Annotated in this window: 102 protein-coding genes and 1 pseudogene (2 of these 103 cut by a window edge); 62 read left to right on the top strand and 41 right to left on the bottom strand. The window is 65.7% G+C overall.

Annotated features, from left to right (window positions below; translation table 11 throughout):
- The 3 genes from EDF74_RS17975 to EDF74_RS17965 all read left to right on the top strand — a co-directional run.
- Positions 1-18, top strand: partial view of a tautomerase family protein gene (locus EDF74_RS17975; protein WP_123731379.1) — the final stretch only. 441 nt of this gene lie to the left of the window's left edge; 18 of the gene's 459 nt are visible here — the last part of the coding sequence; its start codon lies beyond the left edge, outside the window; it ends in the stop codon at positions 16-18.
- A gap of 130 nt (positions 19-148) precedes the next feature.
- Positions 149-673, top strand: a complete 525-nt coding sequence (locus tag EDF74_RS17970; protein ID WP_123731378.1) for a Rossmann fold nucleotide-binding protein — start codon at positions 149-151, stop codon at positions 671-673.
- A gap of 88 nt (positions 674-761) precedes the next feature.
- On the top strand, positions 762-1,394 hold the full coding sequence (locus tag EDF74_RS17965; protein WP_123731377.1) for a hypothetical protein: 633 nt from the start codon (positions 762-764) through the stop codon (positions 1,392-1,394).
- Positions 1,395-1,449: 55 nt separating this feature from the next.
- Here EDF74_RS17965 and putA read toward each other — a convergent pair whose 3' ends face one another.
- Positions 1,450-4,674, bottom strand: coding sequence for a bifunctional proline dehydrogenase/L-glutamate gamma-semialdehyde dehydrogenase PutA (gene putA / locus EDF74_RS17960; protein WP_123731376.1), 3,225 nt, complete (start codon positions 4,672-4,674; stop codon positions 1,450-1,452).
- 276 nt (positions 4,675-4,950) lie between these two features.
- Between putA and EDF74_RS17955 the strand changes: the two genes are divergently transcribed.
- The 6 genes from EDF74_RS17955 (at position 4,951) to EDF74_RS17935 (ending at position 9,684) form a co-directional block, all read left to right on the top strand.
- A complete protein-coding gene (locus tag EDF74_RS17955; RefSeq protein WP_121042248.1) occupies positions 4,951-5,427 on the top strand; it encodes a DUF2244 domain-containing protein in 477 nt (158 codons plus the stop codon).
- Positions 5,428-5,438: 11 nt separating this feature from the next.
- Positions 5,439-6,386: a cytochrome c oxidase subunit II gene (coxB, locus tag EDF74_RS17950; RefSeq protein ID WP_123731375.1), complete on the top strand. Its 948-nt coding sequence runs from the start codon at positions 5,439-5,441 to the stop codon at positions 6,384-6,386.
- Positions 6,387-6,450: 64 nt separating this feature from the next.
- On the top strand, positions 6,451-8,061 hold the full coding sequence (ctaD, locus tag EDF74_RS17945) for a cytochrome c oxidase subunit I (protein ID WP_019185997.1): 1,611 nt from the start codon (positions 6,451-6,453) through the stop codon (positions 8,059-8,061).
- A gap of 8 nt (positions 8,062-8,069) precedes the next feature.
- On the top strand, positions 8,070-8,204 hold the full coding sequence (locus tag EDF74_RS18380; RefSeq protein WP_259462181.1) for a hypothetical protein: 135 nt from the start codon (positions 8,070-8,072) through the stop codon (positions 8,202-8,204).
- Entirely contained in the window at positions 8,201-8,788 is a 588-nt protein-coding gene (locus EDF74_RS17940) for a cytochrome c oxidase assembly protein (RefSeq protein ID WP_121042251.1), read from the top strand. The genes EDF74_RS18380 and EDF74_RS17940 overlap by 4 nt, the downstream gene beginning before the upstream one ends.
- Positions 8,789-8,808: 20 nt before the next feature.
- A complete protein-coding gene (locus tag EDF74_RS17935; RefSeq protein WP_123731374.1) occupies positions 8,809-9,684 on the top strand; it encodes a cytochrome c oxidase subunit 3 in 876 nt (291 codons plus the stop codon).
- 40 nt (positions 9,685-9,724) lie between these two features.
- On the opposite strand, the gene EDF74_RS17930 is transcribed toward EDF74_RS17935, so the two are convergent.
- Complete coding sequence (locus EDF74_RS17930; protein ID WP_019185993.1) at positions 9,725-9,943, bottom strand: twin transmembrane helix small protein; 219 nt, start codon at positions 9,941-9,943, stop codon at positions 9,725-9,727.
- 57 nt (positions 9,944-10,000) lie between these two features.
- Between EDF74_RS17930 and EDF74_RS17925 the strand changes: the two genes are divergently transcribed.
- The 6 genes from EDF74_RS17925 (at position 10,001) to EDF74_RS18175 (ending at position 15,541) form a co-directional block, all read left to right on the top strand.
- Positions 10,001-10,735, top strand: coding sequence for an SURF1 family protein (locus EDF74_RS17925; RefSeq protein WP_123731373.1), 735 nt, complete (start codon positions 10,001-10,003; stop codon positions 10,733-10,735).
- A gap of 27 nt (positions 10,736-10,762) precedes the next feature.
- On the top strand, positions 10,763-11,338 hold the full coding sequence (locus EDF74_RS17920; RefSeq protein ID WP_102788907.1) for a hypothetical protein: 576 nt from the start codon (positions 10,763-10,765) through the stop codon (positions 11,336-11,338).
- A gap of 11 nt (positions 11,339-11,349) precedes the next feature.
- On the top strand, positions 11,350-12,561 hold the full coding sequence (locus tag EDF74_RS17915; RefSeq protein WP_123731372.1) for a COX15/CtaA family protein: 1,212 nt from the start codon (positions 11,350-11,352) through the stop codon (positions 12,559-12,561).
- Between the two features lie 4 nt (positions 12,562-12,565).
- Complete coding sequence (cyoE, locus tag EDF74_RS17910) at positions 12,566-13,456, top strand: heme o synthase (protein ID WP_123731371.1); 891 nt, start codon at positions 12,566-12,568, stop codon at positions 13,454-13,456.
- Positions 13,457-13,528: 72 nt separating this feature from the next.
- Positions 13,529-14,353: a calcium-binding protein gene (locus EDF74_RS17905; RefSeq protein ID WP_260232320.1), complete on the top strand. Its 825-nt coding sequence runs from the start codon at positions 13,529-13,531 to the stop codon at positions 14,351-14,353.
- 297 nt (positions 14,354-14,650) lie between these two features.
- A complete protein-coding gene (locus EDF74_RS18175; protein ID WP_148045974.1) occupies positions 14,651-15,541 on the top strand; it encodes a hypothetical protein in 891 nt (296 codons plus the stop codon).
- Between the two features lie 195 nt (positions 15,542-15,736).
- Here the strand turns inward: EDF74_RS18175 and EDF74_RS17895 are convergent, their stop codons facing one another.
- The 3 genes from EDF74_RS17895 to EDF74_RS17885 form a co-directional block, all read right to left on the bottom strand.
- A complete protein-coding gene (locus EDF74_RS17895) occupies positions 15,737-16,717 on the bottom strand; it encodes a bile acid:sodium symporter family protein (protein ID WP_123731368.1) in 981 nt (326 codons plus the stop codon).
- Positions 16,718-16,817: 100 nt separating this feature from the next.
- The gene (dnaG, locus tag EDF74_RS17890) at positions 16,818-18,548 is read right to left on the bottom strand and encodes a DNA primase (RefSeq protein ID WP_123731367.1); all 1,731 of its coding nucleotides are present in this window, start codon (positions 18,546-18,548) and stop codon (positions 16,818-16,820) included.
- Positions 18,549-18,611: 63 nt separating this feature from the next.
- Positions 18,612-19,526, bottom strand: coding sequence for a YihY/virulence factor BrkB family protein (locus EDF74_RS17885; RefSeq protein ID WP_123731366.1), 915 nt, complete (start codon positions 19,524-19,526; stop codon positions 18,612-18,614).
- 147 nt (positions 19,527-19,673) lie between these two features.
- Here EDF74_RS17885 and EDF74_RS17880 point away from each other — a divergent pair, with 147 nt between their 5' ends.
- Complete coding sequence (locus EDF74_RS17880) at positions 19,674-20,609, top strand: hypothetical protein (protein ID WP_260232318.1); 936 nt, start codon at positions 19,674-19,676, stop codon at positions 20,607-20,609.
- Positions 20,610-20,678: 69 nt separating this feature from the next.
- On the opposite strand, the gene EDF74_RS17875 is transcribed toward EDF74_RS17880, so the two are convergent.
- Both EDF74_RS17875 and rpsU read right to left on the bottom strand, forming a co-directional pair.
- A complete protein-coding gene (locus tag EDF74_RS17875) occupies positions 20,679-21,125 on the bottom strand; it encodes a GatB/YqeY domain-containing protein (protein ID WP_123731364.1) in 447 nt (148 codons plus the stop codon).
- A gap of 136 nt (positions 21,126-21,261) precedes the next feature.
- Positions 21,262-21,477: a 30S ribosomal protein S21 gene (gene rpsU / locus EDF74_RS17870; protein ID WP_002808376.1), complete on the bottom strand. Its 216-nt coding sequence runs from the start codon at positions 21,475-21,477 to the stop codon at positions 21,262-21,264.
- Positions 21,478-21,644: 167 nt separating this feature from the next.
- On the opposite strand from rpsU, the gene tsaD reads away from it, so the two are divergent.
- From tsaD to EDF74_RS17845, 5 genes are all read left to right on the top strand, one after another.
- Positions 21,645-22,670: a tRNA (adenosine(37)-N6)-threonylcarbamoyltransferase complex transferase subunit TsaD gene (tsaD, locus tag EDF74_RS17865; protein ID WP_123731363.1), complete on the top strand. Its 1,026-nt coding sequence runs from the start codon at positions 21,645-21,647 to the stop codon at positions 22,668-22,670.
- 80 nt (positions 22,671-22,750) lie between these two features.
- Positions 22,751-23,119: a dihydroneopterin aldolase gene (gene folB / locus EDF74_RS17860; RefSeq protein ID WP_123731362.1), complete on the top strand. Its 369-nt coding sequence runs from the start codon at positions 22,751-22,753 to the stop codon at positions 23,117-23,119.
- Positions 23,120-23,145: 26 nt separating this feature from the next.
- Positions 23,146-24,420 carry a mechanosensitive ion channel family protein gene (locus EDF74_RS17855; protein ID WP_123731361.1) on the top strand — a complete coding sequence of 425 codons (1,275 nt, stop codon included), beginning with the start codon at positions 23,146-23,148 and terminating at the stop codon, positions 24,418-24,420.
- A gap of 137 nt (positions 24,421-24,557) precedes the next feature.
- Positions 24,558-26,732 (top strand): glycoside hydrolase family 3 N-terminal domain-containing protein, encoded by a 2,175-nt coding sequence (locus tag EDF74_RS17850; RefSeq protein ID WP_123731360.1) that lies wholly within the window; start codon positions 24,558-24,560, stop codon positions 26,730-26,732.
- Positions 26,733-26,849: 117 nt separating this feature from the next.
- A complete protein-coding gene (locus tag EDF74_RS17845) occupies positions 26,850-27,518 on the top strand; it encodes a hypothetical protein (RefSeq protein WP_428999181.1) in 669 nt (222 codons plus the stop codon).
- Between the two features lie 69 nt (positions 27,519-27,587).
- On the opposite strand, the gene EDF74_RS17840 is transcribed toward EDF74_RS17845, so the two are convergent.
- From EDF74_RS17840 to EDF74_RS17810, 7 genes are all read right to left on the bottom strand, one after another.
- Positions 27,588-28,742, bottom strand: coding sequence for a PQQ-dependent sugar dehydrogenase (locus EDF74_RS17840; protein ID WP_123731359.1), 1,155 nt, complete (start codon positions 28,740-28,742; stop codon positions 27,588-27,590).
- 147 nt (positions 28,743-28,889) lie between these two features.
- Positions 28,890-29,237: a hypothetical protein gene (locus tag EDF74_RS17835; RefSeq protein WP_070471533.1), complete on the bottom strand. Its 348-nt coding sequence runs from the start codon at positions 29,235-29,237 to the stop codon at positions 28,890-28,892.
- 105 nt (positions 29,238-29,342) lie between these two features.
- Positions 29,343-30,644, bottom strand: a complete 1,302-nt coding sequence (locus EDF74_RS17830; protein ID WP_123731358.1) for an APC family permease — start codon at positions 30,642-30,644, stop codon at positions 29,343-29,345.
- A complete protein-coding gene (locus tag EDF74_RS17825; RefSeq protein ID WP_123731357.1) occupies positions 30,641-31,399 on the bottom strand; it encodes a L,D-transpeptidase family protein in 759 nt (252 codons plus the stop codon). The genes EDF74_RS17830 and EDF74_RS17825 overlap by 4 nt, the downstream gene beginning before the upstream one ends.
- An 18-nt stretch (positions 31,400-31,417) precedes the next feature.
- Positions 31,418-32,266, bottom strand: a complete 849-nt coding sequence (locus EDF74_RS17820; RefSeq protein ID WP_123731356.1) for a MurR/RpiR family transcriptional regulator — start codon at positions 32,264-32,266, stop codon at positions 31,418-31,420.
- A 10-nt stretch (positions 32,267-32,276) separates the two neighbouring features.
- Positions 32,277-33,386 (bottom strand): dipeptide epimerase, encoded by a 1,110-nt coding sequence (locus tag EDF74_RS17815; protein WP_123731355.1) that lies wholly within the window; start codon positions 33,384-33,386, stop codon positions 32,277-32,279.
- On the bottom strand, positions 33,387-34,832 hold the full coding sequence (locus EDF74_RS17810; RefSeq protein WP_260232317.1) for an SH3 domain-containing protein: 1,446 nt from the start codon (positions 34,830-34,832) through the stop codon (positions 33,387-33,389).
- Between the two features lie 146 nt (positions 34,833-34,978).
- Here EDF74_RS17810 and EDF74_RS17805 point away from each other — a divergent pair, with 146 nt between their 5' ends.
- From EDF74_RS17805 to hglS, 9 genes are all read left to right on the top strand, one after another.
- Positions 34,979-36,451, top strand: coding sequence for a transglutaminase-like domain-containing protein (locus tag EDF74_RS17805; RefSeq protein WP_428999180.1), 1,473 nt, complete (start codon positions 34,979-34,981; stop codon positions 36,449-36,451).
- A 43-nt stretch (positions 36,452-36,494) separates the two neighbouring features.
- The gene (locus EDF74_RS17800; protein ID WP_123731353.1) at positions 36,495-39,521 is read left to right on the top strand and encodes a TonB-dependent receptor; all 3,027 of its coding nucleotides are present in this window, start codon (positions 36,495-36,497) and stop codon (positions 39,519-39,521) included.
- A 191-nt stretch (positions 39,522-39,712) separates the two neighbouring features.
- Entirely contained in the window at positions 39,713-41,290 is a 1,578-nt protein-coding gene (locus EDF74_RS17795; RefSeq protein WP_123731352.1) for a serine hydrolase domain-containing protein, read from the top strand.
- Entirely contained in the window at positions 41,244-41,981 is a 738-nt protein-coding gene (locus tag EDF74_RS17790) for a M15 family metallopeptidase (protein WP_260232316.1), read from the top strand. Before EDF74_RS17795 ends, EDF74_RS17790 begins: the two co-directional genes overlap by 47 nt.
- 43 nt (positions 41,982-42,024) lie before the next feature.
- Entirely contained in the window at positions 42,025-42,402 is a 378-nt protein-coding gene (locus EDF74_RS17785; protein ID WP_123731351.1) for a hypothetical protein, read from the top strand.
- Between the two features lie 219 nt (positions 42,403-42,621).
- Positions 42,622-43,038: an EF-hand domain-containing protein gene (locus EDF74_RS17780; RefSeq protein WP_070471524.1), complete on the top strand. Its 417-nt coding sequence runs from the start codon at positions 42,622-42,624 to the stop codon at positions 43,036-43,038.
- A gap of 109 nt (positions 43,039-43,147) precedes the next feature.
- Complete coding sequence (locus EDF74_RS17775; RefSeq protein ID WP_123731350.1) at positions 43,148-43,900, top strand: HAD family hydrolase; 753 nt, start codon at positions 43,148-43,150, stop codon at positions 43,898-43,900.
- The gene (locus EDF74_RS17770) at positions 43,897-44,442 is read left to right on the top strand and encodes a hypothetical protein (RefSeq protein WP_123731349.1); all 546 of its coding nucleotides are present in this window, start codon (positions 43,897-43,899) and stop codon (positions 44,440-44,442) included. Before EDF74_RS17775 ends, EDF74_RS17770 begins: the two co-directional genes overlap by 4 nt.
- A gap of 99 nt (positions 44,443-44,541) precedes the next feature.
- The gene (hglS, locus tag EDF74_RS17765) at positions 44,542-45,909 is read left to right on the top strand and encodes a 2-oxoadipate dioxygenase/decarboxylase HglS (RefSeq protein WP_123731348.1); all 1,368 of its coding nucleotides are present in this window, start codon (positions 44,542-44,544) and stop codon (positions 45,907-45,909) included.
- Positions 45,910-46,128: 219 nt separating this feature from the next.
- Here hglS and EDF74_RS17760 read toward each other — a convergent pair whose 3' ends face one another.
- A complete protein-coding gene (locus EDF74_RS17760; RefSeq protein ID WP_123731347.1) occupies positions 46,129-47,643 on the bottom strand; it encodes an acetyl-CoA hydrolase/transferase family protein in 1,515 nt (504 codons plus the stop codon).
- A gap of 375 nt (positions 47,644-48,018) precedes the next feature.
- On the opposite strand from EDF74_RS17760, the gene glnE reads away from it, so the two are divergent.
- The gene (gene glnE / locus EDF74_RS17755) at positions 48,019-50,859 is read left to right on the top strand and encodes a bifunctional [glutamate--ammonia ligase]-adenylyl-L-tyrosine phosphorylase/[glutamate--ammonia-ligase] adenylyltransferase (protein ID WP_123731346.1); all 2,841 of its coding nucleotides are present in this window, start codon (positions 48,019-48,021) and stop codon (positions 50,857-50,859) included.
- 207 nt (positions 50,860-51,066) lie between these two features.
- Here the strand turns inward: glnE and EDF74_RS17750 are convergent, their stop codons facing one another.
- The 5 genes from EDF74_RS17750 to EDF74_RS17730 form a co-directional block, all read right to left on the bottom strand.
- Positions 51,067-51,621: a queuosine precursor transporter gene (locus EDF74_RS17750; RefSeq protein WP_123731345.1), complete on the bottom strand. Its 555-nt coding sequence runs from the start codon at positions 51,619-51,621 to the stop codon at positions 51,067-51,069.
- Positions 51,622-51,697: 76 nt separating this feature from the next.
- Entirely contained in the window at positions 51,698-52,225 is a 528-nt protein-coding gene (locus EDF74_RS17745) for a hypothetical protein (RefSeq protein ID WP_123731344.1), read from the bottom strand.
- Positions 52,226-52,259: 34 nt separating this feature from the next.
- Positions 52,260-52,781, bottom strand: a complete 522-nt coding sequence (locus tag EDF74_RS17740; protein WP_260232315.1) for a hypothetical protein — start codon at positions 52,779-52,781, stop codon at positions 52,260-52,262.
- Between the two features lie 67 nt (positions 52,782-52,848).
- Positions 52,849-53,712, bottom strand: a complete 864-nt coding sequence (locus EDF74_RS17735) for a DUF2145 domain-containing protein (protein WP_123731343.1) — start codon at positions 53,710-53,712, stop codon at positions 52,849-52,851.
- Between the two features lie 57 nt (positions 53,713-53,769).
- On the bottom strand, positions 53,770-54,741 hold the full coding sequence (locus EDF74_RS17730; RefSeq protein WP_123731342.1) for a mitochondrial fission ELM1 family protein: 972 nt from the start codon (positions 54,739-54,741) through the stop codon (positions 53,770-53,772).
- A gap of 129 nt (positions 54,742-54,870) precedes the next feature.
- On the opposite strand from EDF74_RS17730, the gene EDF74_RS17725 reads away from it, so the two are divergent.
- Entirely contained in the window at positions 54,871-55,461 is a 591-nt protein-coding gene (locus EDF74_RS17725; RefSeq protein ID WP_123731341.1) for a malonic semialdehyde reductase, read from the top strand.
- 85 nt (positions 55,462-55,546) lie between these two features.
- Complete coding sequence (locus EDF74_RS17720; RefSeq protein WP_123731340.1) at positions 55,547-56,248, top strand: YceI family protein; 702 nt, start codon at positions 55,547-55,549, stop codon at positions 56,246-56,248.
- Positions 56,249-56,447: 199 nt separating this feature from the next.
- On the opposite strand, the gene EDF74_RS17715 is transcribed toward EDF74_RS17720, so the two are convergent.
- The 3 genes from EDF74_RS17715 to EDF74_RS17705 form a co-directional block, all read right to left on the bottom strand.
- Positions 56,448-56,885 carry a hypothetical protein gene (locus tag EDF74_RS17715; protein WP_123731339.1) on the bottom strand — a complete coding sequence of 146 codons (438 nt, stop codon included), beginning with the start codon at positions 56,883-56,885 and terminating at the stop codon, positions 56,448-56,450.
- Between the two features lie 57 nt (positions 56,886-56,942).
- The gene (locus EDF74_RS17710; RefSeq protein WP_123731338.1) at positions 56,943-57,740 is read right to left on the bottom strand and encodes a siderophore-interacting protein; all 798 of its coding nucleotides are present in this window, start codon (positions 57,738-57,740) and stop codon (positions 56,943-56,945) included.
- A 90-nt stretch (positions 57,741-57,830) separates the two neighbouring features.
- On the bottom strand, positions 57,831-58,334 hold the full coding sequence (locus tag EDF74_RS17705) for a PadR family transcriptional regulator (RefSeq protein WP_121042329.1): 504 nt from the start codon (positions 58,332-58,334) through the stop codon (positions 57,831-57,833).
- A 469-nt stretch (positions 58,335-58,803) separates the two neighbouring features.
- Here EDF74_RS17705 and aceE point away from each other — a divergent pair, with 469 nt between their 5' ends.
- The 3 genes from aceE to EDF74_RS17690 all read left to right on the top strand — a co-directional run bounded on the left by aceE (position 58,804) and on the right by EDF74_RS17690 (position 66,273).
- Positions 58,804-61,491 (top strand): pyruvate dehydrogenase (acetyl-transferring), homodimeric type, encoded by a 2,688-nt coding sequence (aceE, locus tag EDF74_RS17700; protein ID WP_123731337.1) that lies wholly within the window; start codon positions 58,804-58,806, stop codon positions 61,489-61,491.
- A gap of 111 nt (positions 61,492-61,602) precedes the next feature.
- Entirely contained in the window at positions 61,603-65,427 is a 3,825-nt protein-coding gene (locus EDF74_RS17695; RefSeq protein WP_148045973.1) for a hypothetical protein, read from the top strand.
- A gap of 96 nt (positions 65,428-65,523) precedes the next feature.
- Positions 65,524-66,273 (top strand): HNH endonuclease, encoded by a 750-nt coding sequence (locus tag EDF74_RS17690; protein WP_123731335.1) that lies wholly within the window; start codon positions 65,524-65,526, stop codon positions 66,271-66,273.
- Positions 66,274-66,335: 62 nt separating this feature from the next.
- Here EDF74_RS17690 and EDF74_RS17685 read toward each other — a convergent pair whose 3' ends face one another.
- Genes EDF74_RS17685 through dcm form a run of 3 tightly spaced genes read right to left on the bottom strand, consistent with a single transcriptional unit; the run spans position 66,336 to position 69,381 of the window.
- Positions 66,336-67,676, bottom strand: a complete 1,341-nt coding sequence (locus EDF74_RS17685; RefSeq protein ID WP_123731334.1) for a type II restriction endonuclease — start codon at positions 67,674-67,676, stop codon at positions 66,336-66,338.
- Between the two features lie 23 nt (positions 67,677-67,699).
- The gene (locus EDF74_RS17680; protein ID WP_123731333.1) at positions 67,700-68,128 is read right to left on the bottom strand and encodes a very short patch repair endonuclease; all 429 of its coding nucleotides are present in this window, start codon (positions 68,126-68,128) and stop codon (positions 67,700-67,702) included.
- A 2-nt stretch (positions 68,129-68,130) separates the two neighbouring features.
- Positions 68,131-69,381, bottom strand: a complete 1,251-nt coding sequence (gene dcm / locus EDF74_RS17675; RefSeq protein ID WP_123731332.1) for a DNA (cytosine-5-)-methyltransferase — start codon at positions 69,379-69,381, stop codon at positions 68,131-68,133.
- A gap of 296 nt (positions 69,382-69,677) precedes the next feature.
- Here dcm and EDF74_RS17670 point away from each other — a divergent pair, with 296 nt between their 5' ends.
- Both EDF74_RS17670 and EDF74_RS17665 read left to right on the top strand, forming a co-directional pair.
- Complete coding sequence (locus EDF74_RS17670; RefSeq protein WP_123731331.1) at positions 69,678-69,977, top strand: SymE family type I addiction module toxin; 300 nt, start codon at positions 69,678-69,680, stop codon at positions 69,975-69,977.
- Between the two features lie 325 nt (positions 69,978-70,302).
- Positions 70,303-71,442 carry a YncE family protein gene (locus EDF74_RS17665; protein WP_123731330.1) on the top strand — a complete coding sequence of 380 codons (1,140 nt, stop codon included), beginning with the start codon at positions 70,303-70,305 and terminating at the stop codon, positions 71,440-71,442.
- A 98-nt stretch (positions 71,443-71,540) separates the two neighbouring features.
- On the opposite strand, the gene EDF74_RS18170 is transcribed toward EDF74_RS17665, so the two are convergent.
- Complete coding sequence (locus tag EDF74_RS18170) at positions 71,541-72,611, bottom strand: hypothetical protein (RefSeq protein WP_139146313.1); 1,071 nt, start codon at positions 72,609-72,611, stop codon at positions 71,541-71,543.
- A gap of 638 nt (positions 72,612-73,249) precedes the next feature.
- Here EDF74_RS18170 and EDF74_RS17655 point away from each other — a divergent pair.
- Together EDF74_RS17655 and EDF74_RS18275 are read left to right on the top strand one after the other, a co-directional pair.
- A complete protein-coding gene (locus EDF74_RS17655; protein ID WP_123731329.1) occupies positions 73,250-74,062 on the top strand; it encodes an alpha/beta fold hydrolase in 813 nt (270 codons plus the stop codon).
- A 114-nt stretch (positions 74,063-74,176) separates the two neighbouring features.
- Positions 74,177-74,353 (top strand): hypothetical protein, encoded by a 177-nt coding sequence (locus EDF74_RS18275; protein WP_184997359.1) that lies wholly within the window; start codon positions 74,177-74,179, stop codon positions 74,351-74,353.
- A 12-nt stretch (positions 74,354-74,365) separates the two neighbouring features.
- On the opposite strand, the gene EDF74_RS17650 is transcribed toward EDF74_RS18275, so the two are convergent.
- Positions 74,366-75,208: a class I SAM-dependent methyltransferase gene (locus tag EDF74_RS17650; RefSeq protein ID WP_019185715.1), complete on the bottom strand. Its 843-nt coding sequence runs from the start codon at positions 75,206-75,208 to the stop codon at positions 74,366-74,368.
- Positions 75,209-75,401: 193 nt separating this feature from the next.
- Between EDF74_RS17650 and EDF74_RS17645 the strand changes: the two genes are divergently transcribed.
- Complete coding sequence (locus tag EDF74_RS17645; protein ID WP_123731328.1) at positions 75,402-75,887, top strand: REP-associated tyrosine transposase; 486 nt, start codon at positions 75,402-75,404, stop codon at positions 75,885-75,887.
- Positions 75,888-76,036: 149 nt separating this feature from the next.
- On the opposite strand, the gene EDF74_RS17640 is transcribed toward EDF74_RS17645, so the two are convergent.
- Positions 76,037-76,468, bottom strand: a complete 432-nt coding sequence (locus tag EDF74_RS17640) for a hypothetical protein (protein WP_123731327.1) — start codon at positions 76,466-76,468, stop codon at positions 76,037-76,039.
- 113 nt (positions 76,469-76,581) lie between these two features.
- Here EDF74_RS17640 and EDF74_RS17635 point away from each other — a divergent pair, with 113 nt between their 5' ends.
- Positions 76,582-76,914 carry a hypothetical protein gene (locus EDF74_RS17635; protein WP_260232314.1) on the top strand — a complete coding sequence of 111 codons (333 nt, stop codon included), beginning with the start codon at positions 76,582-76,584 and terminating at the stop codon, positions 76,912-76,914.
- Between the two features lie 67 nt (positions 76,915-76,981).
- Here EDF74_RS17635 and dmeF read toward each other — a convergent pair.
- Positions 76,982-77,968, bottom strand: a pseudogene (dmeF, locus tag EDF74_RS17630) (CDF family Co(II)/Ni(II) efflux transporter DmeF).
- A gap of 52 nt (positions 77,969-78,020) precedes the next feature.
- Here dmeF and EDF74_RS17625 point away from each other — a divergent pair.
- Positions 78,021-78,296: a metal-sensing transcriptional repressor gene (locus EDF74_RS17625; protein ID WP_123731326.1), complete on the top strand. Its 276-nt coding sequence runs from the start codon at positions 78,021-78,023 to the stop codon at positions 78,294-78,296.
- Between the two features lie 22 nt (positions 78,297-78,318).
- Here the strand turns inward: EDF74_RS17625 and EDF74_RS17620 are convergent, their stop codons facing one another.
- A complete protein-coding gene (locus EDF74_RS17620; RefSeq protein ID WP_121042376.1) occupies positions 78,319-78,690 on the bottom strand; it encodes a MerC domain-containing protein in 372 nt (123 codons plus the stop codon).
- Between the two features lie 70 nt (positions 78,691-78,760).
- Between EDF74_RS17620 and EDF74_RS17615 the strand changes: the two genes are divergently transcribed.
- Positions 78,761-80,092, top strand: coding sequence for a GTP-binding protein (locus EDF74_RS17615; protein ID WP_123731325.1), 1,332 nt, complete (start codon positions 78,761-78,763; stop codon positions 80,090-80,092).
- 18 nt (positions 80,093-80,110) lie between these two features.
- Here the strand turns inward: EDF74_RS17615 and EDF74_RS17610 are convergent, their stop codons facing one another.
- The 4 genes from EDF74_RS17610 to EDF74_RS17595 all read right to left on the bottom strand — a co-directional run bounded on the left by EDF74_RS17610 (position 80,111) and on the right by EDF74_RS17595 (position 84,563).
- Entirely contained in the window at positions 80,111-81,481 is a 1,371-nt protein-coding gene (locus EDF74_RS17610) for a HipA domain-containing protein (RefSeq protein ID WP_123731324.1), read from the bottom strand.
- On the bottom strand, positions 81,478-81,747 hold the full coding sequence (locus tag EDF74_RS17605; protein ID WP_123731323.1) for a helix-turn-helix domain-containing protein: 270 nt from the start codon (positions 81,745-81,747) through the stop codon (positions 81,478-81,480). The genes EDF74_RS17610 and EDF74_RS17605 overlap by 4 nt, the downstream gene beginning before the upstream one ends.
- Positions 81,748-81,862: 115 nt before the next feature.
- Positions 81,863-83,485, bottom strand: a complete 1,623-nt coding sequence (locus EDF74_RS17600) for an ABC-F family ATP-binding cassette domain-containing protein (RefSeq protein ID WP_123731322.1) — start codon at positions 83,483-83,485, stop codon at positions 81,863-81,865.
- A gap of 175 nt (positions 83,486-83,660) precedes the next feature.
- Complete coding sequence (locus tag EDF74_RS17595) at positions 83,661-84,563, bottom strand: LysR family transcriptional regulator (RefSeq protein ID WP_123731321.1); 903 nt, start codon at positions 84,561-84,563, stop codon at positions 83,661-83,663.
- Positions 84,564-84,871: 308 nt separating this feature from the next.
- On the opposite strand from EDF74_RS17595, the gene EDF74_RS17590 reads away from it, so the two are divergent.
- Entirely contained in the window at positions 84,872-86,074 is a 1,203-nt protein-coding gene (locus tag EDF74_RS17590; protein WP_123731320.1) for an MFS transporter, read from the top strand.
- 79 nt (positions 86,075-86,153) lie between these two features.
- A complete protein-coding gene (locus EDF74_RS17585) occupies positions 86,154-87,128 on the top strand; it encodes a polysaccharide deacetylase family protein (protein ID WP_260232313.1) in 975 nt (324 codons plus the stop codon).
- A 9-nt stretch (positions 87,129-87,137) separates the two neighbouring features.
- On the opposite strand, the gene EDF74_RS17580 is transcribed toward EDF74_RS17585, so the two are convergent.
- Positions 87,138-88,742, bottom strand: a complete 1,605-nt coding sequence (locus tag EDF74_RS17580; protein WP_123731318.1) for an EAL domain-containing protein — start codon at positions 88,740-88,742, stop codon at positions 87,138-87,140.
- 299 nt (positions 88,743-89,041) lie between these two features.
- Here EDF74_RS17580 and EDF74_RS17575 point away from each other — a divergent pair, with 299 nt between their 5' ends.
- Positions 89,042-89,815: a lytic transglycosylase domain-containing protein gene (locus EDF74_RS17575; RefSeq protein ID WP_123731317.1), complete on the top strand. Its 774-nt coding sequence runs from the start codon at positions 89,042-89,044 to the stop codon at positions 89,813-89,815.
- Positions 89,816-89,867: 52 nt separating this feature from the next.
- On the opposite strand, the gene EDF74_RS17570 is transcribed toward EDF74_RS17575, so the two are convergent.
- Positions 89,868-91,379, bottom strand: a complete 1,512-nt coding sequence (locus EDF74_RS17570) for a hypothetical protein (protein WP_123731316.1) — start codon at positions 91,377-91,379, stop codon at positions 89,868-89,870.
- A 140-nt stretch (positions 91,380-91,519) separates the two neighbouring features.
- Between EDF74_RS17570 and EDF74_RS17565 the strand changes: the two genes are divergently transcribed.
- The gene (locus EDF74_RS17565; protein ID WP_123731315.1) at positions 91,520-93,604 is read left to right on the top strand and encodes an NHL repeat-containing protein; all 2,085 of its coding nucleotides are present in this window, start codon (positions 91,520-91,522) and stop codon (positions 93,602-93,604) included.
- A 6-nt stretch (positions 93,605-93,610) separates the two neighbouring features.
- Here EDF74_RS17565 and EDF74_RS17560 read toward each other — a convergent pair whose 3' ends face one another.
- Positions 93,611-93,985: a YciI family protein gene (locus EDF74_RS17560; RefSeq protein ID WP_123731314.1), complete on the bottom strand. Its 375-nt coding sequence runs from the start codon at positions 93,983-93,985 to the stop codon at positions 93,611-93,613.
- 189 nt (positions 93,986-94,174) lie between these two features.
- Between EDF74_RS17560 and EDF74_RS17555 the strand changes: the two genes are divergently transcribed.
- From EDF74_RS17555 to EDF74_RS17505, 11 genes are all read left to right on the top strand, one after another.
- Complete coding sequence (locus EDF74_RS17555; protein ID WP_123731313.1) at positions 94,175-94,594, top strand: YciI family protein; 420 nt, start codon at positions 94,175-94,177, stop codon at positions 94,592-94,594.
- 26 nt (positions 94,595-94,620) lie between these two features.
- Positions 94,621-95,043: a VOC family protein gene (locus EDF74_RS17550; RefSeq protein WP_123731312.1), complete on the top strand. Its 423-nt coding sequence runs from the start codon at positions 94,621-94,623 to the stop codon at positions 95,041-95,043.
- A 71-nt stretch (positions 95,044-95,114) separates the two neighbouring features.
- Positions 95,115-96,377, top strand: a complete 1,263-nt coding sequence (locus tag EDF74_RS17545) for an RNA polymerase sigma factor (RefSeq protein ID WP_123731393.1) — start codon at positions 95,115-95,117, stop codon at positions 96,375-96,377.
- 133 nt (positions 96,378-96,510) lie between these two features.
- Complete coding sequence (locus tag EDF74_RS17540) at positions 96,511-97,668, top strand: hypothetical protein (protein WP_311316924.1); 1,158 nt, start codon at positions 96,511-96,513, stop codon at positions 97,666-97,668.
- Positions 97,659-98,759: a hypothetical protein gene (locus EDF74_RS17535; RefSeq protein WP_123731311.1), complete on the top strand. Its 1,101-nt coding sequence runs from the start codon at positions 97,659-97,661 to the stop codon at positions 98,757-98,759. Before EDF74_RS17540 ends, EDF74_RS17535 begins: the two co-directional genes overlap by 10 nt.
- Positions 98,760-98,823: 64 nt before the next feature.
- Complete coding sequence (locus tag EDF74_RS17530) at positions 98,824-99,492, top strand: hypothetical protein (protein WP_123731310.1); 669 nt, start codon at positions 98,824-98,826, stop codon at positions 99,490-99,492.
- A 16-nt stretch (positions 99,493-99,508) separates the two neighbouring features.
- Positions 99,509-101,161, top strand: a complete 1,653-nt coding sequence (locus EDF74_RS17525) for a CsgG/HfaB family protein (protein ID WP_123731309.1) — start codon at positions 99,509-99,511, stop codon at positions 101,159-101,161.
- An 88-nt stretch (positions 101,162-101,249) separates the two neighbouring features.
- Positions 101,250-102,899 carry a M28 family metallopeptidase gene (locus tag EDF74_RS17520; RefSeq protein WP_123731308.1) on the top strand — a complete coding sequence of 550 codons (1,650 nt, stop codon included), beginning with the start codon at positions 101,250-101,252 and terminating at the stop codon, positions 102,897-102,899.
- Positions 102,900-103,010: 111 nt separating this feature from the next.
- A complete protein-coding gene (locus EDF74_RS17515) occupies positions 103,011-104,270 on the top strand; it encodes a histidine kinase (RefSeq protein WP_123731307.1) in 1,260 nt (419 codons plus the stop codon).
- The gene (locus EDF74_RS17510) at positions 104,260-105,033 is read left to right on the top strand and encodes a LytR/AlgR family response regulator transcription factor (RefSeq protein WP_123731306.1); all 774 of its coding nucleotides are present in this window, start codon (positions 104,260-104,262) and stop codon (positions 105,031-105,033) included. The genes EDF74_RS17515 and EDF74_RS17510 overlap by 11 nt, the downstream gene beginning before the upstream one ends.
- Positions 105,034-105,062: 29 nt before the next feature.
- Positions 105,063-105,407, top strand: a complete 345-nt coding sequence (locus tag EDF74_RS17505; protein WP_123731305.1) for a hypothetical protein — start codon at positions 105,063-105,065, stop codon at positions 105,405-105,407.
- 39 nt (positions 105,408-105,446) lie between these two features.
- On the opposite strand, the gene EDF74_RS17500 is transcribed toward EDF74_RS17505, so the two are convergent.
- Entirely contained in the window at positions 105,447-106,061 is a 615-nt protein-coding gene (locus tag EDF74_RS17500) for a hypothetical protein (RefSeq protein WP_026070179.1), read from the bottom strand.
- A gap of 318 nt (positions 106,062-106,379) precedes the next feature.
- Between EDF74_RS17500 and EDF74_RS17495 the strand changes: the two genes are divergently transcribed.
- Positions 106,380-107,297, top strand: coding sequence for an oxygenase MpaB family protein (locus EDF74_RS17495; RefSeq protein ID WP_123731391.1), 918 nt, complete (start codon positions 106,380-106,382; stop codon positions 107,295-107,297).
- Positions 107,298-107,998: 701 nt separating this feature from the next.
- Here EDF74_RS17495 and EDF74_RS17490 read toward each other — a convergent pair.
- Complete coding sequence (locus EDF74_RS17490; RefSeq protein WP_123731304.1) at positions 107,999-110,119, bottom strand: M13 family metallopeptidase; 2,121 nt, start codon at positions 110,117-110,119, stop codon at positions 107,999-108,001.
- A gap of 325 nt (positions 110,120-110,444) precedes the next feature.
- Here EDF74_RS17490 and EDF74_RS17485 point away from each other — a divergent pair, with 325 nt between their 5' ends.
- Positions 110,445-113,369, top strand: coding sequence for a bifunctional diguanylate cyclase/phosphodiesterase (locus EDF74_RS17485; protein ID WP_260232311.1), 2,925 nt, complete (start codon positions 110,445-110,447; stop codon positions 113,367-113,369).
- A 30-nt stretch (positions 113,370-113,399) separates the two neighbouring features.
- On the opposite strand, the gene EDF74_RS17480 is transcribed toward EDF74_RS17485, so the two are convergent.
- Positions 113,400-114,284: a LysR family transcriptional regulator gene (locus EDF74_RS17480; RefSeq protein ID WP_123731303.1), complete on the bottom strand. Its 885-nt coding sequence runs from the start codon at positions 114,282-114,284 to the stop codon at positions 113,400-113,402.
- Between the two features lie 99 nt (positions 114,285-114,383).
- Here EDF74_RS17480 and EDF74_RS17475 point away from each other — a divergent pair, with 99 nt between their 5' ends.
- A protein-coding gene (locus EDF74_RS17475) for a dioxygenase family protein (RefSeq protein ID WP_123731302.1) crosses the window boundary here: on the top strand, positions 114,384-114,597 show its 5' portion. Its footprint extends 596 nt past the window's final position; the window shows 214 of its 810 coding nt (coding positions 1-214); the start codon lies at positions 114,384-114,386; its stop codon lies off the right edge, out of view.

Raw genomic sequence — 114,597 nt, 5'->3', positions numbered from 1 at the left:
CAGTCGGCGACCGCCTGATCCAGACGCAGGTCACTGCATCTGGCGAGTGAACGTGAATCGATTCGGAGGTGCACGCCGAATGCGTGACGCGATAGCATTCACAGACGCGCCGATCGCTACACCGGCACGATCATTTAAAAGGATATGAATGAACGCTCCGTATCGACGACCGCAGGTCTGCATTCTGGGCAGCGCCGAACCGGGTTCCGCCGCGTACGAATTGGCTGGAGACGCTGGCGCGTTGATGGCCAGACTCGGCATCACTGTCGTCAGCGGCTGTGGAAGTCCTGCCACCCGTGTGGCCGCCGAGCGCGCGATAGCCGCAGGCGGCCTGGTGGTCAGCATCATTCCCCCTGATGTGATGCCGGCGGCTGACTGGCCGGCAACCGTCGTGTTGCCGTGTGGCATGGGCGATGCCCGCAACCTGATGATGGCCTTGGCCGGCGATGCCTGCATCGTCATTGGCGGTCGCGCGGGCACCATCTCCGAAGTCTGCCTGGCGTGGCTGCACAAGCGGCCGTTGTTGCCGCTGGAAGGATGCGGTGGCTGGTCCGATACGTTGCGGACGCATCCGCCGGATGAGCGTCAGAATTCGCCCATTCTGCCCTGGACCAGCCTGCAAACCCTGGAAGCGCAGCTGCGCCATCTCGATCTGGCGTCACTCCTGGCCTAGGCAGCACCACCGAATCAACCTCCCGCTGGAGACGCAGTTCGCCAGCGCAATGTCGTTTTGCCTCCACTCTCCTCCCACGGATTCTCCCATGACGTCTGCTCTATTTCGCTCCACCCTTGCCATGGCACTCGCCGCCGTCTCGCTGCCCGCAGCGGCCGCGCCGGAGTTCGCTGCCTGTTTCACTTTGACCCCGGGTCTGTCCTGGTCGAATGCCGATGAAACGCTGACCATCGAAAAAGTGACCTTCGCTGGCCAGAACGCCATCAAGATGCACAGTGCCGGTGGTGGCATCGGGATGGCCACGTTCCATGACATCAGCGGCCGCCAGCTGCTGGGCCAGGAGCGTTACAGCATGTCCAGCGACGGCCCCACGCGTACCGATACCTTCAAGCCGGCGCCGACGTTCCCGCAGAGCGCCAAGCCGGGCGATCGATTCGAGCTCACCGGCGCGGGCGAGCGCACGAACCATGTCGACGAAACCGTTGAACCGGTCGACTACGACGGCTTCTCCGACTACACCTTCGTCGGTTTCGAAGACATTGACGCGGACGTCGACAACCAGCCGCGCACGTTCAAGGACACCTGCCACGTCACCGCCACCTTCGAAGACAGTCGCATCGAGGCGTGGTACGCCGCCGGCTTTGGCCGCATCAAGTTCGAGCGTTACATGGGTAACGAGCTGCTGATGCAGGACCAGATCGAGTCCATCGAAAGCCCGTGACCTGCAAAAAACCCCGCTTTCGCGGGGTTTTTTGTTTACCGCAGGACGCTGGGAATCAGTCGCCCAGGGTCAGCAGCGAGGCATTGCCGCCGGCTGCCGTGGTGTTCACGGTGACGGTCTTTTCGGTGGCAAAGCGCAGCAGGTAGTGCGGGCCGCCGGCCTTCGGGCCGGTGCCGGACAGGCCCTGGCCGCCGAACGGCTGCACGCCGACCACCGCACCGATCTGGTTGCGGTTGACGTACACGTTGCCGACGTTGATGCGCGATGAAATGCGGTCCACGGTTTCATCGATGCGCGAATGCACGCCCAGGGTCAGGCCGTAGCCGGTCGCGTTGATCTGGTCGATCACCGCATCGAGCTGGTCGCCCTTCCAGCGGATCACGTGCAGCACCGGCCCGAAGATCTCCTTGTGCAGCTGGTCCAGGTTCTTCAGCTCGTACGCACGCGGGGCGAAGAAGGTGCCGTGCGCGGCGTCGTCGCTGAGCGTGGCAGCGGCGATCAGGCGCGCGTCCTTCTCCATGCGCACCGCGTGATCCTTGAGAATCTGCAGTGCATCGGCGTCGATCACCGGGCCGACATCGGTCGACAGCAGGCCCGGGTCACCGACCTTCAGTTCGGCCATTGCGCCGGACAGCATGGTCATCACCTTGTCGGCGATGTCGTCCTGCACGAACAGCACGCGTGCGGCCGAGCAGCGCTGGCCAGCGGAGGTGAAGGCCGACCCGATCGCATCCTTGACCAGCTGCTCCGGCAGCGCCGAGGAGTCGGCGATGAAGGCATTCTGGCCGCCGGTTTCGGCGATCAGCACACCGATCGCAGCGTCGCGTGCGGCCATCGCGCGGTTGATCGCACGGGCGGTGTCGGTCGAGCCGGTGAAGGCCACGCCGGCCACGCGCGGGTCGGCGGTCAGTGCGGCACCGACGGTCGCGCCGTCGCCCGGCAGGAACTGCAGCACGCCTTCGGGCACGCCGGCGTCGAGCAGCAGCTTCACCGCGTAATAGCCGATCAGGTTGGTCTGCTCGGCCGGCTTGGCGATCACGCTGTTGCCGGCGGCGAGCGCGGCGCTGACCTGGCCCAGGAAAATCGCCAGCGGGAAGTTCCACGGGCTGATGCAGACGAACACACCGCGGCCATGCAGCTGCAGTTCGTTGGATTCACCGGTCGGGCTCGGCAGCTTTTCGGCGTGGCCGAACTGCTCGCGCGCCTGCTTGGCGTAGTAGCGCAGGAAGTCGACCGCTTCGCGTACTTCGGCGATGCCGTCGGGCAGGCTCTTGCCGGCTTCCTTGACGCACAGCGCCATGAACTCGGGCATACGCGCTTCCAGCTGGTCGGCGGCGTGTTCCAGGATCGCCGCGCGGCTGGCGGCGGGGGTGCGGTTCCAGGCCGGCTGCGCGGCCACGGCATTGGCCAGTGCCTTCTCGACGGTGGCGCTGTCGGCCGGCTGCCACTGGCCCACCACCTGGCGCGTGTCGGCCGGGTTGGTCACGTTCAACAGTGCGCCGGTCGGGTTGGCACCCGGCACCAGCGGCGCGGCGTGCCACGGCTTCACGGCGGCGTTGAGCTGCTCGGCCAGCGCGCGCAGATCGTTGTCGTTGGCGAGATTGACGCCCATGGAGTTCTTCCTGTCATGGTTCTGGCTGCGCAGCAGATCGACCGGCAGCGGGATTTTCGGATGCGGGATGGACGCGAACGAGGAGACCACCTCGACCGGATCGCGGATCAGGTCGTCGATGGCCACGTTCTCGTCGGTGATGCGGTTGACGAAGCTGGAGTTGGCGCCGTTTTCAAGCAGGCGCCGCACCAGGTACGGCAGCAGGTCTTCATGCGAACCGACCGGCGCATACACGCGGCACGGCACGTTCAGACGGTCGGCCGGCACCACTTCGGCATACAGGTCATCGCCCATGCCGTGCAGCTTCTGGTGCTCGTACTGGCCGCCCTTGGCGATCGCCTGCACGGCCGCGATGGTGTGCGCGTTGTGCGTGGCGAACATCGGGTAGATCGCATCGCTGTGCGTGAACAGACGCTTGGCGCAGGCCAGGTAGGAGACGTCGGTGTTCTGCTTGCGGGTGAACACCGGGTAGGCCGGCAGGCCGTCGATCTGCGCGCGCTTGATCTCCGCATCCCAGTACGCGCCCTTGACCAGGCGCACCTGCAGGCGGCGACCGATGCGACGGGCCAGGTCGGCCAGGTAGTCGATCGTGTACGGGGTGCGCTTCTGGTAGGACTGCACGACCACACCGAAGCCTTCCCAGCCGGCCAGCGAGGCATCGCTGACCACGGTCTCGATGATGTCCAGCGACAGTTCCAGGCGGTCGGTTTCTTCGGCGTCGACGGTGCAGCCGATGCCGTAGGACTTGGCCAGCTGCGCCAGTTCCAGCACGCCCGGCACCAGGTCGGCCATGACGCGTGCGCGCTTGGCGTGCTCGTAGCGCGGGTACAGCGCGGAGAGCTTGATCGAGATGCCCGGTGCCGAATTGACGTCGCCATCGGGACGGCCGCCGCGGGCCTTGTGGTCACCACCGATCGAGTGGATCGCACGGCGGTAGTCTTCCAGGTAACGCTTGGCGTCCTTCATGGTCAGCGCGCCTTCGCCGAGCATGTCGAACGAATAGCGGTAGCTGGCGTTGTCGCCCTTGTGCGAGCGCGACAGCGCTTCGTCGATGGTGCGGCCCATGACGAACTGGTGGCCCATGATCTTCATCGCCTGGCGCACGGCCAGGCGGATCACCGGCTCACCCACGCGGCCGATCAGGCGCTTGAACGCGCCCGGCACATCGGCGCGGGTGGCATCGTTGATCTGGACCAGGCGGCCGGTCAGCATCAGGCCCCAGGTGGAGGCGTTGACCAGCACCGAGTCGCTGCCGCCCATGTGCTTCTTCCAGTCGGCATCGCCGAGCTTGTCGCGGATCAGCTTGTCAGCGGTCTCCTGGTCCGGAATGCGCAGCAGGGCTTCGGCCACGCACATCAGCAGCACGCCTTCTTCGCTGCCCAGATCGTACTGGCGCATGAAGGCTTCGATCGCGCCCTGGTCCTGGGCGCGCACCCGCACGCGCTTGACCAGGTCGGCAGCGGTGGCCTGCACCTTGGCCTGCTCGGCGGCCGGCAGGCGTGCCTGCTCGAGCAGCTCGCGCACATGGGTGGCCTCGTCCTTCAACCAGGCATCGGTGATCGCCTGGCGGAACGCGTTGGGAACGGCCGGCAGCTCGGGGGACAGCAGCGGCGGGCGGGCGGCGCCGGACGATGCCGGGGCAGGGGGAAGGACAGAGGATGCAGTCATGCCGGTCGGCTCGTGGAGAACTTGACCATTTTAATCGTTTTTTTGGCGAGTCAAGCGGTTTTCGTGCCCACGCCCATGCGGCGCATAGCCTTTCATACAGGGGGATTCGGCGGATTCGACCCGCCCGCCATTTATTGTGCTGTTTTCGTCAAAACGGCCGCCGCAGGCAATGCTGTATTGCAACATTCCTGAAACTGTGAATGGACCCTTGCTACTCGCTGGAGAGCGGGGCTACCATCGAGACGTTTCCCGCGGCAGGAAAAACGCGGTTGCGACATGATCGAGGTGCTCATCGCTCCGGACGGATCAGGGACGCAACTGCGGCTGCGCCCCCCACGGGCGCTCGATGCCCGGCAGTTCGTCCTGTTGTTTGTGGTGTTGGCGGGGGTGATGTGGCTGGCGGCCGGCCTGGGCTGGTTCACCGGCAACGTATTCGCCCCCGTGTTTGCTCTGCTGTACAGCGTGTTGCTGGCAGTGGCGCTGCGCACGGTGTGGCGCAGTGGAGAACGGCAGGAAGAGATCCGGGTAGTGCCGGCGTGTGTGGAAGTGATTCCCGCACCCGGGCATTCGCCGGTGTTCAGCGCCCACCCGCACTGGGTGAGGCTGATCGCCGACGAGCGCAGAGTCCGGCTGGCATCCAGCGGTCGGCAGGTGGACGTGGGGAGTTTCCTCGCACCGGCCGAACGCCAGGTACTGGCTCAGAAACTAGAAGGCTTGCTCGCGGCCAATGACGGCCGCAACCGACGACGCTAAGGGTCTAGGCAATGAAGCAATGCAGAAAGTGGGGCAGGACGTTCGGGAAGTCAGTGTTGGGCGGGGCTGCGCTGCTGGCGCCGGCCATGGCGTGGGCCCAGGCGGCCGACCCCAAACCGTGGCAATTGAACATGGGCAAGGGGGTGACCCAGAGCTCGCGGTTGGCGTGGGAGTCCAACCTGTTCTCGCTGTGGGTGTGTACCGTGATCGGCGTGCTGGTGTTCGGCGCGCTGTTCTACGCGATCTTCAAATTCCGCAAATCCAAGGGCGCGGTCGCCGCCACCTTCAGCCACAACACCAAGGCCGAGGTGATCTGGACGGTGATCCCGGTGATCATCCTGGTGGTGATGGCCTGGCCGGCCACAGCCAATCTGATCAAGTTCTACGACACCCGCGATTCGGAAATGACCGTCAAGGTCACCGGGTATCAGTGGATGTGGAAGTACGAATACCTCGGCGAGAACGTCAGCTTCACCAGCCGGCTGGACCGTGAGTCCGACCGTGTCCGCCAGAGTGGCGTGGTGCCGACCCGCGACAGCCATCCGCATTACCTGCTGGATGTCGACAACCGCCTGGTGCTGCCGGTCGATACCAAGGTGCGCTTCGTGATCACCTCCGACGACGTCATCCACGCATGGTGGGTGCCGGCGCTGGGCTGGAAGCAGGATGCGATTCCCGGCTTCATCAACGAGGCCTGGACCAACATCGAACAGGTCGGCGTGTACCGCGGCCAGTGCGCCGAGCTGTGTGGCAAGGACCATGGCTTCATGCCGATCGTGGTCGAGGCGGTCTCCAAGGAGGATTACCAGAAATGGCTGGCCTCCAGGAAGCCTGCGCCGGCCCCTGCACCGCAGGCCGCTCCGGCGCCCGCGCCGGCTGCCCCGGCCGAGGCCACCCCGGCACCGGCACAGGCACCGGCCAGCGAGCCTGCCGTGGCAGCAACAGACAGCAACGCCTGAAATCGAGCCGCGTCCGCCAGCCGGCGGATGCGGGTACCACCGGATACAGTGAGGTGTAGTTGCGATGGCGCATTCCGCAGTTGACCACGACGGGCATCACGGGCATCAGCAGGGGTTCTTCGAGCGTTGGTTCTTCTCGACCAACCACAAGGACATCGGCACGCTCTACCTGCTTTTCAGCTTCATCATGTTCATCATCGGTGCGGCGATGAGCGTGATCATCCGCGCTGAGCTGGCGCAACCGGGCCTGCAGTTCGTCAAGCCCGAGTTCTTCAACCAGATGACCACCGTGCATGCGCTGGTGATGATCTTCGGTGGCGTGATGCCGGCCTTCGTCGGCCTGGCCAACTGGATGATCCCGCTGCAGATCGGTGCGCCGGACATGGCGCTGCCGCGCATGAACAACTGGTCGTTCTGGCTGCTGCCGGTGGCCTTCAGCCTGCTGCTGCTGACCCTGTTCCTGCCCGGCGGCGCACCGGCCGGTGGCTGGACGCTGTACCCGCCGCTGTCGCTGCAGGGTGGCTACAACGTGGCCTTCAGCGTGTTCGCCATCCACGTGGCCGGCATCAGCTCGATCATGGGCGCGATCAACATCATCGCCACCGTGCTCAACATGCGGGCGCCCGGCATCGATCTGCTGAAGATGCCGATCTTTTGCTGGGCCTGGCTGATCACCGCCTTCCTGCTGATCGCGGTGATGCCGGTGCTGGCCGGCGCGGTGACGATGCTGCTCACCGACAAGTTCTTCGGCACCAGCTTCTTCAACGCCGCCGGTGGCGGTGACCCGGTGATGTACCAGCACATCTTCTGGTTCTTCGGGCACCCGGAGGTCTACATCATGATCCTGCCGGCGTTCGGCGTGGTCAGCGAGATCATCCCCACCTTCAGCCGCAAGCCGCTGTTCGGCTACCAGGCCATGGTCTACGCGATCGCCGCGATCGCGTTCCTGTCCTTCATCGTCTGGGCCCACCACATGTTCACCGTGGGCATGCCGCTGGGCGGCGAGATCTACTTCATGTTCGCCACGATGCTCATCTCCATCCCGACCGGGGTGAAGGTGTTCAACTGGGTCAGCACCATGTGGCGCGGCTCGCTCACCTTCGAAGCGCCGATGCTGTGGGCGGTGGCCTTCGTGATCCTGTTCACCATCGGCGGCTTCTCCGGCCTGATGCTGGCGATCGTGGTGGCCGATTTCCAATACCACGACACTTACTTCGTGGTCGCGCATTTCCACTACGTACTGGTCACCGGTGCCGTGTTCGGGTTGATCGCCGCGGTGTATTACTGGTGGCCGAAATGGACCGGGCGCATGTACAGCGAAACCTGGGCCAAGGTGCATTTCTGGTGGTCGATCGTGTTCGTGAACCTGCTGTTCTTCCCGCAGCACTTCCTCGGCCTGGCCGGCATGCCGCGGCGTATTCCCGATTACAGCGTGGCCTTCGCCGACTGGAACCTGATCAGCTCGATCGGCGCGTTCGGCATGTTCGTCACGCCCTTCATGATGGCCGCGATCCTGTGGCACTCGCTGCGTCACGGCGCGAAGGCCGCCGACCGCTGCTGGGAAGGCGCACGTGGCCTGGAGTGGACGATTCCTTCGCCCGCACCGGCGCATACCTTCACCACGCCGCCGACCATCCGTCCGGGTGATCTGGCCCATGACGACATCACCCATTGAGGCCGCTCATGACCAGTACCACCCGCACGCCGGATGAGCAGGCCCTGCAACGTCGCCGCGCGCATCGCACCGCGTGGGCGGTCGGGATTGTCGCGCTGATGGTCTATGGCGGCTTCATCCTCAGCGGGGTGATCGGGCGATGAGCGATCCGCGCCCGGCACCCGCGCGTCATGCGGGCCTGCCCCGCCTGATCGGGGTGGCGCTGGCGGTGTTCGTGCTGACCTTCTCGCTGGTGCCGCTGTACCGCATCGCCTGCGAAAAGGTGTTCGGCGTGCGCCTGGAGCGTGGCCCCGGCGCGGCGGCAGGCACTGCAGCCGCCACCGGCAAGCGCACGGTGCGGGTGGAGTTCGATGGTGGAGTGAATTCCAAGTTGCCCTGGGCGTTCCATCCCGAACAGCTGACGATGGACGTGGTGCCCGGCGAGCTCAACGAGGCGCTGTACTACGCGCGTAACGACAGTGATCGCGCGCTGGTCGGCAGCGCCGTGCCGTCGGTGGCACCGGCCAAGGCATCGGGCTACTTCAGCAAGACCGAGTGCTTCTGCTTCACCGCGCAGACCCTGCAGGCCGGCGAGAAACGTGACATGCCGGTGCGCTTCATCGTCGATCCCGACCTGCCGGCCAACATCACCACGATCACCCTGTCCTACACCTTCTACAAGAACGACGCCTTGTCCGCGCAGCTGGCTCCGGCCAGCCTGCCGACCGGCGCGCGTGCAGCTCCCTGATCCGGACCGGACCCAAGACCATGGCCCAGCAAAGCCCCGATGCGAACGTGTACTTCGTGCCCACGCACAGCAAATGGCCGTTCATCGGTTCCATTGCGATGATGGTGACCATGGTCGGCGTGGCCAGCTGGCTCAATGATTCCAGCTGGGGCAAGTGGACCTTCTACACCGGCATCGCAATGCTGGTGCTGACCCTGTTCTGGTGGTTCAGCGACGTGGTGCGCGAATCGCAGGCCGGCAGCTACAACCGCCAGGTGGATGGCTCGTTCCGGATGGGGATGGTGTGGTTCATCTTCTCCGAAGTGATGTTCTTCGGCGCGTTCTTCGGCGCGCTGTTCTACACCCGCAATCTGGGCCTGCCGTGGCTGGGCGGCGCGGGCGACGGCGTGATGACCAATGAGCTGCTGTGGGACGGGTATTCGGCGGCGTGGCCGACCAACGGCCCCGGTGCGATCGGTGGGCATTTCCAGACCATTCCGGCCTGGGGCCTGCCGCTGATCAATACGCTGATCCTGCTCACCTCCGGCGTCACCCTGACCATCGCGCATCACGCGCTCAAGGCCGGTCACCGCCGCCAGCTGCTGGTCTGGCTGGGCATCACCGTGCTGCTCGGCGTGGGCTTCCTGACCCTGCAGGTGGAGGAGTACATCCACGCCTACAAGGAACTCAACCTCACCCTGGGTTCGGGCATCTACGGCTCCACCTTCTTCATGCTTACCGGCTTCCACGGTGCGCACGTGCTGCTGGGCACGATCATGCTGGCGGTGATGTGGCTGCGCTCGTCGAAGGGGCATTTCACCCGCGACAACCACTTCGGCTTCGAAGCGGCCGCGTGGTACTGGCACTTCGTCGACGTGGTGTGGCTGATGCTGTTCCTGTTCGTCTACGTGCTGTAGCGTCGGTGCGACGTCCTGCCGCATCGACGCCGGTGCGGCCTCAGCCGCCGATGCCGTGGGGCTTGATCCAACCGCTGTAGATGCCGATGACCACCAGCACGATCAGCGCCACCGATACCGCGATGCGGCGGGTGAGGGCATTGACGGTGCGCTTGGTCTGGCCGCGATCGACCAGCAGGTAATACAGCCCGGCGCCCAGATTCCAGACGATGACGATCAGAAACGCGATTACCAGCAGGGTCTTCAACGAATCATTCATGCGCGGCTCGATGGCGTGGCGGGTGCGCCTATATCACCGCGTTTTGCCGGCGTTGTCATGATGCGCAAGCACACACGCCTGATCGGCTGGATCGCCGCGGTGCTGGTCATCCTCGCGTTCTGCCAGCTGGGCCGCTGGCAACTGCAGCGCATGCACGCCAAAGAGGCGTTGCTGGCCCAGCAGGTGCCTGCCCGCGCGCAGTCGCTCACGCTGCACCAGGCCCAGGCCGCCCCGCCGTTGCTGCGCTGGGTGCAGGATCACGGTCGCTTCCTGCCCGGCACGATCCTGCTCGACAACCAGACCCGCGAAGGCCGCGCCGGTCTCAAGGTGTATCAGCCGTTCCAGACCGATGACGGCGCACGCGTGCTGGTCGATCTGGGCTGGCTGCCGATGCCGCCGGATCGTGTCATCCCACCGATCACGCCGCTTGCCGGCCATACGGCCATCAGCGGCCTGCTGGCGCCGTCACCGGCCACCGGGCTGGCCCTGGGGCCGGCGCTGTCGCCCGCGCCACAGCCGGGCGTATGGCTGGCCAGCCGGATGCCACCCGACGACATGGCCCGCGCGCTGTCACTGCCGACGGGCAGCCTTGCCGCGCGCGTGCTGCGGCTGGATCCGGCGCTGCCAGGCGGTTACCCGCGCGATCTGGAGCTGCTGCCCAATACGCTACCGCCCAGTCGCCATCTGGGCTACGCCGTGCAATGGTTCGGACTGGCGTTGACCGTGCTGGTGGTCGCGCTGGTCCTGGAATTCCGTCGCCATCGCCGCCGGCGTGGCACTCCCCGGCGCTGACCGGCTCAACATGAGAAAATGCCGCCCATGAATGCCACTTCCCCGGCCCGGCTGCCGTCCCGTTCACGCGGCCGCTGGACCCTGATCGCGTTGTTCGGCGTGTTCTTCGGCGCCATGGCGCTGGCGGGCGTGCTGCGCTTCTCCGGCTGGCAGCCGACCTCGCACCGCAATACCGGGCAGCTGCTGCAGCCGCCGGCCGATCTGCGCGCACTGCCGCCCACCCTGGCCGATGGTCAGCCGTACCCGTGGAACCCCAACGATCGCACCTGGCGGATCCTGGTGGCCCCGTCTGCCAGCTGTACCAGCGAGTGCGTCACTTTGTCGCAGGGATTGGGCAAGGTGTGGCAGCTGTTCGGCCATAACGCCGATAATGTCGAGATCCTGTGGCTGGGCACGCCGCCGGCCGAGGTCCAGGGCATGCCCGCACTGCGCGCGCTGCGCGCCCAACCGGACCTGCGTGCCGCTTTGCCCGCCGTGGATGACGCCGCCGGTACGCCTGTGTATGTGATCGATCCCAATGGATTCGTGATCATGCGGTACGCGCCGGGATTCGATATGGCCGGTCTGCGCAAAGACCTGGCCACGCTGCTGAAACTGAAGTGAGTTCCGTTTAGATGAGCCTCTCCGCACGCCCGGTGCTGCACCGCAATTTCCACCGTCTGGCGTGGTTTGCGCTGATCATGACCGCCAGCACGATCATGTTCGGTTCGTTCGTGCGTCTGTCCGATGCCGGCCTGAGCTGCCCGGACTGGCCGACCTGCTATGGCCGTGTCACCTGGCCGCAGCACGCCGAGGAAGTGATCGGCCACGAAGCGGCCAAGATCCGCCCGCTGGAAACGCACAAGGCGTGGCGCGAGCAGGTGCACCGTTTCCTGGCCGGTGCACTCGGCATCGAGATCCTCACCCTGGCGCTGCTGGCCACGCGTCGTCGTCGCTGGGGCAGTACGGTGGTGATCACCGCCTGTGTGCTGGTGGCGACGGGCATACCGCTGTACATGATGGGCATGCACGTCCCCGCGAGCATCATCGCCTTGATCGGCGAAGCGATCCTGCTGATCGCCGCGCTGCGCTGGACCAACATCGACCTGGCTCGTGCCGCGTTGCTGACGCTGGCGGTGGTGATCTTCCAGGCGCTGCTCGGCATGTGGACAGTCACCTGGCTGCTCAAGCCGATCGTGGTCATGGGCCATCTGCTCGGCGGCATGCTCATGTTCGGCCTGCTGGTATGGATGGCGTGGCGCGCCACGCATATGCCGATCACCCTGGCCGAGGCGCCCAAGCTGAAGTGGCTGATCCGCGCCGGCGTGGCCGTGCTGGTCGCGCAGATCGCCCTCGGCGGCTGGGTCAGCGCCAACTACGCCGCACTCGCCTGCGGTGGCGGCAGCGCCTCGCTGGACAATTTCCCGCGCTGCGTCAGCCAGTGGTGGCCGCCGCATGATTTCAAGGAAGGCTTCACCCTGTGGCGTGGCATCGGCGTGGATTACGAAGGGGGCGTGCTCGACGGCGCCTCGCGTATCGCGATCCAGATGGCGCACCGCGTGATGGCGATCGTGGTCGCCGTGTACCTGCTGTGGCTGTCGGTGCGCCTGTTCCGCCTGCCGAGCATGCGCGGCTGGGCGAGCGCTCTGGGTCTGCTTGTGGTGCTGCAGATCACCCTGGGCATCCTCAACGTGAAGCTGGCGGTGCCGCTGGAAGTGGCCGTCGCGCACAGCGGGGGCGCCGTGGCCCTGCTGTTCGTGCTGGTGACCTTGCTGGCGCGCCTGCGCGCGCCGGATGCCGAGGGTGGCAAGGCCAGCGCTGCGTCCACTGCCGTGCAGGCAGGCTGACGGCATGGCCAGTTACCGTCAGTACTGGGATCTGACCAAGCCCAAGGTCGTCGCCCTGATCGTGTTCACCGCGCTGGTGGGCATGTTCCTGGCCATCCCCGGCGTGCCCACCGCGCAGCAGGCGCTGGACGGCGCCCTCGGCTTCCTCGGCATCTGGCTGGCCGCTTCGGCCGCCGCAGCGATCAACCAGCTGCTGGACGCGCGCATCGATGCGCAGATGGCGCGCACCTCGTGGCGCCCGCTGGTGGTGGGCAAGGTCAAGCCGTGGCAGGTGCTCGTCTTCGCCGGCCTGTTGATCGCGCTGTCGATGACGATCCTGGTGGTCTGGGTCAACGTGATCACCGCCGTGCTGACCTTCGCCTCGCTGATCGGGTACGCGGTGATCTACACCGTGTACCTCAAGCGCGCGACCTCGCAGAACATCGTCATCGGCGGTCTCGCCGGTGCTACCCCGCCGATGCTCGGCTGGGCCGCGATCACCGGCATGCAGGGCCCGTGGGACTGGGCCTACGCGTCGCTGCTGGTGCTGATCATCTTCATCTGGACCCCGCCGCACTTCTGGGCGCTGGCGATCTTCCGCCGCGAGGATTACGCCAAGGCGGAAATCCCGATGCTGCCGGTCACCCACGGCGTGGCCTACACCCGCAAGTCGATCATGGTCTATTCGATCGCGCTGGCCATCGTCAGCATCCTGCCGGTCGTGGTCGGCATGAGCGGCATGTTCTACCTCGGCGGCGCGATCGTGCTCAACGCGGTCTTCCTCTGGTACGCCTGGCGCATGCTGAATCCGCCGGATGAACTGTTCTCGATGAAGATGTTCGGCTACTCCATCGTCTACCTGATGGCGCTGTTCGCCTTCCTGATGGTGGACCACTGGATGCTGCCGTTCCTGTGAGCTTCCTGCGCCGGCCTTGAAACGGGCCACAGCATCGCCATTGCTTTCATGACCCCAACAGGACGTGACGGTATGAAGCGATGGCTCTGGATGGCTGTAATGGTGGCTTCGATGGTGTGCGGCACAGCCGCTGCCGTGCCGGCAGGCAGTGTCGCTGACACCGCAACGCAGATAGTGACCTTGGCGGGCAACCACCGGCTGGTGATGCTGGGCGAATACCACGGCACCGCCGAGACACCGCTGCTCGTGGCCGACCTGATGGAACGCTACAGCCGCGACACCGCACCGGTGCGGTTGGGCCTGGAACTGCCAATGAGCGAGAACGCCGCGCTGGCGCGTTACCTGCGCTCCAGCGGCGATGCTGATGCGCGGGCGGCACTGCGCACCTCGCCGTTCTGGCAGGTAAAGGACGACCAGCACGACGGGCGCCGCAGCCGGGACATGCTGGCGCTGATCGAGACGCTGCGCGTGCTGCGCCTGCAGGGGCGCGACATAGGCGTGGCCGGCTATGACATTGAAATCAGTACGTACGACAGCGATATGGATCGCGACGCTGCGATGGCCACGCACTTGCGCCAGCAGTTCAACGCACTGCCGGCCGGGGCGCGGATGGTGGTGCTCACTGGTAACGTGCACGCGATGCGCCACCCCTTCGCGGACGCGCCGCAGGAGATGAAGCACCGCACCATGGCGTCGTACCTGCTGGACCTTCCGCTGTACAGCGTGCGCGTGGAAGCGCTGCGTGGGCAGTTCTGGGGCTGCATGAACCCCTGCCGCGCGCTCACGCTGCGTGAATTGCCGGCGCAGGATCCGGTCGTCGAAACGGATCCGGAACGGTCCTACGACGTGTGGGTGCATCTGCCGGCGCTGAGCGTGGGGACGCTGACGGACCCGTAGCGAGGCCGAATGCCGAGGATGCGGCGCCCTGGCAGGGTCGCTTCCCAAACGACCGCACGCCGACACCACCCGCCCGGTAAGGCATGACCTTCCCCTCACATGGATGGCGCTTGAGGCACGGTCTCTTGTAAGGAACCCCCGCGTCGAGGGGGCGGAACCGATTGCACGACCTGCAACGATACACAGCGCTCACTTTCATCAGAAACAACCCCGTAGAAATGACGTCGCGAGACTTTGCTCGCTCAATCTCATGGTGCTCAAGTGACGTCCATAAGAGACATCGGGGTCGTAGCCGCGATGGCTACTGCCCTGCTCATCAGTGCAGAAGCATCTGCTGCGATGAAAACCCTGAGCCGTGCCAACTGTCTGTTGTCCGTCAATGAATCAATCACGTATGACAGGCCGCTTTTCAGGAGAATGCCGGGATCAGCAGCGAGCACACATCATGCGCAAGGTTTGGCCGTGTCGTTGCTGGTTGCTGCGTCGCTGTACAGTGCCCCGAGCTTCAGTGCCCAGAACGACGTGGATGCGGTAGGAAAGTGGTTGAATGAGCGAACCATGCGCGCCGCAATGGAAGACAGCAGCAATGGAGTGCGCCGCTCGTCGGAGCAGGGTACCTATCAGGTCATTCCCCTGTCTGAGTTGGATGCACCCGAAGAAGTCAAGCAACACTTCCGTGCCGAAATAGCGCTAAGTCGAGCCGGAGTGCGACGGGTTTCCAATGGCGAGATCCCATCGCAGGGCCAGCTGATCTCTTCGCTTCCGAGAACCGTACGTTCCAACGCAGAACTGCGTCGGCGATTGCCTTCGCCGCCATCCGATCTCCAACGCACAATTCTCGGTGCGGCGGAGCTGATCGGAATGGAGCCAAGCGGCGCACTGGATGGGCTCAAATCCACCGGTCTAACCCGTTTCTATCGCGTGAATGGCTTGGGTATCGTCGAGTTCAATGAACACAACTTTCGTGCCCCAGGCAGCAAAGTAGAGGTGATCGCAGAGTTTCAGAACATCCGCGTTAACGGTGTGCCTGCGCAGCTGGAACAAGTCTCGGATGATCTTGGGCGCAGCCGCGCAACGTTGGAATGGGCAGGGGAAAACAAGGCCTACTCGCTGATCGCTATCGGGGAAGGCGACGTGGAGCAAAAAGCCATCGTGTTGCAACAGATCGCCGCTGGTGTGAAAGATTGATACGACGGCGATAACAGCGCAACGCTTCCACGGGCTGTCCTCCGGTAGGGTCGCTCGACAGACGACTTCAGATAACGTCGATCAGCGCAATGGCGGCATGACCTTTGCCGAAGGTGCGTCAAACGGCCGATGTCGTTCGGCATCACGCCCATCATCGGCCGCTCACCGGTATCGGCGGTCGTCTGTCGAGCGACCCTACCGCGGGGTGACCGGGTCACGTGCATACCGCTGCGCGATCATCGCGCAGACGATCAACTGGATCTGGTGGTAGATCATGATCGGCAGCACGATCGCACCGAGGCTGCCGCCGGCGAACAGCACCTTGGCGATCGGCACGCCGGTGGCCAGGCTCTTCTTGGAGCCGCAGAACAGGATGGTGATTTCATCCTCGCGGTTGAAGCCCAGCCGGCGCGCGATGAAGCGGATCAGCGGCATTGCGATGCCGAGCAGCACGGCCGCCACCACCGCCACACTGAGCAGCGACAACAGCGGCGTCTTGCTCCACAGCCCTTCGCTGACCGCTTCGCCGAAGGCGGAGTAGACCACCAGCAGGATCGTGGCCTGGTCGGTATAACGCAGCAGCGCGCGCTGCTTCTCGACCCAGCGGGCGATCCACGGGCGCAGCAGATGGCCGGCCACGAACGGCACCAGCAGCTGCAGCATGATGCTGACGATGGCCTGGCCGGGGTTGTGCATGCCGCCTTCGGTGCCGGCCAGCAGGGCCAGCAGCAGCGGGGTCAGGAAGACGCCGAGGATGCTCGACAGCGAGGCGCTGCACACCGCCGCCGGCACGTTGCCACGGGCGATCGAGGTGAAGGCGATCGAGGACTGCACCGTGGACGGCAGCGCGCACAGGAACAGCACGCCGATGTACAGCTCGGGCGTGAGCAGCCAGCCATCCAGCGGTTTGAACATCAGGCCCAGCAGCGGGAACAGCACGAAGGTGCAGGCCAGGATGGTCAGGTGCAGGCGCCAGTGCAGCAGGCCGGCGACGATCGACTCACGTGGCAGGCGCGCGCCGTGCAGGAAGAACAGCGCGGCAATGGCGACGTCGGTGACATCGTCGAGCACCATCGCGGCGGCGCCGTGCATCGGCAGGAACGATGCCAGCAGCACGGTGCAGAGCAGGGCGAGGGTGAAGTTGTCCGGTCGCAGGCGCGACCACCAGCGGGTCATGGTGGGCAGGCTCCTGTAGGGCAGGGAAGTGAGCGGGGGAACGAAGATGGCATCGCTGCAGCGGGACTGGCGAGGTGGGAGGCCACGACGGCTCCGTTGGTCAGAAGCGGAGGGTGCTGCGCGCCTTGAGCAGTTCGCGCAGCTCGTACTTGTCAGTATCGTCCAGACCCTGCTGGCTCTGCTTTGCCTGAAGCTCATCCAGACGTTGCATCAGCAGCTGTTTCTCCAGCTGGGCCACCGCGTCATGCAGCTCCTGGGTCCACATCGCCTCATCGCCGGGCAGGGTCTGCGCGGCCAGCTTGTGCAGCGATTCCTGCTCTTCACGCCCGTCGAAGTGCTCCAGCAACGCGCCGGTGCTGATGTCCGGGCGCTGCTCGACCAGGGTCAGCAGTTCGGTCAGCAGCTCGATGCCGGGCAGGCGCAGGCCGGTGAAGTGATGGCCGTCCAGCGTCATCGCCAGCGAGGGCTGCTGCAGCAGGATCGCGATGGCCGCGCGCACCAGGCTGCGGCGCTGTGCCGGTGCCACCGCGCGCTGCGGTTGGCGTGAGGGCTGCGCGGACGCACTGGGCTTGGCGCCCAGGCCGGTCAGCGTGGTCAGCTGCTGCTTCATCAGGTCGCCGAAGGCGCCATCGGGAATCTGCGCCAGCATCGGCTTGGCCCGTTCGGCCAGGCGTGCCTTGCCGTCGAGCGTGCCCATGTTGACCTCACGGGTGAGCTCGTCGAAGAAGAACTGCGACAGCGGCGTGGCCTGCTGCAGGCGTGCATCGAAGCCCTCGCGGCCTTCCTTGCGCACGATGGTGTCCGGGTCTTCGCCATCGGGCAGGAACAGGAAGAAGGCCTGGCGGCCGTCCTTCATGCGCGGCAGCACCGACTCCAGCGCACGCCAGCCGGCGCGACGGCCGGCGGCATCGCCATCGAAGCAGAAGAACACGTCCGGCGCGTTGCGGAACAGCAGCTCGGCATGGTCCGGCGTGGTCGCCGTGCCCAGCGTCGCCACCGCCTGGGTAACGCCGAACTGGAACAGCGAGACCACGTCCATGTAGCCCTCGACCACGATCAGCCGCTCGATCTTCTGGTTGGCCTGGCGCACCTGCCACAGGCCGTACAACTCGCGGCCCTTGTGGAACAGCGCGGTCTCGGGCGAGTTGAGGTACTTCGGGCCGTCGTCCTTCTCCATGACCCGGCCGCCGTAGGCGATCACGCGGCCACGGCGGTCGAAGATCGGGAACATGACCCGGTCGCGGAACTTGTCGTAGACGTGGCCGCGGTCGTTCTTGGAAAACAGGCCGGCACGGTCGAGCAGCTTCATCCGCCGCTCGTCCTTGCCCAGCGCATCCTTCAGCGCGCTGTAGCCATCCGGTGCGTAGCCGATGGCGAAACGCTCGCGGTTCTCTTCATCGACACCGCGCTGGTCCAGGTAGGCGCGTGCCTTGTCGCTGCCCTTCAGCGCGGTCTGGAAGAAGCGCGTGGCCGCGTCCAGCGCCGAGTACAGATCGCGGCTGTCGTCCTGCTGCTGCGCCGTGCGCGGCTGGGTATCGCGCGGCACTTCCATGCCCACGCGCTTGGCCAGCTCATCGACCGCGTCGAGAAACTCGAGGCGGTCGTAATTCATCAGGAAGCTGATCGCCGTGCCATGCGCGCCGCAGCCGAAGCAGTGATAGAACTGCTTGGTCGGTGAGACCGTGAACGAGGCCGAGCGCTCGTCATGGAACGGGCAGCGCGCTGCGTATTCCTTGCCCTGGCGTTTCAACGGCACGCGACTGCCCACCACCTCGACAATGTCGGAGCGGGCCAGCAGGTCGTCGATGAATGCGTCGGGGATACGGGCCATGGGCAGCAGGCGGGGGCATGGCCGGTCACGGCCACGCGCGGAAGCGGGGGTGCCGCTAGTCTACTAGCTGTCGGCCGGTTCGCCCGGTTTCGGTGGCTCCACCCCAGCCTCGGCGAGCACGGCATGGGCGCGCAGGCGCTCATCGATCACCGAGGTCATCAGTGCACCGACGAAGAACACCACGGTGGCGTAGTAGATCCACACCAGCGAGATCACCAGGGCGCCCATCGAGCCATACGCGCTGCCCGGTGCGACGGTGGCGATGTACAGGCCGATGCCATAGCGACCCAGGGCGAACAGGGCCGAGGTGATCGCACCGCCGATGAAGGCCTGGCGCCACGCCACGCGGCGGTCGGGCAGGTAGTGGTACAGGAAGGCGAAGCCCACGGTGTACAGCGCCAGGCTGGTCAGGTAGCCGATCGCCGGCAGCACCGAGGGCAGGTGCGCGAAGACGACCTGCAGCATCGTGGTGGCGGTCATCGAGAGGATCAGGAGGAAGCCCAGCGCCAGCACCACGCCGAACGAAAACACGCGCTTGCGCAACCAGGCCACGATGCCGTCCAGGCGCTCGCCGCTGGTGTTGAAGATCAGGTTCAGGGCGTTCTGCAGCTGGGCGAACACCGCCGTGGCACCAATGAACAGCAGCAGGGTGCTCCACACGCCGGCCAGCGTGCCGATGTCGGGCTGGTTGTTGGCATTGCTGAGCACGGTCTCCGCCACCGAGGCGGCGCTGGTGCCGGCCACGTCATTGATCTGGCCCAGCAGCGCCTGCTGCGCCGGGGGGTACAGCGAGGCGGTCAGCCACAGCAGCAGCACCAGCAGCGGTGCCATCGAGAGCAGGGCGTAGAAGGCCAGCGCGGCGGCCTGGGTCATCACGTCCGCATCGATGAAGCGGCGCAGCAGCACGGCGGGGAAGCTCTGCTCCAGCCGCGCCATGTGCTTGCGGATCCTGGAGAGGGAGTGGCTCGGCGGGTGCATGGACGGCATCAGGTCGGAAGCGAGGCCCCCGTTCTAGCAAATGGACGGATTGCACCGGGTGAAGTGGTCCGATCAGGTCAAGATCTTGACGGATATCGCGCTATCCTTTCGCCCGGTTTTCCACCTTCACAGCAGAAAGGACGCTTCATGAAAGGAATGGTCTACACGACGATGGTGCTGTTGGCCGCTGCGGGCCCGGCGGCGGCTTCCGGGGCCTGCGACAAGGCTTTCAAGACAGTAGGGGATGCGCGCAACGGTGCGCTGTACATGGCCGATGTCACGGTGCCGGGCCTGAAGGTGCAGAGCGCACTGGACCAGCTGCGCAAGATCGGCGGCGATGACAAGTTCGAAGTCGCGGGGCAGCTGGTGGAGGGCGATACCGGCGACCAGTACCTGATCCAGCGCACAGGGCTGCGCGTCCCGTTGGTCCTGGTGGGCACCGCCGATCGCACCGGTCGCGTCACCCTGGCGACCAAGCTGGCCCGTGGTCAGTCGATCGAGCCGGCGGCGGCCAAGCAGTCGATGTGCGGGATGCTGGACAAACTCAAGGCGGGCAGCCAGGGCGACACGGTTGCCGCGGCCGGGCGCACCCAGTACCCGATGCCGGCCATCGAGGCAGTGGCGGCCCCGGATCTGTCCAAGCGGATGGGCAAGGAAGTGAAAGACACGATGGCGCTGTACCGCAGTGCCGGTGCGTTCAAGGATCTGATGCTGGGGACCAACACGAACAAGGAAGACAAGGGCGACCGTTCGGCCACCTTCCTGCCGCTGTACGCAACCTACGTGGGGCGGCGCTATCAGATCGATGGCCAGATCTATACGGTCAATCCGAGCACGTATTCGACCAAGCCCGGTGACATCGGCTCGATCAACTACCTGGTCACGCCGACCCGCGGCCTGCTGCGCGTCCGCCAGAACGACACGTACAACAACAACAACTACACCATCCGCTGCGAATTCGCGTCGGACCAGGCCGCCAACTTCACCATGCTGCGCGAGCGCGACTGGGCCAAGCTGGAAGGTGAGATCAGTTCGATCGAGGAAAGCTCGATGACGCTGCGCAACTGTCGCCAGGCCACGTAACAACGGACCTGCTGGAACGGAAAAGGCCCGCGAAATGCGGGCCTTTTCACTGCGGCGTGGCGGCGCGATTCAGCCGGCCAGCTGCTGCTTGACCAGCTTGGAGACCAAGCCCATGTCGGCCTGACCGGCCAGGCGCGGCTTGAGCGCACCCATCAGCTTGCCGATGTCGGCCGGGGTGGTCGCGCCGGTTTCGGCGATGGCGGCCTGGATGGCGGCCACGATCTCGGCCTCGCCCAGCTTGGCCGGCAGGTACTGGTCGATCACCACGATTTCATCGCGCTCGATCACGGCCAGGTCTTCACGGTTGGCCGCTTCGAACTGGGTGACCGAGTCCTTGCGCTGCTTGACCATCTTTTCCAGTACGGCGAGTACGGCGGCGTCGTCCAGCTCGATGCGCTCATCGACTTCGCGCTGCTTGATCGCGGCGTTCATCAGGCGGATCACGCCCAGGCGGTGCTTCTCGCCGGCCTTCATGGCGGCCTTCATGTCATCGGTGAGCTGCTGCTTCAGGCTCATGGGAACACCTCGTGTCGGTGGAAAAGGAAAGCGGGGCGCCGAAGCGCTGGAACGCAAAAAGCCGGTAACGCTCGCGCGTTCCGGCTTCGGCTCCGTCACGACAGGCCAAGGCCTGCCGTATCGAAGTTGCGTCCGATCAGTACAGGCGCTGACGCTTGGTGACGTCGCGCGACGAACGGCGCAGCTGACGCTTCACAGCAGCGGCAGCCTTACGCTTACGCTCCTGGGTCGGCTTTTCATAGAACTCGCGCTTGCGGGTTTCGGCCAGCACGCCGGCCTTTTCGCAGGTGCGCTTGAAGCGACGGAGCGCAAACTCGAAGGGCTCGTTCTCGCGGACTTTAACGCTGGGCATGGAATCTCCGGGACACAGTAGAACCGGGTCACGCCCGGTGAGAGCCGCACATTATAGCGGCGAGAAAAGAAGTTGCAACCCACCCCGGCGAACTTCTTGGCCACGGGTGATGCGCAGACAGGCGAGCGTACGTCTGCCGGGGCCTGAAGAGGTCCATAATACCCGTTATGCGAGTCCTTGGTATCGAATCTTCCTGCGATGAGACCGGCGTGGCGGTGTATGACACCTCCCTGTCCGGGATCGACGCCCTGCGCGCCCACGCCGTCTACAGCCAGATCGCCCTCCACGCTGAATACGGCGGGGTGGTGCCCGAGCTGGCCAGCCGCGATCACGTGCGCAAGCTGCTGCCTCTGATCCGGCAGACCCTGGCCGAGGCCGACATGACCGTGGCCGACATCGACGGGGTGGCCTATACGGCCGGCCCCGGGCTGGTCGGTGCGCTGCTGGTGGGGGCGGGCGTGGCCCGTTCGCTGGCCTGGGCGCTGGAGGTGCCGGCGGTCGGTGTACATCATATGGAAGGCCACCTGCTGGCCCCGCTGATGGAAGACGACCCCCCGCAGGCGCCGTTCGTGGCGCTGCTGGTGTCCGGTGGGCATACCCAGCTGGTCGCCGTGGACCGGATCGGCCAGTACCGCCTGCTTGGCGAGACCCTGGACGACGCCGCTGGCGAGGCCTTCGACAAGACCGCCAAGCTGATGGGCCTGCCGTACCCCGGTGGCCCGCAGCTGGCCGCCCTGGCCGAGCGCGGCACGCCGGGCCGGTTCAAATTCACCCGCCCGATGACCGACCGTCCTGGGCTGGATTTCAGCTTCTCCGGGTTGAAGACCCAGGTCCTGCTGGCCTGGCGCGACAGCGACCAGAGCGAGCAGACCCGCGCCGACATTGCCCGTGGCTTTGAAGATGCGGTGGTCGACACCTTGGCGATCAAGTGCGAGCGCGCGCTGGATGCGGCGGGCACCGATGTGATCGTGGTGGCTGGCGGGGTAGGGGCCAACAAGCGCCTGCGCGCCAAGCTGCAGCAGATGGCCGCCCGGCGCGGCGGCCGCGCCTGCTTCCCGCGCCCGGCGCTGTGCACCGACAACGGCGCGATGATCGCCTTCGCCGGCGCGCTGCGTCTGGAAGCCGGCCAGCACAACCCGCCGCAGGTGCAGGTCACGCCGCGCTGGGACATGGCGACGCTGCCGGCGGTGTAGGGCGCGCCCACTCACCCCGGTTCCCGGCACATTCCGGACAGCCCCGTTACCATGGTCGCCATCTTCCACGTGGCATGGCTATGGACAAGGTATTCATTGAAGGGCTCGAAATCGATGCCCTGATCGGGATCTACGACTGGGAACGGCGGATCCGCCAGACCCTGCGTTTCGATCTGGACATGGGCTTCGACAACCGCCGCCCGGCGGCCAGCGACGACATCGCCGATACCCTCAATTACAAAGCCGTCAGCAAGCGCATCGAGCAGTTCGTGCGTGATTCGGACTATGGCCTGGTCGAAACCCTGGCCGAGCGCATCGCCGAGATCGTGCTGCGTGAATTCAACGTGCAATGGCTGCGCCTGAAGCTCAGCAAGCCCGGCGCGGTACGCGGCGCGCGCGCGGTCGGCGTGATCATCGAGCGCAGCGCGCAGGACCTGGCAACGCCCTGATACCCCTGATAGGAGAGCAATACACGATGTTGGATGCGGTAGCGGCAACCCGATGGCTGGACGGCCTGCAGAACACCCTCGAACCCTGGCCCTGGGCCTACACCCTGCTGGTGCTGGCAGCACTGGCACTGGCCGCCTGGCTGGCCAACTTCGTCACCAAGAAGATCCTGCTGCGCGGCCTGCGCAAGCTGGTCAACCGGCTGCCTGGCCACAGCGCGGGCAATGAAGGTGGCAACAACCTGCGGGTAATCTCGCGGCTGTCCAACGTGGTGCCGAGCATGGTGATCGCCGCCGGCATCCGGATCGTGCCCGACCTGCCGCCGGAACTGGTGGCATTCGTGATCGGCGCTTGCCAAGCGTGGGCAGTGCTGACCGTGGCGCTGGCGGTCTCGCATGCGCTGGATGCCGCCAATGATCTGTACGAGCGCCGCCCGGATGCGCGCAACAAGCCGATCAAGGGCTACCTGCAGGTCGTGAAGATCATCGTCTTCGTGATCGCTGGCCTGTCGATCGTGTCCCTCCTGCTGGGGGTGAAGCTCGGCCCGCTGGTCACCGGCCTCGGCGCGGCCACCGCCGTGCTGATGCTGATCTTCCAGGACACCATCCTGTCGCTGGTGGCCAGCGTGCAGATCAGCGGCGATGGCCGGGTGCGGCTGGGCGACTGGATCGAAATGCCCAGCCAGAACGCCGATGGCGATGTGATCGATATCGCCCTGCACACCATTACCGTGCAGAACTTCGACAAGACCATCACCACCATTCCGACCAAGAAGCTGGTGACCGAGTCGTTCAAGAACTGGCGCGGCATGCAGGAGGCGGGCGGCCGCCGGATCAAGCGCGCGCTGTACCTGGACCAGCACAGTGTCGGCTTCGTCGATGCGCCGATGCTGGCCGAGCTGGAGCAGTTCGCGGTGCTGGGCGATTACCTGCGGGAGAAGCAGGCAGAGCTGCAGCAGTACAACGCCGGGCTGCAGGCCAAGGGCGTGGCGGCGGTGAACGCGCGCCGGGTCACCAACCTGGGCACGTTCCGCGCGTATGTGGAGCGCTATCTGAAGCAGCATCCGGGCATCCATACGGAGATGACCCTGCTGGTACGGCAGCTGCAACCGACCACCGAAGGCCTGCCGCTGGAGATCTACTGCTTCACCCGCAGCACCGCCTGGGGCGAATACGAGGGCGTGCAGTCGGACGTGTTCGATCACCTGCTGGCGATCCTCCCGGCCTTCGGGCTGCGCGTGTTCCAGGCCTCCAGCGATGCGATGCTGATGGCCGGGCAGCAACGGCTGGCGGCGGAAGAGTAAGCTCCTCTGCCCCCGTCGGCGTGCCGGCGGGGGTGGAGATCTTCCCGCGGGGAAGAAAAATGAACGCAAAAGTCATTCACAACCGCTTCGGGAACGCTAGAATCCCGGGCTTGTAAACGTTTTCATAAGGACAGCCGGTGGCCGCCGATCGTATCGAAACCCTCATTGCCCAGATGACCGTCGAAGAAAAAGTCGGCCAGTTGGGTGTGTTCGCCGACATGGTCCGCCCGTTCGCCCCGGACGTGAACCCGGAAGCCAATGTCCTCAACGCCGACCAGGTGCTGCAGCAGGTGCGCGAGGGCAAGGTGGGCTCGCTGTTCAACGGCGTCGGCGTGGAAGCCGGCCGCCGCATCCAGCAGGTCGCGCTGGAAGAAAGCCGCCTGAAGATCCCGGTGATCCTGGCTGCGGACGTGATCCATGGCATGCGCACCGTGTTCCCGATCCCGCTGGGCGAGGCCGCGAGCTTCGAGCCGGACCTGGCCGAGCGCACCGCCCGTGCCACCGCGGTGGAAGCCACGGCCGCCGGCCTGCACTGGACCTATGCACCGGCCGTGGATATCGCCCGCGACCAGCGTTGGGGCCGGGGTGCCGAGGGTGCCGGTGAAGACGTGGTGCTGGGCTGTGCATTCGCCGCCGCCCGTGTGCGCGGCTTCCAGGGCCCGGACCTGCGCGCCGACGATGCGCTGCTGGCCACGCCGAAGCATTTCGCCGCCTACGGCGCGGTGATGGCCGGCATGGAATACAACATGGTCGACATCTCGCCGCAGACCCTGCGCGACGTCCACCTGCCGCCGTTCAAGGCCGCTTTCGAAGCGGGCGCGCTGACCGTGATGTCCTCGTTCAACGACATCAACGGCGTGCCGGCCAGCGCCAACGCCGAGCTGCTGACCGACATCCTGCGTGGGGAGTGGAACTTCCCGGGCGTGGTGATCTCCGATTACACCGCCGACATGGAACTGGTCGCGCACGGCTATGCCGCCGATGACCGCGACGCCACCGCCAAGGCCTTCACTGCCGGCCTGGACCTGAGCATGCAGAGCGGCTTCTACGCCGAGCACCTGCCGGGCCTGATCGAGAGCGGCGAAGTGCCGATGGCCACGCTGGACGAATCGGTGCGCCGCATCCTGCGCCTGAAAGACGCGATCGGTCTGTTCGATGACCCGTACCGCTCGCTGGATCTGGCACGCGAAGCGGATACCTCGCATATCGCCGCGCATGACGCGCTCTCGCGCGATGCCGCGCGCCGCTCGATCGTGCTGCTGAAGAATGCGGATTCGGTGCTGCCGCTGAAGAAGGCCGGGCAGAAGATCGCACTGATCGGGCCGTTCGTGCAGGACCGCGAGAACATCGAAGGCTGCTGGACGCTGTTCGGCGACAAGTCGCGTTACGTCACCCTGGAAGCCGGTGTACGTGCGGCGATCAGCGATGAGGCGCTGCTGGAGATCGTGCCGGGCTGCGATCTGGAAGCGGCCGTGCAGGACGGTATCGAACAGGCGGTCGCTGCCGCGCTGCGTGCCGACGTGGTAGTCCTGGCCCTGGGCGAACCGCAGCGGTACAGCGGTGAAGCGCAGTCGCGCGTGGAGATCACGCTGCCGCCCGCGCAGCAGGCATTGGCCGAGGCAGTGGCGATGACCGGCAAGCCGCTGGTGGTACTGCTGCGCAATGGTCGCGCGCTGGCCCTGCAGGGCGCCGTGCGCAATGCGCATGCCGTGGCGATCACCTGGTACCTGGGTACCCAGACCGGGCACGCCGTGGCCGATGTGCTGTTCGGTGACTACAACCCGTCCGGGCGCCTGCCGGTCAGCTTCCCGCAGGTCTCCGGCCAGCAGCCGTACTTCTACAACCACGCGCGTACCGGTCGCCCGGAACTGCCGACCATGTCCGAGTTCAAGGCGCGCTGGCGCGAGATTCCGAACGAGCCGGCGTACGCCTTCGGCCACGGCATCGGCTACACCACGTTCGCCTACGGCGTGCCGCAGCTGAGCAGCGCGCAGCTGGGCTGGGACGACACCCTGACCATCACCACCACGCTGACCAACACCGGCGCGGTGGCGGGTGAGGAAGTGGTGCAGCTGTACATCCACGATCGTGTGGCCAGCCGTGTGCGGCCGGTGCGCGAGCTGAAGGGCTTCGACAAGATTGCCCTGCAGCCGGGTGAGAGCACCGAGGTGCAGTTCACGCTGGACCGCCATGCGCTGGGCTTCACCGGCCGCGATGGCGTGTTCCGCGCCGAGCCGGGCCAGTTCGAGCTGTGGGTGTGCGCATCGTCGGTCAGCGGCGAGCCGGTGATCTTCGAGCTGCTGGCCGCCTGAGTCGGCCTCGCGCCACCCGGTAGTGCCGGCCGCTGGCCGGCACCACCGTGAGCCATCATCGGCGGCTGACGTTTCGGCAGTTAGGCTGGCTTCCTCGTGAAACCGATGGAGCCACCCATGCGCCTGACCCGTACCCCGTTGCTGTTGGCCCTGGCCAGCCCGTTGTGGCTGGCCGCCTGCAGTCCGTCGGCGCCGCCGCCGGCCGATACCGCTGCCGCGGACCCTGCCCAGGGCCCGGCCACCGCTATTCCTGAAGGCCGCCCGACCCCAGGTGACACGGTGCCGTCGTCCGGCCTGTCGCCGGATGCGGTCACTGCCGGCAGCCCCGCGCCGGATGCCGCTGCGCCTGCTTCAGGCGGTGCGACGACACCTGCAGCGGACGCCACCGCCACAGCCGCCACACCCGCCGCGCCGACCAGCGCTGGCACCAGCGATGTCCGTCAGCGCATCGACCAGGTCCTCGGCGATGCTGCCCAGTACGAAGCCGTCTTCAACGCCTTCCAGAAGGCGGTCAATGGCGGCGATCGCGCCGCGGTGGTCGAGGAAGTCCGCTTCCCCTTGAACATCGCCAACGGCGCCAAGATCACCGGCCCCGGCGAATTCCAGCGCAACTACGAGCGCATCCTGACCCCGGCCGTGCGCAAGGCCATCGCGGCGCAGAAATTCGACGACGTCATGGTCAACCAGCAGGGCGTGATGATCGGCGACGGCCAGGTCTGGCTCAACGGCACGTGCCTGGATGCGGCCTGCAGCCGCACCGAGGTCAAGGTGGTGACCATCCAGTAAACCGGTGCAGCGCCGGAACGCGTGTGAGTTGTGCAGGCTGCCGGCGATGCGCCGGCAGCCTGCCAAGGCTCAGGCCTTCGGCGTGAGCTTGAGCAGCTTGCCGTTGCTGCCGTCTTCCAGCAGCCAGATCGCGCCATCCGGACCCTGTTCGATCTCGCGGATGCGCTCGCCCATGTCGAAGCGCTCGGCCTCGCGGGCGTTGTCGCCGTCGAAGGCCACGCGGACCAGCGCCTTGGACGACAGGCCGCCGATGAAGCCGCTGCCCTTCCACGCCGGGAACTGCGTACCGTTGTAGATGATGAAACCGGCCGGGGAGATCACCGGGGTCCAGGTCACCTTGGGTGCAGCGAACTCCGGACGGGTGTCGTGGTCGGGGATGTCGCGGCCGTCGTAGTGGCTGCCGTTGGAGACGACCGGGTAGCCGTAGTTGGCACCGCGTTCGATCAGGTTCAACTCGTCACCGCCGGCCGGGCCCATTTCGTGCACCCACAGCTTGCCGCGTGCATCGAAGGCGATGCCCAGCGCATTGCGATGGCCCAGCGACCACACCTGCGCGGCCACGCCCCCCTGCGAGGCGAAGGGGTTGTCGGCCGGAACGCTGCCGTCGTCGTTGAGGCGGATCAGCTTGCCGAGATTGCCGCTCATATCCTGGGCCGGATCGAACTTCTGGCGCTCGCTGGAGGTGATCCACAGTTTGCCGTCCGGACCGAAGGCGAGACGGTGGCCGTAATGCCCCTTGCCGCTGACCTTGGGGGTCTGGCGCCAGATCACCTTGAGGTCTTCCAGCGTGCCGCTGCCATCGGCGGCCAGTGCCAGGCGTGCACGCGCCACCGCAGCACCGCGGGTATCGCCGTCGCCTTCCTCAGCGTAGCTGAGATAGATCAGCTGGTTGTTCGCGAAGTCAGGATGCGGCAGCACATCGCCGAAACCGCCCTGGCCGCCGTAGGCCACTTCGGGCACACCGGTGATGGTGGCGGTCTTGCGGGTCTGCACGTTGAAGTGCTTCAGCGCGCCTTTCTTCTCGGTGACCAGCAGGCTGCCGTCGGGCAGGAAGCTCATCGCCCACGGTTCGTCGAAGCGGGCGAATTCGGTGGCCGCGAACGGCCACTGCGCCTTCTTGAGCACGGGCGCGGAGGGGCTGGCCGTGTCTGCCGCGACACAGGCGGTGGTGAACAGGGCGGGGGTGAGACTGATAGCGAGGGTGAGCAACAGCTTGCGGGTCATGGAAGTCTCCGTCGGGGAGGCGATGGCCAGCCCCTGTTGTACACCATGGCCATCAACGCCGCGTGGACCAAAGGTCCTGCGGACATGACAACGGCGACCCGAAGGCCGCCGTTGTCGTTTGCGCCAGTGCGCTGCAAACAGGCGCGATCAGGTGCCGCGCGGCACGCCTTTGTCCAGGTGCGCCTGGCGCAGCGCGGTGGATTCATCCCAGCCGCGGCGCACGGCATTGCGGGCCTGTTCCCAACTCAGCTTGCTCTGGCCGTGTTCCTGCGCCCAACGGGTCTGCAGCTCGGCTTCCACTTCTTCATACGCGCGGATCATGTCGTCGGCACGGGTGCGATGACCCAGTTGATACGCGGGCTCGTAGTCATCGAAGAACTGGTTGTTGTCGTAGTACGGTTCGCTTGGAAAGCGCTCACGCCAATAGTCCGATACGGCCTGGCGCGGGACACCGTCTTCCGGCACCCGGCCGGGAATCTGATAGTCAGTGCTCATGTGTTGGCTCCGGTTGGGTGAGGCTTCACCGTACCCAAAGCCGGGTTAACGTCATGGACCCGCGAGGTGAATGACACATCAAGCGCCATTCACCTGCGCATCTGCTCAGCCCTGGTGATCGCGGCGCGGGAACATGTAGATCACCGCACCCACGGCGAACGCGATGCCCGCCGCAGCGATGTTCTGCCAGCTCGCACTGGCGAACAGGGCCAGGCACAACACCAGCGCGAGGATCGGAATCAACGGGCCACCCGGCAGCTTCAGTGCACCCGGGCGATCACGGAAACGACGCGCCAGCACCAGCACCGCGGCGGCTGTGCCGATGTAGGCGAACAGGCGCGTGGTCATCGACAACAGTGCCAGCTGCACGAATGAACCGGACAAGGCCAGCGCCAGCGCGATCAGGCCCTGCGCGATGATCGCCGCCGCCGGTGTGCGCAAGCGCGGGTGCACCTGGGCCAGGATCTTCGGCCCGTAGCCATCGCGTGCCAGGGCGAACAGGAAGCGCGGGCCCATCATCATCGTGTTGCTGTTGGTGCCGAGGATCGAGATCGTCGCGCCGACCGTCAGGATCAAGGCGAGCGTGAGTCCACCGAAGCTGGCGGCGGCATCGGCCAGCGGCGTCGGCGAGCTGGCCAATCCGGCCAGCGTGCCCTGCGCAATGAACTGCACCGCGCCGTAGATCACGGTGACGGTGATGATCATGGTGATCAACGCGAACGGAATATCGCGACGCGGGTTCTTGTACTCGCCGGCAGCGGCCGGGATGTTCTCGAAGCCGGCGTAGGCATACAGCAGCAGGAGCGCGGCTTCGCCCATGCGCTGCAGATCGTGCGGGTCCGGGCGAACGCCGGAGAAGGCCAGGTCGGTATCGACGTAGAACACGCCGATCGCCACGAACAACAGCAGCGGCAACAGCTTGCCGATCACCAGGATGACCCCGGTGCGTGCCGCCGAGCGCACGCCGGCCACGTTCACCGCGGTGAGGAAACCGAGCGAGACGACGATGATCGCGACGCGGCCGATGTCATGCCCGGCCCACGGCCAGAAGCGTGCCACCGCATCGGCCAGTGCATTGCTGAGCGCGGCGGCGGAGCTGATCCGGGTCAGCCAGATCATCCAGCCGATCTCGAACCCGGCAAACCGGCCGAACGCCTCACGCGCATACAGATAGCTGCCGCCGGGCTCGTCGAAGTAGCTGGCCGCCTGCGCGTAGCAGAGCACCAGCAGCGCGACCACGATGCCGGCGGCGACCACGCCCCACAGGCTGAAGGGGCCGAGCAGGGCAACGGTGGCGGCCGGCAGCAGGTAGATGCCACTGCCGATCACATCGTTGATCGAGAGCCCGACAATCTGCCAGCGGCTGACCGCGCGCTCGAGCTGCGGATCCGGCGGTGCGGTACTCACGGCACGCTCTCCGTCAGCACGGGTAGCTGCCACTCGGCCTGCAGGCGCTGGTACTCCGCGCGCGGCAGCAGCACGAAGCGTGGCCGCGCGCTGGCATTCAACCAGGCCAGCAGCGTGGTCATCCGTGCGGGCTCCATCGCGGTGCAGCCGGCGGTGGCCTCACCGGGCGCGCGCCACAGATGGGCGAAGATGCAGCTGCCACGGCCGGGCGTCGCTTTCGGGTTGTGATCGATCACGAAGCCTTCGCGGTAGCGCACGTCGCCCTTGTTGTGCAGGTCCAGCCGCATCGGCTCGGTCGAGCCTTCCACCGCCTCGGCGCCGACCACCTCGGCATCGACGATGCGGTTGTAATACGGCGAATCCGGCACATCCATGCAGTAGCTGGTGTCGCGCATCGGCTGGTAGGGCAGGCCGCTGGTGACGCCGGGCGCATAGCCGAAGGCCGGCCCGATCGCAAAGATACCGGCCGGGCTGCGCCCGTCGCCTTCCTGTTTCTGCGGCGTTCCGGCCTGGGCCGGATGCAGTCCCTCACCCCATGCGCTGCCGCTTCGGCCCACGGCTACATCAACGGCGGCGCCGTGCGGCTGCCAGCCCTGCGCAGTGCGCTCAAAGGCCTGGAGCGTGCCCTGGGTGGCCTCCCAGCCTTCGGTGGTGACCACGACCAGCTGCGTGCTGCCGTCCAGAGGGGTGGCCAAGACGGGAGCGGTGGCGAGCAGCAGCACCGCGGCGGTGACGGAACGGAACAGCGACATCATCGTGGCGGACTCCAGGGATCAGCTGTCGATCAGGTGTTCGATCCGTTCCAGGTTCACCCCGAGCTGGCGGTGGCGGTCCGGGTTGGCGTGGCACAGCAGGACGAAGACAACATCCAGCAGGGACTGCAATGAGGAACGGTACAGCAGTTGCGCCACGTGCGGCGCCGGGTCGTGGGCGCACAGCACCAGGCTGGCATCGGCGTGCGCGCGCAGCGGGTTGGCGCTGTGGCGGGTGATCGAGACCACCTTGCCGCCCATGTCCTGGAACTGGCGCGACAGCTGGAACAGCTGCGGCAGCTTGCCGAACTCGGAGAACACCAGCATCGCATCCCCGGGCCGCGCGGCCGAGAGGTTGGCCATCATCAGGATCGGATCGGCGTGGTGCACGGTGAGCATGCCCAGCAGCGACAGCCGCATGGCGAACTCGCGCGCGTACAGGCCGTCATCGCCCAACCCGTAGACGAACACCTTGGGCGCCCCGTCGATCAGCTGCACGATGGCTTCGATGTCGGCCTGTGGATTGGCCAGCCAGGTTTCTTCTTCGGCGGCGGCTTTGCTTGCGCGCAGGCGCTCGGCGATCTGGGAGAAGCCGTCGGCCGCCTCCGGCGCGGGTGGTCGGCTGTGCGGGTCACTGCCGGCGCGCGCGACGGCCTCGCCGATGGAGTACTTGAGATCGGGGTAGCCCTTGAAGCCGAGCTTCTGGCTGAACTTGACCACGCTGGACTGGCTGATCCCCAATGCACTGGCCAACTGCTGGGAGGAGTAATCGCGCAGGAGGTGGGCGTTGTCGAGGATGAAGTCGGCGATGCGACGTTCGATCGCCGACATGTGGTCACGCTCGGAGCGGATTTTCACCAGGGGCGGCATGGGCACGGCGTCAGGACCACCGCCGCGGCGTGATCATTTCCAGTCCACGTACTTCCGTGATGCCCAGCCCGGGCGCATCGCTGATGGTGATCTCCGATTCGTTGAAGTTGACCCCACCGGTGACCGGGTTGAACTGGCCCAGTGATGGCCCGTCCAGATCCACCTTGGTGATGATGTCGCTCTTGGCGACGGCCAGGTGCACGGCGGCGGCCACGGAGATGCTCGATTCGATCATGCAGCCGATCATGCACGGCACGCCGTAGATCGCGGCGATGTCGGCGATGCGGATCGCGTTGGACAACCCGCCGGTCTTCATCAGCTTGATGTTGATGATATCGGCGGCGCGCTGCTGGATCAGGTCGAACACCTGGCCGGGGTTGAACACGCTTTCATCGGCCATGACCGGCGTGTTGACCCGATCGGTGACGTACTTCAGGCCACTGATGTCGGCAGCCTTGACCGGCTGCTCCAGCAGCTCCAGCACCACGCCGGCTTCTTCCAGCGCACGCATCGCGTGCACGGCCTGCTTGGCGGTCCAGCCCTGGTTGGCATCCAGGCGCAGCAGGGCGCGACCCTGCACCGCGGCGTGGATCGCCTTGACCCGCTCGATGTCCAGGCCGATGTCCTTGCCGACCTTGATCTTCAGCGACTCGAACCCGCGTTCGATCGCCGAGAGCGAGTCGGCCACCATCTTGTCGATGTAGTCCACGCTGATGGTGATGTCGGTGGTGATCACCGGGTCGCCACCGCCGAGCATGCGGTACAGCGGCGCGTTGTGCAGCTGTGCCCACAGATCGTAGACCGCGATCTCCACCGCCGCCTTGGCGCTGGTGTTGCGCTCCATCGAGGTCTGGATCAGGCCGCAGAGCCGGTTGAGGTTGGCCACGTCCTCGCCGATCAGGCGCGGTTTGATGAAGCTGTCGATGGCCTCGATGATCGAGCCGTGGGTATCGCCGGTGATCACCGCCGTGGCCGGCGCCTCACCGTAGCCGGTGTGGCCGCTGTCGGTGCGGACCAGCACCACCACGTCTTCGACGGTGTCCACGGTGCGCAGTGCGGTCTTGAACGGGGTCTTCAGCGGCACGCGCAGCATGCCGAGTTCAATGTCGGTGATCTTCATTCAGGGGTTCTGTGGCCGAAGGCGCTGGATGTTGGTGATGCGGTCGATGTAGCTCACGGTATCGCTGGCCATCATCGGCTCCAGCGGAGTGACCGACACGCCGTTGAGATGGGCCTGCACGCGCTTGCCGTCCGCGCCGATCCAGCCGCCGCCGGCGGTGTCATGGATCAGCCAGGTACGGCCGTCGATGTGGCCGATCGCCATCATCACGTGCCCGGGGATGTAGACCAGATCGCCGACCTGCAGTTCTTTTACGACGGCATCGCGCGTGGGCTTGCCGTCCTTCGCGGTGAAGGCGATGCGGTCCAGCGCGGGGCTGATCGCCTGCGCGCTGGTGTTGCGTGGCATCAGCACGCCGACACTGCGGTAGATCTCCGAGACGAAGCCGCTGCAGTCGCGGGTGTCGTAATCGTGGCCCCAGCCGTAGCGTTCGCCGAGGAACTTGAAGGCCTGGGTCAGCAGCGTGCGCGGAGTCAGCGGCAGGTAGTCATCCGCAGTGTCCTGCGAACGCGGCAGCAGCGCCGGGATCAGTGCCAGGCGACCGTCGGCATCGCGCACCGGCAGCTGCACCACATGCGCGGCGTGGGCCTGTTGGCCATTGACGGTCTTCTCCAGCGGCCAGTCGGCGATCACCGGCAGGCGCACGCCCATGTCCAGTTGAAGCCGCGACACGCGCGGTTCCTCCGGGGTGTAGGCGGTGAACGCCGTGGCGCCGGTGACCACGCGGTAAGGACCGCGTTGACCGTAGCCGAGCACCGTGTCCGCGTCACCGATACCCACGAAGCGCTTCTCGATCCACGCCGAATAACGTTCGCTGGTGATGAACAGCCAGCGCCCGTCGGCGCTTTCATGCAGCACCGCCACCGCGTCGCCGGGGAACAGCGCTGACTCCTGGAAGCGGTCGATGTCCGTGTCGCCCTGGCTGCTGAAGACCCGCAGCGTGGTCGGGAACGCACGCAGCGCAGCGCGATGGGTGACCAGGCCGTACTGCAGTGGGCGCTGCGCCGGTATCGCCTCCAGCGCGAGATTGGCCAGGGTGTCACTGCGCTGCCGGTCGCTGATGGTCTTGCCATCCTGGTCAGACAGCGTGCGCTCCGGCCACCTGGACAGCGACTGGATGCTGCCCAGCACTTGGTCGCGGGGCAGCTGCGCTGGCAGCGCGCGCAGATCGTGGATCGAGGCGTCTTCGGCACGCATGCGGGCGTTCTGCGTGGCGATAGCTGCGCGATCCAGGATCACGCGGTCCGGATCGGGCAGGCGATCGGCCCAGAAGCCGGGCGCGAGATAGGCCTCGCGCAGGGCGATGACCCCGCCGAAATTGGCGACCGGCACAGCACGCGGACCCTCGGCCCACGTTGGCGCGAGGTTGGTCGCGAGCACCGCAGCCAACACGGCGCGGGGCAACCAGCGGGACCGCACGGGGCGGTGGGGGGAAGCCAGGATCATGACGCGGTCACCCTCCTCGGAAGCATCAGGAATATTTATTCCTTTTTTCGGCGAAAGCAAGAATAAATTATTGACCGGCTATCAGGCCCGTGTTACACAGCGATTACCCCACCCGCACCTTGGGAAGTGTCGCCGTGGATCCTGTGATGCGCAAACCGCGATTGCCTCTGCCTGCTGTCTGGTGCCTGTGCGCTGGTCTGCTGGCAACGCCGTGGGGGCTGGCCGCTGCGCCGACCGCGCTGCCGACGGTGATCGCCGGAATCGACCGCGGTGCGTTCGCTCAGGCCGAGGCCGACATCGCGGCGGCGTTGCAGGATCCGAGCCTGTCGGCAGCGGACCGTCAGGCCTATGCCTTCGAGCGCGAACGCATGCGTCGCATGCGGCTGGACTTCACACTGGATGCGGCGGCCGCCAAAGCGCAGCTGCGCAGGCAGATTCCCGATCTTCGCGAGGACGACTTCGCGCGCTGGGAGGCGGCCGGCCTGATCGAACACCTGGATATCGATGGCCAGCGCCGCTACTTCAAACGCGCGCCGTCCAACCTGTTCCGCATCAGCGCCGAGGCGCGTGCCCGGCGCTCGCCCGATGCCCCGGTGCCGAAGGACGGCCCCTACGAGCACCTGCACCCGCACCACCAGGAGATCGTTGGCGCCGCCCGTGCCACGGGCGCGACCAGCCTGGTGCCACGTCGTATCGAGGTCACGCAGTCGCTGGTGGTCAAGCCCGATGCCGTGCCTGCCGGGGAAACCATCCGCGCGTGGATTCCGTACCCGCGCGCCATCGCGGGCCAGCAGCAGGACATCACCTGGATCGCGAGTACACCGGCCGGCGCGCAGGTGGCGCCTGAAGCCACCCTGCAGCGGACCGCCTACCTGGAGCGCAAGGCGATGGCCGGCACGCCCACGGAGTTCCAGATCCGCTATGCAGTGACTGTGTACGCCCGGCATATCGCGATCGATCCGGCCAGGGTCCAACCCACGCCGGACGATCCTGCGCTGAAGCCGTACCTCGCCGAGCAGGCGCCGCACATCGTGTTTACCCCGGCGCTGCGCGCGTTCTCGCAGCAGGTGGTCGGCGCGGAGACCGATCCATACCGGATCGTGCAGAAGCTGTTCGACGCGGTGGACGCCATTCCGTGGGCCGGTGCGCGCGAGTACGCGACCATCTCCAACATCAGCGATTACGCCCTGCACGCCGGTCATGCCGATTGCGGGCAGCAGACGCTGCTGCTGATGTCCCTGTTGCGCTTGAACGGTGTTCCCGCGCGCTGGCAGTCCGGCATGGTCTATTCGGATGATGCGGTCGGCTACAACAATCTGCACGACTGGGGCGCGGTGTATCTGGCGCCGTATGGCTGGGTGCCGATGGATGTCACCACCGGGCGGCTGGACAGCCCGCAGCCGGCGTTGCGCGATTTCTATCTAGGCGGGCTGGATGCCTATCGCATCGCCTTCAACGACGACTACGGCCAGCCGCTGGTGCCAGCCAAGCAGCACGTCCGCTCGGACACGGTCGACTCCCAGCGCGGTGAGGCCGAGTGGTCCGGCGGCAACCTGTACTTCGATCAATGGAATTACGACGTCCAGTCGCACGTGGTGCCACTGGAGGCAAAGCGGTAAACGGCGGTATCCACGATTCCACATCTGCAGGAGAGAGCAGGGAATGAATGCAAAGCGATTGAAGCGTGCGGCGTTGTACGCCGCACTCGGCGTGTGTCTCGGCAGCCTGGTGCCGATGGGCGTTTCGGCACAGAACGTCAGTGGTGCCGTGGCCGGCCGTGCGACTGCCGGTGACCAGGTGACGGTCGTCAGCAACGGCACCGGCCTGACCCGTACGGTCACGGCCAGTGCCGATGGCAGCTACCGCCTGGGCCAGTTGCCGGTCGGTGATTACCAGCTGCAGCTCAGCCGTGATGGCCAGACGCTGGGCGAGCCGTTCGCGGTGAGCGTGGCGGTCGGCGGCACCACCACCGTCAACCTGGCCAGCAGCGGCGATGTGGTCAACCTCGATGCGCTGCAGGTGATCGGTGCCCGCGTGGTCAACCGCGTGGATGTGTATTCCACCGAGACCTCGTTCAACGTCAACCGCCAGGAGCTGTCGCGCCTGCCGGTGGCGCAGGATCTATCGGCGGTGGCATTGCTGGCACCCGGCGTGGTCGGCGGCAATTCCTCGTTCGGTGGCCTGTCCTTCGCCGGTTCCTCGGTGGCTGAGAACGCGGTCTTCATCAACGGCCTGAACGTCACCGACATGTACACCCGTCGTGGCTTCTCCAGCGCGCCGTTCGGCTTCTTCAACGAATTCCAGGTCAAGACCGGTGGCTACTCGGTCGAATTCGGGCGCTCCACCGGCGGCGTGATCAACGCGGTGACACGCTCGGGCACCAACGAGTTCCAGGGGGGCGTGGAAGTCACTGCCGAACCGAGCGCGCTGCGCTCCAGCCCGCGTGATCACTTCCACCGCGACGGCACGCCGCATTCCTATGCCAGCCGCGACAACAGCTCGTTCCTGAAGACCAACGTCTGGGGTTCCGGGCCGATCATCAAGGACAAGCTGTTCCTGTTCGCGATGTATGAAGATCGCGACGACACCGGCCACAACACGTCCTCCGATGCGCTGACCTGGTTCAAGAACAAGAGCGACAACGGCTTCTGGGGCGCCAAGCTGGATTGGAACATCAACGACAACCACAGCCTGGCGCTGCTGGCGTTCTCCGATGAGGGCGAGATCACCAACGGCTCGTACAACTACGATTGGGATGACGATCAGATCGGTGCGTGGGGCGGCGATTCGGTCACCGAGACCGGTGGCAAGAACTGGTCGGCGACCTATACCGGTCACTTCGGCGAGAACTTCACCGCGCGTGCCATGGTCGGCGAAAACAACCAGCGCGCCTTCACCAACTCCTCGCTGGATGAAGCGTGCAGCCCGGTATTCACCGATGCCAGCTACGCGTCACGTCTGGGCAAGCTCAACGGCCTGCGCCCGGGCTGCCACCCCACCGGCGCCGCCGTTGCCGAACGCGACGACACGCGTGAAGTCGCGCGGTTGGACTTCGAATGGCAGCTGGGCACGCACCTGCTGCGCTTCGGTGTTGACCGCGAGCTGATGACCACCGAGCAGTCCACGCGTTACCCGGGGCCGACCCAGCTCAGCTACACCGCCTACGTCGCCCGGCCCGGCGATGAAGTGTGGGATGGCGCCAACGCCTATGTGCCGGCCGGTGTGACCGAGATGCTGCGCGCACGCAACCGCGTGTCCGGCGGCACCTTCGAGACGGAAGCCAACGCGTTCTACCTGGAAGACATCTGGAACATCACCCCGAACCTGATGTTGAACCTCGGCGTGCGCTGGGACCGCTTCGAGAACCGCACCGCCGATGGCGACGCCTTCATCAAGATGGACGACCTGATCGCGCCGCGCTTCGGCTTCTCGTGGGACATGAAGGGCGACGGCAGCACCAAGCTGTTCGGCAACGCCGGCCGCTATTACCTGCCGGTGACCAACAACATCAACGTCAACTTCGCCGGCGGCCTTACCGACGAGTACTCCTACTACGTGCTCAACGGCTGGCAGCAGCAGGCCAACCCGGTCACCGGCGCGCCGTACATGGCCCCGGTCATCGGCCAGCAGATCGGCCCGGTCGATACCCGCATGAACACCGGCGCGGCCGACCTGCGCCAGAGTGTGGACAAGGACCTGAAGGCGGTCTACCAGGACGAGTACATCCTCGGTTTCCAGACCATGATCAACCAGGCCTGGTCGTGGGGCGTCAACGCGACCTACCGCAAGATGGACCGCGCGCTGGATGACATGCGCATCAACCACACCCCGTGCGGCCCGACGGGCACCACCCTGTGGCCGATCGCCAACCCGGGCGAGAGCCTGACGATCTGGGGCGACTCCAGCATCGGCTGCACCACCGAGGGCTGGATCACCATCGACACCGCCAAGGATGGCTACCGCAAGGGAGGCAGTCTGGAGGTGGTGGGCTATTCCAAGCCCAAGCGCACCTACAAGGCGCTGGAATTCCAGATCGACCGCGCGTGGGATGAGAAGTGGCTGTTCAACGCGTCCTACCTCTGGTCGCGCAGCGATGGCAACTTCGAAGGTCCGGTCAATTCGGATACCAACTACGGCGACACCGGCATGGTCCAGCACTGGGATCATCCGTCCAACAACCAGCGCTATGGCCCGTTGTTCAACGACTTCCGCCATCAGTTCAAGTTCCGCGCCGCCTACGCGCTGAACGAGCAGTGGTCGTTCGGCACCACGCTGCAGGTGGTGTCCGGTGGCCCGATCACCGCCTTCGGCGTGATGTGGCCCAACGACACCGTGGCCGGCGGCAGCACCTCCAGTGAAGGCAGTGGCGGCGGTACCGGCTGGCTGTGCGTGGCCAACTGCTCGGGTGCGTACAACCAGCGCCAGTTCGAGTACAGCCCGCGCGGCGCCTTCGGTCGCCTGCCGTGGACCTGGACCATGGGCGCCAACGTCACCTGGCGGCTGCCGGTGGAGGGCATCGACCTGAGCGCGCGCCTGTCGGTCTACAACCTGTTCAACAACCAGACCGTCATCAACGTGCACCAGCGTTATGAAGCCCAGCCGGGCCAGGTGCGTGAGAACACCTTCAACACCGGCACCCGCTGGCAGGCACCGCGTTACACGCAGCTGATGGTGACCTGGAACTTCTGATCCGGTCCGCACGTGGCAGGTGCCGACGATGAGTCGGCACCTGCCTTCACCGCCATGCCGCGTGCACGCGCGCAACCGACCGCGGAATGGCACCTGTCTCCACCGCCATCCGGTAGGTACCGACCGTTGGTCGGTACAGCTTTAAACCGGCGGCCAACGAAGCACGCCCTCCGGTCATGACGAGGGAACCCATGCCGTCACGCACCTCACCGCGCATCCCATCCCGCCTTCTCACGCTTGGGCTGTCCTGCACCCTGGCCATCGCGTCCAGCGCACGGGCAGCCGAGCCCACCGACACCTTCAACCGCCTGCTCGATCAGACGGTCGCCCACGAACACCTGCCGGGCATCGCCATGGCCGTCGTCGACGATGGCAATCCCGTCTTCATCGGCACCCGCGGCGAGCGCCGCGCCGGGCAGGGCGAGGCCATCAACCCGGATACCCTGTTCAAGATCGCCTCCAACAGCAAGGCGATGACCGCCGCGCTGCTCGCCCGGCTGGTCGACCGCGGTCTCCTGCGCTGGGACGATCCAGTCATCACGTACCTGCCGCAGTTCCGCATGCATGACCCGTGGGTCACCCAGCAGATGCAGGTCCGCGATCTGCTGATCCACAACAGCGGCCTGGGCCTGGGCGCGGGCGATCTGATGCTGTGGCCCGAGCCGAACCGCTTCACCCGCCAGGACATCATCGCCGGGCTGGCCCACCTCAAGCCGGTCACCAGCTTCCGCAGCGGCTATGCCTACGACAACCTGATGTACGTGGTCGCCGGTGAAGTCGCCGCCGCAGCCGGGGGCAAACCTTACGATCAACTGCTGCGCGAGGAAGTCTTCTCGCCGCTGGGCATGGATCGCTGCCAGGTCGGCGCGTGGTCGGTCGTGGCGGTCGGCAACGTTGCCCAGCCGCACACGTGGAAGGACGGCCGCAACGTGGTGCGCGGTGCCGATGGTGACACCAGCACCGATCTGACCTCGATGGCCGCCGGTGGCATCCGCTGCAGCCTGCGCGACATGACCCGCTGGATGCAGGTGCTGCTCGATCCGGCGCTCGTGCCCGGTTGGCTGAGCACGGCGCAGCGCCGCGCGCTCTGGACCGCGCACATGCCGATGCCGCTGGGCGAGCGCCAACGTCGCTGGGACAACGCACATGTGTCCGCCTACGGCTACGGCTGGCGCGTGTCGGACATGGACGGCCAGTGGAAGGTGGCCCACACCGGCACGCTGTCCGGGATGTATTCCTCGCTCGCGCTGTTGCCGGACCGCAAGGTCGGTGTGGTGATCCTGATCAACAGCGACGCCGAGGATGCACGCACCGCGCTGATGCAGGCCGCGTTGAAGACCTACACCGCACCGGACGACTCGGCCGACGTGAGTCATTATCTGGCCCTGCTGGACCAGGAGCGCACCGGCCGCCGCGATGCCGGGCAGGTGCGCCCGGATACCGGCGCGCGTCGACCCGCCTCGCTTCGCACCACGGCCTCCGCGCACGGCCGTTATCGCGATCCGTGGCTGGGCGAGGCGCTGCTCTGCCCGGAACAGGGACGCCTGCGTTTCACTGTCGCCAAGTCGCCCCTGCTGCGCGGCCAGGTCATGCAGCTCGGTGGGCGCTGGCTGGTGCAGTGGGATACGCTCGGGGCCGATGCCGAGCCTTGGTTGCAGCTGCAGCCAGGCGCGACGCCCGCCCTGACCTTCGCCGCGATCGATCCGGAGATCGACTTCAGTTATGACTACCAGGACCTGCACTTCACCCGCACCGGCGATTGCCCGTAGCGCGCTGCTGCTGGCACTGCTGGCCGGCAGTGCCCACGCGGCAGCGCCAGCGGTGACGATCTCGCCCGCCCGCGACATGGCCGAGGCCGGACTGGTCGACATCCGCACGCTGACACCGGCGATCGAACAGGACATCCGCTACGCCGGCCCCGACAACTTCACCGGCCAGCGCGTGCCCGGCTATGACGCGCCCAAATGCTATCTGCTCGCCCCGGTGGCGACCGCACTCGCACAGGTGGAGGCCGACCTGCGGGCAGAGGGCTACGCGCTGCGTCTCTACGATTGCTACCGCCCGGCTCACGCGGTGACGGCCTTCGTCGCCTGGGCGCGTGATCCCAAGGAGCAGTCGCGCAAGGCCCTGCAGTACCCGGACATCGACAAGCCGGCCCTGCTCGGCGACTACATCGCCGAGACCTCCGGCCACAGCCGGGCTGCGACGGTCGATCTGACCCTGCTCGATTGCCGCGACGGCCCCTGCGCGCCCGTGGACATGGGCACTGACTTCGATTTCTTCGGCCCGCGCGCGCATACCGATGCGCCGGAGATCAGCGAGGCCCAGCGCAGCCACCGCCAGCACCTGCGCCAGGCGATGGCACGGCATGGCTTTGCCAACTACCCGATGGAGTGGTGGCATTTCACCCTGCAGCCCGAGCCGGCGCCGACCACCGCCTACGACGTGCCGGTCCGCTGAGGCGCACCGCTACACTGTGCGCTGACCGCCGGATCGGACCACGATGAACCTGCCGCTGCACTTTGGATTGCTGGGAACGATGGAGGCAGGGCTGATCGCGCTGTTGGTCGGGCTGCTGGTGTATGCGCTGTGGCATCGCCTGTGTCGCTGGGCAGGCTGGACCGACGGCCATGCGATCGGCTGGGCCTGCGTGATCGCGGTGGTGGCCTCGGCCGGCATCGATGCGTGGAATCTCTTCTATATGGGCATGATGCGGCTCGAGTCGCCGCTGTATGCGCGGTTGTTCCTGGCCGGTATCCATGATCCGAACGAGCTCGGCTCGCGCGTAGTGCTCGAGGTGGCCGGTGCGATCGGCGGTGTTGCACTGGGGTGGCTTTTGTTCAGTTCCCGCTCAGGCAAAAAAAACAGCAACACCGCGTGAGATTGCGTTCGCATCCGGTTAAATCCGGGGCCAATGAATGGGCGTGTTACCAACTGCTCACCTGTGGCTAACCACTGCGGTAATGCACGCGTTCGCGCAGGTGGTTAAGGCCGCGTGCGCAGCGCGGTCGAGGGGCAATATCGATTCACAAACGGGGTGGCAGTGTGGGGCCGTGCGGAAACAACAGGCCGCGCAATACCTACCAAGGAGACCACCCCAATGACTATTCGCAACCGCAAGCCCCTGATCGCCCTGATCGTCGCCGCAGGCAGTGTGCTGGCCATTCCGGCGATGGCCCAGTCGGCACAGCAGAGTGCCGCGCAGGCGCAGAATCAGGCCGCTCAGGCACAGCAGGCGGCAGCGCAGGCGGGCGACGCAGCAGATACCGCTGCCAACGCCGCAGCACAGGCCTCCGCGCAGGCCGGTGGTGGCGGTGGCCAGACGTGGGCCAGCGTCGATACCGACGGCAACGGCACCATCAGCAAGGCCGAGGCACAGGTGAACGCGGGCCTTGCCCAGGTGTTCGACCAGGCCGACACCAACAAGGACGGCGAGCTCTCGCCGGACGAATACAAGGCGTACGTCGCCGCACAGCAGGGCAAGCCGGCCGGCAACGGCGCCCAGCAGAGCAAGTAAGGACCGGGGACACCGGTAGCGCAGTGAGGGGGAAAGGGCGGCTTCGGCCGCCCTTTCTTTATGGGCCGCCGGGGTGGGGCCGCTGGGCCGCTGTTGGTATCCTTGGCCGATGATGACTTCCCTGCCCACGCCGCAAGGCGCTATCGGCCTGGTTGGTTTTGACGGTGATGACACGCTGTGGAAGAGCGAGGATTTCTACCGCAAGGCCGAGCAGGACTACCTGGATATCCTGTCGCGCTACATCGACGTGCACGACACACAGACCGCGCGCCACCTGCTGGAAGTGCAGCAGCGCAACCTCGGCGTGTTCGGCTATGGCGTGAAGGGCATGACCCTGTCGATGGTGGAAGCCGCCATCGAGATCACCAACCAGACCATCAGCGCCCGCGATCTGCAGCAGATGCTGGACATCGGCCACGACACCCTGCGCCACCCGGTCGAGCTGATCGACGGTGTGCGTGAGTCGGTCACCGAGATCGCCCGCGACTACCCGGTTGTGCTGATCACCAAGGGCGACCTGTTCCATCAGGAGGCCAAGATCAAGGTGGCCAACCTGCGCGACCTGTTCCCGCGCATCGAGATCGTCTCCGAGAAAGACCCGGAAACCTATGCCCGCGTGCTGGAAGAGTTCGATCTGCCGATCAAGCGCTTCGTGATGGTCGGCAATTCGCTGCGCTCGGATATCGAGCCGGTGATCACCCTCGGTGGCTGGGGTATCCACACCCCGTACGCAGTGACCTGGGCGCACGAGACCCAGCACGGCGTGGCCGACGACGAACCGCGCATGGTCGACGCACCGACCGCCTTCGACTGGCCGCAGGCCCTGCGGACCATCGAAGCCAAGGCCGCACAGGCCGGATGATGCGTGCCGGCCTGCTCGCGCTGCTGCTGATGCTGCCCTGGGCAGCCACGGCCGAGCAGACCCCGGAGAAATCCGCCGCCTACGTGGTGGACACCGGCGATGCCTGGGTCGACACCCAGTTGCAGGACATCAACCATTACGCCGAGCGCTACCCGGACAGCTTTCTGGATGAAGTCTCGCGCTATGCCGGCGTCTCGCGCGGCTACATCGCTGCGTTGATGCACACCCACGGCTGGCAGGCCGGCGACATCTACTTCGCCTGCTTCTGGGCGCATGTGATCGAACGTTCCTGCCGCGAGAGCGTGCAGACGTGGTCGCGCACGGTACCGGAGGACGGTGAGGCCAAACGCTGGGAAGCGGTAGTGGCCCAGCTGCCGGTCACGCCGACCAATCTGCACTGGCGCGCCTTGCGCCACGCCATCGTCGCCAGCCATGACCACTGGGACCGCCCGGTGACGCTGGACGCGACGTTGCAGCGCCAGCTCGGCAACCGCGAGCAGCGCCAGCGCGCGGCGAGCAGTCCCACGTCGCCCGCGCGCTGAGGGACTTCTTTGTTGCTGTGCAGATCGCGGTAACCCCTGCCCTCGGCGACAATGCAGCGCTTGCTGCACCTTCCCCCGTGATCCGTTGCCGAGTACGTCATGAGCACCGACCGTTTCGTTTCACCCGACGATATCCGCAGCCTGTTCGCCCAGGCGATGTCCACCATGTACCGCACCGAGGTGCCGCTGTACGGCACGCTGGTCGACCTGGTGGCCGAGATCAACGATGCCGTGCTGACCGCCCATCCGGCGCTGGCCGAGCAGTTGGACCGCACTGACGAGCGCGCCAGGCTGGACCAGGAACGCCACGGTGCGATCCGGGTCGGCACGGCCGAAGAACTGGCCACGCTGGGCCGCCTGTTCGCGCTGATGGGCATGTACCCGATCGGCTACTACGACCTCTCGGTGGCCGGCGTGCCGGTGCATTCCACCGCCTTCCGTCCGCGCACCGCGCAGGCGCTGGCGCGCAATCCATTCCGCGTGTTCACCTCGCTGCTGCGGCTGGAGCTGATCGAGAACGCCGCGCTGCGCGAGCAGTCCGCTGCCATTCTTGCCGAGCGCCGGATCTTCACCGACACCGCGCTGGCCTTGATCGCGCAGGCCGAACGCGACGGCGGCCTCGACGAAGCCGATGCGCGCCGCTTCGTCATCGAGGCGCTGGAGACGTTCCGTTGGCATGGCGACGCTACGGTATCGCTGGATACCTATCACGCGCTGCATGACGCGCACCGGCTGATCGCCGATGTGGTCAGCTTCCGCGGCCCGCACATCAATCACCTGACCCCGCGCACGCTGGACATCGACGCCGCGCAGGACGGCATGCTGGCCCGTGGCATCGACGCCAAGGCCGTGATCGAAGGCCCACCACCGCGCCGCTGCCCGATCCTGCTGCGCCAGACCAGCTTCAAGGCGCTGGAAGAAAGCGTGCACTTCCCGTCAGGGGATGCTGGCGATCCCGGCACGCACACCGCGCGCTTCGGCGAGATCGAACAGCGGGGCCTCGCGCTGACGCCCAAGGGCCGCGCGCTGTATGACCAGTTGCTTGCGCAGGCGCGCGACAGCGGTGGCGCCGGCAGCACCGGCCAGGATTACCCGACCCGCCTGGCCGAGGCATTCACCGCCTTCCCGGACGACCACGACACCCTGCGCCGCGAGGGCCTGGGGTACTACCGCTACGCCCTGACCGACGCTGGTCGTGCCAACCCGGGTGCGGTGGGTGATCTGCCGGCCGAAGCGCTGATCGCCGCCGGTCTGGCCAGTGCCGACCCGATCGTCTACGAGGATTTCCTGCCGGTCAGCGCCGCGGGCATCTTCCAGTCCAACCTCGGCGGCGACGAACAGCGTGCCTACGCCGCACATGCCAACCGCGATGCTTTCGAGCAGGCGTTGGGCATGACGGTGGAGGACGAGTTCGCGATCTACGCGCGGCTGCAGGCCGAATCACTGACGTCCCTGCGGGGCGGCTGACGGCCCGGATCGCTGACTACTTACGGACCGTCCTACGGGTAGTGCCGGCCGCTGGCCGGCTCCTCATGTACCAAACGCGCATCCGGGCTTGCGGACGGTAATGCGTGGAGCCGGCCAGCGGCCGGCACTACCCGGAAACAGAACGCCCCGGTCCGTGCATCGCAACACGGAAACAGAACGCCCCGGTAGGTACCGACCGTTGGTCGGTACCGTGCAGCATCAGGCCTTCATCGTCCCGGTATCCAGCCACCGCTGGTGCCACGACAGCGCTTCGGGCAGCAGATGCGGGGTGTGCTTGCCATAGCTCTCGCGGCTGGCACGGTCGAAATAGTCATTCAACTGATCGCGGAAATCCGGATGCGCGCAGTTGTCGATAACCACCCGCGCGCGCTTGCGCGGGGTCAGGCCGCGCAGATCGGCCAGGCCCTGTTCGGTGACGATCACCGACACATCGTGTTCGGTGTGATCCACGTGGCTGACCATCGGCACGATCGCCGAGATGCTGCCGTTCTTCGCCGTCGAAGGACTCAGGAACGCGGACAGGAAACCGTTGCGCGCGAAGTCGCCCGAGCCGCCGATGCCGTTCATGATCCGGCTGCCCATCACGTGGGTCGAGTTGACGTTGCCGTACAGGTCGGCCTCGATCATGCCGTTCATGCCGATGCAGCCCAGGCGGCGCACCAGCTCCGGATGGTTCGAGATTTCCTGCGTGCGCATGATGATGCGCTCGCGGTAGAAATCGATGTGTTCCTTGAAGGTCTCGTTCGCCTGCGGGCTCAGCGCGAAGCCGGTGCAGGAGGCGTAACTCAGCACGCCATCGCGCAGCAGATCGAGCATGCCGTCCTGGATCACCTCGGTGAACGCGCTCAGATCGCGGAAGCCGCTCTTGGCCAGCCCGGCCAACACCGCGTTGGGAATGTTGCCCACGCCGCTCTGCAGCGGCAGCAGATTGGCCGGCAGGCGGCCCCTGGCCACTTCGTGCTTGAGGAATTCGATCAGGTACTGCGCGATCTGCTCGCTGGTGGTGTCGATCGGGCTGAACGGACTGTTGCGGTCCGGGCCGTTGGTACGCACCACGGCGACGATCTTGTCCGGGTCGCAGCGCAGCGCGGTCTCACCGATGCGGTCGTTGGCGTGCACCAGCGGAATCGGCTTGCGGTGCGGCGGCAGCGCGGTGCCGTAGTAGATGTCATGCATGCCGTCCACGCCGGCCGGCTGCCATTCGTTGACCTCGACGATCACCTTCTTGGCCAGGTCCAGCCAGGTCTTGTTGTTGCCCACCGAGGTGGAGGGCACCAGCGAGCCGTCCTCGCGGATCGCCGAGACCTCGATCACCGCGGTATCGATATCGCCGTAGAAGCCGAACCACACGTGCTGGGCGACATGGCTGAGGTGGATGTCGATGTAATCCAGCTTGCCCTCGTTGATGCGGTTGCGCGCATCCGGGTCGCTCTGGAAGGGCATGCGCATCGCGATGCCATCGGCCTTGGCCAGCGCGCCATCCAGCTCCGGCGCGGTCGAGGCGCCGGTCATCAGGCTGATCTGGAAGGGCAGGCCTTGGGCGTGCACTGTTTCGATGCGCTGCGCCAGCGCGACCGGCACCGCCTTGGGATAACCTGAACCGGTAAAGCCGCTCATGGCGACGGTTTCACCCGGCTGGATCAGGGCGGCGGCAGCTTCGGCGGAGACAACGCGGTCACGCAGACGCGCGTTTGCAATGCGATCGACAGACATGACGACAACGTTTTTGGGGGGATCTCCATTATCGGCGATCCACGCAGGGGCAGGGGTTCTACCTTGGTGGGATGGCGTTTTCACATCTGCGCCTCCCTGTTCAGGTTTGCGGCCTACTTCTGTACCCGCAAGTATTGTTTTGCAGTGCAGCGTGCAAGTTCGTCGCCGACCCTAGAAGATCGACCTGCATCCCGACGTGGGGGAGGGAGCAGAGCCCGCTGGCAGTTCGCTGCAAGCGGGCTTTTTTATGTCTCGCCTCCGGAACATCGGGGCGCCGTTGGGTCTCGCGCGTCGACACGCGCCCGCTCACGACCGCGCAACCGGTGAACACGCTTCCTGCCCTGCAGGGCGACCCGCGCCGGGCATAATCCCCTCATGCCGATTTCCGACCTCGCCGCGCCCGCGCGCGTCCCCGACGCCCTTGTTCCCCTGGTTGATCGCGCCCTGGCGCGCCTGGCCCTGTCACTGACCGATGGCGGCCACTGGCCGCCTCCCGCGCCCGTGCTGGACACCCTGCGCGCGCTGGCCGTCACCAGCGATTTCGCCATCGACACCCTGTGCCGCCAGCCGGCGCTGTTGTCGCATCTCACTCAGGAGGGCTGCCCACCGCTGCCCCTGCCGGAACTGGATCCACTGCAGCCCAGCGAATGGCAGCAGCGCCTGCGCCGCTACCGCACCGCCGCCTCCACCCGCCTGATCTGGCGCGACCTGACCGGGCAGGATGACGTGCCTGCCACGCTTGCCGGTGCCACCCGCTTGGCGGAGGAGTGCCTGCAGCTGGCTCTTTCCGCGCTGGAGCAGGAATTCACCGGCCGCCATGGCGTGATCCATGCGGCGGACGGCAGCGCGCAGCAGCTGGTCGTGTTCGGGCTGGGCAAGTTGGGCGGTGGTGAACTCAATTTCAGTTCGGACGTGGACCTGGTCTACGCCTACCCGCAGGGCGGTGAATCCGATGGCGCACGCCCGCTCGCGGCCGAGGAGTATTTCGCACGCCTCGGCCAGCGCCTCGCGCGGTTGCTGGATGACACCACCGTGGACGGCTTCAGCCACCGCGTCGATCTGCGCCTGCGTCCCTTCGGCAATGCCGGGCGCGTGGCGCTGTCGTTCGCCGGCATGGACCAGTACTTCCAGCGCGAAGGCCGCGACTGGGAGCGCTATGCCTGGCTGAAGGCGCGTGCCGTCGCCGGTGATATCGCCGCGGGCGAAGCGTGGCTGCAGACCCTGCGCCCGTTCGTCTACCGCCGCTATCTGGATTTCACCGCGCTCGATGGGCTGCGCGAGATGAAGGCCGCGATCACCGCCGAGGTCTCGCGCCGCGAGATGCACGATGACATCAAGCGTGGCCCCGGCGGCATTCGCGAAATCGAATTCCTCGCGCAGGCCCTGCAGCTGATCCGCGGCGGCCGCGAAGCCCCACTGCGCGAGCGTCGTCTGCTGCACGCGCTGCCGGCGCTGGTCGCCTCCGGCCAGATGGCCGAGCAGGACGGCGCCGACCTGCTGCATGCCTACGGGTTCCTGCGTCGCCTGGAAAACCGCCTGCAGATGTTGCGAGATGCACAGACGCATGCGTTGCCCACCGACACCACCGACCGCCTGCGCATCGCCAGCGGACTCGGTTACGACGACTGGAACGCGCTGGTTGCCGCGCTGGATGTGCAGCGCGAGCGCGTCAGCACCGAGTTCGCCGCACTGCTCGCACCGCGCCGTGGCCAGGCCGCGCCGGATGCACTGGCCAGCTACTGGCGCGGCCTGCCCGACAACGGCAGCGCCGAGGTACTGGCCGAGGCCGGCTTCTTCGATGCCGGCAGCGCCGATCAATCGCTGCGTGATTTCGCGCAGAGCTCCGGGGTGAAGTCCTTGTCCGATGCCGCGCGTGCGCGCCTGGACCGCGTGCTGCCTGCGCTGCTGCACGCCGCCACGCGCTCGCCGCAGCCGGATGCCGCGCTCAAGCGCGTGCTCGGCCTGCTGCAGGCGATCCTGCGCCGGACCAGTTATCTCGCCCTGCTCGACGAACAGCCCAGCGCATTGGCACGCCTGGTCGATGTACTTGCACGCAGCGCATTGCTGGCCGAGCGCCTGGCGGCGTATCCGCTGCTGCTCGATGAACTGCTCGACGTGCGCGTCTCCGGCCCGATGCCGGATGCGGCAGGCATGCAGGCCGAGTGCGCTGTCGCGCTGACGATCGATGATCCCGAAGCCGCGCTGCGCCTGCTCAACGAGACCCGGCTGGCGCTGAGCTTCCGCATGGCGATGGCCACGCTGGATGGTCGCCAGCGCGCGGTCGATACCACCCGTCAACTGGCCGAGCTTGCACAGGCGGTGGTGGTCACGGTGCTCGCGCTGGTGCAGGCCGACATGCAGCGCCAGCACGGCGGCATTCCCGGCGGGCGTTTCGCGATCATCGGTTACGGCAGCCTGGGCGGACTGGAGCTGGGCTTCGGCTCGGATCTGGATCTGGTCTTCCTGCACGATCACCCGGCCGATCAGGACAGCAGCGACGGCCCACGCCCGCTGGATCCCGGCCGTTGGTACGCGCGCCTGGCGCAGAAGGTGATGGCGATGCTCGGCGCGGTCACCGCCGCCGGCCGCCTGTACGACATCGACGTGCGTCTGCGCCCGGACGGTGGCAAGGGCGCGCTGGTGTCCTCACTGGCCAGCTACACCGAATACCAGCGCGAACGCGCCTGGACCTGGGAGCACCAGGCACTGGTGCGTGCCCGCGCCATCGCCGGCGATGACTCGCTGTTGGCCGACTTCGAACGGGTGCGCGCGCAGACGCTGGCGCGCCCGCGCGACAACGCCGTGCTCTACACCGACGTGCTGAAGATGCGGGCGCGCATGCGTGCCGAGCTGGACCGCAGCGACGCCGCACGGCTCGATCTCAAGCAGGGCGCAGGTGGCATTGTCGATCTCGAATTCCTGCTGCAGACCGGCGTGCTCGACAGCGCCGTTACGCACCCGCAGGTGGTGCAACCGCGCGACACCCCCAGCCTGATCGATGTACTGGCCGACATCGCCTGGCTGCCCGGCGGCACCCGCGATGGCCTGCACGAGGCGCATGCGGCGCTGCTGGATGTGGGCCTGGCCTGCACGCTGGACCGCCGCCCGCGCCTGGCGCCACCGACCCCTGCATTGGAAGCGGCACGCGCGATGATCACCGCGGCAAGCGATGCGGCGGGGTTGCCGTTCCAGGTGCGGATCGACGTTGTGAGCTGACGGCGGTTTGCCCGGGCATCGGCCTCGCACCGCTCTGGCACCGGTAGTGCCGGCCGCCGGCCGGCTCCCATGGACTCTGCTGAGCCGGCCAGCGGCCGGCACTACCCATCGTGATGCCCGGCCGATAGCGATACCCGGCCGATAGCGATGCCCGACCCAGGGCGATACCCGACCGCCAGCGCTACACCGGACGATCGGCGCCCGATGTCACACCGCGCGCGGTGCCATCTTCCCCAGCAGCGCGCGGAACGGCGCCAGCAGGAACACGCCGATCGTCAGCTTCACCGCCAGATCGCCCAGCGCCCAGCTCACCCACGGCAGGCTGGAACCGGCGAAGGCGATGCTCCAGAAAATCGTCGTATCCAGCGTCGCGCTGCAGGTGGTCGCCACCATCGGCGCGCGCCACCAGTGCCCGCGGCGCAGCCGGTCGAACACGGTGATATCCAGCAGCTGCGCAGCGATGAAGGCCAGGCACGACGCCACCGCGATCCGTGGCGTGGCGATCCAGATCGACAGCAGCACCGCCAACGCGAACCCGGCCCAGGCCACCCGCCGCGCCGCCGCCGGCCCGAAGCGGCGATTGATCAGGTTGCTCACCAGGAACGCCACCGGGTAGCTGAAGGCACCCCAGGTCAGCCAATCGTTGATCGGGTACTGCACCAGCACGTTCGAGCCCAGCACTACCGCGCCCATGGCCAGCACCGCCAGCAGCAGCGAGCGCGGGGTCAACGGGGCAAAGGCAATGGCAGGACGCGCGGACATGGCGAGCCGGGGAAGTCGGGGGAAGCGGCGGATTATCCGGGCTTGTCCCGCCGAGGGCCAGCCCGGGACGGTTCAGTCAGAAGCGTTCGCTCATGCTGGTGGCCGCCGCATCCTGGGTCGGCAGGAACGCCAGCGCGGCGCCTTTGGCATCGGCCACCATCCAGCCCGCGCCGGCCGGGGTCGGGGTGAACGCCAGCACATCGCCCACCTTCACCCCTGCCGCCGGGTTGTCGGTGCGCGCCGGCCAGGCCACCACGGCCGGGGCATCCGGAGCCTGCGGGTTCTTCAGCTCCACCTGGTAGCTGCCGTCGGGCTGGTGCGCCACGCGCTCCACGGTGAGCGGCGGTAGCGGGCCGGCCTTCTGCCGCTTCGCGGCCCGGGCGGTGAGGTTGTGCGGCATGGAGGCGTCATGCAGTTCGCTGACCCCCAACGCGCTGAGCCAGACCGGTGCGGTGATCACCGCCAGGCTCACCACCGAGGTGGTGAGGACGCTGCTGGTGACCGGCGAGGCATTGCTGAGGTTCTGGGCGCTGACCGGCAGGCTGGTCGCGAGCAAGGCCAGCGCCAGCAGTGGCGCAACGGCAGGACGGGATATCCGGTTCATTCAATAGCTCCGCGAGACGGTGGACAGCAAGGGGTTACCAACGTGCACTCGGCTGCGCCGCCGCCGCATCGATGGGCAGGAAGGCCAAGGCCGTGCCCTCGGCCGTGGTCACCGTCCAGCCGGCGCCGCCCTGGGTGGGTGTCAGCGCCAGTACGTCGCCCACCGCCACCGCGGCTGCCGGGTTGTCCTCGCGCGCAGGCCAGGCGATGACGGCCAGCGCGTCCGGTTCCTGGGGGTTCTGCAGGGCCATTTCGATGCCGCCTTCGGGCGTGCGTTCCACCTTCTCCACGGTGAGCGGCGGCAGCGGCCCGGCTTTGCCACGTGCGTCCTTGGCCGCGCGGCTGCGTCGGGCCGAAGCGTCGCTGGCCTTGCTCAGGCCGGCTGAAACCAGCCACACCGGTGCGGTGACGACCACCACGCTCACCACCGAGGTGACGATGACGCTGCTGGTCACCGGGTGATTGATGCCCACCACCTGCGCGGGCGCGGGCAGGCTGGCCGCACACACGGCAATGGCCAGCAGCGGTGAAACGACTCTGCGCGAAACACGTGTCATCGAAGATCCTTCTGATGTCTCAACATAGGTCCGCAGTATGCCCGCTGGCATGCTGCCGGCCGCTGACTCACGGTTTGGGGGCGGTAATGCCTTTCACCGGTACATGCGGCACGACCAGCTCCTGCTGCAGGCTGCTGCGCAGTTGCAGGAAATCAAAGATCGATTCCACCGTCACCACCGAGTAGTTGCCGGAAATGCGCTCGCTGGCCGGGTGGTCGGTAACGGCTGCATTGGGCACGAAGAAGCGCGCGCCGAGCCGCTTGGCCACGCCGATGTGCAGCGTGCTGGGCGTGTACATGTGCCGCTGCAGCCATTGCTGCGCCTGGGTACGGTTGACGATCAGGGTGCGCTCTTCCACCTGCGCCATCGCCGCGCCCAGTACTTCCAGGATCCACTGGTTGGAATTCTGGTACTCGGTACGGAACGGATACGCCACCGCGCTGTAGCGCGCTTCATGCAGCGCCTTGGCCTGGATCGCCGGCTGGGTGAGCATCGCCTTGAGTGCATCGCGCAGCGCAGGCGTCGGCACGCCGATGCGCAGGTCGGTGTGGCTGGAGGTCTCGCCGATGAAGGTGGCGACACCTTCGCGGAACAGGTGCGACTCGGCGGTCTTGCACGGATTGAGCAGGTGCACCGCGCGCCACTGCCCATCGTCTTCGCGCAGCAGGAAGGCCAGATGGCTGTGGCGCAGGCCGTACTTGCTCAGGTCCTGACCACCGCGGGCGATCAGCACCACGTCCACGCCATCGAGTGCGTCCAATGCGTCGGTGGTGGCCAGGGCCACATCGAACATGGAGGCCAACGCAGCCGGCGTGGGATAGCGTTCGGCGCACTGCGGTTCGGCCTGCGCGGTCAGCGCAGCGCCCAGCAGGACACCACACAGCAGAACGGGGCGCAGGCGCTTGATCAGTGCAGCGAAGGGTACGTCCATGTCACACAGTCTCCGGCGGCACCGGCCGCGGCCGCATCATAACGCTGTGCGATGCCGTCAGGCCTGAATCCCCAACCGCGCGCGTACCTCATCAGCAACGCGCGTGGTCTCGCGCAGCGGCTCGATGCGGCCCTGCGTCTGCCAGTCCAGCCAGCGCGCCTGCAACCGGCCGCGTTCGCGCAGCGCGTGCTGGAAGTGCGCGAGTCGCCCGTGCGCCTGGTCGGCCAGGGCCACGGCGACCGGCATGCGCGTGGCACACGCTTCAGAGAGCAGGTTCACCGAATCCGGCGATACCACCACGCGGTTGGCCCAGCCGAGCAGCCCGGCATACGGGTTCACGCCATCGCCGCCATCGCCCCAGATCACATTCGGCACCTCGGCAAACGCGCTGCGCAGCGCGCCGACCAGGGCCGGTGGGGTACGTCGCGAGGTCGTGGCCAGCAGGCTGCCGCCTTCCTCGCGCAGCTGGGAAGCGAGCTGCTGGAACACCTGCACCATGTCCGGCTCATGCCACGGGGCATGCGGGGTCGGCCCGCCGACCAGCAGCGCGGTGCGTGGGCCAGGCAGGGCGCTGAACGCTGCAAAGGCGGCACGGCCGCAGGCCAGCCAGTCATCGTTGACCGGATTGAGGCTGCCGAGCAGGGTGAGCACGTTGCTGCCGCGCAGCCGGTCATGCTCAGGCACCACCAGCAGGTCCCAGTGGCGCGGGTTGAGGCGAGGGTCGAGGATCTGGACCACCTTGGTGCCACGGCGGCGCAGTTCGCGCAGCGCACCGGCCGCCTGGCGGCCACAACCGACGGCCAGCTCAGGGGCGTCGGTGGCCAAGGCTGCGAAAGCGTCACCATAACCATTGGCGGCACCGGGCAGCCACCGCGGGGCCAGCCAACGCCAGGGCGCGCGCGGGGTGAGCACCAGCGGACGATGCGCCCCCAGCTTCAATGCCGTGGCCAGGGCCACCGCCTGCCGCACATTGCCGGCACGGCCGTCAGTGATCGTCCAGGGCGGACTCCATCGTTTCACGTATGGCATTAATTCGTTTCAGTCAGGCTGGGTGTTGCAACTGTCGCGACACTCTACACTGCCAGCCTTCGCCGATCGCGCTGTCGCCCTGCCACGGTAGCCGATGCGCGAACGATTCCCCTTATTTCCGGAGGCTTCATGTCCCACGTCCTTGACGATGCTGCGCTCGATCAGTTGTTCCGTACCGCCCGCACCCAGAACGCCTTCCTTGATAAGCCGGTCGAGGACAGCCAGCTCAATGCGCTGTACGAGCTGCTGAAGTGGGGCCCGACTGCCGCCAACGGCAGCCCGGCGCGCTTCGTGTTCGTGAAATCCCCCGAAGCCAAGGCCAAGCTCGCCCCGGCCCTGTCCGAAGGCAACCACGACAAGACCCTGGCTGCCCCGGTCACGGTGATCGTCGCCTTCGACGAAGACTTCCACGAGAAGCTGCCGTTCCTGTTCCCGCATACCGATGCCAAGGCGTGGTTCGACGGCCCGCGTGAAGGCCGCACCGAAGGCGCATTCCGCAATGGCAGCCTGCAGGGCGCCTACCTGATCCTGGCCGCGCGCGCGCTGGGTCTGGATGCCGGCCCGATGTCCGGCTTCGACAACGCCAAGGTCGACGAAGCCTTCTTCAAGGGCACCGCGATCAAGTCGAATTTCCTCGTCAACCTGGGGTACGGTGACGCCTCGGGCCTGTTCCCGCGGCTGCCTCGCCTGTCCTTCGACGAAGCCGCCCGCATCGCATAAGCGTTACCGCCGGATCGTGGCCCGTCCGTGCGGATGGGCTGCGTGACCTTTGCTTTTTTTCCCTTCGATTCGAGAGAGACCTGCCATGACCATGACCCGCAAACTGCTGCTGCCGCTCGCCCTGACCCTGGCCATCGCCGCCTGCTCCAAGCCGGCCGACGAAGCCGCTGCTCCGGCCGCAGACGCGCCGGCCGCCACCGAAACCGCCGCCCCGGCTGCGGACGCTGCGGCTGCCGCCCCGGCCGCCGATGCGATCCAGATCGCCTCGGGCACCTACAAGCTCGACCCGACCCACACCGACGTGCTGGTCCAGTGGAGCCACTTCGGCTTCTCGCACCCGACCGCGCATTTCGGCAGCGCCGAAGGCACCCTGGTGTATGACGCGGCCGACGTGACCAAGTCGACCGTGGAAGTGAAGCTGCCGCTGACCGGCCTGAACAGCTTCACCGCCAAGTTCGACGAGCACCTGAAGAGCGCCGATTTCTTCGACGCCGCCAAGTTCCCGGCCGCCACCTTCAAGAGCACCAAGGTTGAGGCCAACGGCACCAACAAGCTGACCGTCACCGGCGACCTGACCATCAAGGACATCACCAAGCCGGTGACCCTGGATGTCACTATCAACGGCGGCGGCGAGCACCCGATGGCCAAGGTGCCGGCAGCGGGCTTCGATGCCACCACCACCATCAAGCGCAGCGATTTCGGCGTCGGCGCGTACGCCCCGAACGTAAGCGATGAAGTGAACATCCGCATCACCACCGAGGCCACTGGCGAAAAGCCGGCTGCCTGAGTTTCTCCTCACTCGTCGTGAGAAGGCAGAAAGCCCGCCAATTGGCGGGCTTTCTTTTTGTGCGGCTACCGGTCGATACCCGGTAGTGCCGGCCGCTGGCCGGCAACCAGGAATCCCGCCGAAGCGCAGCCACGCATGGCGTGGCTCTACCGTTGACGGGACCGGGGTAGATCCACGCCATGCGTGGATATCAGCGCGATCAACCCGCCGCCACCTGCGCGCTCACCTTGCCCAGCCACAGCGTGGTGAAATCGGTCGGCGTGCGCCGTGCCGGCGCGGTCAAGCCGCTCTCACGCAGGAACGCATGGGTGGCCTGTGCAAATGCCTGGCGGGCCAGCAGCGCGGCCTGCTTCACCGAGGCCTGCTGCTTGCGCAGCTGCACGATCTGCAGGCTCGGCTTACCGGGCATCGCGTACTTCTGGTAACGGCGAAGCTCATCGGCGACCAGGTCGATATCGATGTTCGCCTGCACCAGTGCCGCCTGCGCGCGGGCCAATGGCACCAGCGCGGTGCGCAGCTGGGCGATGTTCTCGCCCACGGAAGGCGCCAGCGCCGCCAGGGCGGCATCCAGCGCGGGATCGGCCCGCTCGGCGCGGTCGATCAGATCGGTCAGTGCCGAAAGAGGAGAGGCTTGCATGAAAGGCACCGGCACAAAACGCGATTGTCGCATTCGCGGCCGGTGCCCGTCGCGGGCTCAGTCGTCGTGATGCTCGCTGCCGTGCGCCTTCCAGTAGCCGGTCGAGCGGATCCAGTCCTTCGGCACGCCCAGGTGGCCCTCGATGTACTTGCGCATCATCCGGGCCCGGCGCGATTCGGCGGCGATCCAGTAGAAGGTGTCGCCGTCCGGTTCCTCGAAATCGGTCAGCACGTCTTCCAGCAGGGTGCTGGTGGCGGCGTCGAAGCCGTTGCGCTCCAGCCACGAGATGCGGATACGGTCGTCCTCCGGCAGCTCCTGGCGATCGCCGGATTCCGGAATCTCGATGTAGACATCGGCATTGGCGCCGTCCGGCAACGTCTCCAGCCAGCGGCCGATGGCCGGCAGCGCGGTTTCATCGCCGATCAGCACATAGGTGTCGAAGTCATCGGCGGTCATGTGCGAGCCACGCGGGCCGCCCACGGCGATCGCATCGCCCGGCTGCGCGTTGGCGGCCCAGGTCGAGGCCAGGCCGTCGCCGTGCATGACGAAATCCAGCGCCAGCTCGTGGGCCTCCAGATCCCACCAGCGCGGGGTGTAATCGCGCGAGGGAGAGGGCGTCTGCCCGTCCGGGTAGCGCGGGCCTTCCGGGGTCATCGTCGGGACCACGAACTGGCCCTCGGCGTTGGGGAAGAACAGTTTGACGTGGTCATCCGGCGAGGGCGAATCGAAGCCTTCCAGCGCCTCGCCCCCGACGATCACCCGGCGCATGCACGGGCTGATCTCCTCGGTGCGCAGCACCTGCAGCGGACGGAACTTCACGGTATGACGGAGCAGTCGGTTTTCATGCAGAGCCATGGGAATACCTGGATCAGTGCCGCAGCGCGGCGTTGAGAGAGAAGGACCTGGCGGGCGGTGGCTGGCTGGGTCTGAAACGAAGAAGGGAGGTCAGCGGCCCTGTGCACGGATCCGCGCGGCGGCCTCGCGCAGCGCCTCGGCCACGGCTGCGGCGTTGTCGTCCTGCCAGCGGCCATGGCACAGGCCCAGCGCGTGCTTGAGCTCGCGCAGCGCATCGCGCACGGGCGGCGGCAGGTTGGCCTTGGTGATCGTGCGCGCGCTGTCGCGTACCCGGTGCACCGCGGCATCGACCTCGTCGCGCTGTGCCTCCAGCTCGGCCTGGCCCAGCGCGCTGAGCGCGTACCGCTTGCGCCCACCGTCCTCGACCGCGCCGACCCAGCCGGCCGCCTCGAACTGCGCCAGCACCGGGTAGATCGAGCCGGCGCTGGGCGTGTAGACCCGCACGAACATGTCGCTGATCAGCTGGATCAGCTCATAGCCATGGCGCGGCTGGTCGGCGAGCAGGGACAGCACCAGCAGGCGCAGGTCGCCACGGCTGAGGGGCCGGGCAGTCAGCGGGCGGGCAGGGCGGTCGAGGTCGCGCGGAGAGGTCATTTCGATATATCGAATGCAGTGGCGGAACGATATATCGAAAACTCCGTTTCGACCAGCGCTCGCGCACGCATGGCAGGAATGCGTTCAGGTCAATTCCTGCTGTGACGGTGCGTGCTTGTGGTGGAACACTGCACAAGGTTGCCGACTCCCAACGGCACCGATGATCCACGCCGATGGGCGCTCCAACGCCATCGCTTCGCGCACGAACCGCGCCAATCGCCCGCGCCGCAGTGCCTGCGCTGTCCATCGGTGTCCTGCTGACGCGCCGGTGTCATCGCCGCCGGGCAGGCTGAAATGCAGCGTGGAACCTTCCGGCGCGGCCCTCGCGCTGTCGCCTGCTGTCCTTCCGGACACGCCCCGATGGTTCCATACGCAACCGTAGCGAAGTAAGCAAACCCCTTGGTGCGCTACACTTTGCGGCTAGAAATCTAAAACAGTCGCGCGCGTGCGTGCGGTCATGGGAGCGCAAATGAACTGGTTGAACGAGGTGCTGAACAACGACCCGAATCCTGTGGAAACCCAGGAATGGATCGAGTCGCTGAAGGCCGTTATTGATGTCGAGGGCCCCGAGCGCGCGCATCAGCTGTTGGAAGGCATGGTGGAACTGACCCGTCGTTCGGGTGCTTACCTGCCGTTCTCTCCCACCACCGAGTACGTGAACACCATCGCGCCGACCCTGGAGGCCAAGAGCCCGGGCAACGCCGAACTGGAATGGCGCATTCGTTCCATCATCCGCTGGAACGCGATGGCGACCGTCGTGCGCGCCAACCGCAAGCCGGGCGACCTGGGCGGCCACATCGCCTCCTTCGCCTCTGGCGCCACGCTGTATGACGTGGGCTTCAACCACTTCTGGCGCGCCCCGAGCGAAGACCACCCGGGCGACCTGCTCTTCATCCAGGGCCACAGCGCCCCGGGCATCTATGCGCGTTCCTTCCTGGAAGGCCGCATCGACGAAGCCCAGCTGGACAAGTTCCGCATGGAAGTGGACGGCGGTGGCCTCTCCAGCTACCCGCATCCGTGGCTGATGCCCGATTACTGGCAGACCCCGACCGTGTCGATGGGCCTGGGCCCGCTCGCCGCGATCTACCAGGCGCAGTTCCTGCGTTACCTGGAAAACCGTGGCCTGATCGAGAAGTCCGACCGCAAGGTGTGGTGCTTCATCGGCGACGGCGAGAGCGATGAGCCGGAAACCCTCGGCGCGATCGCGCTGGCCGGCCGCGAAGGCCTGGACAACCTGATCTTCGTGGTCAACTGCAACCTGCAGCGCCTCGACGGCCCGGTGCGTGGCAACGGCAAGATCATCCAGGAACTGGAAGGTGTCTTCCGTGGCGGCGGCTGGAATGTCATCAAGCTGCTGTGGGGCGGTTACTGGGATGCCCTGCTGGCCAAGGACACCAACGGCGTCCTGCGCAAGCTGATGATGGAAACCGTCGACGGCGAATACCAGAACTGCAAGGCCTTCGGTGGCGCGTATACCCGCGAGCATTTCTTCGGCAAATACCCGGAAACCGCTGCGATGGTCGCCGGCCTGTCCGACGACGATATCTGGCGCCTCAACCGCGGTGGCCACGATCCGCACAAGGTCTATGCCGCCTACCACCAGGCCGTGAACACCAAGGGCATGCCGACCGTGATCCTGGCCAAGACGGTGAAGGGCTATGGCATGGGCAGCGCGGGTGAAGCACTGAACCCGACCCACCAGACCAAGAAGCTGGACGACGATGCCGTCCGCCATTTCCGCGACCGCTTCAACATCCCGGTGACCGACGCACAGCTGGCCGATGGCCAGGTGCCGTTCTACCACCCGGGCCCGGATTCGCCGGAAGTGAAATACCTGCAGGAACGCCGTGCCGCCTTGGGTGGCTACCTGCCGCAGCGCCGCCGCAAGGCGACCAAGAGCTTCAACGCACCGAAGCTGGAAAGCTACGAGCGCCTGCTCAAGAGCAGTGGCGAGCGCAGCTACTCCACCACCATGGCCTTCGTGCAGAGCCTGAACATCACCCTGCGCGACAAGGAACTGGGCCCGCACATCGTGCCGATCGTGGCCGACGAAGCCCGTACCTTCGGCATGGAAGGCCTGTTCCGCCAGATCGGCATCTACGCCCCGTTCGGCCAGAAGTACAAGCCGGTCGATGCGGACCAGCTGATGTTCTACCGCGAAGACCAGAGCGGCCAGGTGCTGCAGCAGGGCATCAGCGAGCCGGGTGCGATCAGCTCCTGGATGGCCGCTGGTACCAGCTACTCGGTCAGCAACGTGCCGATGCTGCCGTTCTACATCTACTACTCGATGTTCGGCTTCCAGCGCGTGGGCGACATCGCCTGGCAGGCCGCGGACATGCGTACCCGTGGCTTCCTGCTCGGCGGCACCGCCGGCCGCACCACGCTGAACGGTGAAGGCCTGCAGCACGAAGATGGCTTCAGCCATATCGTCGCCGGTGGCATCCCGAACGTGCGCAGCTATGACCCGACCTTCGGCTTCGAAGTGACGGTGATCCTGCAGCACGGCACCAAGGCCATGATGGAAGATCAGATTGATGAGTACTACTACATCACCCTGATGAACGAAAACTACACCCACCCGGAAATGCCGGAAGGCGCGGCCGAAGGCATCGTCAAGGGCATGTACCTGCTCACCGACGCCGGCAAGCCGAAGAAGGGCGAGCTGCGCGTGCAGCTGCTGGGTTCGGGCACGATCCTGCGTGAAGCCATTGCTGCCGCCGAGCTGCTGGACAAGGACTTCGGCGTGACCGCCGATATCTGGAGCTGCCCGAGCATCAATGAACTGCGCCGCGATGGTTTCGATGCCGAGCGCTACAACCGCTTCCACCCGGAAGCCGAACCGCGCAAGGCGTATGTGACCGAGCTGCTGGAAGGCCGCCAGGGCCCGGCGATCGCCGCGACCGACTATGTGCGTGCGTATGCGGACCAGATCCGTGCGTTCGTGCCGATGTCGTACACGGTGCTGGGTACGGATGGCTTTGGTCGCTCGGATACCCGTGCGAACCTGCGTCGCTTCTTCGAGGTTGACCGGTACTACATCGCGCATGCCGCGATTGCGGCGCTGGCGAAGGAAGGGAAGATGACGGGTAAGGATGTGGCTCGGGCTATCAAGCAGTACAAGATTGATCCTGAGAAGGCTAATCCTGTCGGGGTTTGATTCGTAAGGAAATCTTGCTTGTTGAAGTAGAGGGAGGGCGGAAATGCCTTCCCTTTACTTTATGCGTAAAGTCAACAAGCTGACGACCTCTAAGAAACGGAGCTTCTAGGGATGGCAACAGCTAAGTTCAAGAGTGAAACCTCAGGCAGCCTCTCCCGCATGCAGCAACTTTATCGGGCGTGGATAGCAGGAATGAAATCTTTAGGGACGCAACCCGCCGAGGCCCCATTTCTAGCGCGTGTGCCCAGAAGAGTGGTTGCGTTCCGGCAAGCGGTGAGGCGACTACTTCGATTCGACGCCGATGCTGAGGTGGGATCGTTTGATCCACTCACACCGGCAAGATTGAATGGACGCAGCTACGATCGTTACAGGGCCGAGCTGCAGCGGGCACTTAGACTGCCAAAAGTGCGCAATATTGCTGTGACCGGCAGCTATGGCGCCGGCAAAAGCAGCTTTATTCAATCGTTTGCCGCTGATCATCCAGAGTATAACTTCTGCTTCGTTTCGCTCGCGACTTTCACGCAGGGGGCCGGCGAAAAAACCTACCCGTCGAGTGTCAATCAGGAACTAAACAAGGCTGAGAGCGCCGAAATCGATACTGCTGTCGAGCCAATAGAGCGGATCGAAGCATCGATTGTCCAGCAGCTCCTTTACTCGGTTAAGGACCGTAGCATCCCGCAGACGAGGCTGAAACGAATCAATCACGTCCACGCTGGCGTTGCTGCGCTGTACGCGGTATTCGGCGTTGCGGTAGGTGTAGCACTCATTCGAGTCTTCGGTCTACCAGCTTGCCTCGCCGGTGTGGCAAAGACCTTCCCAATTGCACAATTCTCGGACGCTGAACCCACGTTGTGCATACTGGTGCTGATTTTCGCCGCGGGCTTAACCGCGCAGCGCATCCTATCTTCTGTCCTCGGATTCCGTCTGCAGGGGATTACCGTCAAAGGCGTCACCTTGGCACACTCCAATGTTGCCTCAGTGCTGCACAAACAACTGGATGAGATCGTATATCTCTTCGAGCGGAACAAAAAAGATGTGGTCCTGATTGAGGACTTGGATCGCTTTCGAGATTCAAGCCCTTTCACAAGGCTGCGGGAGATCAACTTCATATTGAACTCATCTCCAAGTATTCGGCGGCCCATTCATTTCGTCTACATGATTCGAGATGACGTGTTCTCTGCTGCAGATCGTGTAAAGTTCTTTGATTATGTAATTCCGATCATATCAGTCATAAATACTGACAACTCAAAGCAGAAGATGTTGGACATGATGTCGGAAAGGGGGTGGGCGGAATCCGACAAGCCAAGTGCCGATCTGGTGGAGGCGGTTTCATATTACGTTGACGATATGCGTCAACTCGTCAATATACTAAACGAGTATGACCTTTTCCGTGATGTCGTAAGTCAACAGCAAAAGTTGAATGTCAATAAGATATTCTCTGCGGTCGTAACAAAGTGTCTCTTTCCGCGCGAGTATGCAGATCTCCTGAAGGGACGAGGGGAAATACACGGCCTGATAGGTGGCTACGCAGAATGGAGTGAGGAACGAGTTGGATTTTTGAGGGGCTCAATCGCAGAGCTCGAGGCAAAGGTCTCGGGCAATGCGTTCGCGTTAGCGAACTCTGAGCGCGAGCTTCGCGCCCTGCTTTGGATGGCTGCTTCAGATCGCTATCCATCCGAGCCATTGGAGGCCATAACGCCGCCGTCAGGCGTCAGGATGAGCTTTTCCGAGTTTGTTGCAAATGACTTGGTTGGAAGTCAAACCCACCAAAGCGATTATTTTGAGCTCCACTATCGGCTGTCGAACTATTCCGTCGAGTTTCACGAGCTTACGGGGCAAGGAAGCGGCTCAATAGGTGCGCGGCTGGCTGCGGCACGAGGGATTTCCAATGGGGCTTTGCAACAGCTTTCCGTCATGCGCCAAAAACTGGCGGCTGGGCGCTATGCAGCACTTTCGCAAGCTATCATTGACTCGGAATTTGTCAGCCACGTAGCAGCGAAAGCTAACAGGCTCTCACTTGGGCCTGTCGGCTACTTCATTGCAAATGGATTCTTGGGAGAGGATTACTTCGACTATTCCGGCCACTTCTACGCCGGGTCCGTATCGCTTTCCGATAAATCCGTAATACTGCGAGTTAAGTCCGGCGAGCTGGTGCCGGTCGACACGAGGGTGGACGAACCTCGCGAGGTACTTAAGCGACTAAACATCGGTGATCTCGGTGGCGGAAAGGGCATGATCTCTGCGCTTGTGCAGTATCTTTTTTCAGAACAGGTTTCTCCTGCGGACGCTATCAGCGAAAAGCTCACCGCAGTATATCGTGAGGCTGATCTTCACCCAGATCGTGCTTCCCATATCCTGCTTGATGGCATCTCGGGTGGTACGGTGGGCGAGCAGGTCGAATTTCTACTTGGCCAGCAGCCAGCAACACTGCTCGGTGCGCTGCAGGATGGTTTCCTGTGCGGAGAAAGTCCTTGGCGCGAGATGATCATTGGTCTCATTCTCTCAGGTTCAGGCTCCGACAAGCGAAACATTGGTGATGAGTTGTCGATGAAACTCTCGGAACTAGTGGAGAATATTTCGGATGGAGATGCATTTGCGGCCGCGGTCATCGACGAGAGCGTGGCTAGATCTTGGGTGATTGATAATGGTGCACGGATAGATCGGCTGCAGGGGCAGCCAACGCCCATGGCCGTCGAAACACTGCTGAGACTTGATATTCCGCGACTAAACCTTAACAACTTGGTAGCTCTTACCGCTCACAAGCGATCTGAGATCGGCTCGGTGGAAGGAAAATTCTCCATTGGGAGCCTAAAAGCTGCTACAGGTGCCTTGAAAGACTGGCTGATGGGCGCCCCCGCATCTCTACTGCGTGCCTTGTTTGAGCAGGAGGGAGAGATCATTGAAAGCGAGGCTGATGTGATGTGGGCACTCAGCGCTGTCGACGACGAGGCACTCAGGGTTCGAACAGTCGAGCGGCTTCGCTTTACGATGACTTCAATAGACAGTTTGGATAACAGTCTCTGGGTGCCATCCGCGAAGGCGTTAAACATCAAGGCGACGTGGAGCAACATTTCAAAGCTGGTCGCTGACGCATCCATTGAAGAGCTTGGGGCTGTCTGGACGGCAGTGCTCGACTCCGATGACTATCTCAGCTCCCTTTCGTCTGACGTAGAGTCCCTTGGTGACCTCGACGAGGAAGATGTCGATTTCATGCTGGCCAGTATGCTGAAGCTGCCCGAGGATGATATGACAAGAATGGCGCTCTTCTTGAGCGAGTCTGGGGCGTTTGGCCTTGCGTCGACTGGCTTTGATCCTGAGATCTCAGATAGGACGGTGCAGGCGCTGGCTGAGGCATTCTATGGTCAGTGGATGAATTGGCTTTTGGATAAGATCGCTGAAGTTGACTATGGTGTGGCCGTAAACTACCTAGCGTCTTGCGCGAATGATCCCGGATTCGGTCAATCGGAAAGAAAAATTGCTGCAGATCTTGCAGTGCGCGCCGCGCTTGAGATCCCGGGTCTTTCAGACCAGAAGTCGTTCGTCAGCACATGCTTCACTCGAGTCGACGATTGGAGTGCTGAGAGTGCTAAGCGAGCTTGTTGGATTCTTCAGGAATTGGCGGTGGCAGATCCTTCCTCTGCCGCAGATGTCCTCGCCGTCCTTGTGGGAGGTTCCCTTCTGTCCGTAGCGGATGTGGAATCATCCGCGGCATTGATCGCCGTGTTAGTCCCGCTCGCGCAATGGACGAAGGTGAAGGCAGCTTTGCTTGTAGCTAGCGGGGGTTTCTTCGTGCCGCTTCAACATGGTGAGGCTCTGCGCATCACGAACGGAGACTCAGAAAAGGCGCTGGCACATGCTCTGCACGCACGTGGCTTAATTAGGAAGGTTTCGAGTGGAGGTAGCCAGGTGGTTTTGAAGGCGACCGCCAAGTTCTGAAGGTGTTCCAGTGCGGATCGCGTACGTCGGCCCGCAATCACGATCTGAATCCCGCAATATTCACGGCTGCTAAGCTGCTCTAGCTATCGAGAGTCCATGACAATTACCGTTGCTGCATTGCGCGAACTTTCAATTTTTGATGAGCTTGCTGCCAAGGTGGTTACTGCAACCGATGTGGCGAGAGGCGCGTACGTCCTTACGAAGGACCAAGTGCGCGTACTCGCCGCTGCTGGTCGGAACCCACAGCACGATGAATCGTTCATGATCATGGTGGCATTCGATGCAGAGCTGAACGCTGCTGAAGCTTCCTACTATGAGGCTGCCCGAAGTACCCGGGCAAGCAGAAGACCTGAGCCTAGGATGGGGCGTGAGATCATCAGTGCTTGGATGAAGCTCGGCGACTGCGTGGCAATCGGAGGTATCGGGGCCGAGCTATATGCATTCAGGATGAGCGACTGTCCAGCGGACCTCGAAGAATTCATCAGTTCATTTGCCCCACTAATTCCGAAGCAGGTCGCGGCGCGGGCTAAGGTTACAGCGCCGGCGGAGCGGTGCGTGGTTCAACGGGTCACCTTCCTGCGGAACCCATGGGTTGTAGCGTCTGCGCTTTTGAGAGCTAACGGCGCATGTGAAATGCCAAACTGCGAAGAGACACTCATCATCCGCGACGATGGCAAGCCGTATCTAGAGGTTCATCATATCGACCCGTTGAGCAATGGCGGTCCGGACGTCCTTTCAAATGTCGCAGCCCTTTGCCCAAGATGTCATAGATTCCTCCACCATGGTCAAGGACGAGCCATCGCCTCTAGATCTTTGGTTGGCGCAATACGTAAAACGATTGTATGAGAATATCGTCAGCATTGGTGGAGGAGCCAAGTCCACAAATGGATTGACTTGTTTATTGCATGCTAGACGAAATGTCTGAGCTTGAGGAGAGTTGGCCGCTTCTCCGCCACTTCGGTTTCAAAGAACTCCTTGAATGAGATAACGTTCGAGTGGCCGCTATATGCTGCTTCCTTACTTGCTTTCAGTGACTCAGGAACAACGAGAGCGATGTCCGCCGTCTGCATCTCGTCCAGAGCTTGCTTGGAAACCCGATCGTCAACGGTTGCTAAGAAAATTGCACTGTTAAATCGCTCGTGAGTGATCTGCTTCCATCGTTCTCTGAGCGTCGTCTTGGCCGAGAGAATCAGCGCTTCCAAGTAGCCGCGCTCTGCACCCGGCAGCATCGCGGCCTTATCCGGTAGCACAAAGTCCGGTCGCCGTCCCCCCAAGATCGCCTGCTCCTCAAACTTTACACTGCCTGCTTGGAGCATTGCGGCCAAATGGTACTCGAAGGACCGCCCGGCCCGATTCTTGCGCTGCTGACTCGCGCTTAAGAAAATTCGGTCAAGATCGGGAAATCCACGAACGGCGGCTGACGTCATATCGGCATGACTTCTCAGCGTGGCGACGATCTCTACGGCGCGACGGCGAAGCTCGTAACCCTTGAAAATCTGAAACTCAAAGTCCCGACTGATGCGCATCACGGCATCGCCTGGGGCAACCATGTCAAACGGGTCGAGGCCGCGCGTGCCTGTCGACTTGAAGTAAGCGGCTCGCGCCTCCTCCGCAATCGCCGCAGGTGGCGGTAGGTTGCCTACCGAAGCGAGGAGCCGATCCAGCGTGCCATTGAGGATGGCCTCATTGATCCTTGCGATAAGTTCGTCCGACGCATCCCTGTCCAGCGCGCTGGCAGTAAGAAGTTGCGATGGATCGAAAATGTCGAAATGGAACTCCGCACTGATATCTAACGCGGTCTCAAGAAGCTCTGCGTCTTGGCTTGTGGAGTTGATTACGACAAACCAGTGGCGCGCATCAGTGACCGGATCCACGAGCCTTCCGCCCAGTAGCCAAGAGGCCGGGCTCAGTCCTCTAAACAGTTCGTGCGGTATGACCGTGAAATGGGTCTCTGACCCTTTGTTGCTGTAGTGACGCATGCCCGAGGCCTTCCGTTCTCCAGTCTGAGGCCAGAACGTCGGGAAGTCGCTTTGGAAGATGTGCGGCTTGTCATTGCGGACAGCGAGCGTCGGGAAGAACCCCGATTCACGGATGGTCCGGGGAATATAGAAGCCGGCTTGGTGCTTCCCCCTGTCGTCTGCCCACGATGTGTCATTGCGTGAGAGCTTCTTTAGGAACAGCTTCTCGCTACGCGCAACCCACTGTTCGATGAGTTCCCATTCACTCTCCTCAGAAGTATCTTGAAACACACCAGCCTCCGTACCGGATGATTTCAGCCTGTTGCGCGGATTCTCGCCGCTAGCTGATCAAAGAACAACTCGCGTTCAGTTTCCTTCGCGCCGCGCAGGGAGCACTCCCACACCAGCTCCACCTTCCAGCCAGACTCGCGCAACTGGGATTCAACGCGTGCATCGCGCCGCCTGTTCGAGTCGATCTTGGCGCTCCAGAACTCAGGGCGGGTCTGCGGAAGGCGATACAAGGGGCAGCTGTGGCCGTGCCAGAAGCAGCCATGCACGAACACTGCCGTTCTGTACTTGGGGAGGATTACATCCGGCTTGCCCGGCAGGCCAGCTCCACCAAGACGAAAGCGAAATCCCCTAGCGTGTAGTGCTTTGCGGACCAACACCTCCAATTTGGTGTTGGTACCGCGTATCCGCGACATCTGCGCGGAGCGCTGTTCCTGGGTGAGGCTGTCGACCAATGTCAGACCTTTGTCTTCTTCTTTGCCGGCTTCGCCTGCTCAGATGCCTCGTTTTCAACCAGATAGGGCGCCATGATGCGGGCAACCTCACTGATGACCGGAACGACCACCGAGTTGCCGAACTGCTTATAGGCGCGAGTATCGGAGACAGGAATTCGGAAGTTGTCATCGAACCCCATCAGGCGCGCACATTCGCGCGGCGTGAGGCGGCGGGGATTCTTCTTGGCGCCCTGCGAGATAAGGATCTCTGAACCATCCTTGTAGTAGCGGGCAGAAAGCGTGCGGCAGGTGCTTTCGCTGTTCACGAGGCCGAAGCCAAAGCCGTTGCCTTTGTCTCGATGCTTCGTAGCGTAGTTCTGCAGGTACTCCCAGAGCTTGTCCGAGAGTGTGTACTTCTCAAGCACCTTGCCGTTCGCACCATCAACGTAGGGGGAGTCAGTGGCTTCCGTTCCATCTTGGCTGTGAAGAACGGAGCCCATCCTTGGAGCATCCTCAAAGCTCGGCAGCTCGACCTTGTGGATATCGAAGTCGTTCGGCTCACGGAAGCCCACGATGATGATGCGCTCGCGGTGTTGCGGTCCGAAATGCTTGCCGTTGATGACCTTGTGCTTGACCTGGTACCCCAACTCGTTCTGCAGCACGTCAATGATGGTGGAGAACGTGCGGCCCTTGTCGTGGCTCATCAGGTTCTTCACGTTCTCAAGCAGGAACGCACGCGGCTTCTTCTCGGCGATGATGCGAGCCACGTCGAAAAACAGGGTTCCCTGCGTCTTGTCAGAGAACCCATGCGGACGGCCCAGCGCGTTCTTCTTGGATACTCCGGCAATCGAGAACGGCTGGCAGGGGAAACCGGCGAGCAGAACGTCGTGGTCGGGAACGTCGGCTTCGTGGACCTTGGTGATATCCGTGGCGAAGGTATGCCCTGGTCCGTCGTGAAAATTGGCCTTGTAGGTCTTGACCGCGTAGGGGTCCCACTCGCTGGTGAACACGCAGCGTCCACCCTGCTTCTCGAATGCCGTGCGGATACCGCCGATGCCGGCGAACAGGTCGATAAAGCGAAACTTTCCTTCGCCGGTCGGCGGGTCGCCGAAGGGCAGCAGGCGCTGGCGGATGGCTTCCGCAACGTAGGGCTTGGGCTCGGTCTCGCGGACTTGCCAACGTTTGACGGTCTTCGGATCAACTCCAAGGGCTTGGGCGACCTCCTTCGTTGAAAAGCGCTGGAGGGAAAGGTCGATCAGCTCGTACGTATTCATGGATGCTCCGGGAATTCAGTGGACAGTATGTCCAATTTCGTCCCGTGGGTGAAGAGGGGGTATCGCTGGAGGGAGCACTGAGAGGTCAGGGAAGCCCGGCTGGGACGTTGACACTGGGCCGTCTCAAAGACTGCGATCGCGACTCGCGCGGTCCATGGAGCTTTGCCGATCAAGAGAAACGAACTATTTCCAACGCTCTTCACCATCCCGAATGATTTTCCCCTAGCGTAGAACCTCCTGTGGCACACACCTCCCCTTGCCATCCCGGCAAGGGCAAGCCCTGCAGGAGCTCCAACATGTTGACGCCGAGGGAAGACGAACCCGATGACATGCGCCCCATGCGCAAGCCCTACGCCCGCCCGGCACGGAGCTACCGCGTAGGCGCGCTGACGTACCCGGGCCGCGAAGAGTACGGTCCTACCGAGATTGTTCCCTATCTCAAGCTGCGCGGTCGTTGGCTGGACAAGCTCGGCTTCGACGTAGGCGCCCGCCTGAAGGTGGAGGCCACGCACGGCAGCATCACCCTTAAGGTGGCGGAGCGGCCCGTGGCGTTGGTCAAGAAGATCCTCCGCAAGTTGCAGCGCCGAACCGGCTGAGCGCTCGCTCCTGCCCACGTGTATCCGTCGCATACCGGGTTCTCTCAGGGCCTGCCCGTGTTCGCGTTTGATGTTCAGTTGAGGTTGTGGGTGCTGCCGTTTGATCTGGAGCAGGGGAAACTGGTGGTGCCAAAGGTTTGGTAGACACGTGCCTTGGTCGGGAGGTGTTGCTGGTAACGGTGCAGGCCATACCCGCAGCCTATCCTGCTACCATTCCCCTGCTAACCCAGCCAGCCCACCCAGCGCAGACAGATGCGGGGCCGGCCGTCACACGTACGGCCCAGCGAGCCAGGACACCCTCCCGTGCCCCTTCAAGGAAGCTCGCATGCTCCGCAATTCCGTAATCCGCTCGGCCGCTCTGGCCTTCGCCATCTCCCTGAGCCTTGGCGCCCCGTCCGCGTTCGCCGCCGACGAGGCCACGGCATCCGCCAGCACCGCGGCTGTCCAGCGTAAAGCCATCGCCCAAGGCGTCTACGAGCTGGCTTTCAGCCCCAAGCAGAACGCCGTTTTCGTCGCCTCCTCGGGCGGCTTCGGCGATGCGGCCGGTCCGTCCCAGGTCCTGCGTCTGAACCCGGAAACGTTGGCCATCGAGACCGCCATTCCGCTGGAACGCAAGGCGTTCGGCGTCGTGCTGGACGATGCAAACAATCGGCTGTACGTCGGTAACACCGTCGATACCTCGGTCACCGTGGTCGACACTGCCACCAATAAATCGGTCGGCATCGTGCAGCTGATGGAAAAGAAGGTCGGCAAGGATGGCAAGGCCGCCTACACCCACGATCTGCGTGAGCTGGTCGTCGATGGCGCCAACAACCGCCTGTACGTCACCGGTCACTCCGGCGAGGGCAGCGTCCTGTTCGTGGTGGATACGCAGTCGCTGAAGGTCATCAACACCATTCCGGGCCTGGGCAACGCCAAGGCGCCGGGTCTGGCGCTGGATGCCAAGGCCAAGCGCGTGTACACCTCCAACCTGCTGGCCGAGGTCGTTACCGTCGGCACCGACAGCGGCAAGGTCGAGCAGCGCTTCAAGGTCAGTGCCGAGCAGCCGATGAACATCGCGCTGGATCCGGCCGGCAAGCGCCTGTTCGTGACCGACCAGGGCTCGGAAATGATCCGCAAGTACCAAGCCAGCAGCTCCGGCTTCGAATCGAAGCATCCGGGTCAGCGTGTGCTGGTGCTGGACCGCACCACCGGCAAGGAACTGGCCAGCATCCCGACCGATGCCGGCCCGCTGGGCATCCTGCTGGATGCACCGCGCAAGCGCCTGTACGTCACCAACCGCGATGGCGGCACCGTGACCGCGTACAACAGCGACACCTACAAGCAGGTGGCCACTTACGCGGTGCCGACCCACCCGAACAGCCTGGCGCTGGATGCCAAGAAGAACGTGCTGTACGTGACCGTCAAGAACGGTGACAGCGAGCCGAAGGGCAGCGAAGAGTCAGTTGCTCGGATTGCGCTGTAAGTCCGTCAAGTCTCAGGCGCGCCGACCATCTCAATGGTGGTCGGCGCGCACGTGCTCTTACCAGCAAAGGCATTAATAGCCTAACGCAATGCCATTCTTCATCCGTCTTCCGGGCAGGCTTTCATTCCGGTTACTTTCGCAATCGGAATTCGGTGGACCGTATCGTCCGGGCTACCGTGTTTGCGTGCCAAGTAGGTGCCTCCCAGGTTGGAAAGAAGGCTTAGGCCTACAGTTTTTGCTTCATCGACCCCGCTCGGGGCAATCAACTTGGCGAAATCGGCGGCGTCGCGTGTCAGCTCCAGCGTGACACATCGATTGCCGCCGGATGCGCTGTCGCGCAGTACCGCTGCGGTCAGCGCCGCTCCACTAGGTGGGAAGGTGAAGGCGATCGATATGGCCACCAGAGCTCCAAAAAAAGCCTGTTTGACGAAGCCGGCATGACTGCTTGTCAATTCAATTATCCTTATAAGCAGCACTTGAAGAATGGCAACTAATATTGTTGCAACAATCAAAATTCCAAATACGATCCATTGATTCATGGAGTCACTAACGAAACGAAGGCTGAGCTGCATCGTGATCAACGCGACCATCATCTGAGCCACGCCCGCTGCCATGTAAAGCGCGATGGAATCAATTGCCATCGTGTCCTTGCTTGGCGTTCGTCTGATACGGTGGATTGTAAAGGCGAAGGTGGAACTTGAGATGGCGATGGCCAATGGGATGACCCATGTATCGGGCAATCCGAAGCTCACAGTGCCGATGAGTGCACCGGCGATCATGAATCCGGGAATCGCCAGGGCGAGGAGCCATTGACGCACCTTTCTACGTCTCGCTCGACGCGCACTTGGAAGCACGCGCACGCGACCATCCGGCTCGCGCACTGCACCTTCGAACATCAATAGTGCAGGGAGTATCGGTAGTGCAGATAGTACGACTACGATGAACGTGATGCGCCCGAGCAACAGTGGAAGCGCTGCAATGATGTCCGATGAAGCTATCTCCAATGGCACACGGCCGATTGTCGCAAAATGATAGAGACCTGTGCTGGGAAGCAGGAAGGCCAAGGCGCCGAGAATGATCGGATGACGCTCGATCCATCTGGCGATCAGCTTTGAATCTTCTCTCCATGTCCCGACCTTCGGGGGAGGCGGAAGCTGTGATCCTTGCATCTAAGTATTTCCCTTTTCTGGATTGAAGAAAATCTAAATGGAATCCAGATGTCTGGCGTCAAACAACATCAAAAAATGAGATCTATCGAATTCAGGTCGTACTTGGCGCGCTCAATCCCGGCGGTCCTCTTGGCCGTTGCTGGCGATTCCCGAGCATAAGCGCTGAGAGGCACCGTGCCCGGGTGGGCATGGTCGACTTCTACGAGACCTCATTCCAACGCAACAACGCGCAGCTGGCACAACGCTCTGTCAACGGTAGCCGTCGTAGTGCAGCAGTCAATGCCGCACGCGATGCCTGGTGCGCGCCAAGACCATGCAGCAACAGGGTTATGGCCAACCCGCAGCAGGCAGCGCTGGGCGGCCTCGCCGTTGTGCAGCTGGCAGCCTCCGGCGTGATCTCATGACAGTCCATGTACCGGTTCCCAGCGTCGACGATGCCCCATGGCAACTATCGTCGGGCGCCGTCTCAGAAGCTGAGATCGCGCCGCGTCATCCCGTCGTCGTTTCGCTGAACCCATCGGCGGATGTCAGTCAGCCCCGTGCACGTCACGTCAGCGACATCGCGCTTTCTTTCACGGCTCACCCAACCCCCTCTCCCTAGGATCGAACTTCATTCCCCATCGCTCCAAGGAGTTCCCATGGCTGCTTCCCGCGTTCGCCTGCACGTTGAAGATTCCGGTGGCACCGGCCGCCCGGTAGTGCTGATCCACGGCTGGCCGCTGTCGGCCGAATCGTGGAAGGCGCAGGTCCCCGCGCTGCGCGAGGCGGGCTACCGTGTGGTGGCCTATGACCGCCGTGGTTTCGGGCGCTCGGAAAAGCCGGCCGATGGCTACGAGTACGACACGCTCGCCGATGATCTGGCCGGTGTGATCGAGGATCTGGACCTGAAAGACGCCACCCTGGTCGGCTTCTCGATGGGCGGTGGTGAAGTGGCGCGCTACGTCGCCAAGCACGGCGAATCACGCCTGCACAGCGTGGTCTTCGCCTCGGCGGTGCCGCCGTACATGCTCAAGACCAGCGACAACCCCGAGGGCCCGCTGACCCAGGAAAAGGCCGATGAAATGCGCGAAGGCCTGGAGAAGGACCGCGACACGTTCTTCGATGGCTTCACCAAGGATTTCTTCAGCGCCAACGGCGAGCTCAAGGTCAGCGAGGAAGAGCGCCAGGCCGCGATCAAGCTCTGTCAGCAGTCCGACCAGACCGCCGCGCTGGGCTGCATGAAAGCCTTCGGCACGACCGACTTCCGCGACGACCTGAAGAAGGTGACGGTGCCGACCCTGGTGCTGCACGGCGACAGCGATGGCACGGTCCCGTTCGAGGGTTCGGGCAAGCGCACCCATGCGGCCATCGCGGGCAGTGAGGTGGTGGTGCTGAAGGACGCGCCGCACGGCTGCAATGCCAGCCATGCCGATGCGTTCAACAAGGCGCTGCTGGACTTCCTGAAGAAGTAAGTCGCAGGTCGTTCTTCGCAGTACGCGCCCGGCACGTTGCGATGACGTGTCGGGCGTTCTTGTACGCTGCACCGGCTTAGCGAGAATGCAGCGCTACTCCACACGAGACCACCCATGCGCCCGTCCCAGACACCGCCCTGGAAGAAGCCCAGTCCCAATGGGAAGAAAAAGTCGCAGCCGCTCTCCGAGGCGCAGAAGGATGCGGCACGTCAGCGCGCCGAGGAGAACGGGCGGCGCTATCCCAATCTGGTTGACAACATGTGGGCGGCCAAACTGCCACGCGGCAGTTGACCAGCCCCTTGCTCAGCGCTTGACCGCGAGCACCCCGTCCATCGCCAGCTCGGCCTTGAAGCCTGCCTTTTCCAGCCGCTTGGCGACCTCGCGCGGCACATCGCGGCCGCTGGTCAGTTTGTTCGGCGCACCGGTGTAGTGGAACATCCGGCCGCCCTTGCGGATGACGCGCGCGAGCTGGTCGTAGAACACCTGTGAGTACAGCTCGCCAGCGATGCCGAAGCGCGGCGGATCGTGCAGGATCGCGTCGACCGAGGCGGTCTCCAGCCCTTCGATTTCCTGCGACACGTCACCCTGGCTCAGCGCCAGCCGACCGCCGCTGCTTTCCGCGTCCGGATCCGGCGACCACGGATTGAGCGTGCGCAGCCACAGCACATCCGGATTCTTCTCGAACGAGCGGATACGGGTGACTCCCCCTTCCAGGCAGCACGCCGCGAAGTAGCCCAGGCCGCCACAGGTATCCAGAACGGTCTTGCCGGCCGGTGCGATCAGCGCGACCTTGCGGCGGGCATCCTCAAACGGGGAGACCTGCGCGCTGGGCAGCATCTTGATGCCGTCGATCTCGAACGTCGGCGCGTCCCAGTCGGTCGGCACCAGCTTGATCAGCGCCGAGCCGAAGCGCGAGATCGCCAGGAATTCCTCGCCGTCCCAGTAGTACAGGGTGCGGTCCTTGGTCTTGCCGGGATAGGCGTAGGTTTCACCCTTCCACTGCCAGTGGTCGGCCGCCAGCGTGGCGGTGCCGGTGGAGCGGCCGAGGTCGAGCGAGCCGGTCCATTCGCCGGTGCCGGCATCGCGGGCGCGGGTCAGGCTCTCGGCGAGCGGGCGGGTCAGCAGGGGGCCGGTGTAGTGGGGCACGGGATCTCAGGCCGCGGCGCGAGCGCCAGACGGTATGGCAGTCAGGGGTGGGCATCGTACCTGAGAAGCCGCTGGCCGGCCGTCATGCAGCCCCGAGCTGCGAGGATTCCGACCCACGTGTGCGCGGGTATCCGAGGCGCCGGCAGGGAGTGCGCTGATCGAACTGCGCAGGGACGCTTCGGATACTTGGGTCATGTCCTACGACCACATCCTCTGGCCGACCGGTACCACCTATTTCTTCAGCGCGCACCTGCGCGATCGCAGCAGCAGCCTGCTGGTGGAACAGGCGCAGATCCTGCGGCTGGCGTTCCGGGTGGCGCAGCAGGCGCGGCCGTTCCGGATCAACGCGATCGTGGTGCTGCCGGACCATCTGCACGGCGTGTGGACGCTGCCGGAGGGCGACGAGGAGGGCCATCGCCGCTGGGCGCAGGTCCAGGCGATCTTCGACCGCCAGTTGCCGATGGCCGATCCACGGCTGCAGCTCCGGCGTGATCGCAGCCTGCGGCCACTGTGGCACAACGGCTTTCGCGAGCATCGGATCGTAGATGCCGAGGACCTGCAGCGGCATGTGGCCTACGTGCACCACAACCCGGTCAAGCACGGGCATGTGCGTGACGCGACGCAATGGCCGTACAGCTCGATCCACCGCGGCCGCCGCGAACCGGGGGAGGGCAGCTGACGTATGAGGATGGGGGCTTGCCCGCGGAGGCGTGCGGCAGGCGGTATCGGGGGATGGGTGTTGCGGACCGGGCTACTGGTGCGGGCGTGCGGTGGGCCGCAGCCGGCATCAGTGGCCCGGTAGGGGGGGGGCGCGAAGCATCTTGGCGATCAGGGGCATTTCACCGGGAACACCGGCCCGGCACCGATCAGGACCAGTGCCATGTAGTCGCTGTCCTTTGCTTTGCCTTTGAGTGTGGCACCGGGGTTGAACTTGAAGATGCCGAAGCCGCCACCGGGGCGCACCAGGGCCTTGTTGATCTGGTCGGCATCGTCGCGGAAGAACTGGGCGATCTCTGCGCGGCTGGATTCCTGCAGCGGCGTGGCGTCGCGCTGCCATTGCTCATCGCGGTTGAAGGACACGTAGTACTGGCCCTGCTGCTGCTCGATACGGAACTCGGCGGGCTTGCGTGCGTGGGTGGCGTAGCAGCCGAGCAACGGATCGGAGGAGAACACGCCGGCGCTGTTGTCCTTGCCGCAACCGGTCAGCAGGAGCGGGGACAGGATGAGCAGGCTGGAGAACAAGCTGGGCAACAAGCGCATGGCGGTTCCTGTCGGCGGATGTTGAGGGCATTGTCCAACACGGCATGAAAAGATCCCGTCTGTGTGCACCACGGGCGATGGTGTACGGTGACGCGATTCTCAGGAGACACCCCGTGCCGCCAGATTCTCCGCAAGCGCCGCGCTCACCGTCGACGACGCCGATTTCGGCTCAGCGATTCCCGCTGCTCGGCCTGGTCAGCTTCCTCGGCCTCCCCGTCGGTGCCGCCGCCGCCCACATCGCCACTGCGGCCAACCACGGGGTCACCGCGGGGGCCAGCACCACAGGTGTCTCCATCGGCGTCCTCGCGTCAGCGGCCGTGGGCCTGATCGCGACGGTCGGCTCGCGCGTGCGTCAGGAGCGCTGGCCGTGGCTGGGGATCGTCGGCGCGGTGTTCAGTGCCGCGCCGCTGGTGCTGTTCCTGGTCGGGATGATGTTCAAGCACTGAGGCAGTACCCAGGCAGGTGCCGAGGCACCGCCGGCTCCGCGCGGCCAATCGGCCGTCCGTGCGTTGATCAAGCAGGCAGCGCCGCATCCAGTCGGTGCACTTCCACCGTGACGTGCACCAGCTCTTCATGCACAGACAGCGCCTCGCGGATCTGATCGGCAGTGAGTGGATCGGCACTCACCAGGCTGGCCACGACCGCGTACTTGCCGCGACCTACCTGCCAGACGTGCAGGTCGGACAGCTGCGCCGACCACGGCCCCTGTTCGATCACCTCGCGTACCTCCGCCACCACCGGTGCGTCCATCTGCGCATCCAGCAACACACGGCTGGTGTCGCGCAGCAGGCCGATCGCCCAGACGGTGACCAGTACTGCGCCCACCAGGCCCATCACCGGGTCCAGCCACGCCGCCCCCCAGACCTTGCCGCCGATCAGCGCGGCGATCGCGAGCACCGAGGTGGCGGCGTCGGCGATGACGTGCAGGTAGGCCGAGCGCAGGTTGAGGTCCTAGGTGCCATGCGCGCCATGACCGCTCTGCTCATGCGCGTGGTGGTGCCCATGCCCATGGTGGTGGCCATGCGGGTGATGCCCGTGGTCATGGTGGTCGCGCAGCCACCATGCGCACAGCAGATTGACCGCCAGCCCGACCACCGCGATCGCAATGGCCTCGTTGTAGTGGATGGCACTGGGCACGAACAGCCGCTGCCCGGACTGCACGGCCATCAGCAGCGCGACGCCGAGCAGGGCAATGGCACTGGTGTAACCGGCCAGGATCTCGACCTTCCAGGTGCCGAAGGTGAAACGATGGTCGTGTGCATGGCGGCGTGCGAAACCGTACGCGAACACAGACAGCCCCAGCGCCAGTGCGTGCGAGCTCATGTGCCAGCCGTCGGCGAGCACGGCCATGGAGTTGAACCACCACCCGCCGATGATCTCCACGATCATCATCGCCGTGGTCAGCCAGAGCGCGCGCTGCGTGCTGCGCTCGGCCAGGGGATTGCCATCGTCGAACCGATGGGTGTGGCGGCGGGCGTCGGCGGCAGCGTTGAGGATCATGGGTCAATCCAGCCATTGGACTATACCCCTATAGGGTATATGCTCCGGCCCCATGTCGCACGTTCAACATCACCGCAAACCCTTGCTCGCCCGGGTCCGCCGCATGGCGGGCCAGGTCGCCGCACTCGAAGCCTCCCTGCAGTCGGCCGAGGCCGATTGCACCGATGTCCTGATGCAGGCCTCGGCCGTGCGCGGGGCGGCACACGCACTGTTGATGGCGCTGCTCGATGAGCACCTGCAGGAGCACGTGGTCGGCCCGGACGATCCGGTCGAGCGCGCGGCCGAGGCCCAAGTGCTGGTCAAGCTGCTGCGCGCCTACGGCAAGTAGGGGACGCAGCGCTCGCCCCGGCTCAGTGCCGGTGCCGTCGCCACGCGTTCCACACATGCGTGCTGGCCAACAGCAGGCTGCCGACCACGGTCATCGGGGTTTCGGCCTCGTGGCTCGGCCAGCCCATGGCGCCGGCCAGGAGCAACAGCAGCCCGACCAACGCGGCGGCCATCGCCAGCACGGGCAGACGGTGCTGACGGTGCGCGCGCCACAGCGCGAAGCCGGTCACCGGCGCGGCAATCGCCACAAACAGGGCATGCACCCACTCGGCCTCGGCCCACACGCCCATCAGCGGGAGCATCGCCGCGAGCAGCGGCAGGGCCAGGCAGTGCAGCAGGCATAGGCCGGACAGCGCAATGGCGCCGGCGTCCAACAGGGCAGAGGATCGCTTCATGGGGCGTGGGGGTCTTGGTCTATGAATGTTATATAGTAACATTTCAACTCCTCTCCAGACCTGCTCCGCCATGACTGCCTCTGCTGCCCTTCATGATTCCCGTCTGCCGGTAACGGTGCTGTCCGGCTTCCTCGGTGCCGGCAAGACCACCCTGCTCAATCAGCTGCTGCGCAACCGCGAGGGCCGCCGGGTGGCGGTGATCGTCAATGACATGAGCGAGATCAATGTCGACGCGCAGTTGGTCCGCGATGGCGGCGCGGCGCTGAGCCGCACCGAGGAGACGCTGGTGGAGTTCAGCAACGGCTGCATCTGCTGCACGCTGCGCGATGACCTGCTGCAGGAGGTGCGCAGACTTGCGGCGGAGGGGCGCTATGACTATCTGTTGATCGAATCGACCGGGATCGCCGAGCCGATGCCGGTCGCGGCGACCTTCTCGGTGCGCGATGAGGACGGCTTCAGCCTCAGCGACATCGCACGGCTGGATACGTTGGTGACGGTGGTCGATGGCGCGCAGTTCCTGCACGACTTCGGCTCCAGCGATCGGCTGATCGATCGTGGCCAGCAGGCCGGTGAGGATGACGACCGTAGCGTGGTGAATCTGCTTGCCGAGCAGATCGAGTTCGCCAATGTAATCGTGGTGAGCAAGTGCGATCTGATCGATGACGACACGCTGCAGTCCACGCTGGCCGTGCTGCGCGCGATGAACCGCGATGCGCGGCTGGTGCTGTCCGAACACGGCAACGTGCCGCTACACGAGGTGCTTGATACCGGCCGCTACGACTTCGTCAAAGCCCAGCTGGCACCAGGCTGGATGCAGGCGCTGCGCGGGCAGCACACGCCGGAGACCGAGGAATACGGCATCACCAGTTTCGTCTACCGCTCGCGCCGGCCGTTCCATCCGCAACGCTTTGCGCGCTTGCTGGAGACCGGGCTGGGCAGCGTGATCCGCAGCAAGGGTTTCTTCTGGCTGGCCAACCGCATGGACTCGGTGGGCGAGCTCTCCAGTGTCGGTGCGGCCACGCAGACCTCGGTCGCGGGGGTCTGGTACGCCTCGCGCGAGCGCATGGAGGCGGGCCTGGAGAACACCGTGCCCGAGCTGCCGCCCACGCGCGTGCCCTACACGGATATCGGCTGGGCCCGCCAGCAGGCGGCGTGCTGGACCGCGCCGCTGCCCAGCGTGGAACAGGTCGGCGACGCCGGTGAGTACCAGGCGATGCGCAGGCTGTGGCATCCCTGGTGGGGCGACCGCCGCCAGGAGCTGGCGGTGATCGGCGTTGCGATGGACGAGCACGCGGTGCGTGCCGAGCTGGATGCCTGCCTGCTCAATGATGAGGAACTGCGCGCTGGACCGCTATTGTGGCAGCTGTTGCCGGATGCGTTCCCGGCGTGGGCGCGCGCATGAGCAAACGGATGCCGGGGTTCAGGTGGCCAGTTGCCTTGCCATCTCCTTGATGACCACTTCGATGATCGTTCGCACCATGCGCATCTCGCCGTACAGGGTCACTCCGGCGACATCAGCCCAGTACGAATCTTCTGTTTCGATCTCCGCCTTTACCGATTCAGCCAACGGAACGACACTGGATGTCATCTCGGCAAGGCGCCGCTGCGCCAAGCGCGACGGCAGGCCCAGCTGTATCCCGGCATCGACCAGCAAGGCTGGCGTGATGTCGGCGAAACGCTGCACGCCGAGCAGATCCCAAGCAAGCGTAGACGCTTGCGGCCAGCTCGGACTGTCCTCTTTGTAGGCGCGACTGCGGCCCGCGACGGTGCTGAGCAGATCGTAGTGTGGGGCCAGGTCGGTGCCACCTGTGCCAACGAGAAAGCTCAGGTTCTTCAGATGGGCATCGTCGTTGCCAGTCAGCACATTGAACACCAACCAGTCAAACAGTCGCCTGCGCGTGTTGAGTCTCTCGCGGCAGTAGTGGATCGCCGCACCCAACGTCCGAAGGCTTCCCGCACTGTATTTGTCTCCGCGCTGGAGGTTCAACAGTTGGCAGGCGTCGATGGCATGCATGCGGCGTGTGCTGCCGCCGTCCGTTACACGGTCAAACCGTTCGATCAGAAAGACCGGCTCGGGCACATAGCGTCGCTGCACCTCGGGCACCATCAGCCCCATCGCGCGGGCCAGGCGCATGACAAAATACTCGTTGATCACCGTGTGCGGATAATCAGGGTCGGTACTGTCCGGCTTCAGAACATGGGTGGACGTTTCCGTGCCGACAGGCTGGTACAGCAAGCCTTGGTCTTCGATGACGGCCAATTTGTGTTGTGCGCCGGCCAGCGACATTCGCTTTTCCGCGCCGCCGGCCAGTGAGTGGCGCGGCAGGTTCTGGATGCGCTGGGAGAGTTCGGCATCCGGCAATCGCGCCCGGCTCCCTGGCGCCAGTGTTACATGCGGGGGCAGCAGGGTCAGCGCACCCGCGGATTCAGCACCGTAGTGGGTCAGCAGGGCGAAGTCATCGCTGCCGCGGAGTCCAGCGTCCTGCGCCACGCGTGTGCGCTGCTGATCTTCTGGGAGCAGATTGTCGAAGTACCATTGCACGGGGCGCGAAGTACTGCCGTCCAGAAGAGGGCTGTGGCTGCGCGGCAGCCAAGGCGAGAGGTCGAAGCTTTCTGGATGATCACGCCAGGTGGGCGTGTACTCGAACCGCCATAGGTTTCGATGCTCGTGCAAGGTGCCAACGGGCTGGCCATCCAGGGTGGCCAGCAACGAGCGCTCTGGATAGTGCAGCCCTTCCAGGAACACGTCACCCAACGCAGGTTGGGCAGCGTTGATGGATGACGGATTCATCGTTTCGCTCCGCGCATTCTGTCCTGCTCCTGCAGCAGTGCTACGGCCGCGTCGGGCACATCGATCTCCACGCGCAGGCCGAGTTCCGTTAGAACCTGGAACAGCTTCTGCCACTGCACAGTGCCGCCGCCGCGCTCGACCTTGGCAAGGAAGTTCTCGCTGACGCCGATCCCTTCGGCGGTGTCGTCCTGACGCATTCCCTGGCACTTGCGCGTGGCTCGGACCAAGGGACCGAGTTCTTCATGGTGCTTGAGCGTGACCTTCATGCATTATCCTTACGAACGTGTGGATTCTGCGGCAGTGGTGCGAGAATACGCCAAAATCCTTTTTAACGTAAGGATTTCTATTGAACGCGTGTCGACACGGGAATAATCCTCTCGATCATGAGGATTCAAGCCGGCCCGTCAGTTGCCACCCGACGCTCGTCGCGCTCAGAACGTCAGTCAAGCCGACCGCCTCCAGCAGCGCGTCATCGTGCGAGACGATCATCAGCGTGCCGCGGTACTGGCTGAGCATCTGCTCCAGCGCGGTCAGCGAGGGCAGGTCGAGGTGATTGCCGGGTTCGTCGAGCAGCAGCAATTGCGGCGGCGTCTGCGCGTACAGCACGGACGCCAGCGCCGCCTTCAGGCGTTCGCCACCGCTGAGCGTGCCCAACGCCCGCAGGCTGCGCTCGGCATCCAGGCCGAGCAGGGCCAACTGGGTGCGCAGCGTGCCTTCGTCGGCGACCGGATGCGCGCGCTGCAGCAGTGACAGGGCCGAGGCGTCATCGGGCAGCATCGTGAGCGACTGATCGAGCAGGGCGACGCTGGCCGCCACCTCGACATGCCCCGACAGCGGCGCCAACGTGCCGGCCAGCAGCCGCAGCAGCGTGGATTTTCCGCTGCCATTGCGGCCCTGCACGCCGATCCGCTGGCCGCGCTGCACGGTGAGATCCAGCGTGTTCCAGGGCGCCTGCACCCACGTCAGTTCGGCGGCGATGAGCTCGGCCACGCGCTGCGGCCCGGGCTGTTGGATCACCGGGGCGAGCAGGGCGATCTCAATGTCCTGCTCCACCTCGCCGGCAGCCTCGCGCACGCGCGCATCCAGTTCGGTACGACGCTCGCTCTGCTGTGCCTGCCAGCGGCCGGCAGTGTGCTCGCTGCGGTTCTTCATGCCACCGAGCAGAATCGGTGCCTGGTTGGCGGTGCGTGCATCGCGTGTAGCGCGCGCTTGCCGATGCGCCATCTTCTCGCGCTGATCGCGCAGCTCGGTCTGCTGCTGGCGACGCTCGCGCTTGCGCAGGGCCAGCTCGGTCTGGGCACTGCGCCGCTCGCCGTGTTTCTGATCGGCGTAGAGATCGTAGTTGCCGCCGTACTGGCGCAGCCCGCTTGGCGACAGTTCGACGATGCGCGTCATGTGCCGCAGCAGCGTGCGGTCGTGGCTGATCACGATCAGGCCACCGCGCCAGCGCTGCAGCGCCTCGATCAGGCGCGTGCGGTGGGCGGCGTCGAGGTGGTTGCTGGGTTCATCCAGAATCAGCCCCTCGGCGCCGGACAGGAACGCACCGGCCAGCGCGACCTGCATCGCCTGGCCACCACTGAGCGTGGCCGCCGGCTGTAGCGGATCCAGCGCGGGCAGCCCTAGCAGCTGCCATTGGGCCTGCAGCTGCTCACGGAGGTCCCAGCGCTCACCCACGCGGGTGAAGTCGTCCGGATCCACGCCGCCGGCCTCGATACGGTGCAGGGCGTCGAGCACCGTGCCGACGCCGGCCAGATCGGCGATACGGCCGGCGGGCACGCCGCTGTGCTGCGTGAGCAGGTGCACCGGCCCGCTGCGCAGGACGCGGCCGGCGGTGGGCGTAAGATCGCCACTGAGCAGGTGCGCGAGCAGGCTTTTGCCCACGCCGTTGCGCCCGACCAGGCCGGTCGGGGTGCCGTCGAAGGCGGCGGACAGTTCGGAAAACAGGACCCGGCCGTCGGGCAGGGTATGCGTCACGCGGTCGAGCGTGAGAGCGAATGCGGTCATGCGACCTCCATTGGATGCCAAAGACTCCCCTCCTGCGGAACAGGTGGGTGGAGACGGGCCGTCAGACGACGGCGGCATCAATGGCGCATGTAGGCCTACCTCGGCAACAAAGGCGGCTGGCTGCCGCGCTGCCAGTATAAAACCGCCCGGCGGCAGGGCGATGAACGCCGCCTGCTCAGCAGCTGACGCCGGTCAGCCGGGCGCTGATGAAATCGATGAAGACCCGCAGCTTGGGCAGCACATGGCGGCCGGAGGGCCACAGCAGGTAGAAGGTGCCACAGGCATGGATGCGGTCGGCCATCACCCGCTGCAGGCGGCTGTCGGCCAGTGCCTCGCGCACCGAGTGCTCGGGGATGTAGGCGATGCCGCGCCCGGCCAGCGCGAAGGCCAGCCGCGCTTCGATCGTGTTGCTGACCATCGACACCGGCAGTGCCAGCGGCGCTGCGCCCGGCGTCTGCGGCAGCGGCCACGGCTCCAGCTTGCCGCTGCTGGGGAAGCGGTAGTGCAGGCAGTCGTGGTGCAGCAGGTCCTCGGGCACGCGAGGCGTACCGCGGCGGGCCAGGTAGTCCGGGGACGCGACCAGATAGCGCGGAAACACGCCGAGCTGTCGGGCGCTGAGGCGCGAGTCGGTCGGCGCGCTGACCCGCAGCACGGCGTCGAAGCCTTCCTCGATCACATCCACCAGCCGATCATCGAAATCCAGCTCCAGGCGGATGCCGGGATACGCCGCCATGAACTCGGTGAGCAGCGGCAGCGAGATGTCGCCGACCAGCGGCAGGCTGACCCGCAGCACCCCCGTGGGCGCCTCGGTCTGCTGGACCAGCTCATCGCGGGCGGCGTCACGCTCATCCAGGATGCGCCGGCATCGGACCAGGAAGCGCTCTCCCTCGGCGGTGAGGGTGACGCTGCGGGTGCTGCGATGGAACAACCGCACGCCGAGTGCCTGCTCCAGACGCGACACCGTCTTGCCGGCTGCCGAGGCGGAGATGCCGAGCATGCGGCCGGTCTCGACGAAGCTGCGGGTGTCGGCGACCTGCACGAAGGTCTGCAGGTTGCCAAGGTTGTCCAGGGCTGACATGGGCGCTTGCATGGGAAGAGAGGAGTCACTGTAGCGGCCGGCAGCGCGTGCGGGGGCTGGGAGGGATGCCCAGGGCCGCAACGCTGCGATGCGGGGGCGGCAGGTTCTGGTTCCAGACCTTGCGGGACAGGCATTCGAGCGATTGCGGCCATGCAGCTCCGGAATGTGCGGAGCGTCACCCCGCTGTTTCGACGGCGGCCCAACGCCTACGGTGGCGCTCCCCCTTCCCCTGGTGCCCCGATGTCTGCCCTCACTGACCTTCGCGATCTCTACTCCAACTGCGCTACGGCACCAACGCAGGCGCGCCCATGAGCGGGCACGCGGTCGATTCCAACGCCTTCCCCCTGCCCAACGCCGCCAGCCGGTTGCCCTTCGGCGGGCTGCTCGCCCTGGCCTGCGCAGGCTTCATCACCATCCTCACCGAGGCATTGCCGGCCGGCCTGCTGTCCCCGATGAGCGCCGATCTCGGCGTCAGCCGTGCGCTGGTCGGGCAGTTGGTGACGATCTACGCGCTCGGCTCGCTGGTCGCCGCATTGCCGATGACCGCACTCACCCGGCGCTGGCCACGCCGCCCGTTGATGCTTACCGCGATCGCCGGCTTCGTGGTGGTCAACACCATCACCGCGATGACGCACCACTATGGGCTGATGCTGGTCGCGCGCTTCTGCGCGGGCATCAGTGCTGGCCTGCTGTGGTCGCTGGTGGCCGGCTACGCCAGCCGCATGGTGGTGCCGCAGCTGCAGGGCCGCGCGATCGCCGTGGCGATGGTCGGCACGCCGCTGGCACTGTCGTTGGGCATCCCGGCCGGTACGCTGCTCGGCCAGACCATCGGTTGGCGCTGGGCGTTCGGATTGATGTCGCTGCTCAGTGTCGGCCTGCTGGTGTGGGCGCGGCTGGCGCTGCCCCCGCTGCCGGCCCCGGGCGCGGCGGCGCAGCAACCGCTGGTCAGCGTGCTGCGCCTGCGCGGCATGCGGACCGCCCTGCTGACGATGTTCCTGTACGTGCTGGCGCACAACGTCCTGTACACCTACATCGAACCGTTCGCGGCGCTGTCCGGCGCGGCGGTGTGGCTGGATCGTCTGCTGCTGGTGTTCGGCGTGGCCGCGCTGGTCGGCATCTGGATCACCGGCCTGCTGGTGGACCGCTGGCTGCGCGCGCTGGTGATCGCCAGCACGGTGGCCTTCGCACTCTCGGCAGTGGCGTTCGGCCTGTGGCCGGGCTCGCCGTGGGTGCTGGTGATCGGCACGGTGGTCTGGGGAATCTCCTTCGGTGGCGTCCCCACGCTGTTCCAGACTGCCGTGGCGCGTCGTGCCGACGAGGCCGGGGACATCGCGCAGTCGTTCGTGGTGACCGGCTGGAATCTGGCCATCGCGCTGGCGGGCATCGTCGGCGGCGTGATGCTGGAAACCGTCGGTGAACGCTGGCTGCCAGCGGTCCTGCTGGTGCTGCTGCTGGCCACGTTGATGGTGGTGCTGCGCCAGCCGCGTGCCTGGGCGCCGATCACGCACTGAGCCCAGCCGCCGCACCCGGCAAGGTGGAGCGCGATACCCGGCGCTATGCTGGGGCCGGGTATCGCGACGGGAGCAGCGGGTGCGCAAGGGATTCTTTCGATGGGGTGTGCTGGCACTGCTGTGCCTGGCCGGTATCGCGCACGCGGCCGAGCCGGAGCGGCGCATCGCGCTGACCATCGACGACCTGCCCTGGCAGCGTCTGGACGAACGCGCCGAGCCCGCGCTTGCCGCCCGCCATGCGCAGTTGATCGCGGCCCTGAAGCGGGCCGACGTGCCGGTGGTGGGCTTCGTCAACGAGGTCAAACTCGAGGTGGATGGACGGGTGCAACCTGCGCGCGTGCAGATGCTGCGCGACTGGCGCGATGCCGGGTTCGAGCTGGGTAACCACACGTTCGGCCATGTCGATCTGCACGCGATCGGGCTGGCCGCGTATGAGCAGGACATCCTGCGCGGTGAGATGACGCTGCGCCCGTTGCTGGCCGAGACCGGGCAGACCCCGCGCTGGTTCCGGCATCCCTATCTGCGTGCCGGGCAGTCCCCGGAAGAACGTGCTGCGCTGGGCGTGTTCCTGCAGCAGCACGGCTACCGGATCGCGCCGGTCACCGTCGACAACAGCGAGTGGATCTGGGCGTTCGCCTACGACCGGGTGCGTGATACCGAGGCCGATCCGGTCGCGCGTGAGGCCCGCCTGCGCCAGCTGCGCCGCGGCTACGTGCCGTACATGCTCAACAAGCTGGACTACTACGAGCAGCAGGGGCAGCAGCTGCTGGGCCGGTTGCCTGCACAGGTGTGGTTGATCCACGCCAATGCGCTCAGCGCGGACTGCGTGGAAGAGCTGGTCGCCGCCACGCGCCGGCGCGGCTATCGCTTCATCTCGCTGGAGGCGGCACTGCAGGATCCGGCCTACCAGCATGCCGATGGCTACAACGGCGCCGGGGGCATCAGCTGGATCCAACGCTGGGCGATGGCCGAGGGCAGACCGAAGGCGTTCTACGCTGGCGAGCCGCAGCTACCGGCGTGGGTGATGACGCTGGCGGGGCTGGAGGCCGAATAGGCAGTCGGCTCAGCCGGGCTCGTCGTTGCCGGGTTTCTGCATGTCTTCCGGCGCCTGTCCGTACTGCTGCTTGCGTTGCTGGTGGAAGGCCACGAACTCGTCCGGCGGCAGTGCCCTGGAGAACAGCCAGCCCTGCCCGAACTCCACCTGGCGCGCCTGCAGGTAGGCCAACTGCGCGGGCGTTTCCACGCCTTCGGCCACGGTGAACAGCCCCAGCGTCTTGGCCATGTCGATGATGTGCGAGGTGACCGGGCTGGTGGCGCTGTCGGTCCCGATCGCATCGATGAACGACTTGTCGATCTTCAGCGCATCCAGCGGCAGCTGCTGTAGGTACTGCAGGCTGGAATAGCCGACACCGAAGTCGTCGATCGCCACGCAGTGCCCCATCCGCCGTGCATTGGCCAAGCTGGTACGCGCCCGGCGGATATCGATGAAACCGCGCTCGGTCGCCTCCAGCCAGATCTGCTGGGGATGGATGCCGGTGCCCTGCAGTTTGGTGCTCAGTACCTTCAGCGCCCGTCCGCTGCTGACATCCTCGGCGGCCAGATTGATCGCGATGTGCGCGCTGCGGTCCTGCACCAGCAACGCGCGCATGTCCGTGATCACGTGGTCGATGACCTGGTCGGTCAGCGCCTCGATCAGCCCGGCCTCCTCGGCCAGCGGGATGAACAGATCCGGCCGCACCAGGCTGCCGTCGGGACGACGCCAGCGCACCAGCGATTCGGCGCCCACGCAGATGCCGGTATCCAGCTCGATGATCGGCTGGTAGTGCATGAAGAACTCCCGCCTGCGGACGGCCGTGGCCAGTTCGCCGCGCAGCGACAGCCGCCGTCGCGACAGCCACACCACGCCACCGATCGCCGCCAGCGCGCCCAGCACCCCCAGCGGAATGAACTGCCCGATCTGGTGGCGGAATGCGGCGACCAGATCGGTGCGTGGGGCGGTGGCGATGGCCAGCCATTCCTGGTCCTGCGCGGTGGCATACAGCGTCTGCCCTTCGATACCGCTGGCCGGCTCGCGCAGCAGCCGCTGCAGCAGGGCCTGGTCCTGGATGTCCTGCTGGGCGATCAGCCGTCCGTCGGGGCTGGCGACGGCCAGCCGCACGTTGGGATCGACGATGACATCGATCAACCGCGCCGGGTCCATCAGGATGTCGTAGTGGCCGTAGCTCAGGGCCATCAAGGGCTGCTGCGGCGTGCCGGCGAGCGGACGGATGTCCAGGGTGATGCCGGCGCCCTCGGCGGTGACATAGGCCGGTGGGGGCTGCACGACGCCCGGGTCCATCGGCCCCCACGAGGTGCAGGCCAGCCGGCCGTTCTCGAAGTACCCGATCTGCTCGGCCGAGTGGGTGCGCATCACCAGCCCGCGCATCAGCTGCAGGTGCTCGGGCGAGCAGGGCACCAGGGTGCTGCGATTGAGTTCGCGCAGGGTATTCAACGCGCCCTCGTAGGCGCGGTGCGCGCGCTGCAGGGTGCGCTCGGCGGTGGTCTGCAGCCGCACCTGTTCGAACTCGCTGGCCCGGCTCCAGGTGAAATAGAACACGGTGGCGATCGGCACGAGGGCGCCGAGCAGGGCCAGCAGGATGGTGACGGCGATGATCCGGGCGCGGTTCAAGCAGATCTCGATGCCTCGTCGAAAGGGGGGTCCATGGCAGCCCGGCGGGCCAGGGCAGTCGCGGCCCCGAGCCGCTATATGACCATCAGTGCGCGGGGATTGAAACCAGAGGCTTTGGGATGCCGCTGGGCCAGGCGGCGTGGCCGACGACAGAGCACGGACGAAACCGGCCGTTTCCGTCACCCGTCCCTGCCGCCGGACACCTGGGTCGCGCGGGTGATCAGCCCGGTATTCACCTTCGGTTCGCGCCTTCGGCCGGATGATCGCGCCGCACCCTTCCGTGCCCCGATCCGAGCCTGATGAATCCGACCTTGCCTGCCGCGTTGGCCCTGGTGTCGTTGCTGCTGCCTGGCCTGGCATCGGCGCGCACGGTCTATCGCTGCGTGCAGAGCAACACCGTCAGCCTGGCCACGGCGCCAGAGCCGGGCTCGAAATGCACCCCGCAGCAGATCGACGACAACGCGGTGCAGACCCCCAACCTGTGGGGCAACATGGGCATCTTCAGCGGCACCCTGTACGAACGTGAGCAGGACGGTGCACTGGTCTACTCCACCCGCAACCTGCCGGGCTCGCGGGTGTTCCTGAAGTTCACCGTGGCCACGCCCCCGGGTGAGCCGGCGCACGAAGGGCTGGGCAAGGTCGGCACGCCGCAGTTGAACCGGCACGCCAAGCAGTTCAAGGCGGCAGCCAAGGCCACCGGTGTGGACGATGCCTGGCTGCGTGCGATCGCCCATGCCGAGAGCAATTTCGATGCCGGTGCGATCTCGCCCAAGGGCGCGCAGGGCGTGATGCAGCTGATGCCCGATACCGCGACCGAATACGGCGTGGCCGATCCGCTCTCGGCCGAGCAGTCGATCAGTGGCGGTGCGCGTTACATGAAGGCGCTGCTGCGGCGCTACAAAGGCGACCGCGTACTTGCTGCGGCCGCGTACAACGCCGGGATCGGTGCGGTGACGCGCTACAAGGGCGTGCCCCCGTATGCCGAGACGCTGGCCTATGTGGAAAAGGTCAGCGCGTTGTACGTGCGCTACCGCGAAGCGATGGGGTTCAAGGTGGAGACGCCGGCGAAGTAGGGCGGAGCATCAATGTGTGATGCCCGCACTGGACAATGCGCGGTGCCGAGCATCAGTCGTTGTACAGCGCATAGGTCTCCACGCGACCCACCTTGTTCACCGCGGCCTGGACGTCGGTCCGCTGCGCGAAGTGTTTCCAGCGTGCCTGGAACGCCACTTCACCCGGCAGCCGCGGCGACATCCGGAAGCTCTGCATTTCCAGCAGAGCCGCACCTCGCTCTGTGGGATCGGCGAGTCGGGCGAGCAGTGTGGCGGCGGCCTCGTCCAGCCGGTTGTCGGCGATGAGTGAGGTCATGTAGATGCCCGGGGTCTGCTGACGGTTTGCAGACAGTACCTCGCGTGCACCCTGTGCAGCTGTGCTGTCGCCCACCTGCAGCGCAGCCATCAGATTGATCAGTTGCCGTGCGCCTTCACCGTAGGCATTGAGCTCTTTCAGATCGCGCACCGTCTCCCGGGCCATCGAGGGGCGCAGCATTACCGCATACAGGTACGCCAACCCGAGCGGCTGGTCAGCCAGGCCACTGTCTTCTGCCATGCGGACGGCAAGCACCTGGGTATCGAGAGCGGCGTCGTTCTGCCCCAACTGGCGCTGCGCCCGGCCGCGAAGCTCCAGCATCCAGCCTACCGAGCGCGCCTCATCGCCCTTCGGCAGGGTAGGGGCCGTCGGCGCGTAGTCGGCCAGCGACTGGGTCATGCCGATGACGTCCTGCGGCTGGCCCGCGACCAGCAGTGCAAAGGCGAGTTCGACCGCGGTGTCGTTAATGCCGGGCGCAAGCATGGTGGCCACCCGCAACCGATCGATCTGGCGTTGCGCCGCACCCACGGGGTCAACGCGAGGCGTGCCGCGCTCAAGGTGTCGGTCGAAACGCTTGTCGCTGCGCAGCATCACCAGCGGGAAAGGCTCGTCCACACGCGCCAGCGTTTCGCTCACCTTGTCATGCTGCCCGGCCTCGACCTGCAGCGTGGCCAGGGTGACCCAAAGCTCGCCGGGCTCGAGGTCATCACTCTTCCAGCCGTGGTCGAACAAGCCCTGCAACAACGGCAGGCGCGTAGCCGGCATGTCTTTGAGCAGCCTATCGAGATGCCAGACCAGATCTTTGGGCAGGTCCGGCGCACCCTCGGAATCTGCGATCCCGCGGATGACATTGTTCGCCGATGCCTGGACTTGCTCGTTCGCCAACTGGCCAGCGGCCAGCAGGAAACGCGCGTCGGCATTACGGGGATTGATCGACAGCGCGGTCTGCAGGCGCCGTTCGGCAAGCTCAACCTGCTTCTGCTCGCCTGCGACCAGTGCAGCGTTATGCCAGGCATGACTGCGTTGCACATCGTCCAGGGTGGCAAGACGGGGATCGTCCAGCAGCTGTTCGAAGGCGATGGCCGCGCCGAGGGTATCGCCACTGATGGCCTGATCGGTGGCCGCCGACAGCTCCGCCAGGAAGGCCAACTTCGTGGCGGCCGGGTGGCTCACAGCCGCCTCCGCGGCGTCATGCGCTGCCACGCCGGCAACAGGGGCGACGCACAGCGAGAACAGCAGGGGCAGAGCAGAGCCGGTGCGGCGGGTCATGCGGTACATCCTTCCTTGGCGTCAGCCCTGATTGGAACCGGAACGTGGCGTCCACACAAGGCGCTGTGGTCATGCAGGGTTTGCAGGCACGCCACGAGCCGCTAAGGTCGGGTCCCCAACAGCAGCAGGGAAGGACAGCGATGACGCGCGGACGATGGGCAATGGTGGTGCTGATAGCAGCGCTGATGGCGGCGGCCTTGTCATGGACTTTCCTGCGCGAACCGGCCGCGCCCGCGCCGCCGCCGAGCCCGGTGGCGACCGTGCTCGGCTGGACGCCGCAGTTCAGCGTGCTGGCCGGCGACGGTGTCGGCGGCAGCACGGAAGGCCCTGCCGCCCAGGCGCGCTTCGGCGATCCGTACGGCCTGGCCGTGGATGCGCACGGCGTGGTCTACATCGCCGATGCCGGCGACAACAACCGCATCCGCCGCGTCCACCCTGACGGCCGCGTGGACACGCTGGCCGGGCACGGCGAGGGCTGGCGCGACGGCGCCGCGTTGCAGGCGCAGTTCAATACACCGTCCGGCATCGCGTTGGATGTAGTCGGCAACGTCTACGTCGCCGACACCGGCAACCATGTGATCCGTCGCATCGCGGTGGACGGCACCGTGAGCACGCTGGCCGGTGATGGCCAGCGGGGCTTCGTCGATGGGCCGGCCGCGCAGGCGCGCTTCGATGGGCCGATGGGCTTGGCCGTGGACGCCGACGGCCGCGTGTACGTGGCCGATACCTACAACGACCGCATCCGCGTCATCGAGACCGATGGGCGGGTGCATACCGTCGCCGGTGGCGAGCGCCCAGGGCTGATGGAGGGCATCGGTGCGGCCACCCGCCTGGATACGCCGGTGGCGCTGGCGTTGGATCCGCAGGGCACCCTGCTGATCGCCGACCTGTTCAACAACGCGATCCGCCAGCTTGCGCCGGATGGCACGCTGAGCACCCGCGTGGCCGATGGCGGCCTGCTCAGTGGTCCGCTGTCGTTGGCGGTGACCCACGACGGGGTGATCTATGCCAGCGACATCAACGGCAAGGTGGTACAGATCTCGGCGCAGGGTCATCAGCTGGCCTTGGCCGGCGTACCGCCGCAGCCGCGCTTCGCCCGGCCGACCGCACTGGCACTGGATGCCGAGGGCGGGCTGTACCTGGCCGATGCCGCGTCCTACCGGGTGCACCGGCTGCGTGCGCTGGCGGCAGGAGCGACTGCACCGCCGGCGCTGATCGGCCCGGCGCCGGACGCGCCGCTGCCGCAGACCGCCGGTCGTTGGCCGCTGGCCCCGCAGGACGGCTGGCATGAAGTGGTCGGCACGTTGGGTGAGGTGCGCGGCGACTTCAAGGGTGAGAGTCGCCACCACCTGCACGGTGGCTTCGACATCCGCGGCGATGTCGGCCAGCCGGTGCTGGCGATTGCCGACGGCAAGGTGGATACGCCGTTCGCGGCGTGGTCGGTCGGCGGCCAGGCCGAAGGCCTCTCGCTGGGCCGGCTCAAGTACATCCACATGAAGGTTGGCCGTGACCCGCGCGATCGTCCGTTCGATCCGCGCTGGCAGCAGCTGTTCGGTGAGCAGGGCAAGCTCGAGCGCATCCGCGTGCGTCGCGGCACCCGTTTCGCCGCCGGTGAAGCGCTGGGCAGCATCAACCGCATGGCGCATGTGCACCTGAGCGTGGGCGCCAGTGGCTTCGAGCGCAATGCGGTGGCGCTGGGCTTCACCGGTTACGCCGACACCTTCGCGCCGCGCATCACCGAGGTCGCCGTGCTGGACGATCTGGACCAGCCGATCAAGGCCGGTGCCGATGGCCGCGTTGCGATCCCCCGGCAGGGTCCTGGCGTGCAGATCGTGGTGGAGGCGTGGGACCAGGTGGATCGCAATCTGCCACGGCGCCGGCTGGGGCTGTACCAGGTCGGCTATCAGGTGCTGGATGGCCAAGGCCAGCCGCTGGCCGGCTACGAGCAGCCGCGCTTCAACATCGTGTTCAACCGGATGCCGCGCGAAGACAGCGCCACGCGCGTGGCCTACGCACCGGACAGTGGCATCACCGTGCATGGCAGTGCGGTCACACGGTTCCGCTACCTGGTCACCAACACCGTGCGCGATGGGCTGGTCGAGACAGGGCGCTGGCAGCCCGATGCGTTGCCAGCCGGCGACTACATCCTGCGTGGCAGTGCGCGCGACTACAGCGGCAACGAAGCGATCGGGCCGCGCGATCTGAAGATCACGCTGCTGCCCTGAGCAGGATCAGGCGCCGACGCGCACGCGCTCGGCGTCCATGTCGGCCAGCGGGCGCACCTCGATGCTGCCGAAACGCGACCACGGGAACTGCTGGGCGATGCGCATCGCCTCGGCGTGGTCCGGCGCGTTGATCAGATTGAAGCCGGCCAACAATTCGTGGGTCTCGGCGAACGGGCCATCGGTGATCCGGGCCTGACCCTGGCGCACGCGCACCGTGCGCGCGCTGTCGACCGGCTCCAGCTTCTGCGCAAGCACCAGCGTGCCCTCGGCCTGCAACCGGTCGGCGTGCTGCAGGCAGTCGTGCATCAGGCGGTCGTACGCGTCGGCGGGCAGGGTCTGCAACAGAGCCTCGTCGATGTAGATCAGCAGAAGAAATTGCATGGCCGGACCGGGGTGGGCGGGGGAATCGGCATGATGCCCCAGCCCGCGCCCGCGGCGTGTTGCAACGCCGCAGCGGTGCCCTGTTCAGCGATGGAAAAAAAGATCGGTCGGGCCTGTCGATTTCCGCCCCGCTGGCACGTTGTATCCAGTGAACGGCCCGGGTTACGGGCTGGCACACAGGAGCATCCCGTGAAAGTCATGGTACTGGTCAAGGCAACCGCGGCCACCGAGGCCGGTCAACTGCCGAGCGAGCAGGAGATCCGCGCCATGGGCGCCTACAACGAGCAGCTGGTCCAGGCCGGGATCATGCTGGCCGGCGAGGGCCTGCACCCGACCTCTCGCGCCCGACGGGTGGCGTTCGGCAGCGAAGCACCGCGGGTCATCGACGGCCCGTTCGCTGACACCCGCGAGCTCGTCTGCGGGTTCTGGCTCTGGCAGGTGCGCTCGCTGGACGAGGCCACCGAATGGCTCAAGCGCGCCCCGTTCGCGCCGGGCGATGTGGTCGAGCTGCGCCCGATCCTCAGCGCCGAGGATTTCGGCGAGGCCTTCACCCCTGAATTGCAGGCGCAGGAACAGCGTCTGCGCGAGCAGATTGGCAGCACCGACTGATCCCCCCGCATCCCTGGAGCATTCCCATGAAACTGATTCCGTTCCTTGGCTTCAACGGCAAGACCCATGAGGCCATGGCCTTCTACGCACAGGTGCTCGGCGGCAAGGTCACCTCGGAGATGAAGTATCGCGATATGCCACCGATGGAGAGCCAGGAGGGCTGTGGCGAGATGCCGCCGGAAACACTGGACCACGTCGCGCACAGCCAGCTGGAGGTGGGGTCGGCGGTCCTGATGGCGGCCGATGGCCCATCTTCCGAGGGGCAGGGCGGGACGACGATCAATATCGAGGTCGACTCGATCGACGAAGCCGAGCGCGTGTTCAAGGCGCTGGCCGACGGGGGTGAGATCAAGATGCCGATCACCGAAACCTTCTGGGCCCATCGCTGGGGCTTTCTGATCGACCGCTACGGCAAGCCGTGGATGGTCAACTGCATGAAGCAGCCCTGAGCCCGGACGGGCGCGATGGCCCCCCGCCGCGCCGCTTGTACCCGCGTCGCGCCGGTGGTCTGATCAGCCGCATGGACACGGCACTGACGCAACGACTGGAGACGATCTGGCGCATGGAGTCGCCAGTGTTGACCGCTCGCCTGACCCGCCTGCTTGGCGGCGATGTCGGCCGTGCCGAAGAGCTGGTCCAGGACACCTGGCTGGCCGCGCTGGAGCGCTGGCCCAGCCAGGGTGTGCCGGACAATCCCGGAGCGTGGCTGATGACCACTGCGCGCAACCGCGCCATCGATGTGCTGCGCCAGCACCAGCGCGTCGCCGGCCAGCATGCGCAGTACGGCAGCGAGCTGGAGCCGCTGCCATTGCCAGCGCCGGACGACAGCGACGCGCTGGAAGACGATATCGGCGATGACCTGCTGCGGTTGATGTTCGTCGCCTGCCATCCGGTGCTGGCTGCCGATGCGCGCGTGGCATTGACGCTGCGGCTGCTCGGCGGGCTGACCACGGAGGAGATCGCGCGCGCCTTCCTCGCCCCCGAGCCGACCATCGCCCAGCGCATCGTTCGCGCCAAGCGCACGCTGGCGCAGAAGCAGGTGCCGTTCGACGTGCCGCGCCAGGCGGCGCTGCCAGAGCGGTTGGCCTCGGTGCTGGAGGTGGTCTACCTGATCTTCAACGAAGGCTATGCGGCGAGTGCAGGCGATGACTGGATGCGCCCGGCGTTGTGCGATGAAGCGCTCCGGCTGGGCCGCGTGCTGGCCAGCCGGCTGCCGACCTGGCCGCAGGTGCAGGGCCTGCTCGCGTTGATGGAACTGCAGGCATCGCGCACCGCCGCGCGGACGGATGCGACCGGCACACCGATCCTGCTGCCGGACCAGGACCGGACGCGCTGGGACTGGCTGCAGATCGCCCGTGGGCAGTCGGCCCTGCAGCAGGCGGTGGCGCTGGGAGGAAGCGACGATCCGTATGTAGTGCAGGCGGCTATCGCCGAGTGCCATGCGCGCGCGCGTCGCGCCGAAGAGACCGACTGGGCACGGATGGCGGCGCTGTACGCGCGGCTTGCGCAGGTGCAGCCCTCTCCAGTGGTGGAGCTCAATCGTGCCGTTGCCGTGTCGCGGGCGCAGGGCGCGGCGGCGGCGTGGCCGCTGGTCGAGCAGCTCAATGCCGATGCACGTCTGCGCGACTATGCTCCGCTGGCCGCAGTGCAGGGTGATCTGCTGGTCCAGCTCGGCCGTGTTGCCGATGCGCGGGCGGCATTCGAGCGGGCGGCGGCGCTGACCGCAAATGGCCCCGAACGTGCGCTGTTGTTGGCCCGCGCGGGTGCGCTGTCGCAAGGCTGATGCAATCTCATCTTGTCGGTCTGCATGGTTGCGGCTATCGTTGCGCCCTTCACAAGCATGACTGGGGCTGACCCCCGGTCAGCAACCACAGGGACAAAGGCTGATGCCGTCAGGGAAGAAACCGCCACGCGCGATGCGCGCGTGGATGCTGCTGTGCGTGTTCCTCATCACCCCGTTCGCGCATGCGGCCGACAAGGCGCAGCAGGCGTACTGGGCTGGCTTCGCCTATACCGGCGAGCAGGCTGCCCGCAGCAAGGTTGCGCCGCATAGCACCCGGGTCATCGACCAACGCGGCGCCGAGGCACTGAACCAGCAGCTCGCCAGTGCCCTGCGCCGCCAGCCGCCCGTCCACCTGCAGCTGATCAGCGACCAGCTTGCCAAGCTGGATGGCACCACCAGCGCCACCGTGCTCGCCGCGGCGCTGGACCGTGAACTGGTCTCGGTCGAACCGATCGGCGACCAGTACAAGGTGCTGGTGGAGGTGGCACTGCAGGCGCTGTTCTTCGATTTCCGCGAGCGCCAGGTCATCGCCTCCTACCCGGTAACGCTGCAGCGTATCGACCTGCAGGACGACCGCCCGTCCGAAGGGGATATCGACGCGATCATCGCCGATCTGCTCTACGGCACTGCCGCCACCGCACTGCCGCAGGTGCTCGCACAGACCCTGGCCAACGCGCAGCTTCCCAACGCTTCGATGCGGCGGCTGCAGGTGGGTGGGGTGACCTTGTCCGATGCAGCCCGGGCCAAGCTGCCCGACCCTGCGATGGAAGCCACGCTGCGTGCCACGCTGGCCCATGAGCTGTCCAAGACGCTGTCATCCAACACTGGCATCGGCTTGCTGCCGCCGGCTACCGGCGAGGCGATCGGCGGTGCGATGGCCGCGCGCTTTGCCGACGGCAAGGTGTATCAGCTCAAGATTCCCGAACCCGATTACGTGGTCACGCTGACCCTCGACGCGATGAAGAGCGGCGTCGTCAATGAAACCGCGGCCATGAAGACGATGCTGTTCGGCGCGTTCTTCCAGGTGAAGGTGACCGAGCCCTTCTCCGGCAAGGTGTATTTCGACCAGTCCCTGCGCAAGGGCGCCACCAAAGTGGTGCCGGTCACGCAGTGGCGGGTGGACCAGTGGTCGGCCAACTACGAAACCGTGTTGGCCGGCTTTGATGCTTTCGCTGGCGCTGCTGCCAAACGGGCCGATTCGCGCGCCTGGCTGGATGAGCAGAAGCCGGGCGGACGCCCCCTGCAACAACAGATCCAGGCCCTCCAGGAGTTGATCAAGTCATGTCGCTGATTCGTGCTGTACTGCTGATTCTCATTGCACTGATGGTCACCGCGCCGGTCGCGGCGCAGACCGCCAGTTCCCGCGGCATGGGCTCGGCCAGCTATGGTCTGCGCCTGAGTGCCGATACCCGTGCGCAGGCGCTGAACAAGGCCAAGGTCAACGCGCTGGAGGCCTACATCGCCGAATCCGGCGCAGCCAAGCTGCGCCTGTTCGAGTCGCGCCGCCCGGAGTTCATCGGCGAGATCGACCGCTTCGTGCTCTCCACCGTGACCCTGTCGGAGAACGAGGACAAGAAGGCCAAGACCTACACGATCAGCGTCCGCGCCGAGATCAACACCACGCTGCTGCAGACCAAGCTGGATGCCGGCTCTGCCGTGGCCGGCGCACGCAGCAATGAGCGCTCGCTGCTGACCTTCCTGTTCATGGCGCGCTCGCAGGACACCGTGCAGTCGTTCCAGGACAAGGAATACCGCCGCGTGGACGCCAGCCGCAGCTACGACGAGAACACCCGCGAAGGCGATTCGTTCCGCGGCAACTCGGTCAGCACCAACGGCAGCGTCAACCAGAACGCCTCGGTGTCGGTGACCAGCGGCGGCAGCACCACCGCGCGCAGCGACACCATCAGCTGGAAGGTCGCCAACGCCGCCGAGGTCAACACCGCGATGACCGGCGCCTTCAGCAGCGCCGGCTATGAAGTGGTTGAAGCCGAGTACGTGGAAGGCGAAAGCCGCGGCCTGCTCAGCATCGAACGCATCCGCAAGGACTTCAGCACCGGCAATGATCTGTCCGCTGCGACCCTGCGCGATACCGCCAACGGGATCCGCGCTGCGAACATTCCGTACATCGCCGTGGGCACGCTCGACATCGGCATGCGCGATCGCGATCCGGCCTCGGGCAATACCCGCGTGTACGTCACGGTGACCGGCAAAGTGCTGGACGTTACCGGCCGCTTCCCGCGCACCGTTTCTTCGGTCGGCCCGGTGCAGTACGCCGGCCTGGGCCCGAACGAAACCGTCGCCCGTACCAATGCGCTGCGCGAAGCCGCCGAACAGGCCGCGCAGCAGATGATCAACGAGCTGAACGTCAAAGCCGTTCGCTGACGCCGTGCGGCGCATTACGGTGCGCCGCCACACAGACACTCTTCCCCTCCTCAGGACTATTCCCATGATCCGTAACACCGTCATCGCACTGGCCATCGCCGCTTCCTTCGCCGCCCCGGCGCACGCCCAGCTGGGCAAGCTGAAGGGCCTCGTCGGCGGCGCGACCGCTACCGAAGCCAGCGCCGCCGGCGCCCCGGATGAAGCCGCGCAGGACGCCCTGGTCCGTCGTTTCGTCGCCTCGCAGTCGCATTCGCTGGCTGCCCAGACCTCCTTCGCCAAGGCCTTTGGCCTGGCCGAACAGGTGCAGCTGCTGGAAGCCGAGCGCCAGGCGCTGTCCTCCGGCGCAGTGGACGTGAGCAAGATGAAGAAGTCGGTCTCGGTCAGCGAAGCCGCCCAGGCTGCCATTGATGAGCGCGTTGCCGCACAGCCCGAACTCAGCGCCGAATCCAAGCAGTACTACACCGACGGCCTGGTCTCGCTGCTCGCCTCCGCTGCCGAAGGCCAGAAGCTGAGCGGCGAAGCCAACAACTTCGCCAGCGGCATGAAGAACCTGGGTCCCGCGCAGCTGGCCACTGTCGGCCGCAAGCTGGTCGCCGGTGCGTGGGTCGCCAAGGAATCGCCGGGCTACCTGAAGGGCCTGTACGACACCTCCAAGTCGGCGATGACCTTCGCCCGCGCCAGCAAGATCAAGGTGCCGGGCAACGCCGATTCGATGCTCGACGGCCTGAACTGATCCGGGACGGCCACGCATGCAGATCTCCACACGCCTGCTGAGCTTGGCCATCGCCGCCACCCTGCTTGCCGCCTGCGGCAAGCGGGAGGCGCCGGTGGACGAGCCCGCCAGCAAGGCCGAATCGAAGATGGCCGCGACCGCACCGGCCGATGCCGAGCCCTTGCGCGGTTCCCCCGATTTCGGTGGCACCACCCAGGTCGCGCGTGAAGCCGACGGTATCGGCAGCACGCCGGAACTTGCTGTCCTGGCGGCCCTGCAGTCGGCCGTGGCGCAGGTCAACGGCGTCCGCGTCGCCAGCCAGATGCAGACGCTGCGCGCCGGTCTGGATGTCGATGTCGACGGTCACCACGTCGGCAGCATCGACGCCACCGCCTTCGCCCAGCAGGCGATCGCCGCCTCGCAGGGCGCCGTGCTCGGCTACGAGATTCTTTCGCAGGAAGAAATCAGCCAGCTCGACGAGGAAGTGATCGAGCGGGTGCGTGCCAGCGATGCCGGGTTCTCATATTCCGCGTCAGCGTCGGCCAGTGGCTCGGCACAGGCGCAGGCCGAAGCGAGCGGGCAGGGCGGTTCGGCATCGGCCAGCGTCAAGGAAAGCTACAAGGAAAACGCGAAGGTCGATGCCAAGCGGGGGGCGAGTTCGTATGAATCCGACGTCAGCCACCGCCGCCTGCGCAGCTATTGGAAGGTGCGTATCCGCGCCGATATCGCCAAGTACCGCGCGCCGGACGAGCAGGGCCGACCCAAGATCGTCGTCGCGCTGCCGCACGTGCGCTCGGGTACCTATGCCGTCGGCGATGGCCGGGTAAGCAGCGAGGAAGTGGCCCGTGCGATCCGCGCGCGCTTGTCCGACACGCTGACCCAGACCAAACGCTTCATCGTGCTGGACCGCGAGTTCGGTGACGAGATGCAGGCCGAGATCGATCACATCAACAGCGGCAACGTGCGCCTGCAGGACACCGCACGCCTTGGCCAGCAGCTGGCGACAGATCTGATCCTGATCCCGAGCATCGAGCGTTTCGAGTACCCGCGCAGCGTGCGTCAGCTGCGCATGTCCGACCGCCAGGTGAGTTCGTACTCCGGCGGCGGCCGCATCACCCTGCGGTTGATCAACGCGGCCACCGGTGAAGTAGTGATGTCCGACAGCTTCGATCACCAGCTGGCGTCGACCGGCCCGAGCACGCTGCCGCGCGTGGTGGACGGCAAGGGCATGGCGGCCACCATGATGGATTCGCTGTCCGGCCAGATCGGGACCGCGATCATCACCGAGATCTTCCCGGTATCGGTGGTGTCGATGCGTGGCGACCAAGTGGTGCTGAGCCAGGGCGGCGAATCGCTGCAGGTGGGTCAGCGCTGGCAGGCGGTGATGCTCGGCGAGGCCCTGAAGGACCCGCAGACCGGTCGCTCGCTGGGGCGCAATGAGACCCCGTGCTGCACGATCCGCATCGATCGGGTGGCTGCGCAGACCTCCTACGGCACCATCGAAGCAGGCGCGGATCTGGCGGGGGCAGGTTTCCGTCCGGGCGCCATTGAACTGCGCAGGCAGGCCGGTGCGGCCAAGCCGGCGGCCCCCGCCGCAGCAGCATCGGGCGACAGCAAGGCACCGGCCCGTGCGGCCAGGCCGGCCGCAGCCGCCAAGCCGGCGGCACCGGCAGAAGATCCGAACTGGTGATGGACGGCGCCGGGCCTTGCCCGGCGCCTCTCCAGCGGCGGCATCGCCTACACTCGGGAACTTGGTTTGGTCCCGTGTGGAGAGAGCGATGAAGCGAGTAGTCCTGAGCGTGCTGGCCCTGTCGGTGTCCGGCGCCCTGATGGCGGCAACGCCCAAATTCGATGGCGCGCGGATCTCCGCCGATGTCAAGGAACTGGCCTCCGATGCCTATGAAGGCCGCTCGCCGGCCACGGCCGGTGAAGAAAAAACCGTTGCCTTCCTGAGCAAGCAGTTCGCAGCGGCCGGCCTGCAGCCGGGCGGCGACCTCAAGGACGGCAAGCGCCTGTGGACCCAGGCCGTCCCGCTGCTCAAAGGCGATATCGTCGGCAGCCCGAGCCTGTCGCTGAGCAGCAAGGGCACGCCGCAGACGCTGAGCCAGGGCAAGGAAATCGCCGTGCGCGCCGCCATGAACGGTGCCAGCGAAGTAGATATCAAGAACGCGCCGCTGGTCTTCCTCGGCTACGGCGTCAAGGCCGGCGAGCGCAACTGGGACGACTTCAAGGGCGTGGACCTGAAGGGCAAGATCGCGGTCGTGCTGATCAACGATCCGGACTTCGAGACCGGCCAGGGCGATTTCGACGGCAAGGGCATGACCTACTACGGCCGTTGGACCTACAAGTACGAAGAAGGCGCGCGCCAGGGCGCCCTCGGTGTGCTGATCGTGCACGAGACCGCACCGGCCTCGTATGGCTGGGCCACCGTGGCCGGTTCCAACACCAACACCATGTTCGACGTGGTCCGCGACAATCCGGCCGAAGCGCATCCGCTGCTGGAAGGCTGGATCCAGCGCGAACTGGCGGTGGAACTGTTCAAGCGCTCGGGCCTGGATTTCGAGGCGCTCAAGAATCAGGCGCAGACCCGTGACTTCACGCCGGTCGAGCTGAAGGGCGAGACCTTCTCGGCCAAGTACGCGGTCAAGACCGAGGTGATCACCTCGCACAACGTGGCTGCGCGCCTGGAAGGCAGCAAGCATCCGGACGAGACCGTGATCTACAGCGCGCACTGGGATCACATCGGGGTGGGCAAGCCGGACGCGAACGGTGACACCATCTTCAACGGTGCGCTGGACAACGCCAGCGGCACCGCCTCGCTGGTCGAGCTGGCCCGCGGCTTCGCCAAGGCCAAGCGCCCGGAGCGTTCGGTGCTGTTCCTGGCCGTCACCGCCGAGGAAAAGGGCCTGCTCGGCTCGGAGTATTACGCCAGCCACCCGCTGTATCCGCTGGGCAAGACCGTGGCGGTGATCAACATGGACGGCATGGCGCCCTTCAGCCCGTCGCGTGATTTCGGCATCTATGGTTCGGCCAAGCTGGAACTGCTGGACCAGCTCAAGGACGTCGCCAAGGGCTGGGACATCCGCTACACGCCGGACCCGAAGCCGGAAGCCGGCCTGTTCTTCCGCTCCGATCACTTCCCGTTCGCCAAGCGCGGCGTGCCGGCGGTGTCGTACTCGGCGGGCCAGGATTGGGTGGACGGCGGCGTCGCCGCTGGCAAGGCGGCGTCGGATGACTACACCGCCAAGCGCTATCACCAGCAGGGCGACGAGTGGCAGCCGGACTGGACCTTCGCCGGTGCCTCGCGCGATCTGGAAGTGCTGTACACGCTGGGCAACCAGCTGGCCAATTCGCGGGCCTGGCCGAACTGGAGTGAAGACGCCCAGTTCCGCGCCCCGCGTGACGCCAGCGCCGCCGAGCGGAAGTAGTGCCGGCCACCGGCCGGCTTCAATCCCCCAAATGCCGCCTTCGTCGCATGCCGCTTGTTCCCCGTGGCGGCAGGGCTATGCTCGCCTCACTCCCTATGTGATGACGCCGCCGTGTTCGCCAGCCTCTCCCTGATCTTCCGCATTCTGTTGGCCTGGGCCGCCGCCATCGTGGTGGCGGGGTTCGTCTGGAGTGGCTTCTTCCACGGCATGGACGAAGGTCCGGGCTGGGTGTTCGGCTTGCTGGCCCTGTTCGTGATGGTGACCGCCCTGGGCAGCTGCATTGCCCATATCCGCCGGGTCCAACACGCCGCCGGGCGGCTGGACGCGGCCACCCTGTCCAGCCGCCAGCGTCGGCAGATCGAGGTGCCGATGGATGCCGGCCCCGCCTTCGCCTTGGTCGAAGCCGCCATCGCCGAGCTGCCGCGGGTGGAGGACATCGAAAGCGCACCCGGCAGCCTGCAGGTGCGGGCCTACGTGCGCCGCGTGGATCCCTACAACGGCCGCCCAGCGTCCCGCTGGAACCTGCCTGCGCGGCTGGCGATCAAGCGCAACAGCGTGCTCGCCACGGTCACGCCGGGGCAGGGCACCTGCAGTGTGACCCTGCTGTTCGAGCCCGATGCCGGCGTATGGGCCGATCTGCTGGCCGTCGACGAAGGCAGCAACCATGAGAACGCCGAAGCGGTCGGCCGCGCGATCACCCGCCGCGTGGCCGAGCAGCGCCGCGATGAGCAGGCCGCCGCCGAGCAGACCGCGACCGAGAAGGAACTGTCGGTGGCCAAGCTCAACCTGCTGCATGCCCAGGTCGAGCCGCACTTCCTCTACAACACGCTGGCCAACGCGCAGGTGCTGACCCGCACCGATCCGCCGCGCGCGGACCAGATGCTGGGGCACCTGATCCAGTACCTGCGCAGCTCGCTGCCCAGCGTGGACGAATCGATGTCCACCTTGGGGGTGGAGCTGGAACGCACCCAGGCGTACCTGGAAATTCTCAAGATCCGCATGGGCGCGCGCCTGGCCCTGCAGGTGGATGTGCCGCCGGCACTGACCAGCGTGCCGCTGCCCTCGATGGCCCTGCAGACCCTGGTCGAGAATGCGATCAAGCACGGGCTGGAACCCAAGCCGGGCGGTGGCACGGTATGGATCATCGCGCGCGCCTTCGACGATCATGTCACCCTCACCGTGGCCGATGATGGCCTCGGCTTCGGGCAGGGTACCAGTGGCACCGGCATCGGCTTGAAGAACCTGCGCGAGCGGCTGCGCCTGACCTGCGGTGAGCGCGCCGGCGTGGCCATCGTGTCCAATTTCCCCAGCGGCGTGGCAGCGACCATCACCCTGCCGCGCGACGCCCGCGAGGCGATCCATGCAGCTTGATGCCCTCATTGCCGAAGACGAAGACCTGCTCCGCCAGTCGCTGGTGACCCAGCTGCAGCGGTTGTGGCCGGAGCTGCGGCTGGTGGCCGAATGCGAGGATGGCGCCAGTGCGCTGGAGCGCCTGGCCGAGCTGAAGCCGGACCTGGCCCTGCTCGACATCCGCATGCCGGGCATCACCGGCATCGAGGTGGCCCGCGCGCTGCCCGAGATCAGCCCGCGCACCCAGGTGGTGTTCGTCACCGCCTACGACCAGTACGCCATCGATGCCTTCGAACAGGGCGCGATCGACTACCTGCTCAAGCCGGTCAGCGATGATCGCCTGCTGGCCACGCGCGAGCGGATCCTGGCCCGCATGCAGCTGGGCCGACCGGACAGCGGGATGCTCGAGCAGTTGCTGCAGCGCCTCGGCAATCAGCCCGCCGCCGCATCGAGCGCGCCGCCCCTGGCCTGGATCACGGCCAGCAACGGACGCGACACGCAGCTGATCATGCTCGAAGACGTGATCTACTTCCGTGCCGACAGCAAATACACCACGGTGGTCACTGAGCAGGGTGAAAGCCTGCTGCGCACCTCGCTGCGCGAGCTGCTCGACGCACTCGATCCACAACGGTTCCGCCAGATCCACCGCTCCACCATCGTGAACATGAAGGCGGTCGCCGCGGTCACCCGCGATGACACCGGCCGCGGCCAGCTGCGACTGAAGCATCGCGCCGAAGTGCTCAACGTCAGTCAGCCCTTCATGAGTCTGTTCCGCGGGATGTAACGCGCCTTCTCTTTCGTCTGGAGCCTGCCATGCGTATCGCCGTTGTCGCCAGTCTCTGCGTGTTGATGCTGGCTGCCTGCCAGCAATCGAGCAACACCTCCGTCACCCGCATCCGCGCCAACGGCGTGGATACGCTGTACAGCAAAACCACGGTCGACAACGGCGTGGCCAATTTCGACTGCATCGCCAGCAGCAGCGGCCACTGCCATTACCTGGTGCTGGATGCGCGCTGCACAAAGGACACCGACTGCTCCTATCCGCCGCTGCACCGGTTGGCAGTGGCGGTGGGCAAGACCGAGCAGATGGCCGGGCTGCCGGCTGGGTTCCAGCACTGCGTCAGCGCAGTCCAGAAAGAACAATGCCACCGTGAGTGATCACGGTGGCATCGTGGCTCCCCCCTCATTTCGATAGGGTCAGAACGCGGGTTGCAGATGCAGGTTGGTACCGTTGGGCTGCTCGCCGACATGGTTGAGCTGGCCGACCAGCTCGGTGTGCTGCTTCATCCGGCCGATCTCGCGCATGATGCGGATGTCCTCGTGGCGCAGCTCGCGCTTGGCGCTCACGGCCTGCTTGTAGTCCAGCACTTCCGGGTAGTGCTGGGCCATGTCCAGCGCTTCGGCCACGCACTCCACCGTGTCTGCATCGGAGGTGATCCGGGCGCGGCTGTTGAAGGCCTTCATCCAGCGCTCGAAGCCGGCGGTGTGATCGAACATGTTGGCCATGAACCAGATCACGAACAGGATCGACACCCATGAGCCGAACACGATCACCACGCGGGTGAAGGTGATATGGAAGTCATCCTTCCACAGGTAATTGCTGATCAGGCCGAGGATGAGCAGCGAGGACGCCTGCCAGCCGACGATCGAGGCCATCAACCACTGGCCCTTGGCCTTGGCGAGCACCGCGACTTCCTCGCGGATCTGCTGTTCACTCTTGTTACGCCAATGCGCGACCTGTTTTTCAAACGGGCTGCTGTACAGCTCGTTGTCCTGCAACAGCAGACCCAAACCTTTGAACAAAGCGATCATGACGAGCTCCTTCTGGAACGTGCGGCAGCGCATTGGACGACGTTGTGGCACGTCCAGTTCTAGCACTTTCACCGCGCTTGGCAATGGGCAAAGCGCAAAGATCCGGCGTCATTCCTGCCTGAATGGGCATACCCGCAGCGGATTTGCGCACTGCGGCACGTAAATCGCCGGGTAAATAGGCATGGGACAGGTGTTCCCATGCTGCATCTGCACAATGTGCACCCGCCCAGCCTCCGCGTCCTCGCCAGCCCCGGCGGTATCACGCAGAATTGACGCATCCGCGCGAAATGCCGGTCCGCACCGCCTTTGGTACTGCTGATGCCCTCCCTGTTCCGTTCGCTTGCCCGCCCCGCCACCGCGCCGATCCGCCGCTGGGTACTGGGTGCTTTCCCCCGCGGCCAGAGCGGGATCGACTACGACCACCCGCTGGGTGACCCCGGCTGGTTCGGCCCGGACAGCGTCACCTGGCGCGTGCACGCTGAATTTCCCGGGATGCTTGCCGGTGGCCTGTGCGCGCTGATGCTGCAGACCCTGCATCCGCTGGCCCTGGCCGGCGTGTACGACCACTCCAACTTCCGCGATGACCTGGTTGGCCGCCTGCGCCGCACCACCGCGTTTGTCGCCGGCACTACCTATGCACCGACGGCGGAAGTCGAGGCACTGATCGCCAAGGTGACCGGCATCCACGCACAGGTACGCGGGCACACGGCGGACGGTCGTGCCTATTCCGCCGACGATCCCGCGCTGCTGACCTGGGTGCATGTCACCGAGGCCTACGGCTTCCTGCAAGGCTGCCGGCGGTATTGCCGCGATGTGCCCACGGCGGTCGCCGATCAGTATTACCGCGAGTACAAGCGCGTTGCCGAAGCACTCGGCGCCACCGATGTACCCGCCTCGGAAGCAGAGGTCGACGCGTACTTCGCGCGCCAGCAATCCGGGCTGGTGTTCGATGCCCGTTCGCAAGAGGTACTGGCGGTGTTGTCCGGCATCCGCTTGCCGGTACCGATGGCGGGATTGTCACGCGAGCTGTTCCTCGGTGCGGGCGCGGCGCTGTTGCCGGACTGGGCGACGACGATGCTGGCGCGCACGCCGATGCAGCGTGCGCAGTCGCGGGCGTCTGCCGTGGTACTGAGGGGTATGGCGCCCTTGTTCCGGCGTGCACTGCAGGATGGCCTGGCGACGCGGGCGTGCACCCGGATGGGTGTGCCCGCTGGCGTGCTTGCTGATTGGCCTTGAAGCGGTGAATCGCGAGTGCCTGTGTCCGATGGTTGGGTCGGGCACGTGCAGGCTTCCGGGACCCGCTGCAAGTACGTCCATGTAAGCTCGTATGCCGCCATCCATGGCGGCATACGGTCCCCCCAGCCTGCACGTGCCCGCCCCCCGACAATTGGCTGGTGGCCATGCTGAGGTCAAAAGCCAGCGAACAGCACTAAGCGGCAACGCTGAGTGGCAGCGCCAGGCTGCACGTTCAAGTACCAGATCGCTGCGCGAATGCTGAGCGGCGAAGTACGCAGCTGCTCAGAGGAAGTGCAGAGCAGTAAGGCAATGCCGTGCCGCGTAGTCGAGTGGCAAAACTTCAGAGCAAAGCAACAGAGCAAAGAACACATCGTCACTGCCGGAGCCGCAGGGGCAGCACCTGCTTTCCCCTTGCGCACCAGCCCACTGTCAGAGGGTGGGCATGGGTGGGGTGGCGGGACCGTATGCCGCCATGGATGGCGGCATACGAGCTTACATGGACGTACTTGCAGCGGGTCCCGACACCCCACCCATGCCCGCCCAGTTCAGAGAAGCGGCAAACCCCAGCCGTTGCTCTGCTCCAGCTCTCCAGCTCTCCAGCTCTCCAGCTCTCCAGCTCTACAGCTCTCCAGCTCTACAGCAAAGAAAAACGGGCGCCGAAGCGCCCGTTCTTTCATCTCAGCAAAGCGCGATGAACAGCCTCACCACACCTTGACCCGCTTCTCCGGCGCCAGATACAGCTTCTGGCCTTCCTTCACCTCGAAGGCCGGATACCACGCATCCAGATTGCGCACCGTCAACGCACGGAACTGCCCCGGCGCATGCACATTCGTCAACAGCGAATTACGCAACGCCTGCTCACGCGCCTTGCTCCGCCACGCCTGCGCAAAGCCCAGGAAGAACCGCTGATCCGGCGTAAAGCCCTCCAGCGTCTGCCCCGGCTTGCCCTGCAACGACAACTGATACGCATCGTAAGCCGTCGACAGACCCGCCACGTCCGCAATGTTCTCGCCCAGCGTCAAACGACCATTCACCGACACCCCCGGGAACGGACTGTAGCTGCTGAACTGCGCCGCCAGCGCATCACCGGCCGCATCGAACTTCTTCAGATCTTCCGCCGTCCACCAGTTCTGCAGCTTGCCCGTCTCATCGAACAGCGCACCGGCGTTGTCGAACCCGTGGCTGATCTCATGGCCGATCACCGCACCGATCGCACCGTAGTTCACCGCATCATCGGCCGCACCGTCGAAGAACGGCGGCTGCAGGATCGCAGCCGGGAACACCAGACGGTTTTCCAGCGGCACGTTCATCGCATTGATGGTCTGCGGCAGCATCGCCCACTCGCTGTGGTCCACCGGCTTGCCCAGCTTGGCGATGTTGCGGCGGTACTCGAACAGCTCCGCACGCTCGGCATTGCCCAGCGCGTCATCGCGCTTGATCTCAAGGCCGGTGTAGTCGCGCCACTTGTCCGGGTAGCCCATGCCCACGGTCAGGCCATCGACCTTGGCCTTGGCACGCGCCTTGGTCTGCGGTGACATCCACGCCAGTGCATCGATGCGCTTGGCGAAGGCCGCGATGATGTTCTTGGCCATCTCGTCGGCACGGGCCTTGGTGGCCGGGTCGAAATGACGCTCGACGTACAGCTTGCCGATGGCTTCGCCGACGGCATGGTTGCTGTCATCCACCGCACGCTTCCAGCGCTCGCTCTGCTGCGGCGTGCCGTTGAGCGTGGTGCCGTGGAAAGCGAAGCGCGCATCGGCGAACGACTTGGGCAGGTACGGGGCGGCGCGGTCCAGCGCATGGAAGGCGAGGTAGTCCTTCCAGACCTCCAGCGGCTCGGTCGCGACCAGGCGCGAAATGCCGGCCACGGCCTTGGGCTGCCACACGATGAAGTCCTGCTGGGCGTCCAGGCCGGCCGAGGCCAGGAAGGCGCTCCAGTCCATGCCCGGGGCCTTGGCGCTCAGGTCGGCCTGCTTCCAGGCGTTGGCGCCCTTGGCGACGTCGTTGGTGTCTTCCTGGGTGGCGTGGGCCTGGGCGATCTTGGTCTCCAGCGCGAGGATGCGCTGGGCCTTGGCCGCCGGATCGGCGACCCCGGCCAGCTGCAGTACCTGGGCAATGTAGGCCTGGTACTGCTTGCGGATCTCGGCCATGCGGCCGCCCTGCAGGTAGAAGTCGCGGTCCGGCAGGCCCAGGCCGCCCTGCACCAGGTACGGCGCGGTGCGGTCCGGCTGCAGCAGATCCACCGAGACCCAGACGCCGAACAGGCGGTCGGTGTAGAAGTTGGTGGCGTTGAGCAGGTCCACATCGGCGCGCAGGGTGCCACCCAGGGCGGTGGCCAGCGCGGCCTTGTCGCCGATGCCCGCGATGGCGTCCAGTTCTGGCTTGACCGGAGCGGCGCCGCGCGATTCGATGCCGGTCTCATCCATGAACGCGGCGTAGTAGTCGCCGATCAGCTTGGTCTCGCCCTCGGCCTTGGTATCGGCTGCGGCGCCTTCGAGGATCGCGCGGGTGTCGGCCAGGGTCTTTTCGGAAATGACGTTGAAGCTGCCGTAGCTGGAGCGGTCGGCCGGAATCTCGGTGTTCTTGACCCAGGTACCGTTGGCGAAGCCGAAGAAGTCATCGCCGGCGGCAACGCTGCGGTCCATGCCGGCGGCGTCGAAACCGAAACTGCCCAGCTGCGGCTTGGGTGCAGCCGGTTCGGCCGGGGCGGTCTCGGGCGCGGCTGCGGCCGGCGCGGTGGCCTCGCGGTCGCAGGCGGCCAGGCCCAGCGACAGGCTGGCGGCAATGGCGAGCATCAGGGTGGGGCGACGCAGCTTGGACATGAACCTTCTCGGCAACGGAAACGTCCAAGTCTAATCCCGTCCCGGGCGCTTGGTTATGCCGGCTCCGGCGGTATCGGGGGCCGGTTGTGGCGGCCCTCGGGTTTGTCAACGCGGCCGGGAGCCGCGCGCTCTTCCCGTGCCGTGCGCGCTGGTGCATGCTGGGCCGGCCGGGGTTCGCACAGGGGCCACTGGCGACCGTGTGAAGATCCAAGCGTCAAGAATCCCGGGTGTCGGCCGCTCAGGTTTGGGGAAGCCAGGAAGCGCTACAGATGAAATCAGCCCGTCGGTGTACGAGAGCGTTGCGGTGCCCGCGTTGAGCCGTGCCATGGCACGGCCATTGCGGACGATCGTGTGGCTGGGGGTTTCCCTGGGCGTGCTGCTGGCGATCGGGCTGGTGGCGATGTTGACCAACGACTATCAGCGTCGGCAGGAGGCTGCGCAACGGCAGAGCTCGGCGCTGGCGACCGGTGCCCAGCGCCTGCTGCGGCTGGAGCTGCGCAATCTGGAGCGGGCCATGCAGGGCATTGCCGAGGACGGCGCGCTGCTGTTCCGGCGGGTACCGTCCCAGGCGCCGGATCTGCTCGACGACGCCATCAGTGGCGTGCTGCAGCGGCATGCCGAGCTGCACAGCATCGTGGTGGCCGACCAGCACGGGCGCGCGCTGACCAGTGGCAGCGGCGATCTGCAGCTGCCGTTGTGGGCGGTGGAGGACAATCGTGGCAGCAGCAGCCAGCTGTACATCGGCCCGCCACAGGCACAGGACGCCTCACGCTGGGTGCTCCCGCTGGCGCTGCGCATGGGCGAGGACCGCTGGCTGCTGGCGCGCCTGCGCACCGATGAGCTGCATTCGATCATCAGCGGCATGGACACCGGCGAGAGCGGGGTGGTCTCGATCACTGACCGCTACGGGTATGTCCTTGCGCGCAGTCCCGATCCAACTGGTGTGGTGGGGCATCGCTTCGGCCTGAGCAAGCGCGAGCTGCTGCGCCGTGACGCGCTGACGCCGCTGGGCACCGAGATCAGCGGGGTCGATGGCATCGAGCGGATTTCCAGCCTGAGTACGCTGGCGCAGTACCCGCTCGCGGTCTATACGGGATTGGGGCGCCGCGATGTGCTGGCGGCCTGGTGGCCCTATGTACAGGCCTCGATCGGGGTGTACCTGCTGTACTGGATGCTGTTCGGGGCGGTCTATGTCAGCCTGCGCCGGGCCACCCGCGATCAGGACAGCCTGACCGAGGAACTGCGCACCGGCCACGCCGAGCTGCGCATGGCGCACCAGGTGGGCAAGGTCTGCACCTGGTACGTCGACGAGGATGCCTGCCTGCTGCGCTGGTCGCCGCTGGCGCGGGAGATCTTCGACGTGGAGATCGACAGCCTGCCGGTCGCCGACTTCTTCGCCCGCATCCACCATGAAGACACCGCCCGCATGCAGGTGGCCTTCGATGCTGCGTTTGCCGGCAACGGCGTGCTGGATGAAATGTTCCGTCTGGTGCTGGCGGGCGGTGCGATCCGCTGGGTCTCCGCGCGTGGCCAGCGCGTGGCCGTGATTGATCGCGAGCGGCGCATGATGGGGGCACTGACCGACGTCAGCGAACGGGTGGACGCGCTGGCCCGTGCGCAGCAGGCCGAGCGACAGTTCCGCCTGCTGTTCGACCGCAACCCGGCACCGTTCTGGGTGTTTGATCCGGACACGCTGCGCTTCCTGGAGGTCAACGAAGCGGCGGTGCGTCAGTACGGCTACAGCCGCGATGAGTTCCTGTCGATGAGCATCCTGGACATCCGCCCGCGCGAAGGCTGGGAGGAAATCCGGGGCGCCATCGCACTGGCGCGGATCGGCGATGTGGATGCGCAGGTCCGCCTGCACCAGCGTAAGGACGGCACGATCTTCGAGGTCCGCGCGCATCTGGCGCGGCTGGATTTCGACGGCCGCCAGGCGTGCCTGGTGCTGGCCGAGGACGTCAGTGAGCGGCTGGCCTACGAACGCGATCTGGCGTATCACGCCACCCACAACCCGGCCACCGGCCTGCTCAACACGCGTGCACTGGCCGAGCAGCTGGACGAAGAGGGCGGCGCGTACACCATTGCCTACGTGCAGTTCCGTGGCCTGCAGCTGGTCTCCGATACGCTCGGTCGCGAGGTGGGCGATGTGGTGCTGCAGGCCATGGCCAAGCGTTTGGGCGGACTCGGTGTGCGCTATGGGCTGCTGGCGTTCCAGCCGGCCGAGGATTTCATCTTCGCCATCCGCGATGACCATCAGCGCCAGACCGCGCTGGATACGCTGGTGCAGACCGTGTCCGAGCCGGTCCGCGGGCAGGATTGGCTGCATCAGTTCGAGCCCCGTATCGGCGTGGCCGTGAAGTTCGACGGCGATGCCAACACGGCCGAGCAGGTGATCGGCATGGCCGCGCAGGCCGCCCACGCCGCGCGCGACGAGGGCAACGTGATCGCGTGGTACGACAACACGGTGAGTTCGCGTCTTGCCGAACGGCTGCGTCTGGCCGGGCGCATCCACAGTGCCATCGACACCGAATTCGAGCTCTACTACCAGCCGATCTGCCATGCGGCCGACAGCAGCCCGGCGGCGCTGGAGGCCTTGCTGCGCTGGCCGCAGGCCGATGGCAGCTTCATTCCGCCGGGCGAGTTCATCCAGCTGTGCGAAGACACCGGTCTGATCCTCGCGCTGGGCCGGTGGGTGATCCGCTCCGCGGCGCAGGCACAGCGCCAGCTGGTCGATGCGGGCTGGGACCTGCCGATCGCGGTGAATGTCTCGGCGGTGCAGTTCTTCAACAGCGACCTGGTGGCCGAGTTCACCCGCGCCAGCCAGGAGTTCGGATTGGCCCGCGGTGCGCTGCAGGTCGAGCTGACCGAGAGCAGCCTGATGCGTAAACCGGGTCAGGCCAAGCAGACCATGCAGCGCCTGCATGAGCAGGGCATCTGCATCTCGCTGGACGATTTCGGTACCGGCTATTCGAACATGTCCTACCTGCAGCATCTGCCGCTGGACATCCTGAAGATCGACCGCAGCTTCGTGGCGGATGTGGAAACCAATCCGCGCAATGCCTCGATCTGCCGCGCGCTGCTGTCGCTGGGTCACAGCATGGGGCTGACCATCATCGCCGAAGGTGTGGAGACCCCCGGCCAGCATCAGTGGCTGGCCGCGCACGGCTGTGACCAGGTGCAGGGTTATCTGCTTGGCCGGCCGATGCCGTTGGCCAAGGTGATCGCGCAGTTGGAGTCGGTGGAGGCGTAGTGCCGGGCGCTGCCCGGCCGTCGCCACGCGTCATCCGCCCAGCGCCACCACCAGGTAGTCGATGAAGCTGCGCACCTTCGGCGCCAGATGGCTGCGGCTGGTGTACACCGCATGGATGCCGATGCCCGGCACCGCCCACTCGGGCAGTACCCGCTCCAATCGGCCATCGGCGATGGCCTCGGCCACCAGGAAGTCCGGCTGCACGATGATGCCCATGCCGGCAATCGCGGCCTCGCGCAGCACGTCGCCATTGTTGGCGCGTACGCCGCCGCTGATCGGCACCGATACTTCCCCGCGTGGCCCGTGCAGCTGCCACGCGTCCCCGCCGCCCCAGTAGCTGTACTGCAGGCATTCGTGCGCGGAGAGATCTTCGGGCTGCTGCGGGCGCCCATGCGCATCCAGATACGCCGGCGCGGCGCACAGGCTGATCTGGGCGTCGGCCAGCTTGCGCGCGATCAGTGTCGGGCCGGGCTGGCGGGTGATGCGGATCGCCACGTCGTAGCCTTCTTCGACCATGTCCACCAGGCGGTCGGACAGCGACAGGTCCAGTTCCACCTGCGGATACCGCGCGCGATAGCCGGCCAGCAGTGGGCCCAGCCGGGCGATGCCATAGCTGACCGGCGCGTTGATGCGCAGCCGCCCCGAAGGCTCCAGGGCCTGCGCGTTGATGCCGGCCTCCAGCGCATCGAACTCGGCCAGCAACCGCACGCACTCGGCGTAATAGGCCGCGCCCGTGCTGGTCGGGCTCACGCGGCGGGTCGTACGGTTGAGCAGCCGGGTCGAGAGGCGCTTTTCCAGTGCCGCGATCTGCCGGGTTACCCCCGCGGTGGACAGGTCCAGGGCCTGCGCGGCGGCACTGAAGCCGTTGCGCTCGACCACGGCGACAAACACACGCATGGCGTCCAGAGTATCCATTGTTTCTCTTTCCGAAATAAACAGCGTCGATGCATCGTATTTATTGGCAGGGCTGCACGCAATAAGCTCAGGGCCGTCGTAGCGCTACTGGAGTTCGTGATGTCCCGCTTGCCCTCGCTGTACATCTCCCACGGCTCGCCGATGACCGCACTCAACCCCGGTCTGGTCGGCGAGCGCCTGGCGGCCCTGGCGGCGCGCCTGCCGCGTCCGCGCGCGATCGTCATGGCCTCGGCGCACTGGCTGACCCATCAACCTGTGGTCGGCGGGCATGCCGAGCCGCCGACCATCCACGATTTCGGCGGTTTTCCGCAGG

Source organism: Stenotrophomonas rhizophila, from assembly GCF_003751305.1.
GTDB lineage: Bacteria > Pseudomonadota > Gammaproteobacteria > Xanthomonadales > Xanthomonadaceae > Stenotrophomonas > Stenotrophomonas rhizophila_B.
This window is presented reverse-complemented; position numbering and strand designations above follow the sequence as displayed.

Bases quoted from the DNA above. Each gene is read 5' to 3' on its own strand.
- EDF74_RS17970 (WP_123731378.1), top strand. From the start codon at position 149: ATGAACGCTCCGTATCGACGACCGCAGGTCTGCATTCTGGGCAGCGCC.
- EDF74_RS17965 (WP_123731377.1), top strand. From the start codon at position 762: ATGACGTCTGCTCTATTTCGCTCCACCCTTGCCATGGCACTCGCCGCC.
- putA (WP_123731376.1), bottom strand. From the start codon at position 4,674: ATGACTGCATCCTCTGTCCTTCCCCCTGCCCCGGCATCGTCCGGCGCC.
- EDF74_RS17955 (WP_121042248.1), top strand. From the start codon at position 4,951: ATGATCGAGGTGCTCATCGCTCCGGACGGATCAGGGACGCAACTGCGG.
- coxB (WP_123731375.1), top strand. From the start codon at position 5,439: ATGAAGCAATGCAGAAAGTGGGGCAGGACGTTCGGGAAGTCAGTGTTG.
- ctaD (WP_019185997.1), top strand. From the start codon at position 6,451: ATGGCGCATTCCGCAGTTGACCACGACGGGCATCACGGGCATCAGCAG.
- EDF74_RS18380 (WP_259462181.1), top strand. From the start codon at position 8,070: ATGACCAGTACCACCCGCACGCCGGATGAGCAGGCCCTGCAACGTCGC.
- EDF74_RS17940 (WP_121042251.1), top strand. From the start codon at position 8,201: ATGAGCGATCCGCGCCCGGCACCCGCGCGTCATGCGGGCCTGCCCCGC.
- EDF74_RS17935 (WP_123731374.1), top strand. From the start codon at position 8,809: ATGGCCCAGCAAAGCCCCGATGCGAACGTGTACTTCGTGCCCACGCAC.
- EDF74_RS17930 (WP_019185993.1), bottom strand. From the start codon at position 9,943: ATGAATGATTCGTTGAAGACCCTGCTGGTAATCGCGTTTCTGATCGTC.
- EDF74_RS17925 (WP_123731373.1), top strand. From the start codon at position 10,001: ATGATGCGCAAGCACACACGCCTGATCGGCTGGATCGCCGCGGTGCTG.
- EDF74_RS17920 (WP_102788907.1), top strand. From the start codon at position 10,763: ATGAATGCCACTTCCCCGGCCCGGCTGCCGTCCCGTTCACGCGGCCGC.
- EDF74_RS17915 (WP_123731372.1), top strand. From the start codon at position 11,350: ATGAGCCTCTCCGCACGCCCGGTGCTGCACCGCAATTTCCACCGTCTG.
- cyoE (WP_123731371.1), top strand. From the start codon at position 12,566: ATGGCCAGTTACCGTCAGTACTGGGATCTGACCAAGCCCAAGGTCGTC.
- EDF74_RS17905 (WP_260232320.1), top strand. From the start codon at position 13,529: ATGAAGCGATGGCTCTGGATGGCTGTAATGGTGGCTTCGATGGTGTGC.
- EDF74_RS18175 (WP_148045974.1), top strand. From the start codon at position 14,651: ATGGCTACTGCCCTGCTCATCAGTGCAGAAGCATCTGCTGCGATGAAA.
- EDF74_RS17895 (WP_123731368.1), bottom strand. From the start codon at position 16,717: ATGACCCGCTGGTGGTCGCGCCTGCGACCGGACAACTTCACCCTCGCC.
- dnaG (WP_123731367.1), bottom strand. From the start codon at position 18,548: ATGGCCCGTATCCCCGACGCATTCATCGACGACCTGCTGGCCCGCTCC.
- EDF74_RS17885 (WP_123731366.1), bottom strand. From the start codon at position 19,526: ATGCACCCGCCGAGCCACTCCCTCTCCAGGATCCGCAAGCACATGGCG.
- EDF74_RS17880 (WP_260232318.1), top strand. From the start codon at position 19,674: ATGAAAGGAATGGTCTACACGACGATGGTGCTGTTGGCCGCTGCGGGC.
- EDF74_RS17875 (WP_123731364.1), bottom strand. From the start codon at position 21,125: ATGAGCCTGAAGCAGCAGCTCACCGATGACATGAAGGCCGCCATGAAG.
- rpsU (WP_002808376.1), bottom strand. From the start codon at position 21,477: ATGCCCAGCGTTAAAGTCCGCGAGAACGAGCCCTTCGAGTTTGCGCTC.
- tsaD (WP_123731363.1), top strand. From the start codon at position 21,645: ATGCGAGTCCTTGGTATCGAATCTTCCTGCGATGAGACCGGCGTGGCG.
- folB (WP_123731362.1), top strand. From the start codon at position 22,751: ATGGACAAGGTATTCATTGAAGGGCTCGAAATCGATGCCCTGATCGGG.
- EDF74_RS17855 (WP_123731361.1), top strand. From the start codon at position 23,146: ATGTTGGATGCGGTAGCGGCAACCCGATGGCTGGACGGCCTGCAGAAC.
- EDF74_RS17845 (WP_428999181.1), top strand. From the start codon at position 26,850: ATGCGCCTGACCCGTACCCCGTTGCTGTTGGCCCTGGCCAGCCCGTTG.
- EDF74_RS17840 (WP_123731359.1), bottom strand. From the start codon at position 28,742: ATGACCCGCAAGCTGTTGCTCACCCTCGCTATCAGTCTCACCCCCGCC.
- EDF74_RS17835 (WP_070471533.1), bottom strand. From the start codon at position 29,237: ATGAGCACTGACTATCAGATTCCCGGCCGGGTGCCGGAAGACGGTGTC.
- EDF74_RS17825 (WP_123731357.1), bottom strand. From the start codon at position 31,399: ATGATGTCGCTGTTCCGTTCCGTCACCGCCGCGGTGCTGCTGCTCGCC.
- EDF74_RS17820 (WP_123731356.1), bottom strand. From the start codon at position 32,266: ATGCCGCCCCTGGTGAAAATCCGCTCCGAGCGTGACCACATGTCGGCG.
- EDF74_RS17815 (WP_123731355.1), bottom strand. From the start codon at position 33,386: ATGAAGATCACCGACATTGAACTCGGCATGCTGCGCGTGCCGCTGAAG.
- EDF74_RS17810 (WP_260232317.1), bottom strand. From the start codon at position 34,832: ATGATCCTGGCTTCCCCCCACCGCCCCGTGCGGTCCCGCTGGTTGCCC.
- EDF74_RS17805 (WP_428999180.1), top strand. From the start codon at position 34,979: ATGCGCAAACCGCGATTGCCTCTGCCTGCTGTCTGGTGCCTGTGCGCT.
- EDF74_RS17800 (WP_123731353.1), top strand. From the start codon at position 36,495: ATGAATGCAAAGCGATTGAAGCGTGCGGCGTTGTACGCCGCACTCGGC.
- EDF74_RS17795 (WP_123731352.1), top strand. From the start codon at position 39,713: ATGCCGTCACGCACCTCACCGCGCATCCCATCCCGCCTTCTCACGCTT.
- EDF74_RS17790 (WP_260232316.1), top strand. From the start codon at position 41,244: ATGACTACCAGGACCTGCACTTCACCCGCACCGGCGATTGCCCGTAGC.
- EDF74_RS17785 (WP_123731351.1), top strand. From the start codon at position 42,025: ATGAACCTGCCGCTGCACTTTGGATTGCTGGGAACGATGGAGGCAGGG.
- EDF74_RS17780 (WP_070471524.1), top strand. From the start codon at position 42,622: ATGACTATTCGCAACCGCAAGCCCCTGATCGCCCTGATCGTCGCCGCA.
- EDF74_RS17775 (WP_123731350.1), top strand. From the start codon at position 43,148: ATGATGACTTCCCTGCCCACGCCGCAAGGCGCTATCGGCCTGGTTGGT.
- EDF74_RS17770 (WP_123731349.1), top strand. From the start codon at position 43,897: ATGATGCGTGCCGGCCTGCTCGCGCTGCTGCTGATGCTGCCCTGGGCA.
- hglS (WP_123731348.1), top strand. From the start codon at position 44,542: ATGAGCACCGACCGTTTCGTTTCACCCGACGATATCCGCAGCCTGTTC.
- EDF74_RS17760 (WP_123731347.1), bottom strand. From the start codon at position 47,643: ATGTCTGTCGATCGCATTGCAAACGCGCGTCTGCGTGACCGCGTTGTC.
- glnE (WP_123731346.1), top strand. From the start codon at position 48,019: ATGCCGATTTCCGACCTCGCCGCGCCCGCGCGCGTCCCCGACGCCCTT.
- EDF74_RS17750 (WP_123731345.1), bottom strand. From the start codon at position 51,621: ATGTCCGCGCGTCCTGCCATTGCCTTTGCCCCGTTGACCCCGCGCTCG.
- EDF74_RS17745 (WP_123731344.1), bottom strand. From the start codon at position 52,225: ATGAACCGGATATCCCGTCCTGCCGTTGCGCCACTGCTGGCGCTGGCC.
- EDF74_RS17740 (WP_260232315.1), bottom strand. From the start codon at position 52,781: ATGACACGTGTTTCGCGCAGAGTCGTTTCACCGCTGCTGGCCATTGCC.
- EDF74_RS17735 (WP_123731343.1), bottom strand. From the start codon at position 53,712: ATGGACGTACCCTTCGCTGCACTGATCAAGCGCCTGCGCCCCGTTCTG.
- EDF74_RS17730 (WP_123731342.1), bottom strand. From the start codon at position 54,741: ATGCCATACGTGAAACGATGGAGTCCGCCCTGGACGATCACTGACGGC.
- EDF74_RS17725 (WP_123731341.1), top strand. From the start codon at position 54,871: ATGTCCCACGTCCTTGACGATGCTGCGCTCGATCAGTTGTTCCGTACC.
- EDF74_RS17720 (WP_123731340.1), top strand. From the start codon at position 55,547: ATGACCATGACCCGCAAACTGCTGCTGCCGCTCGCCCTGACCCTGGCC.
- EDF74_RS17715 (WP_123731339.1), bottom strand. From the start codon at position 56,885: ATGCAAGCCTCTCCTCTTTCGGCACTGACCGATCTGATCGACCGCGCC.
- EDF74_RS17710 (WP_123731338.1), bottom strand. From the start codon at position 57,740: ATGGCTCTGCATGAAAACCGACTGCTCCGTCATACCGTGAAGTTCCGT.
- EDF74_RS17705 (WP_121042329.1), bottom strand. From the start codon at position 58,334: ATGACCTCTCCGCGCGACCTCGACCGCCCTGCCCGCCCGCTGACTGCC.
- aceE (WP_123731337.1), top strand. From the start codon at position 58,804: ATGAACTGGTTGAACGAGGTGCTGAACAACGACCCGAATCCTGTGGAA.
- EDF74_RS17695 (WP_148045973.1), top strand. From the start codon at position 61,603: ATGGCAACAGCTAAGTTCAAGAGTGAAACCTCAGGCAGCCTCTCCCGC.
- EDF74_RS17690 (WP_123731335.1), top strand. From the start codon at position 65,524: ATGACAATTACCGTTGCTGCATTGCGCGAACTTTCAATTTTTGATGAG.
- dcm (WP_123731332.1), bottom strand. From the start codon at position 69,381: ATGAATACGTACGAGCTGATCGACCTTTCCCTCCAGCGCTTTTCAACG.
- EDF74_RS17670 (WP_123731331.1), top strand. From the start codon at position 69,678: ATGTTGACGCCGAGGGAAGACGAACCCGATGACATGCGCCCCATGCGC.
- EDF74_RS17665 (WP_123731330.1), top strand. From the start codon at position 70,303: ATGCTCCGCAATTCCGTAATCCGCTCGGCCGCTCTGGCCTTCGCCATC.
- EDF74_RS18170 (WP_139146313.1), bottom strand. From the start codon at position 72,611: ATGCAAGGATCACAGCTTCCGCCTCCCCCGAAGGTCGGGACATGGAGA.
- EDF74_RS17655 (WP_123731329.1), top strand. From the start codon at position 73,250: ATGGCTGCTTCCCGCGTTCGCCTGCACGTTGAAGATTCCGGTGGCACC.
- EDF74_RS18275 (WP_184997359.1), top strand. From the start codon at position 74,177: ATGCGCCCGTCCCAGACACCGCCCTGGAAGAAGCCCAGTCCCAATGGG.
- EDF74_RS17645 (WP_123731328.1), top strand. From the start codon at position 75,402: ATGTCCTACGACCACATCCTCTGGCCGACCGGTACCACCTATTTCTTC.
- EDF74_RS17640 (WP_123731327.1), bottom strand. From the start codon at position 76,468: ATGCGCTTGTTGCCCAGCTTGTTCTCCAGCCTGCTCATCCTGTCCCCG.
- EDF74_RS17625 (WP_123731326.1), top strand. From the start codon at position 78,021: ATGTCGCACGTTCAACATCACCGCAAACCCTTGCTCGCCCGGGTCCGC.
- EDF74_RS17620 (WP_121042376.1), bottom strand. From the start codon at position 78,690: ATGAAGCGATCCTCTGCCCTGTTGGACGCCGGCGCCATTGCGCTGTCC.
- EDF74_RS17615 (WP_123731325.1), top strand. From the start codon at position 78,761: ATGACTGCCTCTGCTGCCCTTCATGATTCCCGTCTGCCGGTAACGGTG.
- EDF74_RS17610 (WP_123731324.1), bottom strand. From the start codon at position 81,481: ATGAATCCGTCATCCATCAACGCTGCCCAACCTGCGTTGGGTGACGTG.
- EDF74_RS17605 (WP_123731323.1), bottom strand. From the start codon at position 81,747: ATGAAGGTCACGCTCAAGCACCATGAAGAACTCGGTCCCTTGGTCCGA.
- EDF74_RS17600 (WP_123731322.1), bottom strand. From the start codon at position 83,485: ATGACCGCATTCGCTCTCACGCTCGACCGCGTGACGCATACCCTGCCC.
- EDF74_RS17595 (WP_123731321.1), bottom strand. From the start codon at position 84,563: ATGTCAGCCCTGGACAACCTTGGCAACCTGCAGACCTTCGTGCAGGTC.
- EDF74_RS17590 (WP_123731320.1), top strand. From the start codon at position 84,872: ATGAGCGGGCACGCGGTCGATTCCAACGCCTTCCCCCTGCCCAACGCC.
- EDF74_RS17575 (WP_123731317.1), top strand. From the start codon at position 89,042: ATGAATCCGACCTTGCCTGCCGCGTTGGCCCTGGTGTCGTTGCTGCTG.
- EDF74_RS17570 (WP_123731316.1), bottom strand. From the start codon at position 91,379: ATGACCCGCCGCACCGGCTCTGCTCTGCCCCTGCTGTTCTCGCTGTGC.
- EDF74_RS17565 (WP_123731315.1), top strand. From the start codon at position 91,520: ATGACGCGCGGACGATGGGCAATGGTGGTGCTGATAGCAGCGCTGATG.
- EDF74_RS17560 (WP_123731314.1), bottom strand. From the start codon at position 93,985: ATGCAATTTCTTCTGCTGATCTACATCGACGAGGCTCTGTTGCAGACC.
- EDF74_RS17550 (WP_123731312.1), top strand. From the start codon at position 94,621: ATGAAACTGATTCCGTTCCTTGGCTTCAACGGCAAGACCCATGAGGCC.
- EDF74_RS17545 (WP_123731393.1), top strand. From the start codon at position 95,115: ATGGACACGGCACTGACGCAACGACTGGAGACGATCTGGCGCATGGAG.
- EDF74_RS17540 (WP_311316924.1), top strand. From the start codon at position 96,511: ATGCGCGCGTGGATGCTGCTGTGCGTGTTCCTCATCACCCCGTTCGCG.
- EDF74_RS17535 (WP_123731311.1), top strand. From the start codon at position 97,659: ATGTCGCTGATTCGTGCTGTACTGCTGATTCTCATTGCACTGATGGTC.
- EDF74_RS17530 (WP_123731310.1), top strand. From the start codon at position 98,824: ATGATCCGTAACACCGTCATCGCACTGGCCATCGCCGCTTCCTTCGCC.
- EDF74_RS17525 (WP_123731309.1), top strand. From the start codon at position 99,509: ATGCAGATCTCCACACGCCTGCTGAGCTTGGCCATCGCCGCCACCCTG.
- EDF74_RS17520 (WP_123731308.1), top strand. From the start codon at position 101,250: ATGAAGCGAGTAGTCCTGAGCGTGCTGGCCCTGTCGGTGTCCGGCGCC.
- EDF74_RS17510 (WP_123731306.1), top strand. From the start codon at position 104,260: ATGCAGCTTGATGCCCTCATTGCCGAAGACGAAGACCTGCTCCGCCAG.
- EDF74_RS17505 (WP_123731305.1), top strand. From the start codon at position 105,063: ATGCGTATCGCCGTTGTCGCCAGTCTCTGCGTGTTGATGCTGGCTGCC.
- EDF74_RS17500 (WP_026070179.1), bottom strand. From the start codon at position 106,061: ATGATCGCTTTGTTCAAAGGTTTGGGTCTGCTGTTGCAGGACAACGAG.
- EDF74_RS17495 (WP_123731391.1), top strand. From the start codon at position 106,380: ATGCCCTCCCTGTTCCGTTCGCTTGCCCGCCCCGCCACCGCGCCGATC.
- EDF74_RS17490 (WP_123731304.1), bottom strand. From the start codon at position 110,119: ATGTCCAAGCTGCGTCGCCCCACCCTGATGCTCGCCATTGCCGCCAGC.
- EDF74_RS17485 (WP_260232311.1), top strand. From the start codon at position 110,445: ATGGCACGGCCATTGCGGACGATCGTGTGGCTGGGGGTTTCCCTGGGC.
- EDF74_RS17480 (WP_123731303.1), bottom strand. From the start codon at position 114,284: ATGGATACTCTGGACGCCATGCGTGTGTTTGTCGCCGTGGTCGAGCGC.